93 protein-coding genes and 1 tRNA gene (1 of these 94 running past the window's edge) are annotated in these 100710 nt (G+C 67.8%); 51 read left to right on the forward strand and 43 right to left on the reverse strand.

Features of this window, described 5'->3' with window-relative positions; all coding sequences use genetic code 11:
• Together AC1RSI_RS10005 and AC1RSI_RS10010 are read right to left on the reverse strand one after the other, a co-directional pair.
• Nucleotides 1–1491, reverse strand: the 5' portion of a protein-coding gene (locus AC1RSI_RS10005) for an FtsK/SpoIIIE family DNA translocase (protein ID WP_447941254.1). 924 nt of this gene lie to the left of the window's left edge; 1491 of the gene's 2415 nt are visible here — the first part of the coding sequence; it begins with the start codon at nt 1489–1491; its stop codon lies off the left edge, out of view.
• 89 nt (nt 1492–1580) lie between these two features.
• Complete coding sequence (locus AC1RSI_RS10010; RefSeq protein WP_291755441.1) at nt 1581–2522, reverse strand: Acg family FMN-binding oxidoreductase; 942 nt, start codon at nt 2520–2522, stop codon at nt 1581–1583.
• Nucleotides 2523–2799: 277 nt separating this feature from the next.
• Here AC1RSI_RS10010 and AC1RSI_RS10015 point away from each other — a divergent pair, with 277 nt between their 5' ends.
• Nucleotides 2800–4053, forward strand: coding sequence for a UbiH/UbiF/VisC/COQ6 family ubiquinone biosynthesis hydroxylase (locus AC1RSI_RS10015; protein WP_035310816.1), 1254 nt, complete (start codon nt 2800–2802; stop codon nt 4051–4053).
• Here the strand turns inward: AC1RSI_RS10015 and AC1RSI_RS10020 are convergent.
• From AC1RSI_RS10020 to dapF, 5 genes are all read right to left on the reverse strand, one after another.
• The gene (locus tag AC1RSI_RS10020; RefSeq protein WP_291756556.1) at nt 4050–4865 is read right to left on the reverse strand and encodes a transglutaminase family protein; all 816 of its coding nucleotides are present in this window, start codon (nt 4863–4865) and stop codon (nt 4050–4052) included. The genes AC1RSI_RS10015 and AC1RSI_RS10020 overlap by 4 nt on opposite strands.
• A gap of 9 nt (nt 4866–4874) precedes the next feature.
• Entirely contained in the window at nt 4875–5297 is a 423-nt protein-coding gene (locus tag AC1RSI_RS10025; protein WP_154726569.1) for a YraN family protein, read from the reverse strand.
• Nucleotides 5294–6166, reverse strand: a complete 873-nt coding sequence (rsmI, locus tag AC1RSI_RS10030; RefSeq protein WP_154726570.1) for a 16S rRNA (cytidine(1402)-2'-O)-methyltransferase — start codon at nt 6164–6166, stop codon at nt 5294–5296. Before rsmI ends, AC1RSI_RS10025 begins: the two co-directional genes overlap by 4 nt.
• Nucleotides 6167–6168: 2 nt before the next feature.
• On the reverse strand, nt 6169–8526 hold the full coding sequence (locus tag AC1RSI_RS10035; RefSeq protein ID WP_154726571.1) for an NADP-dependent malic enzyme: 2358 nt from the start codon (nt 8524–8526) through the stop codon (nt 6169–6171).
• Between the two features lie 143 nt (nt 8527–8669).
• The gene (dapF, locus tag AC1RSI_RS10040; protein WP_196066403.1) at nt 8670–9500 is read right to left on the reverse strand and encodes a diaminopimelate epimerase; all 831 of its coding nucleotides are present in this window, start codon (nt 9498–9500) and stop codon (nt 8670–8672) included.
• 40 nt (nt 9501–9540) lie between these two features.
• Here dapF and AC1RSI_RS10045 point away from each other — a divergent pair, with 40 nt between their 5' ends.
• From AC1RSI_RS10045 to AC1RSI_RS10060, 4 genes are all read left to right on the forward strand, one after another.
• Nucleotides 9541–10332: a potassium channel family protein gene (locus tag AC1RSI_RS10045; protein WP_008261921.1), complete on the forward strand. Its 792-nt coding sequence runs from the start codon at nt 9541–9543 to the stop codon at nt 10330–10332.
• Between the two features lie 93 nt (nt 10333–10425).
• The gene (locus AC1RSI_RS10050) at nt 10426–12585 is read left to right on the forward strand and encodes a prolyl oligopeptidase family serine peptidase (RefSeq protein WP_154726573.1); all 2160 of its coding nucleotides are present in this window, start codon (nt 10426–10428) and stop codon (nt 12583–12585) included.
• Between the two features lie 150 nt (nt 12586–12735).
• Nucleotides 12736–14949 carry a prolyl oligopeptidase family serine peptidase gene (locus AC1RSI_RS10055; RefSeq protein ID WP_035309398.1) on the forward strand — a complete coding sequence of 738 codons (2214 nt, stop codon included), beginning with the start codon at nt 12736–12738 and terminating at the stop codon, nt 14947–14949.
• Between the two features lie 67 nt (nt 14950–15016).
• The gene (locus tag AC1RSI_RS10060; protein WP_035309396.1) at nt 15017–15769 is read left to right on the forward strand and encodes a DUF1223 domain-containing protein; all 753 of its coding nucleotides are present in this window, start codon (nt 15017–15019) and stop codon (nt 15767–15769) included.
• A gap of 122 nt (nt 15770–15891) precedes the next feature.
• Here AC1RSI_RS10060 and AC1RSI_RS10065 read toward each other — a convergent pair whose 3' ends face one another.
• On the reverse strand, nt 15892–16965 hold the full coding sequence (locus tag AC1RSI_RS10065; RefSeq protein WP_035309394.1) for a phosphotransferase: 1074 nt from the start codon (nt 16963–16965) through the stop codon (nt 15892–15894).
• A 33-nt stretch (nt 16966–16998) separates the two neighbouring features.
• Nucleotides 16999–18489 carry a glycerol kinase GlpK gene (gene glpK, locus AC1RSI_RS10070; RefSeq protein ID WP_196066404.1) on the reverse strand — a complete coding sequence of 497 codons (1491 nt, stop codon included), beginning with the start codon at nt 18487–18489 and terminating at the stop codon, nt 16999–17001.
• A 64-nt stretch (nt 18490–18553) separates the two neighbouring features.
• Between glpK and AC1RSI_RS10075 the strand changes: the two genes are divergently transcribed.
• From AC1RSI_RS10075 to AC1RSI_RS10085, 3 genes are all read left to right on the forward strand, one after another.
• On the forward strand, nt 18554–19534 hold the full coding sequence (locus AC1RSI_RS10075) for a threonine ammonia-lyase (RefSeq protein WP_035309390.1): 981 nt from the start codon (nt 18554–18556) through the stop codon (nt 19532–19534).
• A gap of 63 nt (nt 19535–19597) precedes the next feature.
• Entirely contained in the window at nt 19598–20065 is a 468-nt protein-coding gene (locus tag AC1RSI_RS10080) for a MaoC family dehydratase (protein ID WP_035309389.1), read from the forward strand.
• A gap of 235 nt (nt 20066–20300) precedes the next feature.
• Nucleotides 20301–21458, forward strand: coding sequence for an outer membrane beta-barrel protein (locus AC1RSI_RS10085; protein ID WP_008260682.1), 1158 nt, complete (start codon nt 20301–20303; stop codon nt 21456–21458).
• A gap of 141 nt (nt 21459–21599) precedes the next feature.
• Here the strand turns inward: AC1RSI_RS10085 and AC1RSI_RS10090 are convergent, their stop codons facing one another.
• Entirely contained in the window at nt 21600–21767 is a 168-nt protein-coding gene (locus AC1RSI_RS10090; RefSeq protein WP_154726312.1) for a hypothetical protein, read from the reverse strand.
• Nucleotides 21768–21901: 134 nt separating this feature from the next.
• Entirely contained in the window at nt 21902–22576 is a 675-nt protein-coding gene (locus tag AC1RSI_RS10095; RefSeq protein ID WP_154726313.1) for a YiaD family glycine zipper/OmpA-like lipoprotein, read from the reverse strand.
• Nucleotides 22577–22830: 254 nt separating this feature from the next.
• Here AC1RSI_RS10095 and AC1RSI_RS10100 point away from each other — a divergent pair, with 254 nt between their 5' ends.
• Nucleotides 22831–23742, forward strand: coding sequence for an isopenicillin N synthase family dioxygenase (locus tag AC1RSI_RS10100; RefSeq protein ID WP_154726326.1), 912 nt, complete (start codon nt 22831–22833; stop codon nt 23740–23742).
• Between the two features lie 28 nt (nt 23743–23770).
• On the opposite strand, the gene AC1RSI_RS10105 is transcribed toward AC1RSI_RS10100, so the two are convergent.
• From AC1RSI_RS10105 to AC1RSI_RS10130, 6 genes are all read right to left on the reverse strand, one after another.
• Nucleotides 23771–25690 (reverse strand): TadE/TadG family type IV pilus assembly protein, encoded by a 1920-nt coding sequence (locus AC1RSI_RS10105; protein WP_154726314.1) that lies wholly within the window; start codon nt 25688–25690, stop codon nt 23771–23773.
• Nucleotides 25691–25792: 102 nt separating this feature from the next.
• Nucleotides 25793–27697: a M2 family metallopeptidase gene (locus tag AC1RSI_RS10110; RefSeq protein WP_154726315.1), complete on the reverse strand. Its 1905-nt coding sequence runs from the start codon at nt 27695–27697 to the stop codon at nt 25793–25795.
• Between the two features lie 65 nt (nt 27698–27762).
• Nucleotides 27763–28455 (reverse strand): monofunctional biosynthetic peptidoglycan transglycosylase, encoded by a 693-nt coding sequence (gene mtgA, locus AC1RSI_RS10115; protein ID WP_154726316.1) that lies wholly within the window; start codon nt 28453–28455, stop codon nt 27763–27765.
• Complete coding sequence (locus AC1RSI_RS10120; RefSeq protein WP_154726317.1) at nt 28455–29420, reverse strand: WD40 repeat domain-containing protein; 966 nt, start codon at nt 29418–29420, stop codon at nt 28455–28457. Before AC1RSI_RS10120 ends, mtgA begins: the two co-directional genes overlap by 1 nt.
• 196 nt (nt 29421–29616) lie before the next feature.
• Nucleotides 29617–30555, reverse strand: coding sequence for a pirin family protein (locus AC1RSI_RS10125; protein WP_040349868.1), 939 nt, complete (start codon nt 30553–30555; stop codon nt 29617–29619).
• Between the two features lie 56 nt (nt 30556–30611).
• Complete coding sequence (locus AC1RSI_RS10130) at nt 30612–31100, reverse strand: Lrp/AsnC family transcriptional regulator (RefSeq protein WP_008259105.1); 489 nt, start codon at nt 31098–31100, stop codon at nt 30612–30614.
• 149 nt (nt 31101–31249) lie between these two features.
• Between AC1RSI_RS10130 and AC1RSI_RS10135 the strand changes: the two genes are divergently transcribed.
• From AC1RSI_RS10135 to lpdA, 4 genes are all read left to right on the forward strand, one after another.
• Complete coding sequence (locus AC1RSI_RS10135; RefSeq protein ID WP_230307648.1) at nt 31250–32497, forward strand: thiamine pyrophosphate-dependent enzyme; 1248 nt, start codon at nt 31250–31252, stop codon at nt 32495–32497.
• Between the two features lie 2 nt (nt 32498–32499).
• Nucleotides 32500–33624: an alpha-ketoacid dehydrogenase subunit beta gene (locus tag AC1RSI_RS10140; RefSeq protein WP_230307649.1), complete on the forward strand. Its 1125-nt coding sequence runs from the start codon at nt 32500–32502 to the stop codon at nt 33622–33624.
• Nucleotide 33625: 1 nt separating this feature from the next.
• Entirely contained in the window at nt 33626–35317 is a 1692-nt protein-coding gene (locus tag AC1RSI_RS10145) for a dihydrolipoyl dehydrogenase family protein (RefSeq protein WP_447941252.1), read from the forward strand.
• A 467-nt stretch (nt 35318–35784) separates the two neighbouring features.
• Nucleotides 35785–37203, forward strand: a complete 1419-nt coding sequence (gene lpdA / locus AC1RSI_RS10150; RefSeq protein ID WP_154726319.1) for a dihydrolipoyl dehydrogenase — start codon at nt 35785–35787, stop codon at nt 37201–37203.
• 3 nt (nt 37204–37206) lie between these two features.
• Here lpdA and AC1RSI_RS10155 read toward each other — a convergent pair whose 3' ends face one another.
• The gene (locus AC1RSI_RS10155; RefSeq protein ID WP_154726320.1) at nt 37207–38004 is read right to left on the reverse strand and encodes an SDR family NAD(P)-dependent oxidoreductase; all 798 of its coding nucleotides are present in this window, start codon (nt 38002–38004) and stop codon (nt 37207–37209) included.
• Between the two features lie 31 nt (nt 38005–38035).
• The gene (locus tag AC1RSI_RS10160; protein WP_008264287.1) at nt 38036–38506 is read right to left on the reverse strand and encodes an Rrf2 family transcriptional regulator; all 471 of its coding nucleotides are present in this window, start codon (nt 38504–38506) and stop codon (nt 38036–38038) included.
• 168 nt (nt 38507–38674) lie between these two features.
• On the opposite strand from AC1RSI_RS10160, the gene AC1RSI_RS10165 reads away from it, so the two are divergent.
• Both AC1RSI_RS10165 and AC1RSI_RS10170 read left to right on the forward strand, forming a co-directional pair.
• Complete coding sequence (locus AC1RSI_RS10165) at nt 38675–40651, forward strand: potassium transporter Kup (protein WP_035308235.1); 1977 nt, start codon at nt 38675–38677, stop codon at nt 40649–40651.
• A gap of 65 nt (nt 40652–40716) precedes the next feature.
• The gene (locus tag AC1RSI_RS10170; RefSeq protein ID WP_154726321.1) at nt 40717–42054 is read left to right on the forward strand and encodes an RsmB/NOP family class I SAM-dependent RNA methyltransferase; all 1338 of its coding nucleotides are present in this window, start codon (nt 40717–40719) and stop codon (nt 42052–42054) included.
• Here the strand turns inward: AC1RSI_RS10170 and rhuM are convergent.
• Nucleotides 42051–43106: a RhuM family protein gene (rhuM, locus tag AC1RSI_RS10175; RefSeq protein ID WP_008260382.1), complete on the reverse strand. Its 1056-nt coding sequence runs from the start codon at nt 43104–43106 to the stop codon at nt 42051–42053. The two genes, AC1RSI_RS10170 and rhuM, sit on opposite strands and share 4 nt — an antisense overlap.
• A gap of 102 nt (nt 43107–43208) precedes the next feature.
• Between rhuM and rpe the strand changes: the two genes are divergently transcribed.
• The 7 genes from rpe (at nt 43209) to AC1RSI_RS10210 (ending at nt 51520) form a co-directional block, all read left to right on the forward strand.
• A complete protein-coding gene (rpe, locus tag AC1RSI_RS10180; protein ID WP_154726328.1) occupies nt 43209–43874 on the forward strand; it encodes a ribulose-phosphate 3-epimerase in 666 nt (221 codons plus the stop codon).
• Nucleotides 43871–45718 carry a heparinase II/III family protein gene (locus AC1RSI_RS10185; RefSeq protein ID WP_154726322.1) on the forward strand — a complete coding sequence of 616 codons (1848 nt, stop codon included), beginning with the start codon at nt 43871–43873 and terminating at the stop codon, nt 45716–45718. Before rpe ends, AC1RSI_RS10185 begins: the two co-directional genes overlap by 4 nt.
• Nucleotides 45715–46059: a hypothetical protein gene (locus AC1RSI_RS10190; protein ID WP_154726323.1), complete on the forward strand. Its 345-nt coding sequence runs from the start codon at nt 45715–45717 to the stop codon at nt 46057–46059. Before AC1RSI_RS10185 ends, AC1RSI_RS10190 begins: the two co-directional genes overlap by 4 nt.
• A gap of 81 nt (nt 46060–46140) precedes the next feature.
• Nucleotides 46141–47745, forward strand: a complete 1605-nt coding sequence (gene purH / locus AC1RSI_RS10195) for a bifunctional phosphoribosylaminoimidazolecarboxamide formyltransferase/IMP cyclohydrolase (protein WP_154726324.1) — start codon at nt 46141–46143, stop codon at nt 47743–47745.
• Between the two features lie 134 nt (nt 47746–47879).
• A complete protein-coding gene (locus tag AC1RSI_RS10200) occupies nt 47880–48224 on the forward strand; it encodes a GNAT family N-acetyltransferase (protein ID WP_230307652.1) in 345 nt (114 codons plus the stop codon).
• 62 nt (nt 48225–48286) lie between these two features.
• Nucleotides 48287–49186: a dienelactone hydrolase family protein gene (locus tag AC1RSI_RS10205; protein ID WP_154726325.1), complete on the forward strand. Its 900-nt coding sequence runs from the start codon at nt 48287–48289 to the stop codon at nt 49184–49186.
• A gap of 252 nt (nt 49187–49438) precedes the next feature.
• Nucleotides 49439–51520, forward strand: a complete 2082-nt coding sequence (locus tag AC1RSI_RS10210; protein ID WP_230307749.1) for a S8 family peptidase — start codon at nt 49439–49441, stop codon at nt 51518–51520.
• A gap of 99 nt (nt 51521–51619) precedes the next feature.
• Here the strand turns inward: AC1RSI_RS10210 and grpE are convergent, their stop codons facing one another.
• Together grpE and hrcA are read right to left on the reverse strand one after the other, a co-directional pair.
• On the reverse strand, nt 51620–52207 hold the full coding sequence (gene grpE / locus AC1RSI_RS10215; RefSeq protein ID WP_372705007.1) for a nucleotide exchange factor GrpE: 588 nt from the start codon (nt 52205–52207) through the stop codon (nt 51620–51622).
• Between the two features lie 44 nt (nt 52208–52251).
• Complete coding sequence (gene hrcA, locus AC1RSI_RS10220; protein ID WP_052005170.1) at nt 52252–53346, reverse strand: heat-inducible transcriptional repressor HrcA; 1095 nt, start codon at nt 53344–53346, stop codon at nt 52252–52254.
• Between the two features lie 53 nt (nt 53347–53399).
• On the opposite strand from hrcA, the gene rph reads away from it, so the two are divergent.
• Entirely contained in the window at nt 53400–54125 is a 726-nt protein-coding gene (rph, locus tag AC1RSI_RS10225; protein ID WP_008259300.1) for a ribonuclease PH, read from the forward strand.
• Between the two features lie 64 nt (nt 54126–54189).
• Nucleotides 54190–54669, forward strand: coding sequence for a hypothetical protein (locus tag AC1RSI_RS10230; protein WP_291756075.1), 480 nt, complete (start codon nt 54190–54192; stop codon nt 54667–54669).
• Between the two features lie 69 nt (nt 54670–54738).
• Here AC1RSI_RS10230 and pnp read toward each other — a convergent pair whose 3' ends face one another.
• From pnp to AC1RSI_RS10270, 8 genes are all read right to left on the reverse strand, one after another.
• Nucleotides 54739–56976, reverse strand: a complete 2238-nt coding sequence (gene pnp / locus AC1RSI_RS10235; RefSeq protein ID WP_008260258.1) for a polyribonucleotide nucleotidyltransferase — start codon at nt 56974–56976, stop codon at nt 54739–54741.
• A gap of 245 nt (nt 56977–57221) precedes the next feature.
• Nucleotides 57222–57491: a 30S ribosomal protein S15 gene (gene rpsO / locus AC1RSI_RS10240; protein ID WP_008261985.1), complete on the reverse strand. Its 270-nt coding sequence runs from the start codon at nt 57489–57491 to the stop codon at nt 57222–57224.
• 79 nt (nt 57492–57570) lie between these two features.
• Nucleotides 57571–58500 carry a tRNA pseudouridine(55) synthase TruB gene (truB, locus tag AC1RSI_RS10245; protein WP_154726752.1) on the reverse strand — a complete coding sequence of 310 codons (930 nt, stop codon included), beginning with the start codon at nt 58498–58500 and terminating at the stop codon, nt 57571–57573.
• Between the two features lie 43 nt (nt 58501–58543).
• A complete protein-coding gene (gene rbfA, locus AC1RSI_RS10250) occupies nt 58544–58999 on the reverse strand; it encodes a 30S ribosome-binding factor RbfA (protein ID WP_154726753.1) in 456 nt (151 codons plus the stop codon).
• Nucleotides 59000–59064: 65 nt separating this feature from the next.
• Nucleotides 59065–59742: a DUF2459 domain-containing protein gene (locus AC1RSI_RS10255; RefSeq protein ID WP_154726754.1), complete on the reverse strand. Its 678-nt coding sequence runs from the start codon at nt 59740–59742 to the stop codon at nt 59065–59067.
• A 90-nt stretch (nt 59743–59832) separates the two neighbouring features.
• Entirely contained in the window at nt 59833–60342 is a 510-nt protein-coding gene (locus AC1RSI_RS10260; protein ID WP_035310293.1) for a hypothetical protein, read from the reverse strand.
• Between the two features lie 31 nt (nt 60343–60373).
• The gene (locus AC1RSI_RS10265; protein ID WP_035310291.1) at nt 60374–61306 is read right to left on the reverse strand and encodes a Gfo/Idh/MocA family protein; all 933 of its coding nucleotides are present in this window, start codon (nt 61304–61306) and stop codon (nt 60374–60376) included.
• A complete protein-coding gene (locus tag AC1RSI_RS10270) occupies nt 61306–62469 on the reverse strand; it encodes a DegT/DnrJ/EryC1/StrS family aminotransferase (RefSeq protein ID WP_035310304.1) in 1164 nt (387 codons plus the stop codon). Before AC1RSI_RS10270 ends, AC1RSI_RS10265 begins: the two co-directional genes overlap by 1 nt.
• A gap of 160 nt (nt 62470–62629) precedes the next feature.
• Between AC1RSI_RS10270 and AC1RSI_RS10275 the strand changes: the two genes are divergently transcribed.
• Genes AC1RSI_RS10275 through AC1RSI_RS10285 form a run of 3 tightly spaced genes read left to right on the forward strand, consistent with a single transcriptional unit; the run spans nt 62630 to nt 65177 of the window.
• The gene (locus tag AC1RSI_RS10275) at nt 62630–63730 is read left to right on the forward strand and encodes an AGE family epimerase/isomerase (RefSeq protein WP_154726755.1); all 1101 of its coding nucleotides are present in this window, start codon (nt 62630–62632) and stop codon (nt 63728–63730) included.
• Nucleotides 63727–64236 carry a D-glycero-alpha-D-manno-heptose-1,7-bisphosphate 7-phosphatase gene (locus AC1RSI_RS10280; protein ID WP_154726756.1) on the forward strand — a complete coding sequence of 170 codons (510 nt, stop codon included), beginning with the start codon at nt 63727–63729 and terminating at the stop codon, nt 64234–64236. Before AC1RSI_RS10275 ends, AC1RSI_RS10280 begins: the two co-directional genes overlap by 4 nt.
• A 59-nt stretch (nt 64237–64295) precedes the next feature.
• Nucleotides 64296–65177, forward strand: a complete 882-nt coding sequence (locus AC1RSI_RS10285; RefSeq protein WP_154726757.1) for an alpha/beta fold hydrolase — start codon at nt 64296–64298, stop codon at nt 65175–65177.
• Here AC1RSI_RS10285 and AC1RSI_RS10290 read toward each other — a convergent pair.
• A complete protein-coding gene (locus AC1RSI_RS10290; protein WP_154726758.1) occupies nt 65174–66148 on the reverse strand; it encodes an ABC transporter ATP-binding protein in 975 nt (324 codons plus the stop codon). The genes AC1RSI_RS10285 and AC1RSI_RS10290 overlap by 4 nt on opposite strands.
• A 106-nt stretch (nt 66149–66254) precedes the next feature.
• On the opposite strand from AC1RSI_RS10290, the gene AC1RSI_RS10295 reads away from it, so the two are divergent.
• The 8 genes from AC1RSI_RS10295 to AC1RSI_RS10330 all read left to right on the forward strand — a co-directional run bounded on the left by AC1RSI_RS10295 (nt 66255) and on the right by AC1RSI_RS10330 (nt 76012).
• On the forward strand, nt 66255–66494 hold the full coding sequence (locus AC1RSI_RS10295) for a zinc-finger domain-containing protein (protein ID WP_008263386.1): 240 nt from the start codon (nt 66255–66257) through the stop codon (nt 66492–66494).
• 99 nt (nt 66495–66593) lie between these two features.
• Nucleotides 66594–67034 carry a VOC family protein gene (locus tag AC1RSI_RS10300; RefSeq protein ID WP_008259598.1) on the forward strand — a complete coding sequence of 147 codons (441 nt, stop codon included), beginning with the start codon at nt 66594–66596 and terminating at the stop codon, nt 67032–67034.
• The gene (locus tag AC1RSI_RS10305) at nt 67034–67645 is read left to right on the forward strand and encodes a DUF6655 family protein (protein WP_230307713.1); all 612 of its coding nucleotides are present in this window, start codon (nt 67034–67036) and stop codon (nt 67643–67645) included. The genes AC1RSI_RS10300 and AC1RSI_RS10305 overlap by 1 nt, the downstream gene beginning before the upstream one ends.
• 38 nt (nt 67646–67683) lie before the next feature.
• On the forward strand, nt 67684–70599 hold the full coding sequence (polA, locus tag AC1RSI_RS10310; protein ID WP_447941247.1) for a DNA polymerase I: 2916 nt from the start codon (nt 67684–67686) through the stop codon (nt 70597–70599).
• A gap of 734 nt (nt 70600–71333) precedes the next feature.
• Entirely contained in the window at nt 71334–72188 is an 855-nt protein-coding gene (locus tag AC1RSI_RS10315; RefSeq protein WP_447941246.1) for a hypothetical protein, read from the forward strand.
• Complete coding sequence (locus AC1RSI_RS10320; RefSeq protein ID WP_198004259.1) at nt 72185–72832, forward strand: hypothetical protein; 648 nt, start codon at nt 72185–72187, stop codon at nt 72830–72832. Before AC1RSI_RS10315 ends, AC1RSI_RS10320 begins: the two co-directional genes overlap by 4 nt.
• 185 nt (nt 72833–73017) lie before the next feature.
• Nucleotides 73018–73800 (forward strand): hypothetical protein, encoded by a 783-nt coding sequence (locus AC1RSI_RS10325; protein ID WP_008262814.1) that lies wholly within the window; start codon nt 73018–73020, stop codon nt 73798–73800.
• 127 nt (nt 73801–73927) lie between these two features.
• A complete protein-coding gene (locus tag AC1RSI_RS10330) occupies nt 73928–76012 on the forward strand; it encodes a terminase large subunit domain-containing protein (RefSeq protein WP_008260656.1) in 2085 nt (694 codons plus the stop codon).
• A gap of 10 nt (nt 76013–76022) precedes the next feature.
• Here the strand turns inward: AC1RSI_RS10330 and AC1RSI_RS10335 are convergent, their stop codons facing one another.
• Nucleotides 76023–77177, reverse strand: coding sequence for a hypothetical protein (locus AC1RSI_RS10335; protein WP_154727050.1), 1155 nt, complete (start codon nt 77175–77177; stop codon nt 76023–76025).
• Nucleotides 77178–77324: 147 nt separating this feature from the next.
• On the opposite strand from AC1RSI_RS10335, the gene AC1RSI_RS10340 reads away from it, so the two are divergent.
• The gene (locus AC1RSI_RS10340) at nt 77325–77528 is read left to right on the forward strand and encodes a twin transmembrane helix small protein (protein ID WP_154727051.1); all 204 of its coding nucleotides are present in this window, start codon (nt 77325–77327) and stop codon (nt 77526–77528) included.
• 3 nt (nt 77529–77531) lie between these two features.
• The gene (locus tag AC1RSI_RS10345) at nt 77532–78104 is read left to right on the forward strand and encodes a cob(I)yrinic acid a,c-diamide adenosyltransferase (RefSeq protein WP_008261323.1); all 573 of its coding nucleotides are present in this window, start codon (nt 77532–77534) and stop codon (nt 78102–78104) included.
• Between the two features lie 312 nt (nt 78105–78416).
• Here AC1RSI_RS10345 and AC1RSI_RS10350 read toward each other — a convergent pair whose 3' ends face one another.
• Together AC1RSI_RS10350 and AC1RSI_RS10355 are read right to left on the reverse strand one after the other, a co-directional pair.
• Nucleotides 78417–79919, reverse strand: a complete 1503-nt coding sequence (locus tag AC1RSI_RS10350) for a S41 family peptidase (protein WP_154727052.1) — start codon at nt 79917–79919, stop codon at nt 78417–78419.
• A gap of 382 nt (nt 79920–80301) precedes the next feature.
• Entirely contained in the window at nt 80302–80646 is a 345-nt protein-coding gene (locus AC1RSI_RS10355) for a hypothetical protein (protein ID WP_008260333.1), read from the reverse strand.
• 115 nt (nt 80647–80761) lie between these two features.
• Between AC1RSI_RS10355 and AC1RSI_RS10360 the strand changes: the two genes are divergently transcribed.
• The 6 genes from AC1RSI_RS10360 (at nt 80762) to AC1RSI_RS10385 (ending at nt 84688) form a co-directional block, all read left to right on the forward strand.
• The gene (locus AC1RSI_RS10360) at nt 80762–81526 is read left to right on the forward strand and encodes an electron transfer flavoprotein subunit beta/FixA family protein (protein ID WP_008259580.1); all 765 of its coding nucleotides are present in this window, start codon (nt 80762–80764) and stop codon (nt 81524–81526) included.
• A gap of 1 nt (nt 81527) precedes the next feature.
• Nucleotides 81528–82457 carry an electron transfer flavoprotein subunit alpha/FixB family protein gene (locus AC1RSI_RS10365; RefSeq protein WP_008261292.1) on the forward strand — a complete coding sequence of 310 codons (930 nt, stop codon included), beginning with the start codon at nt 81528–81530 and terminating at the stop codon, nt 82455–82457.
• 7 nt (nt 82458–82464) lie between these two features.
• Nucleotides 82465–82794, forward strand: a complete 330-nt coding sequence (locus tag AC1RSI_RS10370) for a DUF6883 domain-containing protein (RefSeq protein ID WP_035311088.1) — start codon at nt 82465–82467, stop codon at nt 82792–82794.
• Between the two features lie 5 nt (nt 82795–82799).
• The gene (locus AC1RSI_RS10375) at nt 82800–83030 is read left to right on the forward strand and encodes a DUF4926 domain-containing protein (RefSeq protein WP_154727057.1); all 231 of its coding nucleotides are present in this window, start codon (nt 82800–82802) and stop codon (nt 83028–83030) included.
• Complete coding sequence (locus AC1RSI_RS10380; RefSeq protein ID WP_196066444.1) at nt 82969–83328, forward strand: DUF167 domain-containing protein; 360 nt, start codon at nt 82969–82971, stop codon at nt 83326–83328. Before AC1RSI_RS10375 ends, AC1RSI_RS10380 begins: the two co-directional genes overlap by 62 nt.
• 148 nt (nt 83329–83476) lie before the next feature.
• A complete protein-coding gene (locus AC1RSI_RS10385; RefSeq protein WP_154726982.1) occupies nt 83477–84688 on the forward strand; it encodes an alkaline phosphatase in 1212 nt (403 codons plus the stop codon).
• 22 nt (nt 84689–84710) lie between these two features.
• Here the strand turns inward: AC1RSI_RS10385 and AC1RSI_RS10390 are convergent.
• The 3 genes from AC1RSI_RS10390 to AC1RSI_RS10400 all read right to left on the reverse strand — a co-directional run bounded on the left by AC1RSI_RS10390 (nt 84711) and on the right by AC1RSI_RS10400 (nt 86142).
• Nucleotides 84711–84787: transfer RNA gene (locus tag AC1RSI_RS10390), tRNA-Arg, on the reverse strand.
• Nucleotides 84788–85036: 249 nt separating this feature from the next.
• On the reverse strand, nt 85037–85840 hold the full coding sequence (locus tag AC1RSI_RS10395) for an SDR family oxidoreductase (RefSeq protein ID WP_154726981.1): 804 nt from the start codon (nt 85838–85840) through the stop codon (nt 85037–85039).
• Nucleotides 85837–86142 (reverse strand): 4a-hydroxytetrahydrobiopterin dehydratase, encoded by a 306-nt coding sequence (locus AC1RSI_RS10400; protein WP_035310370.1) that lies wholly within the window; start codon nt 86140–86142, stop codon nt 85837–85839. The genes AC1RSI_RS10395 and AC1RSI_RS10400 overlap by 4 nt, the downstream gene beginning before the upstream one ends.
• Before the next feature lie 150 nt (nt 86143–86292).
• Between AC1RSI_RS10400 and AC1RSI_RS10405 the strand changes: the two genes are divergently transcribed.
• The 4 genes from AC1RSI_RS10405 to AC1RSI_RS10420 are packed head-to-tail and all read left to right on the forward strand — an operon-like array spanning nt 86293 to nt 89893.
• Nucleotides 86293–87027 carry a Crp/Fnr family transcriptional regulator gene (locus AC1RSI_RS10405; protein ID WP_008260814.1) on the forward strand — a complete coding sequence of 245 codons (735 nt, stop codon included), beginning with the start codon at nt 86293–86295 and terminating at the stop codon, nt 87025–87027.
• Between the two features lie 31 nt (nt 87028–87058).
• Nucleotides 87059–87847 carry a class I SAM-dependent methyltransferase gene (locus AC1RSI_RS10410; RefSeq protein ID WP_154726980.1) on the forward strand — a complete coding sequence of 263 codons (789 nt, stop codon included), beginning with the start codon at nt 87059–87061 and terminating at the stop codon, nt 87845–87847.
• Nucleotides 87835–89412, forward strand: a complete 1578-nt coding sequence (gene ubiB, locus AC1RSI_RS10415; protein WP_154726979.1) for a 2-polyprenylphenol 6-hydroxylase — start codon at nt 87835–87837, stop codon at nt 89410–89412. The genes AC1RSI_RS10410 and ubiB overlap by 13 nt, the downstream gene beginning before the upstream one ends.
• Nucleotides 89413–89425: 13 nt before the next feature.
• Entirely contained in the window at nt 89426–89893 is a 468-nt protein-coding gene (locus AC1RSI_RS10420; protein ID WP_154726978.1) for a hypothetical protein, read from the forward strand.
• Nucleotides 89894–89896: 3 nt separating this feature from the next.
• Here AC1RSI_RS10420 and arfB read toward each other — a convergent pair whose 3' ends face one another.
• The 4 genes from arfB to AC1RSI_RS10440 all read right to left on the reverse strand — a co-directional run bounded on the left by arfB (nt 89897) and on the right by AC1RSI_RS10440 (nt 92110).
• The gene (gene arfB, locus AC1RSI_RS10425; protein ID WP_154726977.1) at nt 89897–90301 is read right to left on the reverse strand and encodes an alternative ribosome rescue aminoacyl-tRNA hydrolase ArfB; all 405 of its coding nucleotides are present in this window, start codon (nt 90299–90301) and stop codon (nt 89897–89899) included.
• Nucleotides 90298–90768: a YaiI/YqxD family protein gene (locus AC1RSI_RS10430; RefSeq protein WP_154726976.1), complete on the reverse strand. Its 471-nt coding sequence runs from the start codon at nt 90766–90768 to the stop codon at nt 90298–90300. The genes arfB and AC1RSI_RS10430 overlap by 4 nt, the downstream gene beginning before the upstream one ends.
• A gap of 101 nt (nt 90769–90869) precedes the next feature.
• Nucleotides 90870–91346: a hypothetical protein gene (locus AC1RSI_RS10435; RefSeq protein WP_154727109.1), complete on the reverse strand. Its 477-nt coding sequence runs from the start codon at nt 91344–91346 to the stop codon at nt 90870–90872.
• Nucleotides 91347–91621: 275 nt separating this feature from the next.
• Nucleotides 91622–92110: a hypothetical protein gene (locus AC1RSI_RS10440; protein WP_154727110.1), complete on the reverse strand. Its 489-nt coding sequence runs from the start codon at nt 92108–92110 to the stop codon at nt 91622–91624.
• A gap of 695 nt (nt 92111–92805) precedes the next feature.
• Here AC1RSI_RS10440 and AC1RSI_RS10445 point away from each other — a divergent pair.
• Both AC1RSI_RS10445 and AC1RSI_RS10450 read left to right on the forward strand, forming a co-directional pair.
• Nucleotides 92806–93576 (forward strand): hypothetical protein, encoded by a 771-nt coding sequence (locus AC1RSI_RS10445; protein ID WP_154727104.1) that lies wholly within the window; start codon nt 92806–92808, stop codon nt 93574–93576.
• A gap of 239 nt (nt 93577–93815) precedes the next feature.
• On the forward strand, nt 93816–95309 hold the full coding sequence (locus tag AC1RSI_RS10450) for a coniferyl aldehyde dehydrogenase (protein WP_291752900.1): 1494 nt from the start codon (nt 93816–93818) through the stop codon (nt 95307–95309).
• Between the two features lie 62 nt (nt 95310–95371).
• Here the strand turns inward: AC1RSI_RS10450 and AC1RSI_RS10455 are convergent, their stop codons facing one another.
• Nucleotides 95372–96712, reverse strand: coding sequence for an amidohydrolase family protein (locus AC1RSI_RS10455; protein WP_154726887.1), 1341 nt, complete (start codon nt 96710–96712; stop codon nt 95372–95374).
• Nucleotides 96712–98184, reverse strand: a complete 1473-nt coding sequence (locus tag AC1RSI_RS10460; protein ID WP_035309225.1) for an amidohydrolase — start codon at nt 98182–98184, stop codon at nt 96712–96714. The genes AC1RSI_RS10455 and AC1RSI_RS10460 overlap by 1 nt, the downstream gene beginning before the upstream one ends.
• A 341-nt stretch (nt 98185–98525) precedes the next feature.
• Between AC1RSI_RS10460 and trmB the strand changes: the two genes are divergently transcribed.
• Complete coding sequence (gene trmB / locus AC1RSI_RS10465) at nt 98526–99227, forward strand: tRNA (guanosine(46)-N7)-methyltransferase TrmB (RefSeq protein ID WP_008261127.1); 702 nt, start codon at nt 98526–98528, stop codon at nt 99225–99227.
• Nucleotides 99228–99323: 96 nt separating this feature from the next.
• The coding region (locus AC1RSI_RS10470) for a cache domain-containing protein (protein ID WP_492793338.1) at nt 99324–100710 on the forward strand (1387 nt) is incomplete at its 3' end.

Genomic DNA, 100710 nt, shown 5'->3' on the forward strand with positions numbered 1-100710 from the left:
CTCCAGCATCTTGGGGTCGATCATGATGAAGCGGCACTCGGCCGGGCTGTGGCGATACAGGATCGACAGGATCATGGCGTTGACCCCCACCGACTTGCCCGAGCCGGTGGTGCCCGCGATCAGCAGGTGGGGCATCCGCGCCAGGTCGGCGACATAGGGTTCGCCGCCGATGGTCTCGCCCAGGGCGAGGGGCAGCAGGTGGCCCTTCTTGTCGTATTCGGCGCTGGACAGCAGGTCGCGCAGATAGACGGTCTCGCGCTTGGCGTTGGGCAGTTCGATGCCGATCGCGTTGCGGCCCTGGACCACCGAGATGCGGCAGGCGCGCGCGGACATGGAGCGGGCGATGTCGTCGGCCAGGGCCACGACGCGGCCGTGTTTCACGCCGGGAGCAGGCACCAATTCGTAGAGTGTGACGACCGGGCCGGGTCGAATCTGGTCGATCACGCCGCGCACGCCGAACTCCTGCAGCACGCCTTCCAGCATCTTGGCGTTCTGCTTCAGCGAGTGCTCGTCCACCGAGGCGACGCGCTGGGCCGGCTTGGTCAGTATGCCCAGCGGCGGCAGGTCGAAGGCGCCTTCTGGCCGAACGAAGTCGAAGGCCTGCTGGTCTGTGTCGTCCTTGCGGGCCTTGGGCGCCTTGGGCGCAGCGACGCGGGGCTCGATCGGCCGGGCGACCGAGGGGCGGGGCGCCGCCTGAGCCGGTTCGTCTTCCCACGGGGGCAGGTCGTCATAGGCGGTCTGAGGGGTGTCGGCCGAACCGGAGTCCGTCGCGACATCGTCGAGGCTTGCGGCTGCGCGAGGTTCGGCTTTGGGCTTGGCCGCGGCGCGGGGGCGGGGCGTCTTGACCGCAGGGGCGGGGGGGGCGGGCGGACGACGCAGCGATCGACCCCAGTGCAGGGCGTCCACGAAATCCATAGCCCGCAGGCCGATGGCGAAACCGGTCAGCCACAGGCCGCCGATCAGGAAGACCAGACCGGCGATGATCCGTCCGCCGGGAATGCGCAGGGCTCCTATGCCCTGGGCCGTCAGGCCGGTGAAGGCGTCGCCCCACAGACCGCCCAGTCCGGCGGCCAGGGGCCAGGCGGCGGGCGCGGCCAGGGCGGCGAGGGCGCCGGACAGCAGCAGTACTCCCCCCGTCGCGGCTAGAGCCTTCAACGGCGTCGGCTTCAACCGCTGCTGGATGGCGTCGCCGACCGCACGGGCCAGACCAAAGGCGACCAGCAGCAGGGCGGCGGGCCAGGCGGCCAGACCCAGCGACTGCATGAACAGATCGGCGAACAAAGCGCCATTGGCGCCCAGCCAGTTGGTGGTCGGCAGGCTGGAAGCCGCGTTCAGGCTGGCGTCCGCAGGGTTCCACGAGATCAGGGCGACCAGAAGCAGGGTCGCCAGCAGGGCCTGAAGCATGCCCCGGAAGCGCACTACGAAGGGCGCGCCCCACAGGATGCGGGCGCTGATCCAGGCCTGACGGCCGACGGCGAGGGCGGTGGACATGAAAGGCGTGACCTTCCGGGCGGCTGACGTTCGACCGCCCTTGTCGCACCTTCAGGGTTAAGAGGTTGTTTACCAGCCGTCCCCAGCCGTCAGAGGATCACCGCCTCGACGGAGCGACGCGGGGACAGAGGCAGGGTCGGACCGAAGCCGAGCCGCAGCACCAGGTTCGGACGTTTGTCGCCTTCGCCGACCAGGGCGGCCAGTTCCGGGCGCAGGGCTGCGACCTCGACCGGCTGATTGACGAAGGCGTGGCGAAGCCCCAGGCCCGTCGCAGCCAGCATCAGTCTCTGGCAGGCCCGGCCGACGGCGATCCAGTGGGCGGGATCGGATCGTTCCGCCACGAAGACGGCCACGGCGGCGGACGAGGCGATCTGGGCCTCATAGCGGGTGTTTTCGCTCGCGGCTGTAAAGAACCGGTCGAAAGCGAGCCGGCCCAGGCCATCGGGCAGGACGGGACTGCCGCTGGACGCCGAAAACAGGACGTCGCCCTGGCGCAGGGCCGCGCGGGGATTGAAGCGCAGCCAATGTTTCAACTCGGCCATGAAGGCGGGATCGGCCATCTGGGCGGTGTTGCCGGCGACCACCAGTTCGCGGACGCGATCCAGGCTGGGCCGGTCGGTCAGAAGATGAAAGGCGACGCCGGGCGCCGTGGTCGCCTGACGCAGTCGGGCCAGCGCGCTCGGCGGTATGGGATGGCCGTCATAGATGGTGCGGCTGGAGCGTCGAGCTGGAATGGCGGCGAACAGGGGATCCGGTTGGGCGGTTCCGGAGGTGAAGCTGTAGCGCAGGCTGCGTCCGTCAGCGCCCAAAGCCAGTTCGCCGGGGCGGCCGGTCGCGGCGGCGGCGATGCGCAAATTCTCGGCCGCACAGCCCAGGCTGACGAACAGATGGTGGTCATCGGGATCGACCGCCGGCGTCCGGCGGGTCAGGTCGGGCAGGATATCGACAGTGCCGTCGGAGAGGCGAAAGCGCCAGGGTTGGGTGTTGTGACCGCTGGCCGCCAGGGCGGCGTACCGGACCAGTTCAGTCACGGGGGGAGCGTCCGTCAAGGGGGCGCGAAACCGGGCCGTGAGACGGTCGTAGTCGCCGCTTGATCCTGTGGATGTCCGCCAAGCGAAGCCGCCCGCCGCGCCCAAGGCGAGCGTTGCGCCGGCGCCGATCAGAATCCGTCGTCTGTTCATCCTGGCCTCCTGCCGCGCTATCCGTGGGGCAGTCGTCGGGCGAAAGCCTTGACCGAGGTCAAGGCCTGTCGGCGTTGCGACGATTTCCCGTCTGGACGTTTCGGTCTTCGGGCGCGACAAGCCTGCCATGGCAGACACCGAACGCTACGACATCATCATCGCCGGTGCGGGGTTGAGCGGGGCGGCGTTCGCCCTGGCGGCGGCCCAGGCCGGGTTGAAGGTGGTCCTGGTCGATCCGCAGCCGTTCAGCGCACAACTTGCGCCGACGTTCGACGGCCGTTCGACGGCCGTGGCCTTTTCGACCTTCCGCATGTTGGACGCCCTGGGCCTGGGCCAGTCCCTGCGGCCCCACGCCTGCCGGATGGACCATATCCTGGTGACCGACGGCCGTCGGCCGGGCGCGGCCAGCCGGTCGGCCTCGCCGGCCTTCCTGCGGTTCGACGCCGACGAGATCGGCGGCCGCACGGGCGGCGAGCCGCTGGGCTATATGGTCGAGAACCGCCGCATCCGCGTCGCCCTCGCCGAGGCGGTGACGGCGGCGGGGATCGAGGTGCGGGCGCCGGCCTCCGTCGCCAGTGTCCAAACCGACGCCGGCAAGGCGACCGTGACCCTGGCGGACGGCGCGACCCTGATTGCGTCTCTGGTGGTGGGGGCGGAAGGGCGGGGTTCGACGGTTCGACGGGCCGCCGGCATAGACACCGTCGGCTGGGCCTACGGCCAGAGCGGGGTGGTGGCCACGGTGCGGCTGGGCCGCGATCATGGCAATGTCGCCCACGAGTATTTCCTGCCCAGCGGCCCCTTCGCCATCCTGCCGCTGACGGATCAACGCGCGAGCCTGGTCTGGACCGAGACCACACGCCGGGCCGAGGCCCTGCGCGACGCCTCCGACGCGGCCTTCCAGTCCCATCTGATGCGGCGGTTCGGCGATTTTCTGGAGGATGTCACGGTCGAGGGGCCGCGTTTCGTCTATCCGCTGTCGCTCAGCCTGGCCGAGAAGATCGTCGCGCCGCGCATCGCCCTGATCGGCGACGCGGCCCACGGCGTGCACCCGGTGGCCGGCCAGGGGCTGAACATGGGCTTGAAGGACGCGGCGGCCCTGGCGGAGGTGCTGGCCGAGGCCGCGCGTCTGGGCGAAGATATCGGGGCCGAGACGGTGTTGGAACGTTACGCCCGCTGGCGCCGGTTCGACACGGCGGCCCTGGCGGCGGGGTTCGACGCCTTCGTGCGGCTGTTCTCCAACGACATCGCCCCGGTGCGGATCGCGCGCGATCTGGGCATGGCGGCGGTCAATCGCATCGGGCCTTTGCGTCGGGCCTTCATGCAGGAAGCCGGCGGGGCGACTGGGGATTTGCCGAAGCTGCTGCGCGGCGAGGCGGTCTAGTTCAGCCGCAGCCGCACGCGTTCGAACGTCGAACTGCGCCGCGCCTCCTCGACGCCGTCCAGGCCGTGGGCGCGAGACAGGGCCTGGAGCGAGCCGGTCAGGGCGCCCTGTTTCTCGCGTGCGGCGGCGACGTCCAGCCAGGGCCGATGATCGTCGGGGTCCAGCAGGGCGCGGCGCAGGGCCGAGCGTTCGGCGGCGTCATAGTCGCGGCTGTGGATGGCGCGGCTGAACAGCATGTTCTGCAGCCGGATCAAGGTCTGGCGGTCGGTCACCGGCGCCATCAGTATGTCCAGACGGTCGGCGACATGCGGCGTCAAGCCGGCGCGTAAGGCGCGGCGCGTCAGTTCGCTGGGCATGACCAGCCGCCCCTGACTGAAGGGGTCCAGGGCCACCGGTCCCTCGCCGGTTTCGACCCGCACCAGGAAATGGCCCGGGAAATCCACGCCCGCCGCCTTGAGCCCCGCCGCCCGGGCCGCGTGCAGATAGAAGACCGCAAGCGCCGCCGACAGGCCGCGCCGACGTTCGGCCACTGCGATGATGTCGGTGTTGTCGGGATGGTCGTAGTGCAGCAGGTCGCCGTTCAGCCGCAGGTCGGCCGCCATGGTCTCGGACAGGGCGTCGTCGGGGCCTTCTGCGCCGATCCGTTCCTTCAGCCGTTCGCAGGCGCCGTGGGCCAGGGTGCGGACGGGCTCGGCGTCGCGCAACGGATTGTCGTGAATGGCGCAGGCGATCGCGGCCTCCAGCAGCGGGAAGCCGTCGTCGCCAGCCGCTCCGGCCGACGTCAGGATGGCCTCGGCCTTCTCCCGCGTCATGCGATCCTTTCAGCCCCCGCCGTGTCTCTGGACGCCGCGAAGATGACGCGGAAACCGGCCAGGAGCCAGCGCCACCATATCAATTCTCAAATCAAGAGGTTGCAGGGCCGGCCGATTGCGCCGGACGGCCTCGCCCGCCGCGATCAGTCGATCATGCTGGGTCGGCTTCAGAGCCAGGAGCGCGGCGTTCAGACTGGTGCGACGTTTGACCTCGACCACGGCCAGGATACGGCCGCGTCGCGCCAGCAGGTCGATTTCACCGGACCGGGTCTTCAGGCGGAAGCCCAGCACCTGATAGCCCTTAAACATCAGCCACAGGGCGGCGACCCATTCGGCCGCATGGCCGGCCTTGAAGGCGGCGCCGCCCTTGGCCTGACGCCACGCCGCCTTGGGGCGTCGCTTCGGCGCCGGGCGGGGCAGGCGGGCGTTCACTTGCCCTGGAGCTCCAGAGCCCGACGGTACAGAGGCTTGCGGGGTAGGTCCAGGGCGCGCGACACCTCTGACGCCGCTTCGCCGGGCGCCAGACGGGTCAGGGCCTCGGCCAGGGCCGCATCGGCATCGGCGGCCGAGGCGACCTCGGCTTCGCCGGGACCGACCACCACGACGATCTCGCCCTTGGGACCGTCGAGTTTGGGATGGACGGCCAGTTCGTCCAGCGGGCCGCGCACGCATTCCTCGAACAGCTTCGTCAGTTCGCGGGCCACGGCGGCGGGGCGCGGACCCAGGACGGCGGCCATATCTGTCAGACTGTCGCGCAGACGCGGCCCGCTCTCGAAGAAGACCAGGGTCTGGCGCTGGCTTTTCAGGTCTTCCAGCATCGACTTGCGGCCGGCGGTCTTGGGCGGCAGGAAGCCGGCGAACAGGACCCGGTCGGCGGGCAGGCCGGCGATGCACAGGGCGGCCAGCAGGCTGGACGGACCGGGGATCGGATGGACCGGCAGGCCCGCGGCGATCACGGCCCGGGCGACGACGAAACCGGGGTCCGACACCAGCGGCGTGCCCGCGTCCGAGACCAGGGCCACCACCTCGCCGTTCCTGAGCCGTTCGATGGCCAGTTCAGCCGCGCGGGTCGAGGCGTGATCGTCGCAGCGTTCAAGCTTCGCCTTCAGCCCGTATGCGGTCAGCAGCTTGGCGGTGACGCGGGTGTCCTCGGCCAGGACCAGGTCCGCGGCGGCCAGGACGTCCAGCGCCCTCAGCGTCATGTCGCGCAGATTCCCGATCGGCGTCGCCACCAGATAGAGACCCGGCTCCACCCGCCGAGGCGGTGGAGCGGTGGGCGGGAAGGGGCCGGGTTCGCTCATGATCAGACGGTGGGGGGCACCGCAGTGGTGCTCTTCTCGACCGCCGCTGCGGGCGGCCGCGGCGCCGAGGTCAGGCCCGATCCCTGGAAGGCGGGACCTGCGTCATAGGCGGCGAAGGTGGCGGCGGTGATGATCTCGCTGACCGAGGCGCCCAGGGAGACGATCTGCACCGGCTTCTCCAGCCCGACCAGCAGGGGGCCGATCACCGTGGCGCCGCCCAGGGCCTGGACCAGTTTGGTCGAGATGGCGGCTGAATGAATGGCCGGCATGACCAGGACATTGGCGGGCTTGGTCAGGCGGTTGAAAGCGTAGGCCGGGTGGCCCTTGGGATCCAGCGCCACCTCCGGCGGCATTTCGCCCTCGTATTCGAAATCGACGCCCTTCTTGTCCAGGATGCGGATGGCCTCGCGCACCTTTTCGGCCCGGTCGCCAGGCGGATTGCCGAAGGTCGAATAGCTGAGGAAGGCGACGCGCGGATTGCGGCCCAGCCTGCGCACGGTCTCGGCCGCCTTGACGGCGATGTCGGCCAGTTCCGCCGCGTCCGGCAGTTCGTGGATGGTGGTGTCGGCCACGAACAGGGTGCGGCCCTTGGCCAGCAGGATCGACAGGCCGATCAGGGTGTCCTCGACGTCCAGCACGCGCTGGACCTCCTTCAGGGCCATGTTGAAGTTGCGGGTCACGCCCGCGACCATGGCGTCGGCCCGACCCTTGGCCACCAGGGTGGCGGCGAAATAGTTGCGGTCCTGGTTGATCATCCGCGCGACGTCGCGGCGCAGATAGCCCCGGCGCTGCAGCTTTTCGTACAGCCAGTCGGTGTCCTCGACATTGTGTTCGGAGACGCGGGCGTTCGTGATCTCAATGCCCAGGTCGTCGAAATTCAGACCGGCCTCGGCGGCGTTCTGACGGATCAGATCCTCGCGGCCGACCAGGATGGGCGTGCCCAGATCGGCCTGTTTGAAGCCCCAGGCGGCGCGGATGACGGCCAGTTCTTCACCCTCGGCGAAAACAACGCGCTTGTTCGGTCCGCCGCGCACCGCCGAGTTGATCTTCTGCATCAGGGCGGCGGACGGATCGACGCGCGAGCGCAGGGCGTTGCGATAGACGTCCATGTCCTCGATCTGGACGCGGGCCACGCCTGTATCCATCGCCGCCTGGGCGATGAAGGGCGGGATGTACCAGATCAGGCGCGGGTCGAACGGGGTGGGGATGATATAGTCGGGGCCGAATTTCAGCTTGCGGCCGCGATAGGCGGCGGCCACCTCGTCGGGCACATCCTCGCGGGCCAGGGCCGCCAGGGCCTGGGCGCAGGCGACCTTCATCTCGTGGTTCACCCGACGGGCGCGCACATCCAGGGCGCCCCGGAACAGATAGGGGAAGGCCAGGACGTTGTTGACCTGGTTCACATAGTCCGAGCGGCCGGTGGCGATGATGGCGTCGGACCGGACCGACTTGACGTCTTCCGGCGTGATCTCGGGATCGGGGTTGGCCATGGCGAAGATGATCGGATTGGGGGCCATGGAGGCCACCATCTCCTTGGTGATCGCGCCCTTGGCCGACAGGCCCAGGACGACATCGGCCCCGACCATGGCCTCGGCCATGGTGCGCAGGGGGGTGTCGGTGGCGTGGGCGGCCTTCCACTGGTCCATGCCGTGTTCGCGGCCCTGATAGACGACGCCGTCCCGATCGCAGATGACGGTGTTCTCGGCCTTGACCCCGGCGGCCTTCATCAGGGCGATCGAGGACAGGCCGGCCGCGCCCGCGCCCGACAGAACCACCTTGACCTCGTCCAGCCGTTTTCCGGCGACGTGGCAGGCGTTGATCAGGCCGGCGGTCGAGATGATGGCCGTGCCGTGCTGGTCGTCATGGAAGACGGGGATGTCCAGCAGGTCCTGAAGCTCGCTCTCGATGACGAAGCACTCGGGGGACTTGATGTCCTCCAGATTGATGCCGCCCCAGGTGTCGCCGATGTTCTTGACGACGGTGATGAATTCGTCCGGATCGGTGGTCTTGACCTCGACGTCGAAGCTGTCGACGTCGGCGAAGCGCTTGAACAGGACCGACTTGCCCTCCATCACCGGCTTGGAGGCCATGTGGCCCAGATTGCCCAGGCCCAGGATGGCGGTGCCGTTGGAGATGACGGCGACCAGATTGCCCTTGGACGTATATTCGTAGGCCTTGTCCGCATCGGCGGCGATGGCAAGGACCGGCACGGCCACGCCCGGCGAATAGGCCAGCGACAGGTCGCGCTGGGTCGCCATCGGCTTGGTCGGGGCCATCGAGATCTTGCCCGGGGTCGGGAAGAGGTGGAAGTCCAGCGCCTCCTGGTCGGAGAAGGTCTGTTTTTCGGTTTGATCGGGCATCGGGGGCGTCCAGGGCGTCAGCGGGGCTGTAACCGTTCGTGTCCTAGAGCGTGGGAAGGGCTGCGCCAAGCCTTGACGCCCCGGAAGGGTCACAGACCGGGCCGCAAGTTTCCGTTTGCGTCAGCGTCAACCGGATGCGCCGTCTAGAAGGACAGGGCGCCCGTGCGTTCGATCTCGACGGGGCCGGTCATCAGGACATGGTCGGTCGCCGCGTCCCAGTCGATGACCAATTCGCCGCCATCGACGACGACGGTGGCCTTGCGATCCGTCAGGCCGCGCCGGGCTGCGGCGACCTGGGCGGCGCAGGCGCCGGTGCCGCAGGCCTTGGTCAGGCCGGCGCCCCGTTCCCAGACGCGCAGACGGATATGGTCGCGGTCAAGGACATGGGCGAAACCGACATTCACGCCTTCAGGAAACAGCGGGTGGTGCTCGACCAGAGAGCCCGAGCCGGTGACGAAGCCGTCGTCCTGGCGGTCGGTGAAGAAGACGACGTGGGGATTGCCCATGGAAAGGGCGCCGGGCGTGTGCAGCAGCGGGGCGTCGATGGGGCCGACCTGAAGCTCGATGCCGCGCGTGTCCATCTCTTCGGCCAGGGGCACCTGAGTCCAGTCGAGGCGCGGGCGGCCCATGTCCACCGTGACCCGGCGGTCGCCCGCACGTGTGGCGGCGGTGGGGCCGGCTGCGGTGTCGATCGTGACCCTGTCGCCGCCGCCGGCCTCCATCAGCAGCCAGCCGACGCAGCGCAGGGCGTTGCCGCAGGTCTCCACCATGGAGCCGTCGGCGTTCCACACCCGCATGAAGGCGTCGGCGGTCTCGGACGGCTCGATGGCGATCAACTGGTCGAACCCCTCGCCCGTGGCGCGATCCGCCAGGGCGCGGATCTGGTCCTCGGTCGGACGAAACGGCGTTTCCAGCGCGTCGATGACGATGAAGTCATTGCCGGCGCCGTTCATCTTGATGAAAGGACGGGTCATGCAGGCCATATAGGCCTATCCCCGTCGTCCGGAAACCACTGTGTCCCAGAGCGAAACCGACCCCAAGGACGGCCTGAGGCTGCGCGCGCGGCTGCGATACCTGTATCACGGCGGCCAGCCGGCGGCGGTGAAGTTCCGGTTGACGGTCATCGTCATCGACTTCGCCATCATCGCCTTCTTCCTGGCGGCGCCGATCCTGAAGAACATGGGCTGGGCCTTCTATGTGCTCGACTATCTGATCGCCGCCCTGCTGGCGGTCGATCTGGCGGCGCGGGCCTACGCCTATTCCGACATCAAGGACTGGCTGAAACGGCCGATCGTCTGGCTAGACCTGTTTATTCTGGCGACCCTGCTGTTCCCGGCCTGGCTGTTCAACCTCGGCTTCCTGCGGATGCTGCGGCTGTGGACCCTGCTGAACTCCGACTTCTTCTGGCGGACGGTCGGCGCGCGGTTCGACGACACCCGGGTCGAGGGGATCGTGCGCGCGCTTTCGGGTCTGGTCACCTTCGTCTTCGTCGTGACCGGCTTCGTCTATGCGACCTTCCGGGGGCATGACGGGATCAGCGGCTATATCGACGCCCTCTATTTCACCGTGGCGACCCTGACGACGACCGGGTTCGGCGACGTCACCCTGCCGGGGCCGCTGGGCAAGCTTCTGTCCATCGCCATCATGCTGGTGGGGATCACCCTGTTCCTGCGTCTGGCCCAGGCCCTGATCAAGCCGCACAAGGTTCGTTTCCCTTGCGACCGATGCGGCCTTCAGACCCATGACCCGGACGCCGTCCACTGCAAGGCCTGCGGAAATCTGATCTGCATCCCGGACGAGGGCTGAGACAAAGATGACAAAACCGTAAGGGCGGATTCGTCGCCTTGCCGCGCGGCGGACCGCCGTTAAGGTGCCCGTCTTCAATTCCGGGGACTGTCCATGATCCGCTCATCCGCCGCCGTGCTCGCGGCCCTTCTCGCCTCCACCAGCCTGACGTCGGTATCCATGGCCCAGACCGCTTCCTCCGCTCCCGCCTTCGCAACCAGCGAGGCGAGCGACCCCTATGTCTGGCTCGAGGACGTCGAGGGCGCGCGGGCCATGGCCTGGGTCAAGGACCACAACACCCATTCGCTGGGCGTGCTGCAAGGCGACCCCCGCTATGAGCCCTTGCACCAGCAGGCGCTAGCCATCGTACAGGCGCGCGACCGGATCCCGGCTCCGGGCTTCACCCATGACGGTCATATCGACAATTTCTGGCAGGACGCCCAGCATGTGCGCGGCGTCTGGCGACGCACGACGCTGGACTCCTACAAGACCGCCGAGCCCCAGTGGGAGACGGTGCTGGACATCGACGCCCTGGCCGAGGCCGAGAGCGCCAACTGGGTCTACAAGGGTTCGACCTGCCTGGCGCCCGAAGAGCGCTACTGCCTGATCAGCCTGTCGAACGGCGGCAAGGACGCCGTGACCCTGCGTGAGTTCGACAGCGTGACCCGCAGCTTCGTCGAGGGCGGCTTCTTCCTGCCGGAGTCCAAGGGCGGCGCGACCTGGCTGAACAAGGACACCCTGCTGATCTCGCGCGATTTCGGCGTCGGCACCCTGACCAACTCCGGCTATCCGATGATAGTGAAGCGGATGATGCGCGGTCAGTCGCTGGATCAGGCCGACGTCCTGTTCATGGGCGAACCGACCGACGTCTCGGTGTCCGGCTATACGCTGCGGGACGCCGACGGGGCGCTGAAGGCGACCCTGATCAACCGGTCGATCGACTTCTATTCGTCCGAGACCTATCGCGTGACCGACGACGGGGCGGTGGTGAAACTGGCTCTGCCGGCCAAGTCGGACATTACCGGACTGGTCGCGGGCAAGCTGGTTGTGTCGCTGAAACAGGACTGGACCGCGCCGTCGGGCCAGGACTTCAAGAGCGGCGACCTGATCGCCTGGCCGCTGGACGCCTGGCTGGAAGACCAGGCCACGCCCGCGGTCCTGGTGCTGCGTCCGACCGAGCGTCAGGCCGTCGAGGGGGTCAATGCGACGCGCAACACCCTGGTCGTCGCCCTGTACGACAATGTGCGCGGTTCGGTGCGGGTCTATCGCCCCGGCGACAGCGAGTGGACCTATTCCACCCTGGGCCTGCCGCAGAACGTCTCGGTCGGCGTCGGCTCGGCGTCGGAGACCGATGACAAGGTCTTCGTCAGCGTCACCGGCTATCTGAACCCGTCCAGCCTGTGGCTGGCCGATGCGGCGACCGGCGCGGTCGATCAGGTCAAGTCGATGCCGGCCAAGTTCGACGCGACCGGCATGACGGTGGACCAGCACGAGGCCCGTTCGGCCGACGGGACGATGATCCCCTATTTCGTGGTCCATAAGGCCGACATGCCGCTGGACGGGTCGAACCCGACGTTGCTGTACGGTTACGGCGGGTTCGAAAGCTCGTTGCTGCCCGGCTATTCGGCCACGGTCGGCAAGCTGTGGCTGGAGCGGGGCGGGGTCTATGTCATCGCCAATACCCGCGGCGGCGGCGAGTTCGGTCCGCGCTGGCACGAGGCGGCCCTGCAGCAGAACCGCCAGCGGGCGCATGAAGACTTCCAGGCCGTGGCCCTGGACCTGATCGCGCGCGACATCACCAGCCAGCCGAAGCTGGGGATCATGGGCGGCTCCCAAGGCGGCCTGTTCATGGGGGCGATGCTGACCCAGCGGCCCGACCTGATCAACGCGGCGGTCATCCAGGTGCCCCTGTTCGACATGCTGCGCTTCCACAAGCTGCTGGCCGGCGCCTCGTGGAAGGGCGAGTACGGCGATCCGGACGTTCCGGAAGAACGCGCCTGGATCCAGGCCTATTCGCCCTATCAGAACCTGCGGGCCGGCCAGCCCTATCCGGAGGTCTTCATCCACACCTCGACCAAGGACGACCGCGTCCATCCGGGCCACGCCCGCAAGGCGGCGGCGCGTCTGGAAGAGCTGGGCTATCCGGTGCTGTTCTACGAGAACACCGATGGCGGCCATGCGGCGGGGGCGAACCTGCAAGAGACGGCGCGTCGGTTGGCGCTGGAATACACCTACCTGTCGCGGCGGCTGATGGATTCCCCGGCGAAGGAATAGGTCTCTTTATCCGCTCATCCCCGCGAAAGCGGGGACCCAGTTCTTTCGCAAGGTTCGGCGACTGGGATCGAGTTCAGTACGAACGGGCGGCGCCGAACGCCCAAAGGTCTGGGTCCCCGCTTTCGCGGGGATGAGCGGAGAGTTTGAGCCATGCGTCACCTGATCCTGTCCGCCGCCATCCCGGCGCTGCTGCTCGGAACCTGCGCGAGCAACCGGAACATGGAAGAGTATTTCTCCCCCATGACCGTCGCTTCGGAGACGTCCCCGCCCCACTTCCCGCGCGACCTGACCCCTGCGGGCGTCGCCGCAGCGGACGATCATCTGGCCCTGGAGCAGGTGGATGGGGCCGAGGCCATGGCCTTCGTCGCCGATGAGAACCGCAAGTCCCTGGCCGTCCTGACCGGCGACCCGCGCTATGAGACCTTCCGCGCCGAGGCCCAGGCCATCCTGACCGCCACCGACCGGATCCCGGGCCCTTCCTTCCTCGGCGACGGAATCGGCAATTTCTGGCAGGACGCGGCCAATCCCAAGGGCGTCTGGCGGCGCACGACGCTGGACAGCTACCGCACCGCGACCCCGCAGTGGGAGACCCTGCTGGACATCGACGCCCTGTCCAAGGCTGAGGGCAAGGACTGGGTGTTCAAGGGCGCCGACTGCCTGGCGCCCGACGAGACCCGCTGCCTGATCAATCTGTCCGACGGCGGCAAGGACGCGGTGGTGGTGCGCGAGTTCGACCTGACGACGAAACAGTTCGTGGACGGTGGTTTCAACCTGTCAGAGGGCAAGCACCGCATCGAATGGTTGGACCGCGACACGCTCCTGGTCGCCACCGACTTTGGCTCCGGAACAATGACCGAGTCCGGCTATCCCTTCATCGTCAAGACGCTGAAGCGCGGCCAGACCCTGGCCCAGGCGGTCGAGGTCTATCGCGGCGAACAGGGCGACGGCGGCTATGGCGTCAGCCCGGCCGTCTATCGCGACAAGGACGGTAAGGTCACAGCCGTCATCATCACCCGCCCGCTGGACACCTTCCGGTCGGAGACCTGGGCCATGGCCCACGACGGTTCGACGATGAAGCTGGCCCTGCCGTCGCGGGTGTCGATTTATGGCGTCATCGGCGACCGGCTGGTCGTGTCGAACGACGAGGCGTGGCGCTGGGGTGCGCGAGAGGTGACGGCGGGCTCGCTGCTGGCCGTGTCGCTGGACGAGCTGAAACGCGGAAGCGGCGGCCTCTATCCCGACACCGATCCCGAGACCATCTTCACGCCGGGGCCGCGCCAATCGCTGCAGTCGGTCGCGGTGATGAGCGATTCCGTCCTGGCCACCCTGTCGGACAATGTCGCCGGTCGCCTGACCCAGTTCAGCTTCGGGCGGGACAATCGCCCGGTCTGGAGCGGCGCCTCCATCGCCGTGCCCGACAATGTGGCCGTCAATCTGGGCGACTCCTCCAAGTCGCGCGGCGAGGCCTTTGTCTCCTTCCAGGGGTTCCTGACGCCTCCGACCCTCAGCCTGGCCCGTATGGACATCGGCGCCCTGACCGAGCTGAAATCCGCCCCGGCCAAGTTCGACGCCTCGACCCATGTGGTGGAGCAGTACGAGGCCACCTCGACCGACGGGACCAGGATCCCCTATTTCATCACCCGTCCGCGCGACATGAAGCTGGACGGGTCGAACCCGACCATCATGCTGGGTTACGGCGGCTTCCAGGTCAGTCTGAACCCGGCCTACAAGCCCGAGATGGGCAAGCTGTGGCTGGAGCGGGGCGGGGTCTTCGTCCAGGCCAATATCCGTGGCGGCGGCGAGTTCGGTCCCGACTGGCACCAGGCGGCCCTGGACGGAAACCGCCAGCGCGCCTTCGACGATTTCGCCGCCGTGGCGCGTGATCTGGAACAGCGCGGCGTCACCAGCCCGCGCCGCCTGGGCATCTATGGCCGGTCAAACGGGGGTGTTCTGACCAGCGTGTCGATCACCCAGCATCCGGAACTGTTCAACGCAGCGGTGATCGAGAGCCCGCTGGTCGACATGCTGCGCTATCACGAGCTGCCGGCCGGCGCCTCGTGGATCGGCGAATACGGCGATCCGCGCATCCCCGAAGAAGCCGAGTGGATCGCCCGATATTCCGCCTATCAGCAGCTGCGGCCGGACGTGACCTATCCCCGCGTCTATCTGACCACCAACACCCGCGACGACCGGGTCCACCCGGGCCACGCGCGCAAGTTCGCCGCCCGTCTGGGCGACCAGGGCCACGACCATCTCTATTACGAGGATACGGCCGGCGGTCACTCCAACGACGCCGATCCGGTGGCCAATGCGCGGCGCTGGGCCCGTCACTATGTCTATCTGTCGCAACAACTGATGGATTGAGGCCTGGGGCTGCGGGTCACGCACTTATGACTCCCGGCCGCATCTGCGCGGGCTAAAGAACGTCGCCATGAGAAACAGGGTCTGGATCATCGCAGCGACGGTCATGACGGGCGTTCTGTTGTCCGTCGGGTCGGTCGCCCAGCCTGTCGGGGCGCGGGGCAAGCCCGTGCGCGCGGCCGCCGCGGCCGGCTCGCCGGTGGTGGTCGAACTGTTCACCGCCCAGGGCTGCGGCGGCTGTGTCGAGGCGAATGCGGTGGTCGAGCGGGCGGCGGGCGAGCCGGGGGTCATCGCCCTGACCTATGGCGTCGACTACTGGGACTATCTGGGCTGGACCGACACCTTCGCCCGGCCCGAGTTCGTGCAGCGCCAGCGCGCCTATCGCGCCGCTTTGCGCCAACGCGGCGTGTCCACGCCCCAGGTGGTGATCGACGGCCGCCGCCAGGTGTCCGGCGCGCGTGGACTGGAGCTGGAACACGCCATTGTGGAGGAGGCGAGCCGCCGTATCTGGCCGCCCGAGATCGAATTCCGCGAGACCGGCGATCAGGTCGGGATCGGTTCGGGCCGCCCGCCGTCGGGCGGCGCGGAGGTGCTGGCCGTCACCTATACGCCCGGCCCCCAAATGGTCGAGGTCAGCCGTGGCGAGAACCGGGGGCAGACCGTACGCCACGTCAATGTGGTGCGGGATATCGTGAACCTCGGCGACTGGCGCGGCCGGCCCATCCTGTTTGATCTGCCCCAGACGCATGGCGGAGACGCCGTGGTGGTGATGATCCAGGGCAAGACGGATCGCCGCATCCTGGGCGCCGCCGTCAGAAATTGAACCGCGCCTACTGGGACGTCGGGCAGGACGCTCTGACGGAGTTTGGGCCTGTCGCCGGCAACCGGTCGTTCGGCGCGTGAGGCTCAGGGGCGGATAGAGCTGCAGGGGCAGGCCAGGGGGTTCTAGGCGCCCGCCTTCTTCGCAAAGCCCCAGGCCGCGTCACTGAGCGGCCCGACCTGGGCGGCCATGGTGCGGGCGTGGGCGCTGGCCGCTGTGCCGTCGCGGACGCGACCGGCGATGCCCTGGCAGATTGCCGCCAGTCGGAACAGATTATAGGCGTACAGCCAGTCCAGATTGGCGGGCCGCATCCCGGTCGCCGCCGCATAGCGTTCGACCGTTTCCTCGACGGAGGGAATCCCCAGAGCCTCCAGGTCGGCGCCGGCCAGGCCGTTGCGCAGGGACGCCGGAATGGCCCAGGCGATCAGCAGATAGGAGAAGTCGGCCATTGGATCGCCCAGGGTCGACAGCTCCCAGTCCAGCACGGCCCGAACCTCGGCCGCATCCGGCGCCAGGATCAGATTGTCCAGCCTGAAGTCGCCGTGGACGATGCGGCTGGGCCCCTCGGGCGGCAGACTGTCCGGCAGGAAGGCGATCAGCCGATCCATGGACGGGATCGGCTCGATCTCGGAAGCGCGATACTGTTTGGTCCAGCGGCCGACCTGGCGGGCGAAATAGTTGCCGGCCTTGCCATAGTCCGTCAGGCCGATGGCGTCGGGATCGAAGGCGTGCAGCCGGGCCAGGGCGTCTGTCTGGGCCTCATAGACGGCGCGCCGTTCCGTCGGCGTCAGGCCGGGCAGCTTCAGGTCCCAGAAGATACGCCCTTCGACCTTGTCCATCACATAGAAGATCGAGCCGATGACGGTCTCGTCCATGCACAGGGCGTGCGGCCGGGCCACTGGAAATCCCTGGGCGGCGAGGGCTGAGATGACCTGGAATTCGCGGTCCACCGCATGGGCGCTGGGCAGCAGGACGCCGGGCGGCTTGCGGCGCAACACATAGGCGGCGCCGGGCGTGGTCAGCTCATAGGTCGGGTTCGACTGGCCGCCCTTGAACTGGCGCATCGTCAGCGGACCGACGTAGCCAGCGACATGGACGGCCATCCAGGCGTCCAGAGCCTCCTCGTCAAGCCGATAGCGGGGATCGACCTCACGTGTGCCGGAAAAAGCCGTCTGGGCGTCTATTGTAGCGTCGGTCATGGGCGGCCTGTTGTTTCCTGCACCGGCCCCGTCTTATGCGCGGTCCGGCGCGGCGATGATGGCGGCCTTTACGGCGCGGCGCCAGCCGGAAAGCAGGCGGTCGCGCTCGGCCGGTTTCATGCGGGGCGTCCAGCGGGCCGGGGCCTCGGTCGTGCGGGCCTGCAGATCGGGCAGAAGTCCGACGCCGAGGGCGGCGAGGCGGGCGGCGCCCAGGGCGGTCATTTCCTGGAAGGCCGGGCGTTCGACCTCGACCTCGCAGATGTCGGCGACGAACTGCATGGCGAAACTGTTGGCGGTGACGCCGCCGTCGACCTTCAGCGTTTTCAGCGGCGGGGCGCCGTCCTGGGCCAGGGCGTCCAGCAGGTCGCGGGTCTGATAGGCCAGGGCCTCCAGCGCCGCGCGGACGAAATGGGCCGGGCCGGAATCCCGCGTCAGCCCCACCACGGCGCCCCGCGCCTCGGGCTCCCACCAGGGCGCGCCCAGGCCGGTGAAACCGGGCACCATATAGACGCCGCCGTTATCGGCCAGGCCCTGCGCCATTGCTTCGGACTGGCGGGATTCCGAGATCAGCTTCACCCCGTCGCGCAGCCACTGAATGGCCGAGCCGGCCGAAAAGATCGAACCCTCCAGCGCATAGGCGGTCTGGCCTGCGGCCTGATAGCCCAGCGTGCCCAGCAGACGACGGGTCGAGGCGACGGGTTCCGGCCCGACATTGGCGACCAGGAAGGCCCCGGTGCCATAGGTGATCTTGGCGTCTCCGGGGTGCAGGGCGCCATGCCCGACCAGGGCCGCCTGCTGGTCTCCCGCGGATCCGGCCAGGGGCAGGGCGCGGCCGAACAGGCCGGGCTCCGTCTCACCAATCACCCCCGCGCAAGGAACGATGGCGGGCAGGGCGGCGCGGGGCACGGCGAACAGGGCGCACAGATCGTCGCGCCATTCGACCGTCTTCAGGTCCATCAGGGCGGTGCGGGCGGCGTTGGAGGCGTCGGTGGCGTGAATCCGGCCGCCCGTCAGTTTCCAGATCAACCAGGCGTCGATCGTGCCCAGTTTGACCTCGCCCCGGATCGCCCGGTCGCGCGCCCCCGGCACGGCGTCCAGCAGCCAGGCGAACTTGGTCGCCGAAAAATAGGGATCCAGGATCAGGCCGGTCGCAGCCTGGACGGCGGGCTCGTGGCCTTCTGCGGTCAGTCGCGCAGTGACGGGGGCGGTGCGCCGGTCCTGCCAGACGATGGCGCGGTGCAGGGGCGCGCCGGTCCCTGCGTCCCACATCACGGCCGTCTCGCGCTGGTTGGTGAGGCCCACGGCGGCGAACCGATCGACGCCGCCCGCCTTCTGCACCACTTCGCGACAGGTCTGGAGCACGGCGGACCAGATCTCGGACGCATCATGCTCGACCCATCCGGACTGGGGGAAATGCTGGGCCAGTTCGATCTGGCTGACGGCCACGGGGCGCAGGCCCCCGTCGCGGATTTCGAAGGCGATGGCGCGGGTCGAGGTCGTGCCCTGGTCGATGGCGAGGATCAGGCTCAAGCGGTTTCTCCATATCGGCGCCTTACGCGGCGCTCGTACCCTGGGCTAAGGGGAGCATATGACGACGCACCTGCCCAGCTTTGAAGGCGTCCTTGACGCCGCCCGCCAGATCAACGGCGTCGCTGTCCGCACGCCGTTGATCGAAAGTCCCGCCCTGAACGCCGTGGTCGGCGGGCGGGTGCTGATGAAGGCCGAGAACCTGCAGCGGGCAGGGGCGTTCAAGTTTCGCGGGGCCTACAACCGCATCAGCCGACTGAACGCCGAGGAGAAGGCGCGGGGCGTCGTCGCCTTTTCTTCCGGCAATCACGCCCAGGGCGTGGCCGCCGCCGCCGCCTTGGTCGGGACGTCGGCGATCATCGTCATGCCGTCCGACTCGCCCCGGGTGAAGGTCGAGGGGGTGATCGGATTCGGCGGAGAGGTGCGGCTCTATGATCGCTGGACCGAGAGCCGAGAGGCCATCGGCGCCGCGATAGCAGCCGAGCGGGGGTCTGTTCTGGTCCCGCCGTTCGACGATCCCTTCATTATCGAGGGCCAGGGCACGGTGGCGCTGGAGATGTTGGACCAGGCGGATGCGCCGATGGACCAGCTTTTGTGCGGCGCCTCCGGCGGCGGGCTGATGGCCGGGATCAATCTGGTCATGGCTGAACGCAGTCCGCAGACGAAGGTGATCGTGGTGGAGCCCGAGGCCTATGACGACACCGCGCGGTCTCTGGCGGCGGGGGAGCGGGTTGGTCATCCGCAGGGCCCGCCGTCGATCTGCGACGCCCTGATGTCCCCGATGCCGGGCGTACTGACCTGGCCGATCAATCGGCGGCTGGCGGGGGCGCTCACGGTGTCGGATGCGGAGGTGGCCGAGGCGGTGCGGTTCGCCTTCCGTCACCTGAAGCTGGTCGTCGAGCCCGGCGGGGCGGTGTCCCTGGCGGCCTTGCTCTCCGGCAAGTCCGAGACGAAAGGGCGAACCACAGGTATCGTCCTGTCCGGAGGCAATGTTGACGCGGTGCTCTATGGCGAGATCTTGGAAGGCCGTTTCGAGGGGTAGGTCTTTCCTTCCGGCATTGTCTCGGCCACCGTCGCTCAAACAGGAAAGTCGGGAAGGAACCTCATGGCGAAGACGGTGATGACGACGAGCGAGCTCCAGAGTCGGGTTGGCCAGCAGGTGGGGGTCTCGAGGTGGTTCGAGGTCAGCCAGGCCAGGATCGACGCCTTCGCCGATTGCACCGAGGATCGGCAGTTCATCCATGTGGATCCCGAGGCCGCCCAGACGACGCCGTTCGGCGGAACCATCGCCCACGGTTTCCTGACCCTCAGCCTGGCGTCGGCGATGAGCTATGACGCCGTTGCGCCGCTTAAGGGTGCGGTGATGGGAATCAATTACGGATTTGACCGGCTCAGATTCCTGGCTCCGGTGCGGGCGGGGTCGAGGGTTCGGGGGCGGTTCCGGCTGCTGTCGGCCGAAGACAGGGGCGCAGGGCGCTGGTTGTTGAAGCATGAAATCACGGTCGAGATTGAAGGCGACGACAAGCCCGCCCTGATCGCGGAGTGGTTGGGAATGCAGGTGATGGCCGGCTAAATTCTCGTTTGGGGGGACATGCCAGCGCCCCGGCGTTGTGTTCTCGCGGGGTCCGAAGTGCGTCCAAGCAATGGCTCAGAGACAATTTTACCTGTAGCATCAATAGCACGGTGATCAATTCAGCGCGCTTGTCCGCCTCGTTTTCGCCTCGACCTTCGACGGCAACGCTGGTAAGACCCGCGAAGGCGGTAGACCCGCCCGAATACAAACAGGCGGAGGGCTAATCCCCATGCGTATGAAGACTATCGTGCTGGCCTCCAGCGCAGCGGCCGCCCTGGCCCTGTCAGCTGGCGCGGCTTCGGCAGAACCTAACGGCTGGTACGGCGCGATCGACGCCGGTTACCACATGATCGACGACATCAACGCCGAATCGTCGACGACGGGTGCCAACTGGAACTATGAAGTGAACGACGGCTGGGCGGCTTTCGCCCGTCTCGGCTATCGCTTCAACCCCAACTGGCGCGTTGAACTCGAAGGCGGCTACCGCTCGGGCGACATCGGCACCGTGCGCGCCGTCTCCGGCACCCAGGGCCTGTGCAACCTGACCCCGGCGACCGGCGGCTGCTTCTCTCCGGAAGGCGACATCGAGTCGGCCACCCTGATGGCCAATGTCATCTATGATTTCGGCTATGAAGCCTGGGGCATCCGTCCCTTCGTCGGTCTCGGCGCCGGCGTGAACCGCGTCACCACCGACACCAACGGCAACCTGCGCGCCAACCGCGGCGCCACCTTCACCGCCGATGACGACTCGACCGAGTTCGCCGCTCAGGCGATCGCCGGTCTGGCCTGGGCTGTGGGCGACCGCACCAATATCGACCTGACCTACCGCTATCTGACGGGCGACGCCTCGTTCGCCTCGACCACGGTCGGCACCGGCGTCGGCGCGACCTCGTTCGGCGAATGGGATGGCGACTACGATCAGTCGCACACCGTGACCCTGGGTCTGCGTTACAGCTTCGGCGCTGAAGAAGCTGCACCGCCCCCGCCCCCGCCGCCCCCGCCGCCGCCCCCGCCTCCTCCGCCCCCGCCGCCGCCGCCGCCGGCTCCGGTCAAGCCGGCCGCGCGTGAGTTCGTGGTCTATTTCGACTGGGATCGTTCGGACCTGACGGCGGAAGCCCGCTCGGTCGTGACGCAAGCCGCGACCTACGCCAAGTCGGGCGCCGCGACGCGCGTCCTGATCGTCGGCTACACCGACACCTCGGGCTCGGCCGCCTATAACCTCGGCCTGTCGAACCGTCGTTCGCGCACCGTCGCGGACGCCCTGGTCGCCCAAGGCGTCAACGGCGGCGTCATCGCCCTGGACGGCAAGGGCGAAACCGCCCTGGCCAAGCCGACCGCTGACGGCGTGCGTGAGCCGCTCAACCGTCGCGCGACGATCAACATCAACTTCTAAGCCTGTCCCGACGGTCGGCCTGCTCTTTCAGGCCGACCGAAGACAGACAAGAAGGGTTGAAAGACTGAACGCCGTCTCCGCTTGGAGACGGCGTTTTTCTTGGCCTGAATGCGCCGCGGCGGCCCGGCTTCAAGTTTCGGTTCAGTTGGCAGCTTGAGTCAGCAATGGCGGTGCGGATTCGGCCGATCGAGATTGACGCAACAACGCCTCGCCGGCGCCGATCACCAATGTCGCCGTCAGGACCGCACACACCACGGCGACAGCCGCAAGCTTGAGCGTTTGCGTGAACTCACGACCTTCCGGCGTCACTGGACTCTCCACCTCGACACCTCGCTCAAACATGAGGGGTGCGTCGGCGCAAGTCACGGAACAGTGTCCACCCTGTGAAAAGGGGCGGCGCCCTGCGGCGCCGCCCCCTCGAGCTTCATCATTCTCGAACCCGATCAGCCCGTGAACGGCCGGATAAGGATCTCGACGCGACGGTTCTGAGCCTTGCCCTCCGGCGTGGCGTTGGAGGCCACGGGACTACGCGAGCTGTTGCCGGCGACGTAGAGCCGCTCGGCGATCACGCCGCGACGAACCAGTTCCGAAGCCACGCTGGCGGCGCGACGCTCGGACAGGGGCTGATTGATGGCGTCTCCGCCGGTCGAGTCGGTGTGGCCGATCACGTCGATGGTTGAGCGGTCATATTCCTGAAGCACCCGCGCCACGTCGTCGAGCACCGGCAGGAAGCGCGGATCGATCGAGGATTGGTTGGTGGCGAAGGTCACATCCGACGGCATGCGCAGAACCAGGTTGTCGCCCTGGCGAGCGACGCCGACGCCGCTGCCGGACAGTTCAGCCTCCATGGCGCGCTGCTGGCGGTCCATGTACTGGCCCACGGCTGCGCCGCCCAGGGCGCCGACACCGGCTCCGATGAGAGCATTCTTGCGGCCTTGTTCGCCGTTTGAAGTGTTTGTCAGATAGCCCAGCAGAGCGCCGCCCAATGCGCCAGCGATGGCGCCCGTGCCGGTGTTGTTGCGGGTCGGTGTCGAGCTGTAGGGGTCGGTCGTGGTGCAGGCTGCCGTTCCCAGCAGGGCTGCAATGGAAACGCTGGCGACAATGATCTTGGCGCGCATGGAATAATCCTTCCGAATTTCTGTCTGGTGTAAAACGCGCGCCTACTGTCAAGGTTCCAAGCTGTACCACAAGTGAACGAGCGCATTTTGCGCTCCACGGGCAGAGGGAGGGATCGCCCACGAACTGACACGGCCGCGGAATAGGCGTAAGGGAACCGCCGCATATTCTTTTGACCGAGGACGACGCCCCCGTGAGTTCGAGCCCCAACGAAACCGCTCCTGCCGTCACTGCGCGGGCCATCACGCCCGTGTCGATGAAGCGATATGACGCTGACTTCCAGGGGTTCAGCGACGCTCTGGGCGCCTCGTTCGCGGAGTATGGGTTTGCGGTGGTGGCCGACCATGCGCTGGATGCCGCCCGGATCGCCGCAGCTCTTGCCGACGCCAAAACCTTCTTCGCTCTGCCCGAGGCGGTGAAGCGTCAGTATCATCACCCGGGAACAGGCGGCGCGCGCGGCCTGACCCCGTTCGGCGTGGAAGCGGCCAAAGGGGCCGCGTCCGTCGATCTGAAGGAGTTCTGGCATGTCGGGCGCGAGCTGCCGGAGGGCCACCCCTATCGTCGTTTCATGCGCGATAATGTCTGGCCGGTGGAGACGCCCGGATTCAAGGCTAATATCTATGGCATGTACGAGGAGCTTGACGCCCTGGGGCGCAAGATCCTGAAGGCTATCGCCCGTTACCTGGACCTCGGCGACGCCTATTTTGAGGACAAGGTCGAGATGGGCAACAGCGTGCTCCGCCTGCTCCACTATCCGCCCGTGCCGGCTGATGCGCCGGGGGTGCGCGCCGGCGCCCATGAGGACATCAATGTCATCACCCTGCTGCTGGGCGCCGAGGAGGCGGGGCTGCAGCTGAAGGAGAAGGACGGCAGCTGGCTGGACATCGCGCCGCCGCCGGGGGCCCTGGTGATCAATATCGGCGACATGCTGCAACGGCTGACCAACCACGTCCTGCCGTCGACGACGCACCGGGTGGTCAATCCTGCGCCGGAGCGGCGTGGCTTCGCCCGCTATTCGACGCCCTTCTTCCTGCACTTCAACCCGGATTTCCTGATCGAAACCCTGCCGAGCGCGATAACGCCGGACAATCCAGACCGCTACGCTGGCAAAGCGATCACCGCCGAAGACTATCTGGCCGAGCGCTTGCGCGAGATCCGGTTGCTGTGACGGTGTCGTTTCATCCTGCGAACCGCCATTAACGCGATATGCGAAGTCGGGTGATTTCGCGACCGATCGCCTGGAAGTCGGCAGAAAGATCCGCGCCCGATTGCGGCAAATAGGCTCTATCCTCGTCGGAGGCGCACTCCTTCAGAATTCGCGCCGCGTCCGTTCCTGATTCGATCGAAAAACCGACGGTGTAGACGATCACGTCCTGGGCCTTTATGGCGGTGCACAGTTCTGCGGCCTGGTCGAACGGGTCGCCGTTTGTGGCGTCGCAGTCGATCTTGTCGTAGGCGTTGCCCGATCCGCCCCCAGCGTCGCGTGCGATGACGCCTTGGCAATAGGGGGTGTTGAACTCCCCGTCCGTCATCAGGATTACAGCCTTGAGCACCTTCGTATTGTCGTAGGCGGCGGCGCTGTTGGACGGCCAAAGTTTGTTGAAATTGCTCGAGACGGCGTACCAGCCCCAGGCTAGTCCGATCTGTCCGGCTGTCGAGCCAGTCACATTCAGGCTGTCCACCAGGGTTGTAAGGGTGGGTATCTCAGCTGTGAGCGGCTGTATGGTCGGTCCTGGGCATGGATTGCCGGCAGATCGGGGCGTTGATCGCGCCATTGCCGGATAGTTCCGACCAACATATGCCCCGACACCCGGCGCCCGATCATCAAAGGCGCCGGCCCCGATGCGCTCGCTGACGCAATTGCTCGCGTCGAAAGCCGTAAGAGACTTATAATAATTGTCCCTAAAAATGCGCTTCGCGCAACCATCGCGACCGCACTGTACCGTCCCATTGCTGATATAGTCCGCGTACTGGGCGCCCCCAACGGGAACCGTGAAGGAGTTTTGCGTCACTTCGTAAGCTTCGTAGAGCTTGTCGTTTAACGCCGTCATCCCCTTTATCCCTTTGAGCTCAAGACCCTCTCCAACTGATATTCCGTGGTTCTGAGAGGTGATGGTTATGTAGCAATCGGATCTGGCGCAACGCCGAATCTGCCCACCTCTATTGTATGTGCCGTAGTTGGTCGTATCGAGCGGATACCAACCCGTCCCATTATTGTAGCGCAGCGTCACCTTGTTCGCGTCAATACGGGTGACGCGAAACACTCTGTCGTTCAGATTGGTCATCCCGCTGACATTGCTGATCCAGACGTAGTCGTCTGTCGCCAAGCCATGGCCGTTTGCGGTGATGACGCCGGGCGACGCGCGGGTCGCCTTACTGATGGCCTTGCCTGTGGCGGCCGCCCACACAGCGCCGGTTATGTTGGTGGGCTGAGCGAGCGGACCTCGTGCGCCGACGGCATATGATCCCATATTCACACCGACCGAATAGGGAACGATGGCCATCTTCGAGTAATAGGGAGTCTGCTTGTTCGCGGGCTGAACAACGAGGTTGATCAGCTGGCGCGCGGCGTTCTTCAGGTCGCCGATCCGATTGTTGTTGGCCATTGAGCCCGTAATATCGAGCACCAAGGCGACTTCGACGTCTTTCGACGAGCGGTTGACTTCGGAGTGGGCTGAAATCGGCAGGGTGTCGTCCAGGAGCTGGCCATAGGGCGGCAGGACGATGTTGGCGACCAGGGTCTTCACTTGACCCTGGGCGGTGGCGATCACGACGTTGTTGGCGCTCATGGACACGCTGACGTCGGCGTCATTGATCTTCTCCACCTCCGTGCCCTGAAGGTTGCCGTGCAGGGTCGCCAGAGCGACGCTTTTCAGACCCGCTGGAGTCGTTTCGGAGGAGCGCGCGGCGGCCAGGGTCGCGGCGTCCAGTGCGTCCTGAAACTGCGACCTCGCGGTCGTGATCCTGTGAAGATCAACGCCGCCGAGCGCCAGCATGACGATGACCGGCAGGCTGAGGCCGAAGATCATCGCCACATTGCCGCGCCGGTCGTCGCGCAGGCGCGAGACGAGTTTGCGAAGGCGGCCGACCGCCCGATGGATCGTTTGAGAGGCCAAGTTCGTCGCTTCCCTGCCGGGCGCACCCCGCCCGCATGACGACAGAATGCCGTCATGCGGTTAAGGGAAGGCTGAAGCGTCAGGGTTAACGACGCATAAGGCTCAAGCCTCTGACCAGCCGCAGTCGTGGCCACGATTCTGGACGGTCAGCCATTGGTTCAGAGGCGCGAAATAGTCAGCGACGGCCGAGGCGTCGTTGGCGGTCTCGCCGGTGAAGGCCTGCATGGCCTCGGGCCAGGGCTTGGACTGGCCCATCTCCAGCATGGCGTTGAAACGGGCTCCGACCGCCTCGTTTCCATAGACCGAGCAGCGGTGCAGCGGCCCGGTCCAGCCCGCCTGTTTGCAAGCCGCGCGCTGGAACTGGAACTGGTAGATGTGGGCCAGGAAATAGCGGGTGTAGGGGGTGTTGCCCGGCACATGATATTTGGCGCCCGGATCGAAGGCGTTGGTCGGACGCGGCCCCGGCGGGACCAGGCCCTGGTATTTCAGCATGTCGGCGGTCCAGGCGGCGTTGTACTGGTCCGGCGACGTCTCGCCCGAGAAGACGCCCCAGCGCCAGCGGTCGACCATCAGGCCGAACGGCAGGAAGGCGATCTTGTCCAAGGCCATCTTCAGCAGGAAGGGAATGTCCTCCTCCGCCCCCGGCGTCGTCTTCAACAGACCGATCTGATTCAGATAGGTGGGGGTCAGGGCCGACAGGCCGACGAAGTCGCCGATGGCCTCGTGGAAGCCGTCGTTGGCCCCGTTGCGGAACAGCATCGGCTGGTTCTTGTAGGCCCGCTGGTAGTAGTTATGACCCAGCTCGTGGTGGACGGTGTAGAAGTCGTCGCCGTTGACGTTGGTGCACATCTTGATGCGGATGTCGTCGGCGTTGTCGAGGTCCCAGGCCGAGGCGTGGCAGACGACCTCGCGGTCGCGGGGGCGCACGATCTGGCTGCGTTCCCAGAAGGTCTGGGGCAGAGGGTCAAGACCCAGTGAGACGTAGAAGCCCTCGCCCGTCTTCACCATCTTCACGGGGTCATAGTCGGCGGTCTTCAGCAGTTCGGTCAGGTCGTAGCTGGAGGCGCCGCCGCTGGTCGGGGCCACGACGTCATAGATATTGCCCCACTGTTGCGACCACATGTTTCCCAGCAGATCGGCGCGGATCGGGCCGTGGTCGGGCTGGACCGCGTCGCCGTATTTGGCGTTCAGCCGGGCGCGGACATAGCAGTGCAGGTTCTCGTAGAAGGGTTTGACCTGCGCCCACAGCCGGTCGGTCTCCTCGGCGAAATCGTCGGCGGGCATGTCGTAGCCGGAACGCCACAGGGCGCCGGTGTCGGCGAAGCCCAGTTCGCGCGCGCCTTCGTTGGCGATCTCGACCATGCGGGCGTAGTCGTTCTTCATCACCGGCGAGATGGTGCGCCAGCCTTCGTACAGGGCCTTGGTCTCGTTCGGGTCGCGGCTGTCGGCCAGGATCAGCGAGGCCTCGTCCAGGGTGATCGGCTGACCCTTGAAGTCGAACTTGCCGGTGGAATAGGTCGAGTCCAGCCGGGTGGTGATCTGCGACAGTTCCTCGGCCGCGCCGGGGCGGTTGGGGGCGGGCAGGACGATGCCGAGCCGCAGCAGGTTCAGCTTGCGGCGGACGACCGGATCGACGGCGACGTCATTGAACCTGGCCGCCTGGTTGGCGAACTGGACCTGAAGCTCGGTCGCCTCGGCGTTGACCTTGGACTCCAGCCACATGGTGTCGAAGGTGATGTTGGTGGCGCGCGCCCACTGCACTCGGGCGGCGTATTCGCCGAAGGTCAGCATCTTGGCCTCGGCGTCGGCGACGAACTGGGTCGCGCCCGCGACGGTCGTCGGATAGTCGGCGCGCAGGCCGGTGGCGGTCACCGGGGCGGGGGTGAAGGTCTGGGCGCCGCCTTCGGCCTGAAGGGGCCGGGCCTCGCCCGAGGTCGTGGTGGCGGCGCAGCCGGCGGTGAAGGCGAGGGCGCAGACCGCGACGGCGGTCATCATCTGACGCTTCATATTGGGATCTCCTGAACAGCGGGCGCAGGAGAGGTCAGGCCTGATCCGCCGTCAAGCGGAGCGGCTCAGCGGAAAACGCAAGCGTTCAGATTCTGAGTGCGGACCGTCCCCATGGCGGCCTGGATACGCGAGGCGCGCCTTCGGACATAGGGACCGGGAGCAGCCGCCTGATAACGGCGGGGGGCCGGCAGGATGGCGGCGAGGCGTGCAGCCTCACGCGGGGTCAGGTCGGCGGCGTCCTTGCCGAACCAGTGCTGGGCGGCGGCCTGGGCGCCATAGACGCCCGGCGCCCATTCGACCACGTTCAGATAGACTTCCATGATCCGGCGCTTGGACCAGACGGTTTCGATCAGGACGGTGTAGCCGGCCTCCAGCCCCTTGCGGATCCAGTCGCGGCCAGGCCACAGGAAGACGTTCTTGGCGGTCTGCTGGCTGATGGTCGAGCCGCCGCGGATGCGGCCGCCCTCGGCGTTGTGATCCAGCGCCTTCTGGATCGCCTCGATGTCGAAGCCGTGGTGGCTGCAGAAACGGGCGTCCTCGGCGGCGATGGCGGCGTTGACCAGATTGGGCGAGATGTCGTTCAGACCGCGCCACTGATAGTCCAGACCCTCGCCGCGCACGGCCTGGCGCAGCATCAATATGGTCGGGGCGGGCGGCAGGACGGCGACGATCAGCACGCCGCCGATCGGCAAAAAGGTTAGGACCGCCAGGGCGATCAGGGCCGCCCGCAACCAACCCTTTTTCCGCCCGCGCGCCATTACAGGATCGCCACGCCGGCCGCACCGCCCTCGTCGGCCCAGGCGACCTTGTCGGCGGCGGGGCTGAGGGACAGGGCGACGATGGAGGGGCCCTTCTCGGCCTTGACGAAGTTCAGACCATGAGAGGCCGGATGGGCGACCCAGACCCGGCCGTCGGTCAGGCCGGCGGCCAGCAGGCCGTGCTCGGTCTGGGCCGAGACCAGATTGACCAGGGTCGCGTCGTCATAGCCGATCTCGGTCGCCTCGCGTCCCATGGGCCCGTTCGAGCCGATGAAGGGCCACAGGACCGCGCCCTGGGCGCCCGAGGTGGCCAGCAGCTGGCCGTTGGCGAGGAAGGCCAGCGAGCGGACCTTGGACGGATAGCCGCCCATCCGCAGGTTCTTGGCGTCCTTCAGCCGCCAGCCGTGAAGTTGGCTGTCCTGCATGGTGGTGACCACGAAGGCCCCGTCGGGTGAAAAGGCCACGGCGGTGTGGGATCCGGCCCAGGCCAGTTTGACCGGCTGCTGCTTCTCGATCCGGGCGTACCAGAGGGCGGCGCCGCCGTAGGTCGAGGCGGCGATACGCCGGCCCTTGGGATCGAAGGCGACGCCGGAAACGGTGCGTTCGTGCTGGAAGTCGCGGCGGAAGCCGGCGTCCTTCGGATCGATCACCGAAAGGGTGCGGCCCGAGGAGAAGGCGACCAGGCCGGAGGCGGCCGAGGCGTCGATGGAATCGATCCACTGGTTCTTTGCGGTGGCCAGGACCATGGCGTCCTCGCCGCGGCGGCTCCACACCACCTGGCCGTCGTCGCCGCCGGTGACGATCCCGTCGCCGGTCGGGTGGACGGCGGCGCAGAGCACGGCGCCGTCGTGAGCCTGGACCGTCGTTCCATCCTCGAACCGGACCGAGCCGTCGCCGAGGGCGAAGACGGCGCCGGTGCTGTCGAACAGGGCGGCGGTGACCTGGGCGTCGAAATCGAAGTTCATGCGGGACGCGTTAGCGGGTTGCGGCAGCGGGGGCAAATGGGGGCTTCTTCTCCTTCCCCTTTATGGGGAGGGACGATCGCGCAGCGATCCGGGTGGGGCCGTAAGAACGTGAGCGATCTCCGTATCGCCCCACCCCGGCTACCCTCGGATCAAGTCCGGGGTTCGCCGCCCCTTCCCATAAAGGGAAGGGAGAAGATTATACCGGATCTGTGGGCTTGGGCTCGACCGGCGCCGGCGCGGCCTGGGCCTTGGCGGGTTCGTCCGGCAGGGGAATGAATTCCAGGTCGTCCTCGCTGGGCAGGGCCATGCGGCCGGCTTTCCAGTCGGCCTTGGCCTGGTCGATGCGGGCCTGGCTGGAGGCGACGAAATTCCACCAAATCAGGCGTTCGCCGACCGGCTCGCCGCCCAGGACCATGACGGTGGATTGGACCAGGGCCTTGACGGTCGGTTCGGCCGTCGGTTCCAGCACGATCATCTGGCCTTCGTGGAAGGTGCGGTCGCCGACCTCGATGGAGCCCTTGGCCACATAGAGGGCGCGCTCGCTCATGCCGCCCGCGCCCTTGCCGGGAGGCGGCGCGGTGCGGACGCCGGGCTGAAGCTCCCAGTGCACATAGAAGAGGGGTGAGGACACCGGGACGGCCGCCTTGGCGCCATAGGCTTCGCCCGCCACCAGGCGCGCGAACAGTCCGCCGTTTTCGTAGGCGGGCTGGGCGTCCTCATCCAGGTGGTGGAAGGCGGGATCGATCTCCTCGGCCTCGTCGGGCAGGGCGACCCAGGCCTGCATCCCGTGCATCGGCCCGCCGCGGCTCTTCTTCAGCGGATCGGTGCGCTCGGAATGGACGATGCCCTTGCCGGCGGTCATCCAGTTCACCTCGCCGGGGCGGATGACCTGATTATAGCCGAGGTTGTCATGGTGCATGATCTCACCCTCGAACAGATAGGTGAGGGTCGACAGGCCGATGTGCGGGTGCGGTCGCACATCGATGGCGTCCGAGCCCGGCGCGAACTCGGCCGGCCCCATCTGGTCCAGGAAGATGAAGGGCCCGACCATCCGGCGCGAATGGAAGGGCAGGACGCGGCCGACCTCGAACCCGCCCAGGTCCTTGCGGCGCGCGTCGATCACCAGTTCGATCATGTTCGGCATCCCCTCGGCGGACCAGGGCCCTCAGTGGAAAGGTCCGCCGAACGGCCTTATCCGACGTGAGGGGTCACTATGCCAAGAGGCAGGGCGGTCACATTCTTCACGCCGCGCGTGACGATATGGCTCTCGCAGTCGGAGACGATGCCCAGGGCCAGCAGCTTCTCGCGCAGGAACTTGTCGAAGGCGTGCATGTCCGAGGTGATGATGCGCAGCACATAGTCCTCGCGCCCCGTGATGGTGGCGCACTGGACCACTTCCGGCCATTTGGCGACGGCGCCTTCGAAGATGTCGAGATTCTCGGCCGACGGCAGCATCAGTTTGACGATGGCGTAGACTTCGAAGTCGAGACCCAGAAGCTTGGCGTTCAGCAGGGTGACCCGCTTGGTGATCAGGCCGGAATCCTCCAGTCGTTTGATCCGACGCCAGCAGGGCGAGGCCGACAGACCGACGCGATCCGCGACTTCCGCGACCGACAGACCGGCGTCTTGTTGCAGGATATCCAGGATCCGAGCGTCGATGGGATCGAGTTCGTCCGCCAATGCGTTTCTCCGATTATCGTTATGGCGAAATAAAATACCCTAAATCGGGATTTCGCAAGGTCAAATTGAGCGAGCGCCTGCTTAGGCGCCGTGTTATCAAACGTCCAGAGGAAACTCGGACGGACCCCCGAACGGACATGGACGCCCGCATGAACGACAAAATGAGCCAAAAGAACAGCCGGCCGCTGTCGCTTCGCGTGCCCGAGCCCTCGGGGCGGCCGGGCGATGGGCCGGACTTCAGTCATCTGGTGATGGACGCCCCCGGCGCCGTCGAACGGCCCGAGGTGGGCACGACGCCTTACGAGATGCGCGACCTTGCGTTCCGGTTGATCCGGGTGCTGGACGACGACGGCCAGGCCGTCGGTCCGTGGAATCCGCGTCTGGATCCGGAGACCCTGCGTCGCGGCCTGAAGGCCATGATCCTGACCCGCGCCTTCGACGACCGAATGCACCGCGCCCACCGCCAGGGCAAGACCAGCTTCTACATGAAATGCACCGGCGAGGAGGCCATCGCGGTCGCGCAAGGCATGCTGCTGAGCCGCGAGGACATGGGTTTTCCGACCTATCGCCAGCAGGGGCTGCTGATCGCCCGCGGCTATCCGCTGGTCGAGATGATGAACCAGATCTATTCCAACGCGGCGGACCCGATCAAAGGGCGTCAGCTGCCGATCATGTATTCGGCCAAGGACTACGGCTTCTTCACCATCAGCGGCAATCTGGGCACCCAGGTGCCCCAGGCGGTCGGCTGGGCCATGGCCAGCGCCTACAAGGGCGACGACAAGATCGCCATCAGCTGGATCGGCGACGGCGCCACGGCCGAGGGCGATTTTCACAACGCCCTGACCTTCGCATCCGTCTATCGCGCGCCGGTCATCCTGAACATCGTCAACAACCAGTGGGCCATCAGCTCCTTCCAGGGGATCGCCGGCGGGCTGGAGACCACCTTCGCCTCCAAGGCCATCGGCTATGGACTGCCGGCCCTGCGGGTGGACGGCAACGACTTCCTGGCGGTCTGGGCGGCGACCCAGTGGGCCGAAGAGCGCGCCCGGTCGAACCAGGGGGCGACGGTGATCGAACTGTTCACCTATCGCGGCGCCCCGCACTCGACCTCCGACGATCCCAGCCGCTACCGCCCCGGCGACGAGCACGAGAAATGGCCGCTGGGCGATCCGCTGGAGCGGCTGCGCCAGCACCTGACCGTCATCGGCGAATGGGATGACGAACGCCACGCCACGGCCCTGCGCGAGGCGGTCGAACAGGTCCGCGCCGCCGGCAAGGAATCCGAAGCCATCGGCACCCTGGGACAATCGCGCCCCAGCGTGAAGACGATGTTCGAGGAGGTCTATGCGACCGAAGACTGGCGGCTGATCGAACAGCGCCGCGAGGTGGGGGTCTGACCATGGCTGAGCAAACCACCTTCACCGACGCCGATCGCAACGACGGCGTCGAGCCGGACATGGTCGACCAGAACGCGGCCCCCGCCTCGGAAGCGACCGGCTCTGGCGTACAGCCGATGAACATGATCCAGGCCCTGAACTCGGCCATCGACGTCAAGATGAGCGAGGACGCCAATGTCCTGTCGTTCGGCGAGGACGCGGGCTATTTCGGCGGGGTCTTCCGCGTCACCGACAAGCTGCAGCAGAAGCACGGCCTGACCCGCAGCTTCGACGCTCCGATCAGCGAATGCGGCATCGTCGCCGCCGCGATCGGCATGGGCGCCTACGGCCTGCGTCCGGTCGTCGAGATCCAGTTCGCCGACTACATCTATCCGGCCTATGACCAGATCGTCTCGGAAGCGGCCAAGATGCGCTATCGCTCGGGCGGCCAGTTCACCAGCCCGATTACGATCCGCAGCCCCTACGGCGGCGGCATCTTCGGCGGCCAGACCCACAGCCAGAGCCCCGAAAGCCTGTTCACCCATATCGCGGGTCTGAAGGTCGTCATTCCGTCCAACCCCTATGACGCCAAGGGTCTGTTGATCGCCGCCATCGAGGACGACGATCCGGTCGTCTTCTTCGAGCCGAAACGCCTCTACAACGGCCCCTTCGACGGCTGGCACGAGAAGCCGGTCTCCCCGTGGAAGGCGCAGGATCTGGCCCAGGTCCCGACTGGCAAATATGTCGAGCCCATCGGCAAGGCGCGCGTGACGCGCGAGGGGAACGACGTCACCATCCTGGCCTATGGCACCATGGTCTGGGTCGCTCTGGCCGGGGCTGAGCACGCGGGCGTGGACGCCGAGGTCATCGACCTGCGCTCGCTCGTGCCGCTGGACATCGAGACCATCGAAGCCAGCGTGAAGAAGACCGGTCGCTGCGTCATCGTGCACGAGGCGCCCAAGACCTCGGGTTTCGGCGGCGAACTGTCGGCCCTGGTTCAGGAGCGCTGCTTCTATCATCTGGAGGCGCCCATTGCGCGCGTCACCGGCTGGGACACGCCCTATCCCCATGCTTTCGAATGGGAATATTTCCCCGGACCGCAACGGGTCGCAGACGCCTTGAAGAGCGTCATGACGGGAGGTCGTTAAGATGGGTCGTTTCGTCTTCAAACTGCCCGACGTGGGCGAAGGCACCGCCGAGGCCGAGCTGGTCGGCTGGCACGTCAAGGTCGGCGACACGGTCGCCGAGGATCAGATCGTCGCCGACGTCATGACGGACAAGGCCACCGTGGAGATCACCGCCCCGGTGTCCGGCAAGGTCATCGCCCTGCACGGCGAGCCCGGCGCCATGGTGCCGGTGCGTGGGCCGCTGGTGGAGTTCGAGGTCGAGGGGGCGGGGAATGCGGATGAGGCGACGCCCTCCTCCCCGGCTTCGCCGGTGCTCCCCCCAAGGGGGGGAGATCGCGCAGCATCCAATCCTCCCCCCTTGGGGGAGGTGGCGCCGAAGGCGACGGAGGGGGCTGACGCCGCACCCACCGGCAACTACGTCTTCAAACTGCCCGACGTCGGCGAAGGCACGGCCGAGGCCGAGCTGGTCGGCTGGCACGTCAAGGTCGGGGATGTGGTCGAGGAAGACCAGATCATCGCCGACATCATGACCGACAAGGCGACGGTGGAGATCACCTCGCCGGTCGCCGGGACCGTGGTCGCCCTGTACGGCGAGGCGGGACAGCAGGTTCCGGTCGGCGGGCCGCTGGTGGCGTTCGATGTGGCGGGCGCCGGAAATGTCGCCAAGAGCCCCGTTCACGCCCCCTCCGTCGCCTCCGGCGACACCTCCCCCAAGGGGGGAGGATCAGCGCTGACGCCCGCACCAAAATCTCCCCCTCCTGGGGGGAGTACCCGCGCAGCGGGGGAGGGGGGCAAGTCCGTCCCCCCCGCCCTGACCGGCCGCGCGCCCGGCGAACGCCCGTCCGCCTCGCCCGCCGTGCGCAACCGCGCGCGGGATCTGGGCGTGGACCTGACCTTCGTGCCCGGCTCCGGGCCGGCCGGGCGGATCACGCACGAGGACCTGGACGGTTTCATCGCGCGTGGCGGCGCCCAGCCGGCGACCGCACCGGCGGCCGGCTCGACCTTCGCTCGGGCCGAAGGGACCACCGAGGTCCGCATCATCGGCCTGCGCCGCAAGATCGCGGAGAAGATGGCTGACAGCGTGCGCCGCATTCCCCACATCACCTATGTGGAGGAGATCGACGTCACGGCGCTGGAGGAGCTTCGCGCCCACCTGAACGCGACCAAGGCGAAGGATCAGCCCAAGCTGAACCTGCTGCCCTTCCTCGCCCGCGCCATCGTGGTGGCTCTGCGCGACCAGCCGCAGATCAACGCCCATTATGACGACGAGGCCGGCGTCCTGACCCAGCACGCCCCGGTCCATCTGGGCATCGCCGCCCAGACGCCGAACGGCCTGATGGTGCCGGTGGTCCGCCACGCCGAGGCGCGCGACGCCTGGGACACGGCTCTGGAGATCGCCCGCGTCTCGGGCGCGGCCAAGGACGGTTCGGCCAAGCGCGAGGAACTGTCAGGCTCGACCATCACCATCACCTCGCTGGGGACCCTGGGCGGGGTGGTCCACACCCCGATCATCAACCACCCCGAGGTCGCCATCGTCGGCCCCAACAAGATCGCCGAACGGGTCGTGGTCCGCGACGGCCAGATGGTCGTGCGCAAGATGATGAACCTGTCGTCCAGCTTCGACCACCGGATCGTCGACGGGCATGATGCGGCGGTGTTTGTTCAGCGGATCAAGGGGCTTCTGGAACAGCCCGCGACGCTTTGGATGGGGTGAGGTTGGTGCGGGTCGTTGCTCTCGCGCTTGCGGCGGCATTCGTCGCCGGGCCTACCCTCGCGTGCACCTATGTTGCATCGCCCAACGACATCACGGCCCAGTTGGAGCGTGAGCGCGACAAAGCGATGATCGACGGTGCAGATCTCATCTATTTCGGTAGGCTCTGGACCTCCGGAGGCATTGCGCGAGATCGTTACGCAATCCGAGGCGAGCGGACGATTCGGGGCGGTCGGGCGCCGTTTTATGCAAGAACTTCTCCACGCTATGAGACAAGCTGCGGGCGAGAGCCGATCTATTCGCTGGACGGTGCAGGACGCATTCTACCGGGACAGCGGGTGATCGTCGTGGCGAAGCGACGTTCGTGGTGGCGGACCGAAATCGTTGAAGTTGCGCGGAGAGACAGTATCCGCGGTCGTCAAATCTACAGCCTGGCGCGATCTCGTGCTGATCGACACTGACCGGATATTATGACCCAGACCCTCAAGACCAAAGTCCTGATCATCGGCGCCGGGACCGGCGGCTATGTCGCCGGCATCCGTTGCGGCCAGCTGGGGCTCGACACCGTGCTCGTGGACGGCGGCGACGGCCTGGGCGGGACCTGCCTGAACGTCGGCTGTATTCCGTCCAAGGCCATCATCCATGCGGCGGGCAAGTTCGAGACCGTGGCCAAGGCGGCCGCTGAGGGCGGGACGCTGGGCATCACGGCGGCCAAGCCGGCCATCGACCTGAAGCAGACGGTCGAGTGGAAGGACGGGATCGTCCGTAAGCTGAACGCCGGGGTCACGGCCCTGCTGAAGAAGGCCAAGGTGAAGGTCATCAAGGGCTGGGCGGCCTTCGAGGACGCCAAGACCTGCGTGGTGAAAACCGACGACGGCGACATCCGCATCACCGCCGAACACGTGATCCTGGCCACGGGTTCGGCACCGGTCGAACTGCCCTTCCTGCCGTTTGGCGGCGACGTCATCTCCTCGACCGAGGCGCTGAGCCTGTCGGACGTGCCCAAGAAGCTGGTCGTCGTCGGCGGCGGCTATATCGGGCTGGAGCTGGGCATCGCCTTCAGGAAGCTGGGCGCCGAGGTGGCCATCGTCGAAATGGCCGAGCGAATCCTGCCCCTTTATGACAAGGCCCTGACCGATCCGGTGGCGAAGTGGCTGGAGACGCACGGGGTGGAGTTGCACCTGGGGGCGCGGGCCGGCGGGTTCGGGAACGGCAGGCTGAACGTCACGACCAAGGACGGCGAACCGCTGCAACTGGACGCCGACAAGGTGCTGGTCACCGTGGGTCGTCGCCCGCGCACGCAGGGCTGGGGTCTGGAGAACATGGGCGTGGCCATGGCCGGTCCGTTCGTGAAGATCGACAACCGCTGCGCCACCTCAATGAAGAACGTCTGGGCCGTCGGCGACCTGACCGGCGAGCCTATGCTGGCCCACAAGGGCTCGGCCCAGGGCGAGGTGGTCGCGGAGATCATCGCCCATTCTTCAGGAAAGGGTGGCCACGACCGGGTGTTCGATCCGGTCGCCATCGCCGCCGTCTGTTTCACCGAGCCCGAGATCGTCTCGGCCGGTCTGGGTCCGAACGATGTCGCGGGCAGTGACGACGTGATCCAGTCCGTCTTCCCCTTCGCCGCCATCGGCCGCGCCCTGGCCATCGAGGCGGGCGAGGACGGCGGCTTCGTGCGGGTCATCGCCTCCAAGTCGGATCACCGCATCCTGGGCGTCCAGGCGGTCGGCCAGCATGTGTCGGAACTCAGCAACAGCTTCGCCCAGATGCTGGAGATGGGGGCGGTGCTGGAGGATGTGGCGGGAACCATCCACGTCCACCCGACCCTGGGCGAGGCCTTCCACGAGGCGTCCCTGCGCGCCCTGGGGCACGCGATCCACATCTGACGGCTAAAGCCGGTCCAGCCGCCTGGCGTGGTTCGCCACCATGCGCAGCGCCAGGCCGTCGGGCAGGAAGCGGGCCAGGCCGGCCATCAGATTGTTCATGACGCCGGGGGTCACGCTGGGCCGGTTCGCCTCGCAGGCGTCGTAGCCGATGCGGGCGACGCGGGCGGCGTCCATCCACATCCAGGCGGGATAGGCGCTGGACACCTGGTAGCGCGAGCCGTTGACGTCGTGAAACTCGGTCAAGGTGTAGCCGGGGTTCAGCACCGTGACGTGGACCCCGGTTCCCAAAGTCTCCAGATACAGGCCCTGTGACGCCTTGATCAGGAAGCTCTTGATCGGTCCATACAGGGTGTCGCCGCCGGTCGCGGGCATCTGGCCGGCCAGGGAGGCGACGTTCAGCACCCGGCCGAAGCGTCGCTCGACCATGCCGGGCAGCAGCAGGCGCGACAGCTCGACCGGCGCCGTCAGCATGACCTGGATCATGGCGCGGTGGGCGGCCAGGTCGGTGTCGAGAAAGCCGGTCACGCGGCTGAAGCCCGCATTATTGACCAGGCCGTCGACCGTCAGGCCGCGCGCCGTGACGGCGGCGATCAGACGTTCGGGCGCCGCTGGGTCCGACAGGTCTTCAGGAAGGACGGTCGCGACGACGCCATGGGCGGCGGACAGGGCCTCGGCCAGGGTCACGAGCGGCCCTTCTCGCCGGGCGGTCAGGATCAGGTCCCAGCCCTCGGCGGCGTAGGCGCGGGCCAGGGCCGCGCCGATGCCGGCGGAGGCGCCCGTGATCAGCACCGTCCGCTTCATGCGTCGATCCGGCGCCGCCCAGGTCCCATGCTCATGCCGCGACGGGGCAGGAGGCGTGGGGCGTATAGGCGGCCAGGGAGACGGGGTTCTCGTCCAGCAGGTCGGCGATGGTGATCTTGGACAGGGCCTCGGTCGCGGCCTCGTCGGCGGCGGTCAGGGCCTTGCCGACCTGGCGGGGAATATGTTCGCTGATCGGGCAGCCCTTGGCCCCAGCGGGGGGCGAACCGATGTGGGCGCAGCCGTTCACCGCCTTCAGCACCTCGTCCAGTCGGATGTCTTCCGGTTGGCGCAGCAGCCAGGATCCGCCGGTGGCGCCGGGACGGGTGGCGATCAGTCCCGCCTTGGCCAGCAGCGCCGTCACGCGCCGCACCACGACAGGATTGGTCGGGACGGACGCCGCCAGCAAGGCGCTGGGCGCCGCCTGGGCAGGCGAAAAAGCGCCCTTGTGGGCCATATAGGCCAAGGCGTGGGCGGCGACGGGGAAGCGCTGGCTGTCTGACATGGTTGTGTTCCTGTAAGGAAAATAGGCGCTCCTGGACCGAATCACAAATCCTTGTGGTGCAAGGGGAAACCGAATCCCCGCGCCCACGATTGAAGCGGGCGCGGAATGGGCCTAAAGGCTCGCCGCTTTGAAGGGCTCGACCTGTCGTCGGAGACCCGGAGGATACGCATGGCCGGGGATACTCCCCACGACGCGGGCGCTCTCCCCGCCGCGTCGAACACGCCGGACAAACCCACCCACGCCACGGGACCCGAGTCCCACGCTCCAGGGGGCCAGATCGCCAAGCACGGCGGCTTCTGGGCCCTGACCCTGGGCGCGATCGGCGTGGTGTTCGGCGACATCGGCACCAGCCCGCTTTACGCCCTGCGTGAAGCCATCGCCCACGCCCAGTCGGGCGTCGGCGGCGACCTGGCCGTGATCGGCGTCGTCTCCCTGGCCTTCTGGGCCCTGATGGTGGTGGTGACGTTCAAATACGTCTTCTTCCTGATGCGCGCCGACAACAAGGGCGAAGGCGGCACCCTGTCGCTGATGGCCCTGGCCCAGTTCGCGGTCGGCCGGCGCAGCGCCTGGATCTTCATCCTGGGCGTCTGCGGCGCGGCCCTCTTCTATGGCGACGGCATCATCACGCCCGCCATTTCGGTTCTGTCGGCCGTCGAGGGCCTGCAGGACGCGCCGGGCCTGTCGGGCAAGCTCGATCCGTTCATCGTGCCGATCTCGGCCGGAATCCTGATCGCCCTGTTCATGGCCCAGTCGCGCGGCACCGCCAGCCTGGCCAAATATTTCGGCCCGATCACCGCCGTCTGGTTCCTGTGCCTGGGCGGGCTGGGCCTGTACCACATCTTCGACGACGTCAGCGTGCTGCGCGCCCTGTCGCCCCACTATGGCGTCATGCTGCTGTTGAAGGACGGTTTCCTGGGCTTCATCATCCTGGGCAGCGTCTTCCTGGCCGTGACCGGCGCGGAGGCCCTGTATGCGGACATGGGCCATTTCGGAAAGGCGCCGATCCGCATGGGCTGGCTGGCCTTCGTCCTGCCCTGCCTGACGCTGAACTATCTGGGCCAGGGCGCCCTGATCCTCGACAATCCCGGCTCGGCCGAAAACCCGTTCTGGAACATGGTGCCCGAGTTCGCCTACTGGCCCATGCTGATCCTGGCCACGGCCGCCACCGTCATCGCCTCTCAGGCCGTGATCACCGGCGCCTTCTCGGTCACCCAACAGGCTGTCCAGTTGGGCCTTCTGCCGCGCATCGACATCCGCAACACCTCCGAAACCCAGGCCGGCCAGATCTTCGTGCCGGCGGTCAACAGCTTCCTGATGATCGGGGTGCTGGTCTTGCTGGTCGTGTTCCAGAGCTCGCACAATCTGACCGCCGCCTATGGCGTGGCCGTCACGGGGACCATGCTGGTCAATACGCTGATGGCCTATTCGGTGATCCGCAAGGGCTGGAAATGGCCGATGTGGGCGGTGGCCGGGACCCTGGTTCCGTTCGCCTTCATCGACAGCGTCTTCCTGACCTCCAACCTGCTGAAGATCCCAGACGGCGCCTGGATGCCGTTGGTCCTGGGCGCCTGCCTAGTCCTGATCATGTGGACCTGGGTGCGCGGCACCCAGATCCTGACGGCCAAGACCCGCAAGGACAGCCTGCCGCTGAACGACCTGATCGAGATGCTTCAGGCCCGACCGCCGCACCGCGCGCCTGGCACCGCGATCTTCCTGACCAGCGATCCCGACGTGGCGCCGGTCGCCCTAATGCACAATCTCAAGCACAACAAGGTGTTGCACGAGAAGAACGTCATCCTGACCGTGCGCACCTCCGAACGGCCGCGCGTCAAGGAAGCCGACCGGGTGCGGATGGAGCCGATCAACGACGACTTCAAGAAGCTGACCATCACCTATGGCTTCATGGAGACGCCGAACGTGCCCCGCGCCCTGGGCCTGTGCCGCAAACAGGGGCTGAAGTTCGACATCATGTCGACCAGCTTCTTCCTGGGCCGCCGCTCGCTGATCCCGTCGGCGCGCCAGGGCATGCCCCTGTGGCAGGACCGGCTGTTCATCTTCCTGATGCGCAACGCCGCCAATCCGACCGACTTCTTCCATATCCCGCCCGGCCGTGTGGTCGAGCTGGGCGCGCAGGTGGCCGTATGAGTTCCGAAGGACGCGGTTCTGAAGGACGGGGCGGCGGTCACAGCTCACAGGCGCGCGGTCGCCGCATGGCGACCAAGGGCCGGCCGCGCCCGGCGCCGGTCGAGGTGGCGCAAGCTCCGTCGCAGGACGACATCGGCGTCGAGGCCCGGGTGGTGGCGGGCATCCTGCTGAACGCCGCGCTTGAGAAGCGCAACGGCCTGGACGAGGCCCTGTCCCAGCCCGCCGCCCGCGCGCTGGAGCCCGTCGACCGCGCCTTCGCCCGCGCCGTGGCCATGGCCGCCCTGCGTCGTCTGGGCGAGATCGACCAGATCCTGAACCGCCGTCTGCAGAAGTCGCCGCCCGAGGCGGTCCGCACCCTGATGCGCATCGCCCTGGCCCAGACCCTGGTGCTGGAGACCCCCGCCTTCGCCGCCGTGTCCACGGCCGTGAAGCTGGCCGAGCGCGATCCCAAGACCCGGCCCTACAAGAATCTGGTCAACGCCGTGCTGCGCGGCGTCGGCCGCGACGGCCCCGGCCTGACCACGGCTGAGAGCAATCTGCCCGACTGGATCGCCGCTCGCTGGAAGGCGACCTATGGCGAGGCCGCCCTCACCGGCCTGGCCCTGGCCGCCCGTGAGGAGCCGGCGACGGATCTCAGCCTCAAGCCCGGCGTCGATCCTGCCGCCGTGGCCGCCGCCGTCGAGGGCGAGGCGCTTGAGGGCGGCACCGTCCGCACCGGCCGTCGCGGCGACGTCGCGACCTGGCCCGGATTCGACGACGGCGACTGGTGGGTCCAGGACGCCGCCGCCGCCGTTCCCGGCCGTCTGCTGGACGTCAAGCCCGGCGAGACCGCCCTGGACATGTGCGCCGCCCCCGGCGGCAAGACCCTGCAACTGGCCGCCGCCGGCGCCTCGGTTGTCGCCCTGGACCGCTCGGCCCCGCGCCTCAAACGCCTCAGCCAGAATCTCGAGCGCACCGGCCTTACCGCCGAGGTGATCGCCGTGCCGGCCGAGGACTGGGAGGATGACCGCACCTTCGACGCCGTGCTGCTGGACGCCCCCTGCACCGCCACAGGCACCTTCCGCCGCAACCCCGAAGTCCTGCGCGCCACCAAGCCGGCCGAGGTCGCCAAACTGGCCGATGTCCAGCACCGGCTGCTCGACGCCGCCGCCGAACGGGTCAAGCCGGGCGGCCGTCTGGTCTATTGCACCTGTTCGCTGGAGCGCGAGGAGGGCGAGACCCAGGTCATCGCCTTCCTGCGCCGCAACCCCGGTTTCCGCACTGTCGCGGCGGACCCTGCGGCCCTGGGCGCCCCGCCCGAGGCCCTGACGCCCGAAGGCTGGCTGCGCATCCTGCCGTCCATGTGGCCCGAACACGGTGGCCTGGACGGCTTCTTCGCCGCCAAGCTGGAACGGATCGCCTAGGGTTTTCGAGACGCGCGGTTCGACGCGGACAGGGTGTCGGCGGATTTGCGCAGTTCGGCGTAATCCCGCTCGATCCTCGCTTTTTCCTGCGCCTTCCGCTCGGCGTCGAAGGCCTTGTAGGCCGCCTTGGCGTAGCGGTCGGCGTCGTCTCGGGACACGCGCCCGCCGTCGGTAAGTACGACGCGGCCCAGCCCTTTCAACTGCGCATCCAGCAGGGCCGCCGCCTCGGCCATGGTCGTCAGACGGCTGGTCTCCAGCTGATCCTCGAAGATGGTCAGCAACAGGTCGGTCAGCCGGTTCAACTCCCGCACCTCGCCCGGCGCCAGGAAGTTCTTGGCCACGGTCGCATCGGCCGCGCCGATCCGTTCGCCCTTCCAGGTCTGCAAGCCCATGTCGGCCGCCGCCGGGTCTGCGCGCGCCACCAGCACCTCGGCGGGCGTCTGGCTTGTCACGGCGAAGCAGAGCTTGGCCTGGGTATTGCGATAGAAGGTTCGCCAAGCGTCCGACTTGGGGTCATAATCCTGGCACAGGCTGCAGATGCGTCGGATTTCCGCATAGAGATTCGCTTCCTCGCTGCGAATGTCGCGGATGATGTCGCGCAGTTCGCGGATGCGATCCTGCTCGCCACCAGCCTTCATCCGCTCGGCGTCGACGACGAAGCCGCGCGTGGCGAAGCGGATCAACACCGCCGTCGCCCAGCGACGAAACAGGGTCGCCTGCGCCGAACTGACCCGGTAGCCGACCGAGATCACCATATCGAGGCTGTAGGCCCTGACCATGCGATCTGCCGGCCCCTTAATTTGCATAAAATGCAAATCGGCGGCCTCGCCCAATTCGCCCTCTTCCAGAATGGCGGCGATGTGGCGCGAAATCACGGAGACGTCGCGGCCGAATAGGCCCGCGATCTGGGCCTGGCTCATCCACAGGGCGTCGCCGTCGAAGCGGATCTCGACCCGCGCCCCGTCATGGGCGCCATAGATCAGGAAGCGGTCGCCGGACCCGTCCTCGAACACTCGGACCGGTTCCGCGGCGGACAGGTCTTCCATCGACATCGGGGCTTCCAGGGTGGATTTGGCGTGAACAAGAGTAGAACACGGCGGATCGTCTTCGCCAAGCCGGTTGCTCGACCCGCCTCGCCGCCTTATCCCGTGGCCATGGCCCTCACCCCCCTGATCTGCCCGTCCATCCTCGCCAGCGATTTCGCGCGGCTGGGAGAAGAGGTCCGCGCGCTGGAAGCCGCGGGCGCCGACTGGATCCATGTCGATGTGATGGACGGTCATTTCGTGCCGAACATCACCCTGGGTCCGGACATCGTGAAGGCGATCCGTCCGCACACCAGCCTGCCGTTCGACGTGCACCTGATGGTGGCGCCGGTCGATCCCTGGCTGGAAGCCTACCGTGACGCCGGGGCCGACCTGCTGACCGTCCATCCCGAAAGCGGGCCGCACCTGCACCGCACCCTGGGCCGCATCCGCCAGCTGGGGGCCAAGGCCGGGGTGGTGTTCAATCCGGCCACCCCCCTGTCGATCCTCGAAGAGGTGGTCGATCTGGTGGACCTGGTGCTGATCATGTCGGTCAATCCCGGCTTCGGCGGACAGAAATTCATCGACAGTTCGCTGCGCAAGATCGCCGGCGCCCGCGCCATTCTGGACCGCGCCGGATCGACGGCCCATCTACAGGTGGACGGGGGCGTGACCTCGGCCAATGCGGCGGCCTGCGTCGCGGCCGGGGCCGACGCCCTGGTCGCCGGCTCCTTCGTGTTCAAGGGCGACTATGCGACCAATATCGCCGCCCTGAAGGCCGTCCCGGCCGCCGCGTGAGCCCGATCAGTCCCTTCGCCCCGCGCGGCGCCGAAGCCACGCCCGACGTGGCCTCGGGTCAGATCCCCGGCTTGGCCGGCGCGCCGGTGCGAACCCCGGTGCGGTCGGGCGAGACGGCGACCGGACCGGGCCTGTGGCCGGCCATCGCCGGACGCCTGGTCACCCGTCAACTGTGGATCGAGCTGTACGGCCTGCCGGGTTACAGCCTGACGCTAAGCCCGTTCCTGGGCGGGGGCAAGGTCACGGCCTTCGCGGCCACGCCCCGCGATTTCCGGCCCCACGATCCCGCGCCGGGCAAGAATCTGCTGGTCGGTCGTTTCGTTCTGGCTGGCGCCTCGATGGAGGTCGAGGCGCCGGCGGATCCGTGGAACCGCCCCAGCCCGTCACGACCCTTCGCCGTAGAACTCCATGCCTTCAACTGGCTGCCGGCCTTGATGGCCCAGGGAGAGCGGGGCGCGCGCGAGGCCTTGCGTCTGACGCTCGCCTGGGCGGACACTTTCGCGCGTTGGTCGCCCTTCGCCTGGGGTCCCGAAATTCTGCCGCGCCGGGTGATCAACCTGGCCTGCGCCGCCCGCAAGATGGGCGCGGTGGCGACCGAGGCCGAACGGCTGAAACTGGCCGACAGCCTGGCGCGCCAGACCCGACAGCTGCTGCGCCCGCCCGGCGGTCTGGCGACCCGGGCCGAACGGTTGACGGCGGCGGCTGTCGGCGGCTGCGTTCTGGCCGGGGCGCCGGGTCAGGCCTTGCGGCGGCGCGCCCTAGGCGGCCTGACGAACGCCTTGAAGACCACGGTCCTGGACGACGGCGGCCATGCGTCACGCAGTCCCGAGGCCGGGTTGGAGCTGTTGCTCGACCTGCTGACCCTGGACGACGCCCTGGCCCAGCTGTCCGAGCCGACGCCAGACGCCGTGTCGGGCGCCATCGCCCGTCTGACCCAAGGCCTGCGGCTTCTGACCCTGCCCGACGGCCGCCTGGCCAGTTTCCAGGGCGGGGGACCGTCCACCGTCGCCCGTGTCGCCGCCGCTCGCGCCCATGACGAGACCGCCACGACCAAGGGCGATCCCGCTCATCCGCCGACCGGAACCGTCGCCGGCCTGACGCGGATCGCCAGCCCCTTGCTGGCCATCATCGCCGACGCCGCCTCGCCGGCCGGGGGCGCCTGGGGGGCGTCCGCCTGCGCCCAGCCGATGGCGCTGGAGATCGCCTGCGGCAAGGATCGTTTGGTGACCGGCTCCGGCTGGACCCCGCGGGCGACGGATCGTCAGGCCCTGCGGCTGACGCCCGGCCATTCGACCCTGACCCTGGGCGAGCGGTCGCTGAACGAGCCGCTGGGCGGCTGGAAGGGCGAGCTGCTGGGTCCACGCCTGGTCGGGCCGCCCATCCATGTCACCACCGATCAGCGCGACGGCGACGGCGCCGTCTGGCTGGACATGGAGCATGACGGCTGGAACGAGGCCTTCGGCCTGAACCACCAGCGCCGCCTCTATCTGGACCAGCGGATGGACGAACTGCGCGCTGAGGAGAAGCTGTTCCCGACGCCGGGCCGCAAGGAGATGATCCGCCAGATCGCGGCCCCCTACGCCATCCGCTTCCATCTGGAGCCTGGAGTTCAGGCCTCGCTGGCGCGGGACCGTCGCTCGATCCTGTTGCGCGGCGCCTCGGGCCGGGGCTGGTGGTTCCGCACCGACGGCCCCGACGTGGCCATCGAACCCAGCGTCCATATCGACGCCGGCCTGACCCGCCGCTCGCTGCAGATCGTGGTGCGCGGCTCGGCCCGCACCGACAGCGAGAGCCGGATCCGCTGGAAGCTGAGCCCGGCGGGCGCGAGCGGCGATCCGACGTGACCGACGCCGGCCGCCTGTGGATCGTGCGCGGTCTGCATACGGCCATCTATATCGTCATGTCCGTGGCCTCTTTCGCCGTCCTCTACGCTGGGATTTCGGGGCGAAGCGGGCCGTGGCTTTACGTCGCCCTGACCCTGGTGGCCATTGAGGTCGTGGTCTTCGTCGGCTGCGGCCTGAAGTGTCCTCTGACCGCCGTCGCCGTCCGCTACGGCGCCCGCCCGGACGGTCCTTATGACACCTTCTTTCCCGAGCGATGCACGCGTCACACCTTTCGGGTATTCGGTCCGCTGATCACGCTTGGGCTGGTCCTCAACGCGCTTCGCTGGTTCGGCCTGCTCTGATCCGTCCGCATACGGGGTGACGCACAAGCGCCCCGGTGCTAGACGCCGCGCCATCCTCCCCCAGCCTTTACGGACGCCGCCATGCCCGCCGCTCCCGACTTCCCGCCCGCCCCCGACCGGGTCAAGCCGCAACGCGCCCTAATCTCCCTGTCCGACAAGGCCGGACTGGAAGACGCCGCCCGCACCCTGAACGACCTGGGCGTCGAACTGGTCTCGACCGGCGGCACCCGCGCGGCGATCGCCAAACTGGGCCTGCCGGTCAAGGACGTGGCCGACCTGACCGGCTTCCCCGAGATGATGGACGGTCGGGTCAAGACCCTGCACCCCGTCGTCCACGGCGGCCTGCTGGGCGTGCGCGACGCCGCCGACCACGCCCAGTCAATGATCGACCACGGCATCGGCGCCATCGATATCGTCTGGATCGACCTCTATCCGTTCGAATCCACTGTTGCTGCGGGCGGCTCGTTCGAGGCGGCGGTCGAGAATATCGACATCGGCGGTCCGGCCATGATCCGTTCGGGCTCGAAGAACCACGGCTATGTCGCCGTCGCCGTCGACGGCGAGTCCATCGGCTTGATCCTCGAGGCGTTGAAGGCGGAGGGTTCGACCGATCTGGCCCTGCGCAAGCGGCTGGCCGCGCGCGCCTTCGCCCGCACCGCCGCCTATGACGCCGCCGTCTCCGGCTGGTTCGCAAGCCAGGTCGAGGACGCCGCCCCGGCCCGCAAGTCCATCGCCGGTTCTCTGGCCCAGACCCTGCGCTACGGCGAGAACCCGCACCAGACCGGCGCCTTCTACCGCACGGGCGAGGCCCGTCCCGGCGTGGCCCATGCGACCCAGATCCAGGGCAAGGAGCTGGGCTACAACAATATCGCCGACGCCGACGCCGCCTATGAGCTGGTCGCGGAGTTCGAGGCCCCGGCCGTGGTCATCGTCAAACACGCCAACCCCTGCGGCGTCGCGGTCGGCAAGGATCTGTCGGAAGCCTACGCCCGTGCGCTGGAATGCGACGCCGTCTCGGCCTTTGGCGGCGTGATCGCGGTCAACCGCCCGCTGAACGGCGACGACGCCCGCGCCATCACCGGCATCTTCACCGAGGTGGTCATCGCCCCCGGCGCGGATGATGAGGCCAAGGCAGTCTTCGCCGCCAAGAAGAACCTGCGCCTGCTGATCACCGACGGCCTGCCCGATCCGCACGGGCCGGGCGAGGTGTTCCGCTCGGTCGCCGGCGGCTTCCTGGTCCAGAGCCGCGACCGATCGCTGATCAAGCCCGAAGACCTGAAGATCGTCACGCGCCGCCAGCCGACGCCGACCGAGATCCAGGACATGCTGTTCGCCTTCACCGTGGCCAAACACGTCAAGTCCAACGCCATCGTCTACGCCAAGGACGGCCAGACCGCCGGCATCGGCGCCGGCCAGATGAACCGTCGCGACAGCGCCCGCATCGCCGCGATCCGCGCCAAGGAGGCCGGCGAGGCCAAGGGACTGGCCCATTCCCTGGCCCAGGGTTCGGCCTGCGCCTCGGAAGCCTTCTTCCCCTTCGCCGACGGCCTGCTGGAAGCCGTCGCGGCCGGCGCCACCGCGGTGATCCAGCCCGGCGGCTCGATGCGCGACGCCGAGGTCATCGCCGCCGCCGACGAGCAGGGCATCGCCATGGCCTTCACCGGGGTGCGGGTCTTCCGGCACTGAGGATCGACCCCGGATGATCCTTATCGAGGACGCCGACCCCGACCATGCCGACGCCAAAGTCCTGATCGCCGCCCTGTCCCAGCGACTGGCGGCGATCACGGGCTCCAGCGGCCAGGCCTCGTTCGACGAGGACGATGTTCGGGGGGGCGGGCGCCGCCTTCCTGCTGGCGCGGGACGAGCAGGGGCGGGCCATAGGCTGCGGCGCCTTGCGTCCGCTCCAGCCGGGCGTCGCCGAAATCAAACGCATGTACGCGGCGGTCGCCGGACAGGGCGTGGGTTCGGTCGTGCTCGCGGCTCTGGAGGCGAAGGCGAAAAGCCTCGGCTACGACGAAATCCGTCTGGAAACGCGCCGCGTCAACACGGTGGCCGTGGGCTTCTATCTCCGCGCCGGCTATCGCGAAATTCCGCCCTATGGCCGCTATGTCGGCCGACCGGAGGCTGTCTGTTTCGCCAAACCAATCGGATCGACTTCCGCCTAAGTTGACTGGACGCCCCCGGCGCGCCGTGATGGTCTGCGGCACCCCGTTTCTGGAGCCGTCCCATGACCACCCTGATCCGTCCCGAAGGCCAGACCCCCGATGATCTGAAGCTGAGCCGCAGGGCGGTGGGCGCCCTGGGGGGGCTGCTCTTCTCGGGCTATGCGGTCGCGGCCCTGGCCAAGGAGGCCCGACCCATCACCACCGACGCCGCCGGGCTCGAGACCGCCGAGGTGACCTATCCGGCGCCGGACGGGTTCGAACTGCCGGCCTATGTGGCGCGGCCGGCGGGCGAGGGGCCTTTTCCAGTCGTGGTGGTGGTGTCCGAGATCTTCGGCGTCCACGACTATATCAAGGACATCTGCCGTCGCCTGGCCAAGCAGGGCTACGCCGCCATCGCCCCGGCCTTCTTCAACCGGGTCGAGGATCCGGCGCCCCTGTCCGACATGGGCCGGATCATGCAGATCGTCGGGGCGGCCGACTATGAGCAGGTGATGGGCGATCTGTCGGCGACCCTGGACTGGGCCAGTCAGCAGCTGTGGGCGCGGGACGGCAAGGTCGGGATCACCGGCTTCTGCTGGGGCGGCAAGGTGGTGTGGCAGGCGGCGGCGCGCTTCGCCGTCATCGGCGCCGGCGTGGCCTGGTACGGCCGTCTGGCGCCGGCCCCCGACGCGACGCCGGTGCAAGTTTCATCCGGCCAGCCGTGGCCGGTCGATCTGGCCGATGACCTGAAGGCGCCCGTCCTGGGTCTGTACGGCGGCCAGGACCAGGGCATCCCCCTGGCCAGTGTCGAGCGGATGCGCGAGGCCCTGGCGCGAGCGGGCCAGACCGACAGCCGGATCATCGTCTATCCGGACGCGCCGCACGGCTTCCACGCCGACTACCGCGCCAGCTACGCCGAGGCGGACGCCCGGGACGCATGGGCGAAACTTCTGGCCCACCTCGACAAAGCGTTAAGGAGTTGAATTGCTACTGATGTGACGCATTGCGGAGGGCTCTGCGTCAGGGAGGGTGACATGGGCGGTTTGCGGTTAAGCCGGGCGGTTCTGCTGGGTGTAGGCCTGTTGTTTCTTCCCCTTGCGGCCTGTGGGGGCGGGGGAGGCGGCGGCGGGGGCGTCGTAACGCCCGTCGTGCCGCCACCACCGCCGCCTCCTCCTCCGCCGCCTCCTCCTCCGCCGCCGCCTCCTCCGCCCCCTCCGCCGCCGCCGCCCCCTTCGGTGTCCTCCACCGAGTATCTGCGGAACTACGGCCTGGCCAATATGAAGGCCGAGGTCGGGTGGCAGACCGGCGCCACCGGAAACGGCGTCACGGTCGCTGTGGTGGATTCCGGCGTCAGCAACAGCCAGGCCGATCTGGTCGGGCGGATTTCCACCGCCTCGACCGACGTGGTTCCGGGCCGCAACACCCCCTATGTCGCGAACGACAGCCACGGAACCCTGGTGTCGGGGGTGATCGCCTCGAACTTCAACGGACTGGGTTCGGTCGGCGTGGCCTATGAATCGACCATACTGTCGATCCGCACCGACATCTCCGACTGTAAAGATGAGGACGACGACGTCTGTTTCAGCAGTTCAGACCTGGTCCGGGCACTGGACTTCGCCGTGGCCAACGGGGTTAAGATCATCAACATGTCCCTGGGCGGCGACGGTCGGCTGGGCTCCGCCTTCGAGGCGGCCCTGTTGCGCGCGGTCGATTCCGGGGCGGTCATCGTCGCCTCGTCGGGCAATGACGGCGAGGCCAATCCCGGCTGGCCTGCGCAATATGCGGTGGATCCCCGGTTCTCCGGCTCTGTCATCGCCGTCGGTTCGCACGGCGAGACCAATGTCATGTCCAGCTTTTCGAACCGCGCGGGGGCCACGGCCGCCGCCTATATTTCCGCGCCGGGCGAGGACGTCATCACGGGCTGCGACGGGACCCGCTGCTGGCGGATCAACGGCACCTCCTTCTCGGCGCCCCATGTCTCGGGCGCCCTGGCCCTGCTGATGGACGCCTTCCCCAATCTTTCGGCGCGTCAGGCCCTGGCCATCCTTCTCGACACGGCGCGCGACGCCGGGGACGCAGGGACCGACATCGTCTACGGCCGGGGCTTGCTGGACTTGGCCAACGCCTTCCGGCCGGTGGGAACGAGCTCGACCCCGATGGCCGACGGAGGCTCCATCGTCGCCGAGACCGAGCCGGGCAGTTTCGTCGGCCCCGCCTTCGGCGACGCCTTCTCGCGCCAGACCGCCCTGGGGACCGTCCTGTTCGACGGTTATGACCGGATGTTCGCGGTCCAGCTGGGCGGGGCCTATCCGACCGCGCCCAGCCGCTCGTACCAGGCCGCCCCGTTCGAGCCGAGCCGGACGGCGACGACCCGGCTGGCCCTGCCGAACGGGGGCCGCCTGAATCTGACGGCGTCCGAGCCGGTCGAGACGCCCGAGCCCATCGCTGCGCGTTATGACCTGACCGACGCGCCCTGGCTGGGCGACGAACCCCGTCAGGAGGCCATGCTGGACCTGGAGATGGGCCGGCTGAGCTTCGCCACATGGCAGGGTCGAGGCGGGGCGCGGTCGCCCTTCGACGCGGCCGGCGACGGTTTCGCCGCCCTGGCCCAGGCGGATCATGCGGCGCGCGGCGCCCTGCGGTTCGGGTCGCTGACCCTTGCGGCCGAGAGCGGGGGCGGGGACCGGCGTATGCCGCTGAGGCGGGTCGAGGCGGAGGCGTCAAGCTACAGCCGCGCCACCCTGGCCTGGCGCGGCGCAGAAGGCGGCCTGTCGGTCAGCATCGGCGGCCTGGACGAGCGTCTGGGGCCCTTGGGGGCCTTCCTGCCCGGCGGATCGGACTTCGCCCTGCCGTCGCGCACCCGCTTCTATGCGGTGGGCGGCGACTGGACCCTGAGGCCCGGCCTGGCCCTGATCGGCGAGGCCGGCGTCGGCTCGACCCGGAGCGAGGGCCGGTTCCTGTCGATGGACCAGGCCGCGATCAGTTCGAACTGGCGTCTGGGCCTGCTGACAGGGTGTTCGGCGCTCTGCGACCGGATCAGCTTCACCCTGTCGCAGCCGCTGCGGATCGAAAGCGGCGCCTTCTCGGCCTGGCTGGCGGATGTGCCGGTCGAGTATTTCGACCCCCTGACCTATTCGCGCCGCAGTTTCTCGGCCACGCCGAGCGGCCGCCAGATCGATTTCATCCTGGGCGGCGAGCGGAGTCTGTGGGACGGCTCAAACCTGACGATCCAGGCCGTGGCCAGCCGTCAGCCGCGCCATGTTGCGGACGCCGCGCCGGAATTCGCCTTGATCGGCGGATGGCGGCGGAGGTTCTGAGGGGGAGTGACTGGTGAATGGTGAGTCGTGAGCAAGAGGTGAGCGGCTTGCGGAGACACCGCAGCTCACTACTCACCCCTCACCAATCACGTCCTCACATCAGGCCTTGCCGTCGAAGGTCTGGCCTTCGGGCGCGGGGGCTGCGCCATAGGGGTTGGCGCCCTGCGCGCCCGAGCCCTTGGCCGCGACCACGACCATGGCCGGGCGGATGGTGCGGCCGAACAGTTCGAAACCGGACTGCATGGTCTGGAGCACGGCGCCGCCGGGAACCGTGTCCGACGGCTGTTCGATCATGGCCTGGTGCAGATGGGGGTTGAAGGCCTCGCCGGCCTCGGGCGCGACGCGCTTCAGTCCATTGGTCTCGAACGCCTGCAGCAGGGCCTTCTGGGTCATTTCCAGACCGGTCACGAGGGCCACGGTCGGGCCGTCCGTGTCCTTGGGCGCCGCCATCAGGGCGCGCTCCAGATTGTCGGCCACGCCCAGCAGATCCTTGGCGAAGCGCTGGATGGCGAAGGCGCGGGCGTCGTTCTGCTGCGTCTCGGCGCGGCGCTTCAGGTTCTCCATCTCGGCGGCGACGCGCAGGGCGCGGTCCTTCCACTCGTCGCGCTCGGCGATGACGGCGTCCAGCGGCGCGAGATTGTCCGAGGGATCGGCGTCCAGGCCGTGTTCGGCGTTGGTTTCCGCCATGTCGGCGTCCAGTTCGTTGAAGTCGTCGTTAAGGGGCTTGTCGCTCACTTGTCGTTCCCGTCCAGCATCCGGCCCAGCACCCGGGCGGTATAGTCCACCAACGGGATGACACGGGCGTAGTTCAATCTTGCGGGGCCTATGACGCCGATGGCGCCCAGGACCCGCTGTCGGCCGCTCATATAGGGCGCCGCGATCACGGCGGAACCCGAAAGTGAAAACAACCGCGTTTCGGCGCCGATGAAAATCCGCACGCCTTGCGCCGCATCCACCCCGTCCAGCAGGCCGATCAGTTGTTCCTTCTGCTCCAGGTCGTCGAACAGGACCCGCACCCGCTCCAGATCCGCCAGCCCCTCGCCGTCCTGCAACAGATTGGCGCGGCCGCGCACGATCAGGGCGCGCTCGCGGTCCGGGCCGCCGGACCAGGCGGCGAATCCGTCCTCGACCAGGCGGGCGGCGGTCTGGTCCAGTTCGCGCCGGGCGATCTCCAGTTCCTGGGTCATCTCGCGCTTGGCGTCGGCGAAGGGCCGGCCGCGCAGGCGGGCGTTGAGGAAGTTGGAGGCCTCCACCAGGGTGGAGGGCGTGACTCCCGCCGCCAGGGTCATGATCCGGTTCTCGACCGTGCCGTCGTCGGCGACGATGACCGCCAGGGCCTGATCCCCGCCCAGGGCGACGAACTCCACGTGTTTGACGCCGGACTCGCGCACCGGGCTGGACACCACGCCCGCGCCGCCCGCCAGGCCCGACAACAGGTTCGACGCCTCGTCCAGAGCGGATTCGAAGTTGCGGCCGCGCCCGGCCAGCCGGCCGTCGATCTCGCGCCGCTCCTCCTTCGTCAGGTCGCCGACCTCCAGCAGGCCGTCGACGAACAGGCGCAGGCCCGCATGGGTCGGGATCCGCCCCGCCGATGTATGGGGCGCAGCCAGCAGCCCGGCCAGGGTCAGGTCCTGCATCGTATTGCGGATCGAGGCCGGCGACAGGGCGATCCCGCCCAGCGACAGGGTGCGCGATCCCACCGGCTCGCCCGTCTCCAGATAGGATTCGACGATGCGCCGGAAGATGTCGCGTGCGCGCGCATCCAGACCCGCCAGCCCCGCAAAGGACTGGGCGCCGTCGAAGGGCGGGGTTTTGGGGGCATACAGGCTCACGGTTTCAGGATAAGCACCGCAGCCCCCGCTTCCAAGGACTCATCTCAATGCGCCATTCGCAACGCACCGACGATCAACTGCGTCCCGTGACCATCGAGACCGGCGTCAACCGCTACGCCGAGGGCTCGTGCCTGATCACCTTCGGCCATACCAAGGTCCTGGTGACGGCCTCGGTCGAGGAGACCATCCCCGGCTGGATGCGCGGCAAGGGCCAGGGCTGGGTCACGGCCGAATACGGCATGCTGCCCCGCGCCACCCACACCCGCGGCCGCCGCGAGGCCGCCGCCGGCAAACAGACGGGCCGGACGCAGGAGATCCAGCGCCTGATCGGCCGCTCGCTACGCGCCGTCGTCGATCTAAAGGCCCTGGGCGAACGTCAGGTGGTGCTGGACTGCGACGTCATCCAGGCCGACGGCGGCACCCGCACCGCCTCCATCACCGGCGCCTGGGTCGCCATGGCCTCGGCCCTCAACTATCTGCGCGACGAGGGCGTGCTGAAGTCCGACCCGATCCTGGACCAGGTGGCGGCCGTCTCGTGCGGCGTCTGCGACGGCGTGCCGGTGCTGGACCTGGACTACGAAGAGGATTCCGAGGCCGAGGCCGATTCCAACTTCGTCCTGACCGGCGCGGGCCAGATCGTCGAGGTCCAGGCCACCGGCGAGAAGCGCGGCTTCTCCCGCGCCGAGTTCGACCGGCTGTTCTCCCTAGCCGAAATAGGCTGCACCGAACTGTTCGCCCTGCAAAAGGCCGCGCTGGAGGCGGTGCGCCGATAGGGGCTTTCGCGCGTTAAGGGGACGGTTCATCGTCTGGGTGATCCGTCCCTGCCCGGAGATGCCGATGCGCCGCCCCCTGTTCATCAGTTCCGCCTCAGCCGCCGTTCTGGCCTTCGCCCTGACGGTCGCGGCCTGTCAGCCCGGAAGCGACGCCCCCAACGCCTCTTCCTCTGGCGCCTCTTCCTCTGACGCCTCTTCCTCTGGGACCGTTTCGTCGGCGGTCCCCAGCCCCGCCGCTCCTGGCCCCGCCCCGGCCGGGACCCCCGCAGCGCCGACGCCGGCGCCGTCGGAAGACACTCAGGCCCGGATTCCGGAAGGACCGGACATGAGGCCCGAGCGGATTCCCGCCAGTGAAATCCCCTGTCGTGAGCAGATCGGCGAGGCGGCGTCCGCGCGCCTGGTGGAACGCTGCATCCAGGTCAGCCCTGCGACCCACCCGCCCTGCAACGCCGCCAACCCCTGCGACCTGATCCAGGGCGAGATCGACCGGTCCTGCAAATTGTGGGCGCGCGACGGCGATCCGCCGGCGGCGTGCCGGTCTTAGGACAGGCCGCCATGAAAAAGGCCCCGCCGTCGCCGGCGGGGCCTTCTCATTCAGCCGTGTGGCTCGGTCCTAGTCGCGACGACGACGACCGCGATCACCACCGCGATCACCGCCGCCTTCGCGCTTGGGACGGCCGCCGGTGTCGTCCGACAGGGGCTCTTCGCCGCGCTCGGCGCGTTCGGCGTTGATCTTGTCGGTCAGGTCTTCGCCCGTGGTCTGATCGACGACCTTCATCGACAGCTTGGTCTTGCCGCGATCGTCGAAGCCCAGGAACTTGACCTTGACCTCCTGGCCTTCCGACAGGACGTCGGCCGGGTTGGCGACGCGTTCCAGAGCGATCTGGGACACGTGGACCAGGCCGTCCTTGGCCCCGAAGAAGTTCACGAAGGCGCCGAAATCGACGACCTTGACGACCTTGCCGGAGTAGATGGTTCCGACTTCCGGTTCCGAGGCGATGGACTGGATCCAGGCCTTGGCGGCGTCGATCTTCTCCTGGTCGTTGGCGGCGACCTTGATGGTGCCGTCGTCGCCGATGTCGATCTTGGCGCCGGTCTTCTCGACGATCTCGCGGATCACCTTGCCGCCCGAACCGATCACTTCACGGATCTTGTCGACCGCGATCTTGATGGTTTCGATCTTCGGCGCATGCTCGCCCAGTTCGGCGCGCGGCGCATCCATGGCCTTGGACATCTCGTCCAGGATGTGGAGGCGACCGGCCGAGGCCTGGGTCAGGGCCTGTTTCATGATCTCCTTGGTGATCCCGGCGACCTTGATGTCCATCTGAAGGCTGGTGATGCCTTCCGAGGTGCCGGCGACCTTGAAGTCCATGTCGCCCAGGTGATCTTCGTCACCCAGGATGTCCGACAGGATGGCGAACTCGCCCGACGGCTCTAGGATCAGGCCCATGGCGATGCCCGAGACCGGACGGATCAGCGGCACGCCGGCGTCCATCAGGGCCAGCGACGAACCGCAGACCGTGGCCATCGAGGACGAGCCGTTCGACTCGGTGATCTCGGAGACCAGGCGGATGGTGTAGGGGAAGTCTTCCTTCGACGGCAGCATCGGACGGATCGCGCGCCAGGCCAGCTTGCCGTGACCGATTTCGCGACGGCCGGGCGAACCCATGCGGCCGGCTTCACCCACCGAATAGGGGGGGAAGTTGTAGTGCAGCAGGAAGCTTTCCTTGTAGGTGCCCTGCAGGCTGTCGATGTACTGCTCGTCCTCGCCGGTGCCCAGGGTGGCGACGACCAGGGCCTGGGTTTCCCCACGCGTGAACAGGGCCGAACCGTGGGTGCGCGGCAGGACGCCGACTTCCGACACGATGGCGCGGACCTTGTCGAGGGCGCGGCCGTCGACGCGGTGGGCGTTCTCGATGATGTCGCGACGCAGGACGTCGGCTTCACATTCCTTGAAGGCGGCCGCGAACTTGGAGCTGTCGACGCCCTCGGGGTTCTCGTCGGTCTTCACCAGGGCGGCGGCGGCGGTCTTCTTGGCCGCATCGACGCCCGAGCGACGGTCGTACTTGCCGGGGTGGGTGTAGGCGGCCTTGATGTCCTCGCCGACCAGCTTCTTGATCGAGGTGACGACGTCGGAGTGGTCTTCGGCCTGGAAGTCGAAGGGCTCCTTGGCGGCGTGTTCGGCCAGATCGATGATGGCGTCGATCACCGGCTGCATGCCGGCGTGCGCGAACATCAGCGCCTCGAGCATCTTCTCTTCCGACAGCTCCTTGGCTTCGGATTCGACCATCATCAGGGCGTCTTGCGTGCCGGCGACCACGAGGTCCAGGTCAGAGCCCGGGATCTGGTCGACCGTCGGGTTCAGAACCAGTTCGCCGTCGATCAGGCCGACGCGCGCGGCGCCGATGGGGCCCATGAAGGGCACGCCCGAGATGGTCAGGGCGGCCGAGGCGGCGACCATGCCCAGCACGTCCGGATCGTTTTCCATGTCGTGCTGCAGCACGGTGATGACGACCTGGGTCTCGTTCTTGAAGCCCTTGACGAACAGGGGGCGGATCGGACGGTCGATCAGGCGGGAAACCAGGGTTTCCTTCTCGCTGGGACGGCCTTCACGCTTGAAGTAGCCACCCGGAATCTTGCCGGCGGCGAAGGTCTTTTCCTGGTAGTTGACGGTCAGGGGGAAGAAATCCAGACCCGGCTTGGGCGAACGGCCATAGACGACGGTGGCCAGAACCACGGTCTCGCCGTAGGTCGCCAGCACGGCGCCGTCGGCCTGGCGGGCGATGCGGCCCGTTTCCAGGGTCAGCGGGCGTCCGGCCCACTCGATCGTCTTGCGTTTGATATCGAACATATTTCGTCTTTCGTATCCCGGACGGCGTATTCCGTGCGGGGTCCCATCATTGGGGGCGGATGCGTCGGCGTTCAGTCCTTCGATCCAGAGGTCGCCGCGCCATCGCGGTCGACCGGGAGAGGACCGGCATGGCCCTCGCAACTGCGCCGTAAGTCCTGCGGCGCACAGGTCGTCTCTAGTCGCACAACGAGGCGCGGACGTGACCGCCCGCGCCTCGAAAGCTTATTCTACACTGATCCGACGCCTTAGCGGCGCAGGCCCAGCTTGGCGATGAGCGCCTGGTAGCGACCGGCGTCGACCTTGTTCAGGTGGTCGAGCAGGCGGCGACGTTGCGACACCATCTTCAGAAGGCCACGACGCGAGTGGTTGTCCTTCTTGTGGGTCTTGAAGTGTTCGGTCAGGTTGGAGATGCGTTCCGACAGGATCGCGACCTGAACCTCGGCCGAGCCGGTGTCGCCAGCGGTGCGGGCGTTATCGGCGATGATCTCGTGCTTGCGTTCAGCAGTAACCGACATCGAAGAGTCCTTTCTTGGCCTATCGCGCTTCGCGCTACTTGAGGCCGTGGGGTCTCGGCCCTTGCCGGATGGCGCGGGCCTAGAGGTTGAAAACGCGGTCGGGTTCTAACCGGCCGGCCCGCAACTGACAGAGGGCGACGAGGGTCTGGCCCTGAAAGGCTGAAACCGTTCGCGAACCGCCGGCAAGGCGATCCTTGAGGGTTTCCACCTGACGGGGGAGCAGAACGATCGGGCGTCCCTGCCGAAGCGAGAAGGCGTCCTGATCCGTCACGGCCAGCTCCGGGATGTCGTCCAGGGCGGTCGCAACGGGAAGCAAGCCTTCCGAGGCGGCGCCCCTATGCACCAAATCCTCGAGAAAATCCAGCGTCACGGCGTTTTCGGTATGAAACGGTCCCACCCGCTCGCGCCGCAGGGCCGAAACATGCCCCTCTGCGCCCAGGACGGCCGCCAGATCGCGCGCCAGCGACCGGACATAGACGCCCTTGCCGGTGCGGATGGTCAGTTCGACATGGTCGGCGTCCGGGGCGTCGGTGACCTCGGCCGAATGGATGGTGACGCGGCGGGACTGAAGCTCGAACTCGACCCCGTCGCGGGCCAGGTCATAGGCGCGGGCGCCGTCCACCTTGATGGCTGAGAAACGGGGCGGGGTCTGGTCGATCTCTCCGACGAAGGCGGGCAGGGCGGCCTTTACCGCCTCGACCGAGGGGCGGACGTCCGAGCGGCCGATGATCTCGCCCTCGCGGTCCACGCTGTCGGTCGATACGCCCCAGTTGATGGTGAAGCGATAGACCTTCTGCGCCTCCATCATCATCGGCACGGTCTTGGTCGCCTCGCCAAGCGCTATGGGCAGGATGCCGCTGGCCAGCGGATCCAGGGTTCCGGCGTGACCGGCCTTCTGGGCGTTGAACAGGCGGCGAATGCGGCTGACCGCCTCGGTCGAGCCCATCTCGAACGGCTTGTCCAGGCAGACCCAGCCGTCGATCACTTCGCCCTTCTTCTTGCGGGCCATTATGCTGGGCCTATCGCGCTTCGCGCTACTTGAGGCCGGGCCATTAGGCGTCGCCCTCTTCGTCGTCGCGCCGTTCCAGGTCGGCGCGGACGCGGGGGTCTTCGAACAGACGGTCGAGATGGCTGGCGGCGTCGAAGCTTTCGTCGTGGCGGAAGCGCAGGTCCGGCGTGAACTTCATGTCCAGACGCCGGCCCAACTGGCCGCGCAGGAATTTGGCGTGGACGTTCAGCGCCTTGATGATCTCGCTCTCGTGGCCCGTGGTCGGGGCGGCCTCGACGCCGGCGCCCAGGGGTTCGACGAAACAGGTGGCGTGTTTCAGGTCCGGCGACAGGCGGACCTCGGTCACGGTGACAGACACGTCGGCCAGGGCCTCGTCGTGGATGTCCTCCTCACGCAGGATGTCGACCAGGGCGTGACGGATCAGTTCGCCGGCGCGCAACTGGCGTTGGCTCGGACCGGCCGGGCCGGAGGAATTGCGGGTATGCTGTTTGTGGGCCATCGGCCGCTCCTTCTTGTTCGCCCGCCGGGGCTCGGACCCGGCCGGATAAGCGAAAGTCGGGCGGTCTAGGCGCGTGGAGCCGCCCTGTCCAGTTCCGCCGCTCTGACGGACCGCATCACCTCGCCCGAAAACGCCGAGCGCGCCGGGCGGATCGCCACCCCGCCGGCGTTCAGCGCACCGGCCGTCCAGTGGTTGCACAGGTGCAGGATCGAAAAGCTCTCCCGGCTGACGAAGAAGCGGGCGTCGTCGCCGGCGCGAGCGGTCGCGACACGCGGCCCCCCGTCTGCGAGGTCGAGCGAGGACTCGATCCGTCCCGCCATTCGATCGAAGGCGCCGGGCGGGAGGCGCAGGGCCGCGCGTCGATCGGCGGCGTGGCGGTCGCGGGGGTCCAGACTCTCCGGGTCCAGCATGACGACGGAGGGATTGCCGGGCCGGAAGAAGGCGCGCGCGCCGTCAGGCAATCGGTCCGAGATCGGACTTTGATCGACATAGAAGGCGGCGTCGCCCCAGCCGATCAGAATCCAGTCGCCGGGCGCCAGGTCCGCGACGGCCTGTCCAAGCGGCCCGCCGCGTCGTTCCAGCGCCGCGCGGGGCACGGCCAGATCGGTGTGGAAGCCGTTGTCGAGCAGATAGACCGTGACCGGCGCGTCGGTGATCGACGGGATGGACGCGCCCGGCCGGGTCCAGGTCAGCAGGGCGGCGACCACGCCGATCAGAACCGCCAGGGGCAGGGCCCATCGCATCGCTGTCTCTCCGAACGCCTCTCCAGCCATGAAGATAGACGACCAGGCGTGGCGGGCGAAAGGGCGCGCCGTCGGCGGAACGGGCTGGATCTAGGAGTCCGTGTCCGCAAACGGCGAGACCGGCGCCGTCTGCCATTCGCCGCGCCAGTCGTAACTCAGCGTCACGCAATGGCGGTAGGTCCCGTCGGCCCAGCGGCCGACCGCCTGTATCGTCAGCGGGCGGGGCGCGCGGATGCGGCTCATCACCAGCCAGACGTCGTTCGCGCCGGGACACAGGGCGCGGGCCAGACCCCGTCCGTCGCCGCTCTGTTCGATGGCATAGAGGTCGCTCTCGTTCGCCCCCTCGGGCAGGACGCGCCGCGCCTCGTTCGGCCCGCCCCGGGTGAAGTCGGCCGAACCGCGCGCGGTGGTCGAGAACAGCCGTTCCACGCTGATCGCCCCGAACAGGCCGCGCCGGACCTGGAGGGTGATCCCCTTGGTCAGGGCCTGGGTGATGCGGTCCGAGGCGTTGTAGGACAGATAGCGGGTGTCGGCGTGCGCGGGCGCGGCCGCCGACAGGGTCAGCAAGGCGATGAGAACGGGAGCGAGGGGCGAGCGCATGTCTCTTCCTTCCCCGGCCATTGCGGCGACTTTAGGCCTCGCCCAGGCAGCGCAGGGCGACTTCCAGATTGCGCAGGCCGTCTTCGCCCGTCACCGCCGGGGTTTCGCCGGTGTGGATGGCGCGGGCGAAGGCCTCCAGCTCCTTCCTCAGCGGTTCGGCCGGCCAGCTGTTCAGCATCCGGGTCGAATAGGAGCCGTCGGGCTGCTGCCCAAAATACTCCGTCACCTGGCGGGTGATCAGGTCGGCGACGATGAATTTGGTCTTGGTGGCGACCTGCAGGGTGCGGGTCTTGTAGGGCGTGACCCAGTTGGTCGTGATGTGGGCGATTACGCCATTGTCGAGCCGGAACTGCAGCAGGGCCGTATCCTCGCGCTCGGCGCGGGTGCGGGCCAGTTGCGGCTGGACCTCGACGATCTCGGATCCGGTCAGGTGGCGGATGATGTCGATGTCATGCACCGCCAGGTCGATGACCACGCCGACCTCGCCCATGCGCGGCGGGAAGGGGCCGACGCGGGTGATCTGGATGGAGATGATCTCGTCGTCGGCGACGGCGCGCTTGACCGTGTCCACCGCCGGATTGAAGCGTTCGACCTGGCCGACCATCAGGACGCGGTCATTGGCCTTGGCGGCGTCGATCATCCGCTGGGCGTCGGCCACGGTGGCGGCGATCGGCTTTTCGACCAGGACGTGGACGCCCTTTTCCAGCAGGGCGACGCCGATTTCGGCATGGAATCGGTTGGGCGTGGCCACGACAGCCGCGTCCAGGCCGGCGTCGACGAAGGCCTGGGCGGTCGTGACCGGCGCCGCCTCATAGGCGGCGGCGACCCCATCGGCGACGACCGCATCCGGGTCGAAGACCGTGGTCAGGTCGAACTCGCGCATCTCGGAGGCGACGCGCGCATGGTTACGGCCCATGACGCCGACGCCGGCGACGCCGAACTTGAGGACGGGGGTGTTCGGCATCAGGCTTGGCCCTTGTAGCTGGCGACGGCGGCGATGACCTTGTCCTGGGTCGCCTCGTCCAGATCGGCGTGCATCGGCAGGCTGAAGACCACGTCCTTCAGACGTTCGGTCACCGGCAGGCCGCCGGCCCCTCGCGGGAAATGCTCATAGGCCGGCTGCAGGTGCAGCGGGATCGGATAATAGACGGCGGTCGGCACGTCATGGGTCTTCAGATGGGCGATCAGGCCGTCGCGGTCGGGGTGTTCGACCGTATATTGCGCCCAGTTGGAGATATTGCCCGCCGGAACGTCGGGAACCTTGGCGACGTGTGGGCGCAGACCCTCATTGTAGCGGGCGGCGATCCGGTTGCGCCACGTGATCTCTTCACCGAACACCTTCAGCTTCTCGATCAGCACGGCGGCCTGGATCGTGTCCAGACGGCTGTTCAGGCCGATCCGCATGTTCAGATATTTGGGGTCGTGATCGAAGACGCGGTCCTTCAGGTCCACCGCCACCGCCTTGCCGTGCACGCGGACGGAATCGATCAGCTGGGCCAGTTCGTGGTCATTGGTCAGCACCGCCCCCCCGTCGCCGTAGCAGCCCAGGGGCTTGGCCGGGAAGAAGCTGGTGGTGGTGATGTCGGCCCATTTCAGCGGGTGCTCCCCGCCGATGGTGCAGCCGAAACCCTGGGCCGAATCCGCGATCAGCTTCAGGCCGTGCCTGTCGCAGATCGCCCTGATCGCCGGATAATCGGCGGGCTGGCCGAACAGGTCGACGGCGATGACCACGCGCGGGGTCAGGCGGCCCTCGGCCTTGATTCCCTCGATGGCGCGCTCCAGCGCGGCCGGGTCCATATTGTAGGTGTCGGCGTCCACATCGACGAAGACCGGCTCGGCGTCGAACCAGGGCACGACCTCGGCGGTGGCGGCGAAGGTGAAGCTGGGCACGAAGACCGCGTCGCCGCGTCCGATTCCCCAGGCCATCAGCGGCAGGGCCAGGGCGTCGGTGCCGTTGGCGCAGCCCAGGGCGTGTTCGGCCCGGCCGAAGGCGGCGAGTTCGGCTTCGAACTGACGGACCTGAGGCCCCATGACCCAGGCGCCGCCGACGACGGCCTCCTGAACGGCGGCCTCGATCTTGCCTGCGAGACGCAGGCGCTGGGCCTGAAGGTCGATGAAGGGGATCATGAACGCGCTCTCCACGAGGATCCGGGGGGATCGGGGGCGGCGGGACGACGGGTCGGGCCGCGAGGGTGGCCGCCGTCCTAGCAAGATCGAACGCGGAGACCAAACCGGGCGGCGTCACTTCGCGTTGCCCATTGCAACGATCATGTTCTAAGCCGACGCCATGTCCGCTTTCGCCGCCGCCAAGACCAAGGTCTCCAACTGGTTGTTTCACCAGGCCCTGCCGTTGTGGGCCGAACAGGGCGTGGACGGCCAGGGGCGGTTCTTCGAACAGCTGGATTTCGAAGGTCGGGCGCGGACCGGACTGCGTCGACGCACCCGGGTTCAGGCGCGTCAGATCTATGTCTTCTGCGAAGCCGCCGCCCTGGGATGGGCGCCGGGGCGCGCGGTGGCCCAGGCCGGTCTGGACCGGATGATCGCCGCCTGTCCCCGCGACGACGGCCTGTGGGTCGCGGCGACCGATGACGCGGGCGCGGTCGTGGACGAGACGCCGGACCTTTATGATCTGGCCTTCGTGCTCTTCGCCCTGGCGGCCGCGCATCGGGTGCTGTGCGACGACCGGGCCCGGCCCCTGGCGCTGGAGACCCTGGGGGCGATCAATCGGTTGATGGCGGCCCCGCACGGCGGCTGGCATGAGGCCCTGCCGCCGAGTCTGCCGCGTCGCCAGAACCCGCACATGCACCTGCTGGAGGCCATGCTGGCCTGGCAGGCGACCGCGCCCGACCCGGTCTTCGGGACGGCGGCGCGCATGGCGCTGGACCTGTGCCGCGACCGTTTCCTGATCGACGGCGCGATCCGCGAATATTTCACCGAGGATTGGCGACCGGATCCGGCCGTCGGGCATATCGTCGAACCCGGCCATTTCGAGGAATGGGCCTGGCTGTTGCGTCAGGCTGAAATCGCCGGTCTCGACGCCGGCCCAGGCCTGGATCAGGCGGCGGAGGCCCTGCATCGCCGCGCCGTCGCCCAGGGGCTCAAGGCCGGCTTCATGATCCGCGAGATGGACGCCGACGGTGCGCCGATCCACGCCGGACGCCGTCTTTGGGCTCAGACGGAGGCTGTCCGCACCGCCCTGACCTTCGGGGACGCCGCCGCCGCAGACCTGATCGAGGCGACCTTCGCCACCCATCTGGCGACGGCCGTTCCCGGCCTGTGGGTCGACAGCTATGAGGCGGACGGGACGTCGTCGGACAAGGCCGCGCCCGCCTCCAGCCTGTATCACCTGATGACCGCCTTTTCCGAACTGCTGAGACACGACGCATGACCGGTTTGCCCGCCGTCTTTCTGGATCGCGACGGAGTCCTGATCGAGGACTCCGGCTATCCCCATCTGCCCGAACACCTGAAACTGATCCCGGGCGCGACGGCGGCGGTGCGGCGGTTGAACCGGCTGGGCTATCTGGCGGTGATCGTCACCAACCAGTCGGGCGTGGCGCGCGGTATGTTCGACGAGGCCCAGATGAACGGGTTCAACGCCCTGCTGGTCAAACGCATGGCCCAGGACGGGGCGGCGATCGGCGCCGTCTACGCCTGCCCCTTCCATCCGGAGGCGCGAGACGAACGCTATCGCCATCCCGACCATCCCGACCGCAAACCCAATCCCGGCATGCTGCTGCGGGCCATAGCCGATCACGACATCGATCCGGCGAAGTCCTTCATGATCGGCGACCAGCCGCGCGACATCGAGGCGGCGCAGCGGGCGGGCGTGTCGGGCTTCCTGTTCCAGGGCGGCGACCTGGACGTCTTCGTGCGTGAACTGATCGGCGCCTGACCATCGCAATTCTTCGTGCGGTGAATTAGTTTCCTCCTTCTTGGTTGAAGGAGCGCCCCGTGACCCTCGTCGCCGCCTATGTCGAACGTCGCTGGAAATCCCCGGACGGTCTGGACCTGTTCGCGCGCGATTATGCGCCGGGGCCCGGCGTCGCGCGTCCGCCGATCATCGCCATTCACGGCCTGACCCGTAACAGCGCCGACTTCGGCGCTCTCGCGCCTTTTCTGGCCCAGAGCGGACGGCGCGTCCTGGCCGTCGATGTGCGCGGGCGCGGCCTGTCGGATCGTGCGTCCGACCCGATGACCTACCGGCCCGATGTCTATGCGAAGGATATGCTGGCCCTGATGGATCAGGCTGCGATCGACCGCGCCGTCTTCGTCGGCACCTCGATGGGCGGGCTGATCACCATGGCCCTGACGGCCCTGAAGCCCCGGGCGGTGGTCGCCGCCATATTGAACGACATCGGTCCCGAGGTGGCGCCCGATGGCCTGGCGCGCATCGCGTCCTACAGCGGCCAGCCCGTCGAGATCGGCTCATGGGCCGATGCGGCGGCCTATGCGAAACGAATCAACGGGGTCGCCTTTCCCCACTATTCCGACGCCGACTGGGACGGGTTCGCGCGGCGCATCTTCCGCCAGCAGCCGGACGGGGAGATCGGGCTGGACTATGATCCGGACATCTCGGTTCCGATCCGGGCGGCGGGGGCCAAGGCTCTGGTTCCCAACCTGTGGCCCATGTTCCGGCGTCTGGCGAAGACCAAGCCGACCCTGCTGGTGCGGGGCGGGGAGTCCGACCTTCTCAGCCTCGCCATCGCCGAGAAGATGAAGAAGGCCGCGCCGGCCATGGCCTATGTCGAGGTCCCCGGCGTCGGCCACGCCCCGATGCTGGACGAAGCCGAGGCCAAGGCGGCGATCTTCGAATTCCTGGCGGACGTGGATTAATCCTTCGTCGGATCGACCTGGCTGGCGTCGCCATAGGTCAGGGCCAGGAAGACGTCTTCCAGGTCCGGGTCCTCGGTGGTGATGTCGGCGATGGTCACGCCGGCGGCGCGGACGGCGTTGATGACCTGTTCCACCGACGACTGACCCTTCTTGTAGGTCACGGCGAAGGCGCCGCCGGGACGGGGCGTGACCTGGAAGCCGTCCAGAACCGGGGGCGTCGCCTGGGGCGTCTCGGGCGTGACGACCACATTGCGGCTGTCCAGACGGCGCAACAGTTGCGGCGTCGGCTCGCAGGCCACCACCTGGCCCCGGTTGACGATGGCGATGGTGTCGCAGAGCTCCTGCGCCTCTTCCAGATAGTGGGTGGTCAGGACGATGGTCACGCCCTCCGCATTGATCTGGCGGACATAGGCCCAAAGCTGGCGGCGCAGTTCGACGTCCACACCGGCCGTCGGCTCGTCCAGGATCAGGATGGGCGGATTGTGAACCAGGGCCTTGGCCACCATCAGGCGCCGCTTCATGCCGCCCGACAGGGCGCGGACATAGGCGTTGGCCTTGTCCGACAGGCCCAGGGCCGCCAGCAGTTCGTCGGAGCGACGTTCATTCTTGGGCACGCCGTAGAAGCCGGCCTGGACCTCCAGCGATTCACGCGGGGTGAAGAAGACGTCGGCGACGATCTCCTGCGGCACCACGCCCAGGGCCGCGGCGGCGTCGCGCGGCTCCTTGTCGATATCGCGGCCCCAGATGGTCACCGCGCCTTCCGACTTCTTGACCACCCCGGCCAGGATGTTGATCAGGGTCGATTTTCCGGCGCCGTTGGGCCCCAGAAGCCCGAACACCGAACCGCGGGGAATGATCAGATCGACCCCGCGCAGGGCCGTCTTGGGCGCCGACTTCTTGGAGCCGGCGTAGGTCTTCTTCAGCCCGCGCACCTCGATGGCGTTGTCGGGCAGGGTCGTCGCATCGGTCATTCGGGGCGCTTTGATCGAGAAATCGGGTCGCGCGGCGGTTTGACGCCGCCGGACGGGCCGCATAGGTATGCGCCCGACGCCTCCTCGCCAAGATACGAGCCGAATAATGCCGCCCCGCCATCCCGACGCGATCATCCCTCCGCCCGAAGAAGTCGTGGTTTCGACCAAGCGCGTCGCCTGCGACGGCGGCGGCGGCGCCCTCGGCCATCCGCTGGTCTATATGGACATGGGCGAGGACGACTTCATCGAGTGCGGCTATTGCGACCGCCGCTTCGTCCTGTCGGCCGATCCGCACGACGAGAGCGAATATCTGAGCCCCGCCGCCCGCGCGCCCGAGGCCCATTGAATACAGGCCCGCTGAGCCTGTCACCTCAGTTGAATCGTGGTTTCGCCATCTGGCGGCTATAGAGGGCGTCAACCGCGCCTCCCGGACGGAGACACACGCTTGCGTTATCTGCACACCATGGTCCGCGTACAGGACCTCGACGCCTCGTTGCATTTCTATTGCGATCTGTTGGGCCTGCAGGAGGTGCGACGCACCGAGAACGAGAAGGGCCGTTTCACCCTGGTCTTCCTGGCGGCGCCCAAGAATCTGGAACAGTCGGCGGCGGAATGCGCCCCCGAGGTCGAACTGACCTTCAACTGGGATCCGGAAACCTATCAGGGCGGCCGCAACTTCGGCCATCTGGCCTACAAGGTCGATGACATCTACGCCGCCTGCCAAAGGCTGATGGATGGCGGAGTGGTGATCAATCGTCCGCCGCGCGACGGCAATATGGCCTTTGTCCGGTCGCCGGACGGTATTTCGATCGAACTGCTGCAGGAAGGCGAGCCCCTGGCCCCTGCCGAGCCCTGGGCCTCCATGGACAATACCGGAACATGGTGATGCGTCACCTCGCACTGGTATCGACGGCGGCCCTGGCGTTGTCGGCCTGCGCCTCGACCACCGAGACCTATATCGGCCGCACCGCGACCGAACAGCTGCTGATGGCGCGGGCGTCGGACAAGGCGGTGGAGGGTTTGTCCCTGCCCCTGCCGACGGCGGCGTCGATCTTCGTCGATGAGTCCTATTTCCAGGGCGAGGGCTCGCGCTACGCCATCAGCGCCATTCGCGCCGCCCTGTCTGACGCCGGATACCGCCTGGCGCGCAACAAGGACGAATCCGACGCTGTGTTCGAGATCCGGCCGGGCGCCCTGTCGCTGGAACAGATGCGCCGCGTCTTCGGTCTTCCGGAAATGCGGATTCCCATCAACGAGACCCTGAACGTCGTCTCGCTGCCGGAACTTTCGGTCTACAGCAATCGCGACCGGGTGGGCGTCGCCGAGTTTTCCGGCTTCCTGTACGAGGCCAAGACCGGGGCTCCCCTGGGCGCGGTCCTGCCCATGATCGGCGAGTACAGGATCCGCAGTCACAAGCTGCTGATGATCGTCAGCTGGGGTCAGCAACAGGCCCAGCCGGGACGGCGCGACCCTGGATCCAGCTGGACCGAATTCTGACGGCTGACGCGGCGGCTCCGGCCGCCTATGTTCCGGCCATGACCGACGCCTCCGCTCCCCAGACCGCCCCCGAACAGGATCGCCCCCTCACCCAGGACGGCCCCGCCCTGCGGCTGTGGATGATCGACGCCTCGGCCTATATCTTCCGCGCCTATCACGCCTTGCCGCCGCTGACGCGCAAGTCCGACGGCCTGCCGGTCGGGGCGGTCCAGGGCTACTGCAACATGTTGTGGAAGCTGCTGAAGGACATGAAGGGCGCCGACGGCCCGACCCATCTGGTCGCCATTTTCGACCACTCGGACAAGACGTTCCGCAACACCCTGTATGACCAGTACAAGGCCCACCGCCCGCCGGCCCCCGAGGACCTGGTCCCGCAGTTTCCCCTGGTGCGCGAGGCGACGGCGGCCTTTGGCGTCCATTGCGTCGAACTGCCCGGCTACGAGGCCGACGACCTGATCGCCACCTATGCCTGCAAGGCCCGGGACGCCGGCGGCGAGGCGGTGATCGTGTCCTCCGACAAGGATCTGATGCAATTGATCGGCGGCGGCGTCGTCATGTGGGATCCGATGAAGGACCGGCGGCTGGCCGAGCCCGAGGTGTTCGAGAAGTTTGGCGTCGGCCCGGAGAAGATGATCGATCTTCAGGCCCTGATCGGTGACAGCGTCGACAATGTTCCCGGCGCCCCGGGCATCGGACCCAAGACGGCCGCCCAGCTGCTTGATGAATACGGCGACCTGGACGCCCTGCTGGCCCGCGCGGGCGAGATCAAACAGCCCAAGCGCCGCGAGACCCTGATCAATTTCGCCGATCAGATCCGCCTGTCGCGCGAGCTGGTCCGCCTGACCTGCGACGCCCCGGCGCCCGAGCCGATCGAGGATTTCGCCGTGCGCGATCCGGATCCCGAGACCCTGTCGGCCTTTCTGGACAAGATGGAGTTCCGGTCGCTGCAACGTCGTGTCGGCGACGGCAGGGCCGGCCCCAGCGAGACTTCCGCCTTCGCCCCCAAGCGCGCCCCGAACCTGAGCGCCCCCGTCGCCACGCCCCGCTACGGGCAGGTGGTGGAAGGTCCCGCCGAGGCCCAGATCTTCGACCTTGAGGCTTACGAGTGCGTCCAGACCGAAGAGGCGCTGGATCGCTGGATCGCTAGGGCGGTCGAGGCGGGGAGTGTCGGCTTTGACACGGAGACGTCGTCGCTGTCGGCGACGCATGCGGGGCTGTGCGGGGTGTCGCTGGCGGTGGGGCCCAATGAGGCCTGTTACATCCCGCTGACGCATGAGCATGAGCCGCAGGCGGGCGAGGGAGGGCTGTTCGGGGTGCCGGGGGAGGCGCGGGAGCCGATCCAGCAGCTCGACAAGGCCAAGGCCTTGGCGAAGCTCAAGGTTTTATTAGAAAATCCGTCGGTTCTGAAGGTGCTGCAGAACGCCAAATACGATCTGGCGGTCATGGCGCGGCGGGGGATCCGCGTGGCTCCCTATGACGACACCATGCTGATCTCCTATGTGCTCGAGGGCGGGCTGCACGGGCATGGGATGGATGAGCTAGCGCGGCTTCATCTGGGGCATGACCCCGTGCCGTTCAAGAGCGTGGCCGGAACGGGCAAGAGCCAGAAGTCGTTCAGACACGTCGCCCTGAAACCCGCCACCCAGTACGCCGCCGAAGACGCCGACGTCACCCTGCGTCTGTGGCGCATCCTCAAGCCCCGGCTGGCGCGCGAGGGCCTGTCCACCGTCTATGAGACCCTGGAACGCCCCCTGCCCGCCGTCCTGGCCGAGATGGAGACCGCCGGCGTCCGCATCGACCCCGACCGCCTCAAACGCCTGTCCAGCGAGTTCGGCCTGCGCATGGCCGAGCTGGAGGCCCAGGCCCACGAGATCGCCGGCCGCCCCTTCAACATCGGCTCCCCCCGCCAGATCGGCGAAATCCTGTTCGGCGAGCTGAACCTGCCCGGCGGCAAGAAGACCGCCTCCGGCCAATGGGGCACCGACGCCAGCGTGCTGGAAGACTTGGCCGCCACCCACGCCCTGCCCCGCGTCCTGCTGGACTGGCGCCAGCTGTCCAAGCTGAAGGGCACCTACACCGACGCCCTGACCGCCGCCGCCGACCCCGCCACCGACCGCGTCCACACCAGCTATCAGCTGGCCGCCGCCACCACCGGCCGCCTGGCCAGCTCGGACCCCAACCTTCAGAACATCCCCATCCGCACCGAGACCGGCCGCGAAATCCGCCAGGCCTTCATCGCCGCCCCCGGCCATCTGCTGATCAGCGCCGACTACAGCCAGATCGAACTGCGCCTGCTGGCCCATATCGGCGACATCCCCGAGCTGAAACGCGCCTTCAAGGCCGGGCTCGACATCCACGCCGCCACCGCCAGCGAAATGTTCGGCGTCCCCGTCGAGGGCATGCCGTCCGAGACCCGCCGCCGCGCCAAGGCCATCAATTTCGGCATCGTCTACGGCATCAGCGCCTTCGGCCTGGCCGCCCAGCTGGGCATCGATCAGGGCGAGGCCGGCGCCTATATCAAGACCTATTTCGACCGCTTCCCCGGCATCCGAACCTATATGGACAAGACCAGGGCCGAGGTCCGCCAGGCCGGCTTCGTCTCCACCGTCTTCGGCCGCCGCATCCACATCCCCGCCATCCACTCCAAATCGGGCGCCGAACGCCAGTTCGGCGAGCGCGCCGCCATCAACGCCCCGATCCAGGGCGCCGCCGCCGACATCATCCGCCGCGCCATGATCCGCATGCCCACAGCCCTGGCCGAGGCCGGGCTGACCACCCGCATGCTGCTGCAGGTTCACGACGAACTGGTCTTCGAAACCCCCGAGGCCGAGGCCGACCGCGCCATCACCGTCATCAAACGCGTCATGGAAACCGCCTCAGACCCCGCCGTCGCCCTGACCGTCCCCCTGGTCGTCGACGCCCGCGCCGCCCCCAACTGGGACGCCGCGCATTGAGGCGGCTACCGGCCCCGACGCGGTCGGGCCCTGCTTGAGCCGAGCGGCGAACCCGCCGCGGGGGATTTGACCCGAGGCCCCCGGCGGACCCACCTATCGGTGATCGGCGAATAGCCTTTACACGCGGCACGAGCGACCCCATTTTACCAGCGCGCGGGGAGGCCCGGAATGGACACCGGATACCCTCAAGCCCCCTGGATGGGGACAAGCACCAGCGTAGCCTTTGCTGGCACCGATAAGGACTCTGGGGTTGCTGTGCCTCACTGGAGCAAACCGGATCGGCAGTCAGGTCCACTTAGGCGCGGCTTCCAGCGTTTCTAGAACGCCCATGGCCAACCGTGATCGGGGATGACGTCGGTAAGTTTCGAAACTCCCTGGCCAACCGTTTTCCCCCCACGGGGTTGCGGCGCGTCGCTCCCCTGAGGATCAGGCCCATGGCTAAATCTCAGAAGGTGCGTCGAGTGGTTTGGAAGATCGACATTGCACATTGCCTCTTGGCAGTTGCCGTCATCCTACAAGCCCTCAAATGAGAGAATGGGGAGCCTCCGGCTCCCCATTTTTGTTCTCACCTATTCTCAATCTAGTCCATCGCCACCGTGAAGGTTACCATATCCACGCTCTCTCTATAGCCTCTAGGCTACGTGTTGCCGGCGACGTGGCGGGATCATCAGGTCCTGGACTTCATTTAAAACGGTTCTCTGGCAGGAGCAGCCTACTCTCGGTTAAGCTGTGGCATGTCCAAGCTAAAACTCGACCTCATTAAGAACAGCATCTCCTACTTCCGGGAAGCCGTTGCCTATGCGCAGCGCGATGAGCTGGACGAGACACGCTGGAAGTTTGCGATCATCAATGTCGTGCAGGCGATGGAGCTGGCCCTCAAGGAAAAGCTGCGCCGCATTCATCCGGCTCTAATTTACTCATCAGTGGACGAGCGCACCGACACCGTCTCGCTTAAGAAAGCTCTGAATCGGTTGGTCGATCCCGGTATCGGCGGACTGGTCATCGCTGAAAAAGATCCCCGCAAGATCGAAACCGCCGTGAAGCTCAGAAACGAGTTGACGCATTTCGAATGCGAGCATGAGCACGAGCATATGGAGGCGAAATTTGCCGACATTTTCAGCTTCATGATTTTCTTCTATCGAGAGCATCTCGGCCTCGAAACGGAAGAGTTCATCGACTACGACGAACACCAGCGCATTATCGGGCTGGTTAAAGCGCGAGCAGAGCTTCGAACGCGCGCCCGAAGCTACATCAAGGCCGAAAACTTTATCGACGTTTGGATTTGCCCGTCCTGCGACGAGTCCACTTTCGTCGCTCAGAACGGCGAGTGCTGTTTCTGCCACCACAAAGAGGCGGTGATCGAATGCGCGTCTTGCGGTCAGGAAACACTTGAGTCGAACGTGATCGACACGTCCAACTATCTCGATTGGGACTATGACGAAGGCAGAATGGTCCTCATGGAGGACTACGGGATGGAAATGACCGCCTGTCAGGGTTGCATCGAAACCTTCAAATCAAAGGTCGAGGATATGCGCCAAGCGCAGTACTACGAGTATATGGAACGCGAAGCGATGAGCTACTCCCGATGAGCTTGCTCGCGAAACTGAAGGCCATGGCGGATGCGGACAAGGCGCTCGACGAGCAACTTCCTCTCATCGAGGTCGTCCAACGCATCGTCAAACTAAACGAGGGCCTGAGAAGCTTTTGGTCATCAAGTCATGGCTGGGCTCCAGCCGATGCGGCGGAGTTGATGGGGAAATCTCGGCTCGACCGTCAGGCCTCCCTCTCACGCTCACTGCTGCATTGGATAACAGCCGATGAAGAGCTTGAAGACGGCGACCTCATACTCGGCTGGACCAATCTTGGTAGCCTGATCGAAGGTACTATTAAGCTCTTCCTCGCGGTCTATTACGAAGATTTCAAAGCCGACTTCGAGAATGTGAAAAAGACGCAGGCGTGGCACTCGAAGCAGGAGAAAGTCCTCGAGCCAGACGGTCTGCGCCTCGAAGTCCTCGTGCATTATGTGGAGACAGCGAAGCTCTTTCAGGGCGACGACCTTGCCCTCTTCAAGCTCGTGCAGCAGAGGCGCAACGCTATCCACGCCTTCAAGGACAGGGATATCGGAACCCCTGCCGAGCTGCATTCAGCGATGCGGGCCTACCTAAGATTCCTGCGAGACACGGCTTCACGCCTGCCCTATCCCGATGACTTATATGAGCCGCGAGAGCTCTAGGTCCACAGCACGGCCATCTAACGGAAGTGCAGGACCGAACTCCCGGTGTGTCCGCAGCGCCTCGCGTCGGACACCGGGCGTATGGATCCTAGGGACAAGCCCTAGGATGACGAAGCCGGGGGGTGGATCGACAACATCTTCGCCTTGTGGTGAGTGCGGCGGAGTTTGGGGGATGAGGCGCCATCATGTTCATAGCGCCGCTGCTGGCACTCGCTGTTCTGGTTCCGGATCCGGGGACGCCCAAATTGTGGGAGCAGGAGGCGCCCGCCACCAACTGGGCGCGGACGCCCGATCCCGAAGTGACCTCTGACCTGATGCCGGGGTTCGCGGCGCAGTTGGACCTGCAGGGCTGGGCCATTGTTCGCTGTTATCAGGAGACGGACGGCCATCCCTACAACTGCAGGGTCGTCGAAGAACGGCCGCAGGGCTTGGGGTTCGGGTCTGCGGCGCGCGTGGTGGTCGCCAGCGGGGAACTGAGGCTGGGGCGGGTCGCCGGTATACCGATGCCGGGCGAGGTGCGGGCCAGAGTGCGTTTCCGCGTGGAGGATGAGGCGGAAGAAGGCGGGTGGAGCGGGCCGGAGCCGTCCGAAATCCAGCTGAAGCTTGCGCGCCAGATCGTCGATCGCGCCTATGAGGACGGGGAGCCGGAAGAGGACAATTTCCTCGACGGGCTGGATTACGACAGGCGGGCGGTCGTCCAGGCCTGGGTCGATGAACTGTTCGTCGAGGTGCGCGCCGAGCGGCGCGAGGCCCTGGTGTTGCAACTGGCGCGGCTGGCGAGCGAGAGCGACCTTCGTCGCCTGCTGGCCGGCGACTATGTATCGCCGCCGGATATGGACAGGTTTGAATCGGCCTATCCGGAATCCAAGGCCGCCAAGGCGGCGGTCGCAGAACTGAGACGCCGATACTGCGAACGGTACAGCTGCGACGCCAGCGAGGTGAAGACGGACGAGGCGGGCGGTCGGTAGGAATTACGGGCGCTGGACGGGTTGAACGCCCGCAATTCTGAAAGCGAACGCCTTTGAAATCAGGCGGTTGAACTCCGAATTTCCCAATCGACGCGCCTGAGGTGCGGCCTGGCTTAGGCTTCTCCGCATGGGAAAGCCGAGCAAGCTGAGTGATGAGGAATGGGAGGCCTTGTTCGACCGCGATGCGCGGGGCGAGCGGCGGTCGGATCTGGCGCGGGAGCATGGGGTGTCGGTCTCGACCCTCTGCTGGCAGGCGAAGAAGCGCGGGCGGATGAAGGGGCAGGCGCCGGATGCGGTGGATCATCGCCGGCGGCCGGCGGAGGGCTGGCCGGCGGATCATGTCTTTCCCCAGAGCCGGTCGGGCATGACGCCCGCGCGCTGGCGCGAGCTGTTGGCGCGGCGGAATGCGGGCGAGACCAGTGCGGTCCTGGAGGCCGAGTACGGGGTGACGACGGGGGCCATCGCCTGGGCGGCGAAACGCTATGGGCTGCGGAAGATGGACACGCCGGGGGCGGTGTATCAGCCGCGCGGACCGGCGGCGGGGGCCTATAATTATGGGCGGGGGGAGCCGGCCCTGACCATCGAGATCGACTGGAGCGATCCGGTGGGGACGGTGCGCGAACTGCACGCGGATGTGCTGAAGCGGTTGAGCGACGGGGACGAGCCGGAGGCCGCGCGGCTGTGGCGCTGGTCCCAGCGGACGCGGGTCATGGCGGGCGTGGGGGCGGCGGACCTGCGGGCGCTCTGGAAAAAGCACGCTACTTCTCCTGGGGGCTATCGCCCTTCGGGCTACTTGAGCCCCCAGACCCCCGGTTTGCTCCAAGGCGGCGACGGGGGCGGTCAGGGCGGCGGGGGCTTGGTCCTTCGTCCGGCGCAGAAGCCGCCCGAGGGGGCGTGGTCGACCTGGTTGTTTCTGGGCGGGCGGGGGGCGGGCAAGACTCTGGCGGGGGCGTCGTGGATCGCGGACATGGCCGAGCGGCTGGGGGCGGGCGGGCGGCTGGCGCTGATCGGGCCGACTTTGCACGATGTGCGCGAGGTGATGATCGCCGGGCCGTCGGGGGTGATGAGCCTGCCGCGCTGGACGGGCGTCGGAGGGGATGGGGCGGTGGAGTGGCGGGGGCCGGAGTATCAGCCGTCGCGGCGGCGGCTGGTGTTTCCGAACGGGGCCGAGGCCTTTGTCTTCTCGGCCGAAGACCCCGACAGCCTGCGCGGCCCCCAGTTCGCCGCCGCCTGGGCCGACGAATTCTGCGCCTGGCGCAACGGCGGGGAGACGCTGGCCCTGCTGCGGATGGGGCTGAGGTTGAGGTTGCCCAACCCGGACTCCCCAGCCGTCGATGCAGACGCGGCGCAAAACGGGGGAGTGGGGGCTAAAGTAGCGAGGCTCCGCGAGCCGAGCGATAGCCCCCGGCTCGTTGTTACGACCACGCCGCGCCCGACGAGGGCGCTCAAGGCGCTCCGCGCCGAGGCGTCATGTGCGCTCACCCATGCGACGACGCGGGACAATGGGGATCATCTGGCGCCGGGGTTTCTGGAGGGGCTGGAGCGGCTGTACGGCGGGACGCGGCGGGCGGCGCAGGAGCTGGAGGGCCAGGTGGTCGAGCCCGAGGGCGGGCTGTTCACCGCCGAGATGATGGCGGCGGCGCGGGGGGAGGCGCCGGTCTCTGTCGAGGCGCGGCCGGTCTATGAGCGGGTGGTGGTGGGGCTGGACCCCACCTGTTCGCGCGGCGGGGACGCCTGCGGCATCGTGGCGGTGGGGCGGCGCGGGGAGACGGCCTGGGTGCTGGCCGATCGCTCGATGCGGGGGTTGTCGCCGCAGAAATGGGCCGAGCGGGCGATGGAGACGGCGCGGCTGTTCGGCGCCCGATGCATTGTCGGCGAGGTCAACCAGGGCGGGGACATGGTCGAGGCGGTGCTGAAGGCGGCCGGGTGCGGGGCGGATGGGGAGAACATCGGCTTTACGGCGGTGCGAGCCTCGCGCGGCAAGGCGGCGCGGGCCGAGCCGGTGGCGGCCCTGTATGAACAGGGGCGGGTGCGGCATGCGGGGGTCTTTGCGGCGCTGGAGGAGGAGCTGATGGAGCTGGGCGCCGAGGAAGAAGGGCAGGCTGCCGGATCGGGGGAGGGGCATTGGGACCGGGCCGACGCCCTGGTCTGGGCCGTCACCGACCTGATGCTGGACGGCCGGGGCGCGGGGCCGCGGGTGCGGGCGCTCTAGGCGGCCCCCCTTAGGCCGCCATCATGCCGATGTCGTCGGGGCTTTCGCCGCGGCCCAGAAGCCCGGTCTCGAAGTCCATGAAGATGTCCATCAGCTCCTCGACATTGGCCGGATGGGCCGCCGGGCCGAAGCGGAAACGCCAGTAGCTGACGATATGCTGGACCGCGCCCAGCTGGTCGCCCAGCTTGGCGAACATGGAGGGGGCGTCCAGCAGGAAGTCGCGGAAGGCGGTGGGGCGGCCCTCCTGGGTCAGGCGGGCGTAGGCGTCGTCATAGATGCTGAGGGTGCGGCTGACCTCGTCGCAGGTGCGGATGATGCGGCCGCGCAGGACCGCGCGGCTGCGGTCCAGATATTCGCGGGCGGGGCGGTCGATCCTGCCGCTCGGCTTGATGGTGCGCACGGCCTCGGCCACGGCGGCGACCTCGCCCAGCAGGGTGGACAGGGTCCATTTGTAATAGAGGAAGCCCTTCCAGCAGAAGACCCCCTCCTGATACTGTTCCGGCGCCAGACGCAGGGTCAGACGCAGGGCCTCCAGCTGGTCGCCGGGCGTGTTGGACAGGATCTTGGCCGCCATCCGCGCCGCCGAGTCCGAGGCCACCGCAAACGTGTCGGCCCCCAGGCTGAGGGTGACCAGGGGCTCGACCTCGCTATGGACGAAGGCCACCATCCGCTGCAGGTCGCCGTCGCTGATGGAGAAATAGCAGGGGGCCGGATCCAGTCCGCCGCGCCGCAGCTGCTCGCGCAGCAGGAAGGGGTCCAGGGACGGCAGCTTGTCGATCAGGCGCAGGGTCTCGATATCCGGGTGGGTAGGGGCCACGCCGAAGGCCTCGATCATCATCCGCTCGAAGCCGATCTGATTGACGAAGACATAGCGCCCCCCGGTCTTCAGATCCTCGTCGTCGATGGGGATGACCACCTTGGTGGCGACCTGGCGGCGGCCGGTGAAGAGATCGGTCTCGTTGCGCCGCAGCCGGTGCTTGATGATCAGGGACCGGTTCAGGGCGTGGGTGCGAAACACCGGCCGCGCGGCCCAGTCGGGATTACGCACGGCGCCGTCCGATCGGCTGTCGCCGTTTTCCTCCCACACCCGCAGAAGGTTCAGCACCCGGGCGGTTGAGGCGGAGCCCCGGAGGTGTTCGAGGTTGCGGACGGCGCGATCAGTCATGCCGCGCAGATTGCAACGCCAATCGTGACTAATGGCTTAGCTGTCGCGCAGAAAAACCGGGGGTCGGCGAATCCATCCCCGGCTCCGGCGGGATCAGGACGGGCTCGGTCGCTGGCGTCCGACGCGCGCGGGGACTAGAACAGGGTCATGCAGATGTTCGACATCCTGGTCATCGCCGCCATCCTCGCCGTCACGGTGACGCTGGGTCTGGGCCTCTATTCGCTGTTCCGGGGCGGGGACTACGCCCGGAGCCATTCCAACAGGCTGATGCGCTGGCGGGTCGGGCTTCAGGCCGTCGCCGTGCTGATCCTGGTCGTCGGCATGGTGTGGAAGGCGACGCAGGGGGCCTGATCCATGGTGACGCTGAACAAGATCTACACCCGCACCGGTGACGACGGACAGACCCGGCTGGCCTCGGGCGCGCCGGTGTCCAAGGCTGATCCCCGGGTCGAGGCTTACGGCGCGGTGGACGAGCTGAACGCCGTCCTGGGCGTGGCCCGGCTGAACAGCGGCCAGAACGACCGGATCGACGCCATGCTGGCCCGGATCCAGAACGAGCTGTTCGACCTGGGCGCCGATCTGGCCACCCCGCTGGACCCGCCCCCGGCCTGGGAGGCGCTGCGGATTCTCGACAGCCAGGTCGAACGGCTGGAGCAGGAAATCGACTGGATGAACGAGAGCCTGAAGCCGCTGGACAGTTTCATCCTGCCCGGCGGCTCACCCCTGTCGACGCATCTGCATGTGGCCCGGACCGTGTGCCGCCGGGCCGAGCGCGAGGCGGTGCGGCTGGTCGAGGCGGGCGAGGCGGTCAACGGCGCGGCGGTGCGGTATCTGAACCGGCTGTCGGATCACCTGTTCGTCGCGGGCCGGCGGGCGAATGCGAACGGGGCGAACGATGTGAAATGGAAGCCGGGGGCGACGCGGTAGGGCTGCACCGCCCATACAGGACGAAAGAAGAGAGGGCGGCGTCACCTCTCCGCGCGCGAAGGCGCGTGGGGAGGACAGGTCGCGCTTGCGACCAGGCGGGGGCGACTCCGGCGGTGGGGGTGACCCCAAGAGCGTCTGATACCGAGCCGCCCCCTCCTGGCGTTCGCTGACGCTCCCGCCTGTCCTCCCCGTCGGCCTTCGCCGACGGGGAGATGAAGGGTGGTCAGGTCGCCGGTCTGGCCGCGGCCAGGGCCGCCTTCTGGCGGGTGATTTCGGCGACGCGGGCGCTTCGCATCTTTGTCGCCATCCTCCTCAGTGCGGAAGCGTCGCCGTCCAAGCCTCAAGCGCCGCCGTGTCGTTCATGTCTCCGTCAAAGCGATGGAGGGGCGTCACGGGCTGATTATGTCCCCGCTCCCGGCCGATATAGAATTTCATCGGCAGGGACATGGCGCCGAGGCCGCTGGGGACCCGGACGGATCGCACTTCCATATAGACGGTATCGGCCCCGGTCTCGCGTCCGATGGGTTTTGCGCCGAGACGAACCCACAGGTCCACGGCGTCCAGGCAGGCCGACATGCAGGTCTCGTCCGTCAGCACGAACACGGTCCCCCCCGGCGGCTGAAAGGCCAAGGCCTCGGGGGCGGTCGCCGAGCCGCCATCGAGATCGGGCCTTATGATCCAGCGATCATTGCCTCTCGCCAGCGCATGCTCCAGACCGGCGATGGAATTCCGATACCAGTCCCTGGCTTCGCTTGAGAGGCTTCCATTCGCGTCGCGCTTTTCCAGGTTCGCGCGCATGGCTTGCAGATTGTCTTCGGAGGCGCGCCAGACGACTGTCATGGGAGGTTCGGGCGCGTGCTGAAACGCGCCCGGCCCCCACAGGTTTTCTGCGATCTGATCCGACCACAGCGATGATCCGCCGCCATTGCCGCGAAGGTCGAAGACAATCGCCGGGGCTGTCCGCAGGGCGGCGGCCTGTGCGGCGATCTGCGTGATCAAGCCGCCCAGACCGCGCCCGTCTTCACTTTCGGGATCTCCGTTGAAGGTCGGAAGCCTGATCCAGTAGCGACCGTCGTCCAGGCGGCGCATCCCGATCGCACCTCGCGTGCGGGCCGGAAAAACATCATAGCGGGAATAGAAGTCGGGTCCGGCCGGTCGCCAGTCCAGATCGACTGCGTGGGCGCCGGCGGGGGTTTCGAAGACGCAGTTTTTGATGGGGGCGACGTAAGGGTCGCCCGTATCGATCATGACCCATCCGCCGAACGACAGGCGTTGGGACGCCAGTTCCCAGCGTCCGAAGCGGGCGCCGATACGTTCATTCCCGATCTGGAAGGCGTCGCGACCGTCGCATGACGCGATTTTGGCGCCCGCAGGCACGCCCGCCCACGGCTCTGCAAACGTCACCACCAGGCCTCGAGCTCCGTCGTCCCGCGCAATAAAGCCTGGCCAGGTCTTCCCCTGGTCGGGCGTCGATCCGTAGACGCCGAAGCCGAGATGGCCGTCATCGAACGCCGCCACATAGTGCTGCAGGGCATAGAAGTAGTCGGCGAAACTGTCGGCGGCGTCGGCCCGGGTCAGAGCCAGGGCGTATTGCGCCTCGTTCAGGCGCGCGAACTGGGGGTCGTCGGGGTTGACCATGCCGGGATGACTGGAGGCGATGGCGTCATGGATCGCTGTCGCGTCCTCGCGCAGGGTTTTGCCCCAGTCTCTGTCTGCTGGGAGTTGAGCTGGGGGCGGGGCGTCCTGGGCTCCGGATCCGGAGAGCGAAGGGGCGGCTTGGGTCTGGGCGGGGAAGGTTGCGGCCGATAGGGCCAAGGCCCCCGCCGCGACAAGCGCAAGGCGACGAATAGACGGCACAGAAATCCCCCTTCGGCCGCAACCTCCGGGTGGAGGGGCCGGTCCCCAGAGTAGGCGGGCGTCAGGGGGCGGGCAAGATGTCGCTCGCCCGGCGGGGCGAGCTGAGCGGCGCGGTAGGGGCCGCACCGTCCATACAGGACGAAAGAAGAGAGGGCGGCGCCACCTCTCCGCGCGCGAAGGCGCGTGGGGAGGACAGGTCGCGCTTGCGACCAGGCGGGGGCGCCTCCGGCGGTGGGGTGGCCCCCAAGAGCGTCTGGCGCCGAGTCGCCCCCTCCTGGCGTTCGCTGACGCTCTCGCCTGTCCTCCCCGTCGGCCTTCGCCGACGGGAGGTGAAGGGTGGTCAGGTCGCCGGTCGGGCCGCCGCCAGGGCCGCTTTCTGGCGGGTGATTTCGGCGGCGCGGGCGCGGTCCTGGGCGGCGAGCTGGTCCTCGATGCGGATCAGTTCGCGGTTCTTTTCATCCGAGGCCTGGGCGCGCGAGACGCCGTTGGGGCGGCCGGTGATCTCGGCGATGGAGATGGGCTGGGCGCAGATGCGGTTGTCCATGTCGTACCATTTGCCCGCCGCCTCGCAGCGTTCGCCCGGCGCGACCCAATAGGCCTGGACCGCGAAAACCCCCGCCACGGCGACGCCGAACAGGGCGAAGAAGATCATGGCCAGGCGGGGAAAGGTCAGGAAACGCTTCATCTCAGGATCCGTTAGGCGGGTTTTGCACGGGAGCTTGACCCCGCGTTACGTTGACAGGCCTTCGCGACCGCTCCATGTCCTGCCCCTACATTCAGGCGAATTCACGGATAGACCCATGAAGGTTCTCGTCCCCGTCAAACGGGTGATCGACTATAACGTCAAGGCCCGCGTCAAGGCTGACCAGTCCGGCGTCGATCTGGCCAACGTCAAGATGAGCATGAACCCCTTCGACGAAATCGCCGTCGAAGAGGCGGTTCGTCTGAAGGAAGGCAAGGAACACCACGCCGCCGGCACGGCGACCGAGATCGTCGTGGTCTCCATCGGCGTGACCCAGGCCCAGGAAACCATCCGCACCGCCCTGGCCATGGGCGCGGATCGGGGCATCCTGATCCAGTCGGATGCGGACCTGGAGCCGCTGGCGGTCGCCAAGCTGCTGAAGGCGGTGGTCGAGGAAGAAAAGCCAGATCTGGTTCTGATGGGCAAACAGTCGATCGACGGCGACAACAACGCCGTGGGCCAGATGCTGGCCGCCCTGCTGGACTGGCCCCAGGCGACCTTCGCCGGGAAACTGGTCATCGAAGGCGGCAAGGCGACGGTGACGCGCGAGGTCGACGGCGGCCTGCAGACGCTCTCGGCGGACCTGCCGGCCGTGGTGACGGTGGACCTGCGGCTGAACACGCCGCGCTATGCGTCGCTGCCGAACATCATGAAGGCCAAGAAGAAGGAGATCGCCATGAAGGCGGTCGCCGACTACGGCGTCGATGTCGCCGACCGTCTGAAGGTCCTGAAGGTCACCGAGCCGCCGAAACGCTCGGCCGGCGTCAAGGTGGCCGATGCGGCCGAACTGGTTTCCAAGCTCAAGTCCGTGGGAGCGCTGTAATATGGCTGTCCTCGTCATCGCCGATCACGACGGTTCGACCGTTCGCGACACCACAAACAAGACCGTGACCGCCGCGCTCGCCCTGTCGTCCGATGTGGATGTTCTGGTCGTCGGGCAGGGCGTGCAGGCGGCCGCCGACGCCGCTTCGAAGATCGCCGGCGTCCGCAAGGTGCTGCTGGCCGAGAGCGCCGGCCTGGGCCACGGCCTGGCCGAGGCGGTGACGGACACCGTCCTGCCCCTGGCCGCCGGCTATGACGCCATCCTGACGCCCGCGACCACGGACGGGAAGAATTTCGCCCCCCGGATCGCCGCCAAGCTGGACGTCGCCCCGATCTCGGACATCATCGAGGTGGTGTCGGCGGATACGTTCGTGCGGCCCATCTACGCCGGCAACGCCCTGGAGACGGTCCAGTCGGCCGACGCCAAGAAGGTGATCACCGTGCGCCCGACGGCCTTCGCCGCCGCCGCTGAAGGCGGTTCGGCCGCCATCGAGAGCGTCACGGGCGCCGATGCCGCCAAGACCGCCTTCGTCTCCGAGGAAATGGTCAAGTCGGACCGCCCGGACCTGGGCGCCGCCAAGATCGTGGTCTCGGGCGGTCGCGCCCTGGGCTCGGCGGACGAGTTCCACGCCGTTCTGGAACCCCTGGCCGACAAGCTGGGCGCCGCCATCGGCGCCTCGCGCGCGGCGGTGGATGCGGGCTATGCGCCGAACGACTATCAGGTCGGCCAGACCGGCAAGGTGGTGGCCCCGGCCCTGTACATCGCCATCGGGATCTCGGGCGCCATCCAGCACCTGGCCGGGATGAAGGACTCCAAGACCATCGTCGCCATCAACAAGGACCCGGACGCCCCGATCTTCCAGGTCGCGGATTATGGCCTGGTCGGCGACTACAAGACCGTCGTGCCGGAACTGATGGCCGCCCTGGGCTGAGGCTCGAATGAGGCTGCCAGGCGGTGGGCAGGCGGTCGTTCCGGAGGGAAAGATCGAAGCCTACTGCCTGTCGGCGGACCACCCGGAAGGCCGACACAAGGCCCGGGTCTTCGCGTCCGCCCTGGGTCTGACCCGGGCGGACGCTCCCTATCTGAAACGCCGGCTTCTGGAAGCGGCCAGGGGGGCCGAGGCCGAGCCGGTCGGGACGACGCCGTTCGGGACTCTGTACCGGGTCCGCTTCATGCTAGAGTTCCGCGGTCGCACGGCGCTGATCCGCAGCGGCTGGATCGTAGGATCGGACGGGGTTCCCCGTCTGACGACCGCGATGGTGGAGTGACGACCATGATTGAGGAACTCGACGTCGTGGCCCTTGTGGCCGATCTTCCGGATCTGGGCCTGAAGAAGGGCGAGCGCGGCACGGTCGTGATGATGCTCGACCCGGCCCGCTTCCTGGCGGAGTTCGCCGACGAGAGAGGCGTGGAACGGGCGACCCCGACCCTGAGCGCCGAAGATGTCGAAGTGGTCTGGCGCGCCGCCGATCATCGCGCCCCGGATCGACGCGCCGCCGGTTGATCCCCTGTCCCGACTTCCGATCAAGCTACAGCCCGGCGCGTCCAGCGACCGGATCGACGGCTGGGACACAGATCCCGAAGGCCGGCCCGTGCTGAAGGTGCGGGTGCGCGCCGGGCCCGTGGACGGCGAGGCCAACGCCGCCCTGGTGAAATTCCTGGCCAAGGCGCTCGGGGTGTCGCGGTCCTCGGTCGTGCTGGAGCGGGGCGGGCAGTCGCGGCTGAAAATGGTCTCCGTCGAGGGGCTGGACGAGGCCGGGCTGAAGGCGCGGATCGACGCGGCCACAGGCGAGGCGGGCTGAACCCCGGAGCCGCCCAGACCGCCCCGAACCGCCCAGAACCGGATCGCCGCCGGGTCGGGGGAGGGCGACTGTCACAGGTTCGCGGTAGACAGGCGGGGGCGGATCGGGGGACGCGGGCGGCCTTGTCTGATTTGCTGGACCGACGCCCATGACCCCTGTCTCCCTCCGCCTGGTTTCCGCCCTCGCGCTTGCGATCGGTCTTTGCGCCTCGGGGGGCGCCTCGGGGGCCGCCTCGGGGGGCGCCTCTGGAGCCTCGGCCCAGACGGCGGCCCGTCCGCCGGTCGAACAGAGCCAGAGCCAGGGCCGGGCGAAGAATGTGATCCTGTTTCTGGCGGACGCCGGGGGCGTGGCCTCGGTCCATGCGGCCAGCGTGATGGCCTATGGCGAGCCGCTGAGGCTCCATATCCAGCAGTGGCCGAACCTGGGGCTGAGCGAGACCTCGCCGGTCGACGCCTTCGTGTCGGACTCGGCCAACGGCATGAGCGCCATCGTGACCGGGGTGAAGACCCACAACGGGGTGATCAGCCAGGGGCCGGACGGCGAACGCGGCCGGCGCGACGGGACCCCGACCCAGACGGTGCTGGAATACGCCGAGCAACACGGCCTGCTGACCGGGGTGGTGACCGACCGTCCGATCACCGACGCGACCCCGGCCGCGACCTACGCCCATTCGAACGACCGCGGCAAATGGGGCGAGATCTTCCCCCAGGCCTTTTCGCCGCGCTTCGGCGACGGGGTGGATGTGCTGATCGGATCGGGCCGGACGGAGATCGCCGAACAGATGGCGGCGAACGGCGTCAGCTACGACAGCCTGGCCCGGGCGCACGACCGGCCGATCTATGCGACGCTGGAGGCGGCGCCGGCGGCGAACCGGCGGCCCGTGGTCGTGGCCGAAGAGATCGACGTGCGGGCGGCGACCCTGAGGGCGCTGGACCTGCTGCAGGCCGGGGACAAGGGCTATCTGCTGGTGGTGGAATGGGACGCCCATACCGACGATCCGCGCGAAGGCCTGCAGAACATCGCCGACCTGGACCGGCTGATCGCCGAGGTGCAGTCGCGCGTCGATCTGGACGACACCCTGATGATCTTCACCGCCGACCATTCCTTCGGCCTGCAGGTCGACGGCGGGCGTCGCGGCCAGCCCCTGCTGGAAGGCTATGAGGCCTGGAAGGCGCGGGACGGCGACGAGCGCGTGGTGCGGCTGGAGAATGTCATGGTCAACCGCACCCATACGGCCGAGGAGGTCCCGGCCCTGGCCATCGGCGTCGGCGCCGAACGGGTGCGGGGCTATTTCCCCAACACCCATCTGTTCGAGGTGATGATGAAGGCCTTCGGCTGGACGCCCTCGTCCGGCGACTGAGACTTCAAGACAAGAGAGGAAGTGGCGCACCCGACAGGATTCGAACCTGTGACCCCTGCCTTCGGAGGGCAGTACTCTATCCAGCTGAGCTACGGGTGCGCATGCGGCGTGACGCCGAAAGGGCCGCTTACAGCAAGCTGCGGGCGGCCTCAATCCCGAATAAGCGGATGACGGTCGGATGACTGTCTTCCAACCGCCGTCGCCGGGCGTCCCCGGCCTCAAGCAGCACGAAGCGCGGTAGGCCCAAAAGACTCCCGGCCTCAAGCAGCGCGAAGCGCGATAGGCCCCCTAAGCCCGGCCTCAAGCAGCGCGAAGCGCGGTAGGCCCAAAAGAAAGGGCGCGCGCGCCCTATTGCGCGGTCATGCCCCCGTCGATCTTGAACTCGGACCCCGTGACGAACTTGGACTCGTCGGAGGCGAGATAGAGGACGCAGTAGGCCACGTCGTCGGGTTCGCCGATCCGTTTCAGGGGAATGCCGCGGGTCAGGCGTTCGTGGGCCTTGGCCTCGTCGCCGCCGGCCAGGGCGATGAAGGGGTCGAGGATCGGGGTCTTGATGAAGACCGGGTGGACCGAGTTGCAGCGCACGTTCCAGTCGGCCTTGGCGGCCTCGAGCGCCAGGGTCTTGGTGTACATCCAGACGGCGGCCTTGGTGGCGTTATAGGCGCCCATGCCGGGGGCGGCGACCAGGCCGGCGATGGACGAGATATTGATGATCGAGGCCGGGGCGGCGGCGCGCAGGTGCGGCATGGCGTGTTTGGCGCCCAGCATGATCGAACGCAGATTGATCTCGTACTGACGCTGCCAGTTGTCGACCGTGTCCTGTTCGACGAAGGCCAGGGGGCCGCCGACGCCGGCGTTGTTGACCAGGACCGACAGGCCGCCCAGATCGGCCACGGCGGCGGCGATGACCCGTTCCCAGTCGGCTTCGCTGGCCACGTCGTGGGCGTAGGCGAAGGCGGCGCCGGGGATTTCGGCGTTGATCCGCTCGGCCAGGGCGGCGACGCGGCCGCCGTCGATGTCGGTCAGGGCCAGGCGGGCGCCCTCGCGGGCCATCATGGCGGCCATGGCCTCGCCCAGGCCGCCGGCGGCGCCGGTGATCAGGACGGTCTTGCCGGCGACGCGGCCGGGGCGGGCGGAGGAAGCGGCGCTCACGAGATCGCTCCCATGTCGGCGGCGGCGCGGTCGATGAACCGGGCCAGGGTCACGTCCCTGTCGGTCACGCCGTCGGCGTCGTGGGTGGTCAGCAACACCTCGACCCGGTCATAGACGTTCGACCATTCCGGATGGTGATCCATCTTGTCGGCCATCAGGGCGACGCGGGTCATGAAGCCGAAGGCGGCGTTGAAATCAGCGAACTTGAGACTGCGCGAAATGGCCGCCCGGTCGCCGTCATGGGGGCGCCAGGCCGGCAGGGTCTTCAGGGTTTCCGCAACGTCAAGGCGAGTGTCGGTCATGGGCTTTCCTCTTTTCTTCCGGCGTAAGGCGCCCGACGGATCGCGGCAAGCGTGCGCAAGCGTCTCCGACGGTCGCGGAACGCATGAGCAAGCTCTGGCGTTATCGGACGTCGCGAAAGCGTCGCCGTTTCTGGCGCGGAGGAAGTGGATATGGACAATCTGTGGCTCGCCGCTCTGGACGCGGCCGACCGGAAGCGGATCGAACCTCATCTGAGCGAGCACCAGATCGCGCGCGGCCAGATGCTGTACGACGCCGGCGAGGCGGTCGATCAGGTCTGGTTCCCGCTGAAGGGCGTGGTGTCGCTGATGACCGTCCTGCCGGACGACAAGATGGTGGAGACCGCCGCCATCGGGCGCGAGGGCCTGGTGGGGGTGACCTGCGGCCCGTTCAACGCCCGCGCCGCCAGCCGCGCCATCTCCCAGCGCGACGGCGTGGCCGTCTGCTGTTCGGCCGAGGTGTTCGGCGAGGCGCTGGATGAGAGCGAAGGCCTGCGCCAGGCCCTGTCGCGTTTCACCGAAGGCCTGATGGCCCAGGTGCAGCAGGCCGCCGCCTGCAACGCCCAGCACCGGCTGGACGAGCGGTTGGCGCGCTGGCTGCTGACCCTGCACGACCGGGCCGAGGACGACCGGATCGACCTGACCCAGGCCGATATCGCCGGCATGCTGGGCGTGCGCCGCGCCACGGTCTCCGAGGTCGGGACCGTGCTGGAAGGCAAGGACCTGATCCAGCGGGGCCGGGGCTGGGTCCGGGTGCTGGACCGCGACGGGCTGGAGGAAGCGTCGTGCGGCTGTTACGGCCTGATGCGCGAGGTGATGAAGGATCTCGAACTGCCCCAGCCCCAAGCCGGGTCGGAAGCGATGCGATCAGGCTCTAGTGACGCGTGACGGGCGGCCCGCGACGCGCTAGACCGCGCGCATGACCGACGCCTCCTCCCACGGCCCGCATTCGTCGGGCGACCGTTCCTCCTTCGGCTTCCGCGACGTCGATGCGCGCGAGAAGGTCAAGATGGTGCGCGGGGTCTTCGATTCCGTCGCTTCCAGCTACGATGTCATGAACGACCTGATGAGCGTGGGCGTCCACCGCCTCTGGAAGGACGCGGCGGCGGCCAAGCTGAACCCCCGGCCCGGCGAGACCATACTGGACGTGGCCGGCGGGACCGGCGACATGGCCCGGCGCTATTCCAAGATGGCGCGCGCGGCCCAGGAACGGCGGGGCGGCGAGGACGCCTCGGTGATCGTGCTGGACTATAACGCCGAGATGATCCTGGCCGGGGTGCACAAGGGCGGCGAGCCGGAGATGAGCTGGTCGGTCGGGGATGCGATGAACCTGCCGCTGCCGGACGCCTCGGTCGACGCCTATTCGATCAGTTTCGGCATCCGCAACGTGGCCCATATCGACAAGGCCCTGGCCGAGGCGCGGCGCGTGCTGAAGCCGGGCGGCCGGTTCCTGTGCCTGGAGTTCTCGCGCCCGACGACCGGGCCGATCCGCGCGGCCTATGACGCCTGGTCCTTCCACGCCATTCCGCGCATCGGCGGCTGGGTGGCCAAGGATCGCGACAGCTATCAGTATCTGGTCGAGAGCATCCGCCGCTTCCCGGACCAGGCGGCCTTCAAGGCCCTGATCGAGGACGCCGGCTTCAAGCGCGTGTCGGTGACCAATCTGTCGGGCGGGATCGCCGCCATCCACCACGGGTGGGCGATCTGACCCGGGTCTATCGCACGGCCCCGCCGCCGCCCGCCGCCGTGGCGGTGCAGAATCCTGTGGCGGCCTTTCTGCGCCTGCTGGGCTGGCTGTGGGTTCTGGCGCGTCATGACGCCCTGATCCCGCGCGAGGCCAATCCCCTGCTGCCCGTCTGGGCCCGACCCTTCGCCCGCGCGGTGCAGATGCTGTCCGGCCGCGACGGACGTCAGGGCCGGCCGGGCCAGAGGCTGGGCAAGGCGTTTGAGCATCTGGGGCCGGTGGCGATCAAGCTGGGCCAGGTCCTGGCCACCCGCGCCGACATCTTCGGCCTGCAGTTCGCACGCGACCTGGGCCGGTTGAAGGACGCCCTGCCGCCCTTCCCGCTGGAAGAGGCGCGGCGCGAGATCGAGAAATCGCTGGGTCGGCCGGTCGAGAGCCTGTTCACCGACCTGAGCCCGCCGGTCGCCGCCGCCTCCCTGGCCCAGGCGCACCGGGCGACCCTGGCGGATGGGCGTGCGGTGGCGGTCAAGGTGCTGCGGCCGGGGGTCGAGCGCCGCGTCGCCGACGGCCTGGACGCCATGCGGCTGGGCGCCGCCCTGGTGTACCGGCTGGTTCCCCTGTCGCGCCGGCTCGAGCCCCAGGCCTTCGTCGAGACCATCGCCAATTCGATGGATCTGGAGCTGGACATGCGGCTGGAGGCGGCCGCCGCCAGCGAGATGGCCGATGTCATGGCCAAGGACGGCTATATGTCCGCCCCCGCCGTGGTGTGGGACGGGGTGGGCAAGCGGGTGCTGACGCTGGAATGGGCGCAAGGGCTGCCCATGACCGACCCGGCCCTGGTCGACCTGCCGGGCCTGGATGTCGATCTGCTGGCCGACAATGTGGTGCGCGCCTTCCTGGTCCAGGCCCTGGACCACGGGGTGTTCCACGCCGACCTGCACGAGGGCAATCTGTTCGCCAGCGCCCCGGCCCATCTGACCGCCATCGACTTCGGCATCGTCGGGCGGCTGGGTCCGGCCGAGCGGCGCTATCTGGCCGAGATCCTGTGGGGCTTCATCTCGCGGGATTACGACCGGATCGCCCGGGTCCATTTCGAGGCCGGCTATGTCCCGCCGCATCACTCCGTCGAGACCTTCGCCCAGGCCCTGCGTGCGGTGGGCGAGCCGGTGATCGGCCGCGCCGCCAGCCAGGTGTCGATGGGCCGGCTGCTGGGCCAGTTGTTCGAGATCACCGCCCTGTTCGACATGCGGCTGAGGCCCGAACTGATCCTGCTGCAGAAGACCATGGTCTCGGTCGAGGGGGTGGCGCGTCGGCTTCAGCCGGACCACGACCTGTGGAAGGCCGCCCAGCCGGTGGTCGAACGCTGGATCCGCCGCGAACTGGGGCCGCAGGCCCAGGCGCGCGACGCCCTGAACGAGATGATCGCGGCGGCGCGGGCCATCTCGCGCCTGGTGCAGGAGCCGCCGCGACCGGCGGCGGTGGTCATCGAAAAGTCGGGAACTCCCGCTTGGGTGACGGCTTCAGTCATGGTCGCGGTCATCGCGGCCCTGACGGCCCTGGGCCTTTCGCTCTGGCCCTATCTGTCCTGACCGGAGCCTTCGCATGAAGACGACCCTGATCGCCGTAGCCCTGCTTCTGGCCCCGGCCTCCGCAATCGCCCAATCCGGCGGCGCCGCAGCCGGCGCCGTGCCGAACAGTTTCGACCGGCCGGCCCAGGCGCAATCTCAACCGGCCCCGTCGGCGCCGACCGCTCCCGTCGTTGCGGCGACCGCGCCCGACATCGCCCGGTCCGAAGAGGCGCTGCGCGCCGTGATCGCGGCGGCCCAGGGTCCCGGCTTCGACTATTCGGTCTTCACCGACAGCCTGGCGGCCCAGATCCGCCAGCAGGCGGATCAGGTCGCGCCGCTGGTCAAGGGCTTCGGCGCGGTCAAGACCGTCGCCTTCGAACGGCCGGAAGGCGAGGCCCATCTGTTCAAGGTGACCTTCGACAACCAGGTCACCGAATGGGTGATCGGCTTCGACGCCGACGACAAGATCGCCGCCCTGTTGTTCCGTCCGGTCGAGAGCTGAGTCCTAGTCCAGCGTCGGCCGGCCGCGTCCCGACTTGATCGAGGCGCGGCTGGTCTTGGCCTTCAGCCGGCGCTCCTTCGAGGCCTTGGTGGGCCGGGTCGGGACGCGGAAGACGGGCTTGATCGAGGCCTCGTCCACCAGGGCCTGAAGCCGTTCGATGGCGTCGGCGCGGTTGCGCTCCTGGGTGCGGTGGCGCACGGCGGTGATCAGGATCACCCCCTCCAGCGTCAGCCGACTGCCGGCCAGCTTCATCAGCCGCGCCTTGACCGGCTCGGTCAGGCTGGGGGAGTTCTTCACGTCGAACCGCATCTGGACGGCGGTCGAGACCTTGTTGACGTTCTGGCCGCCCGGTCCGCCGGCGCGGTAGAAGTGGAACTCCAGCTCGTCCTCGGGAATAACGGTCGTCATGGCTGGCTCGGGGGGGCGACCCGACGCGCCTTGACCACGGCCTGGTCCAGGGCCTGAAGAAACCGCGACCGGTCGGCGGCCGAAAACGGCGGCGGGCCCGACGTCGCCACCCCCATGGACCGCAGATGCTCGCCCACCATCCGCCCGGCCAGGGCCGAGCCGATCGAGTCCGGGGTGAAGGCCTGGCCGTTCGACTTCAGCGCCTGGGCGCCGGCCTTCAGGCAGCGGTCGGCCAGGGGGATGTCGGCGGTGATCACCACATCGCCCAGGCCCGCCCGTTCGGCGATCCAGTCGTCGGCCACGTCCGGCCCGGCGTCCACCACCACCTGTTCGATCAGGGCCTCGCGCGGGACCTGCATCCAGCCGTTGGAGACCACATAGGTCTTCAGCCCATAGCGCCGGGCGACGCGATAGACCTCCTCCTTCACCGGGCAGGCGTCGGCGTCGATGTAGAGGGCGGTCGGCATGGGCCTGACCTAGCGCGGACGGGGGCGGGTCGTCGAGGGTGGGCTGGGCTTACAGGAAGCTGAAACAGGGCCGAAGGGGTCTAGGCGAGGGTAATCGCTTGTCACTTGGCAAGTTCATTGGAGCCGCTGATCTCAATGATTCTTTCCAGGTTCATGTGCGGCGTGCCTGCGGCAAAAATGAGTGGAACTGTATGCTCAACTCCGTCGCTGAGCACGACAAGCTCGGAAGCGCCGTAGATGCTGCGTCTGAGCCAAAAATGGGCCGAGTCAAAATTCAAAGGCTTCCGAAAATACGGGCTTGAGAGAATTGACCCCGATATCGACAATAATGCGCCTCGATGGCGCAAAATCTTGGCGAAAGCTAAAATCGAAATTGGCGCCGCCACCAAGGCCGCAAGCGCGGCGATAGGCCATCGATGTGCTGACCTGCTGCCCGAAGCGAGGAACTCGCTGATGGAACCTGCGGTCCAAAAAGGCTCGATCCAGACTAACCCGATGGCCAACCACACGACGCCATATAAGCCCCAAAACTTCAAAGGCGACGCCCTCAAAATTGTACGGCGGGTTTGTAGTTTCATACCGTAGTTTGGCCCGGGGGGCTGTCCGGTGCAATGTCGAGAAGCGACGATCCGTTACGAGTCGATTGGCGAAGTCGGCGTCTGATCGGAAAGCAGACCTGGGCGGATATTCTTGTCTCCTCCCCGCCTCGCGGGGAGGGGGACCGCGAAGCGGTGGAGGGGCTCTGGACGCCGCAGAGGCGCCGGTCTTGCGGACGCACCCCCCCTCCGTCACGGCGCGGAAGACGCGCCGCGCTGCGTCCCCCAGAGGGGGAGGAGATGGGTGTGGGCTGGGCTCAGCTTGGGTTGGCCATGAAGAGGGCCAGGCCGATGCTGTTCCAGACGGCGTGCGACAGGGTCGGCAGGGCGTAGGCGCGAAGCCGTCCCAGCCGTCGCGACCAACCCCAGGCGGCGTAGGCCATCACGGCGAAGGCGGCCGCCTGGCCGAGCGAGCCGGGGCTCATGCCGTGCAACAGCCAGGCGAGCGCCGCAATGATCGCGATGATGAAGGCCAGCCCGAGGCTGGGGGCGTCGTCGCGGGCGCGCCGGACCGCCCAGACGACCAGCGGCGTCTCGATGACCGCAGGCAGAAACACGGCCAGGAGAAACCCATAGGCGAACCGCGAGACCGTATCCTGGGCGGCGACCATGGCGTCCGGCGCGCCGGGGCCGGCGGTGAAACTGCCGACGACCATATTGGCCGCCGCTCGGATGAGCAGGGATAGGGCGAACAGGCCTGCGCCCAGGAGTACGGCCTGTAGCCAGGGGTTTCGGAATATCGGCATGCGTGGCCGGTTTGAATCTAGCGTCTGTCGCCTAGGCGCTGCCGCCGACGTATGTATTCGATGGTCCAGGCGAGCGTCGAAACGGCCACGACGACCAGGGCGAACAGGCCGGGGCGTCCGCCCCATTCAGCCGGAAAACTGGTCCGGAAAGTCCCTATTAGGAAGGTGGCGAGGGCCGCCCACAAGGCAAGGCTCAGTTTCGACATCGTCTGCCCTCCAGCAGTCGTCAGCGCACCATTTGGACCCGGATCGCAGCGGTCCGCAAGAGGCGCCGGTCGTGCGGACGCGCCCCCTCCGTCACGGCGCCAAGGGGCGCCGCGCCACCTCCCCCAGAGGGGGAGGAATGCGAAGGGTGATGACCGAAATCCTCCCCCTTTGGGGGAGGTGTCGGCGAAGCCGACGGAGGGGGACGGGCCAGGCCTTGAGCCGCAGTCCGTTCTCCTCCAGCACACCGGAAATGTCCGTCAGCACAGCCCGCGCCGGGACCCGCAGCACGGCGACGCCCCGCTGGTTCAGCCAGTCGGTGCGCCGGTCGTGCAGACGCGCCTGACCTCGAACCGCAGCCTCTCCTGTCCATCTTACCCAGAAGTCATTTGACCTTCGGTCCGACCCTTTGAAGTCTGGGCGCCACTCTCTGCTGACCGCCCGGTCACAGCCCGTCACCTCAGAAAATGCGCGCAAACATGGAGATTCCGGTGAACATCAAGAACCTCGGTAATGGCGTTGCGGTCGTGGCGATCGCGATTGCGGGAGGCTTGGCGGGAGGCGCTTTGCAGCAGCGGGCTCATGCGGACTCCACCGTGAACGCCACGTTCAACACGATAAACGCCAAACGGATCAACCTGGTCGAAGACAACGGCAAACCGGCGCTGGTTTTGGGCTCCTCGACAACGCTGCCAAACGCCAACGTATTCGGACGGCCCGAGTCGCCTCGAGGTGTGCCGGGGATCATTTTCTATAATCAGCGCGGCGACGAGACCGGCGGCCTGATCTTCAGCGCCTCAGACGAAGGCGCCGAGGCCGTGGACGGCGGCGTCCATCTGTCATTCGATCAGGTGGATCAGAACCAGACGATCTTCATGAACACCTGGCGAAACGGAGACTTTGTCCGGACGGCGCTCAGGGTCATGGACCGCCCGACCGACATGGACATCCGACAGACCAATCGGCCGCCCGAATACGAAGCGTACCGGGAGAGGATGCGTGCGGCGAAAACCGACGAGGAACGCGAGCGGCTTCAGCGCGAATGGAACATTCTCGCCGGTGAGAAACGTTACTTCGCCGAACGCATTTTCCTCGGCAGCGAGGGCGATGGAACCTCCACCCGCACCGCTATGCTCGAGATCAAGGACTCCCGCTCGCGGCCGCGGATCCGACTGAGCGTGGACGAGTCCGACCAGCCCAGAATTGAAGTCCTCGATGAGAATGGGCGCGTCGTGCGATCCCTAAGTGACGAGATTGACTGATCAGGGGCGTCCCTGATCCTCTTGCTCACAACGCCGCTGAAGAGACGAACACGCCAAGCCAACCTGATGCGGCCAAGGTCCGCAACGGTTCGGTTCGCGAAATCGACGTCTGATCGCACAGGCGGTGGACGTGTTCTGGACGCCGCAGGGGGCGCCGGTCGTGCGGACGCGCCCCCTCCGTCGCGGCGCGAAGAGGCGCTGCGCCACCTCCCCCAGAGGGGGAGGAGACAGGTTTGGGGATGGGGCTTGACCCCGGCCGGGGCGGGTTTGAGAAGTGGGGCGGTCGGGCGATTGCGGCCGGCGCGGCGAAGGGTCTGGATGCGATGACACACGACGGGCTCTCGGACCGGTTCGGGCTTCAGCATGCGGCGTCGCGGGCGGAGGGGGCGGCGTCGGCGCAGGCGCGGCGCGGGCGGCTGGAGGGGCTGAAGGCCCTGGTGCTGGAGCGGCGCGAGGCCTTTGCGCGGGCCATAGATGCGGATTTCGGGGCGCGGTCGGCGATGGAGACGGGGCTGCTGGAGGTCACGCCCCTGATCCGCAGCCTGGACCATGCGCGCGCCCATCTGGGGCGGTGGATGCGGGACGAGCGGCGGCCGGTGGACCTGATGTTCCAGCCGTCGCGGGCCTGGATCCGGCATGAGCCCCTGGGCGTGGTCGGGGTGATCGCGCCGTGGAACTATCCGCTGCTGCTGGCGCTCGGGCCGACGGTCGACGCCCTGGCGGCGGGCAATCGGGTGATGATCAAGCCGTCCGAACTGACGCCCGCCTTCGGGGCCCTGCTGGAGGCCGCCGTGGCCGAGCGGTTCGATCCGGCGGTGCTGACCGTGGTCAACGGCGGGGTGGACACGGCCCAGGCCTTTTCGCGTCTGGCCTTCGACCATCTGGTCTTCACCGGTTCGACGCGGGTGGGGCGCGAGGTGATGCGGGCGGCGGCGGAGAACCTGACCCCGGTGACGCTGGAGCTGGGCGGCAAGTCGCCGGCCGTGGTGGCGCCCGACTATCCGCTGGACAAGGCGGCGCGGTCGATCGCCTTCGGCAAATTCCTGAACGCGGGTCAGACCTGTATCGCCCCCGACTACGCCCTGGTCCCGGCCGGGCAGGTCCGGGCCTTCGCCGAGGCGGTGCTGGATCAGGCGCGGCGGGCCTATCCGACGCTTCAGGACAATCCCGACTACAGCGGGGTGATCAGCGACCGTCACCGGGTGCGGCTGCGCGACGCGGTGGCGGCGGCGCGGGCGGCGGGGGCCGTGGTGCTGGAACACCCCGATGCGGGCGAGGGGGACAACGGCAAGATCGCCCCGACCCTGGTGCTGAACCCGCCGAGCGACGGCCTGTTGATGCAGGAGGAGATCTTCGGCCCGGTCCTGCCGGTGGTCGGATACGACAGCCTGGATGAAGCCCTGGCCTTCGTGGCCGCCCGGCCCCGGCCGCTGGCCCTGTACGGCTTCACCAACCAGGCGCGGACGCGGGATCGGATCCTGGGTTCCGGCCTGTCGGGCGGCGTGACCCTGAACGGGACCATGCTCCATATCGCCCAGAACGACCTGCCGTTCGGCGGGGTCGGGCCCAGCGGCCTGGGCGCCTATCATGGGCCTGAGGGCTTCAAACGCTTCAGCCATGCGCGGGCGGTCTATGACGTGGGGCCGGTGAACGCCTTCGAGCGGCTGGGGCCGCCTTGGGACGGGGCGGCGGGCCGGCTGGCGCGCACGGCCCTGCGGTTTCTGGCCCGGTAGGCGGAGACGAAAAAGGGCGGAACCCTGCGGTCCCGCCCTTTTCCTTCAGACCTGAAAGGCCGTCAGTTGCGATAGGCCGGCGGCATCGGCGTCTGTTGACGATAACGGTCGCGCAGCAGCAGGGCGCGGCTGGTCAACGGTTGCTCGACCCCGTCGATGAAGACGGCCGAGGGCTGGCTGAGGGGCTCCAGCGGGTCGCCGGACCAGACCACCACGTCGGCGGCGGCACCCGGCGCGATCTGGCCGAACTGTCCGCCCATGCCGAAAATCCTGGCCGGATTGACCGTCAGGGCGGCGATGGCGGCGCCGTAAGGCAGGCCGTGCGAGACGGCGTTGCCGGCGTTGTAGCGGGCTTCGCGGGCGCGGTGGGTCGAACCCTCGTTGCCCTTGATGGCGATGACCACGCCGGCCGCGTTCAGGGCCGCCGCATTCTCCATCCGCGCCGCCCGCATCTCGAAGTCGGCGGGCAGGTTGGAGATGGGGTTCAGCAGGACCGGCACGCCGGCTGAAGCGATCTCGCCGGCGACCAGCCAGCCCTCTTCGGCGCCGTCCAGGATCAGCTTGATCCCTTCCTCGCGCGCCAGACGCAGCACCTGCTGGATGTCGGACGCCCGGTGGACGCTGACGATCAGGGGCAGGGTTCCGTCAGCGACCGGGATCAGGGCTTCCAGATCGGCGCGCGACAGGCTGAGGTCGCGCAGGCCCGCCCGTTCATAGGCCGACTTGTTGCGGGCGTAGAGGCGGACCTCGGCCATCGTCTCCTTGAACAGGACGAACTGTGCCCCGCGGGCGCCGCCGGCGATGTCGGCCCCGGCCTCGCCGAACGGGGCGACCATGGCCACGCGCGGCTTGACCAGGATGTTGGCGTCCTGACCCAGGTCGATGACCGCCGCCTGGCCCGCGAACAGACCCGGCGTCTGATAGCCGCCGTCGCCGGCGCCGGCCGTCTCGTCCTCATGCACATGACCGCCGGACGAGCCGGGGTGCTGGGGCACGACCACGGCGCGGGTGATGCCGCCCAGACGCGCCACCGGCAGGGTGAAGGACCAGGGGTCCAGGCCGTAGGAGATGTCGAAGGCGGCGCTGAGGGTGTTGGCGCTGTTGCGCAGTTCGTTGGTGCCGCCGACGGCGCCGACCTCGGTCCCGGCGAGACCGGAATCGACGGCGACGAAGCCGGGGGCGACCACCTTGCCGGTCGCGTCGATGACGCGGGCGCCGGCCGGGGCGGCGGCCGTTCCGACCGAGACGATCTTGCCGTCGCGGATCACGACCATGCCGCCCTCGATGACCGAGGTACCGGTCAGAACCCGACCGCCGACAATTGCGACGGTCTCCTGGGCCAGGGCGGGGGCGGCGAAGGCCAGGGCGGCGACGGCGCCCGCGAGGATGTGGGACAGACGCATCAGCGGGCTCCTTCGGCGACGTTGGCGGCGGTCAGGCCATAGCCCGGTTGGCCCAGCTCGAAATCGCTGGTCGGCTGATAGGCGGGGTTGGTCCGGTCGAAGGTCAGGGCGCCGTCGATGAAGACCTGATCGGCGCGGGCGTAGATCGAGAAGGGATCGGCGCTCCAGATCACCACATCGGCGCGTTTGCCGGGCTCCAGCGAGCCGGTCTGGTCGGCGATGCCGATGGCCTTGGCGGCGTTGGAGGTGATCCAGCCGATGGCGTGTTCTTCCGAGATGTTCAGTCCGGCGCGACGACCGGCCGACAGGGCGGCGGCGGCTTCCTGATTCAACCGTTGAGTCAGTTCGGCGTCGTCGGAGTGGATGACGGCGCACGAGCCCTGTTGCGCATCCACCAGGGCGGCGTTCTCCTCGATGGCGTCGAGCGCCTCCATCTTGAAGCCCCACCAGCCGGTCCACATGGCCGCGCAGATGCCGTTGGCGGCCAGTTGCGGGGCCAGCTTGTAGGCCTCGGTGGCGTGGTGAAAGGTGGTGATCCGGTAGCCGAACTCCTTGGCCATATCGATCATCATGGCCATCTCGTCGGCGCGGTAGCAGTGGTTCTGGATCAGGATCGACCCGTCCAGCACCCCGACCAGGGTCTCGTTCTGCAGATTGCGGGTCGGGGCCGCGCCCTCGCCGGTCTCGCGCCACTTGTCCCACTTGGCCTTGTAGTCGCGCGCGGCGATGAAGGCGGCGCGGTAGCCGGCCATATTGCCCATGCCGGTCGCCGGGCTCTGGTTGCGCGAGCCATAGACCCGCGAGGGGTTCTCGCCGCAGGCCATCTTGATCGTATAGGGGGCGTCCGGGAACTTCATGCCCTGCATGGTGATCGAGGGCATGTTGCGGATGGTCACGCCCCGGCCGCCGAACAGATTGGCCGAGCCGGGCAGGATGTGAAGCGTGGTGACGCCGCCGGCGCGGGCGGTGTTGAAGCCCGGATCCTGAGGCCACAGCGAATGTTCGGCCCAGACCTGGGCGGTGTTCGGGCTGGTCGCCTCGTTGCCGTCGCTCATGCCCTGCACGCCGGGGGACGGATAGACGCCCAGGTGGCTGTGGACGTCGATGACGCCGGGGGTGACATAGCGGCCGCGCGCCTCGATCACGCGATAGCCGGCGGGGACGGGGGTGGAGGCGTCGCCGACGGCGGCGATCCTGCCGTCGGTCACCACGACCACGCCGTTTTCGATCTTGCGGTCCGCGCCAGTCAGGACAGTCGCGCCGACCACGGCGAAATTCTCGCGCGGCAACGGTTGATAGGTGGACGGATAGGGGTTCAGCGTGGTCGCCGGATCCAGGCCGGCGGCCAGGGTCTTGTCCTTGGACGGCGCCGCCGTTTCCGATTCCGCGCCGGTCGTGGCGCAGGCTGACAGGCCGAGCATAGCAAAGCCTATGGCCGCGAGGCTGACGCCCCGCAGATGATGTCCGATCATCAGATCCCCTTTTCCCCACTGACACGCCAGCCCGACGTGTCTTGCGACCGTCATAGGAGGGTCATCCGGCGGAGGCGTCAAAAGATTTCGATGTTCTTTGAGTTGTGCGGCTGGGGGAGCGCGGCGTGAAGGTTGTCCGCGTGCGAGCGATCCATGTGAAAGACGAACACGAGGGTGTGCTGGGCTTCGTCCTGGCGGTGGTGCGGGCGCGACGAGACGCGGGATAGGACGGAGTCGCCCCCTCCTGGTCGCTGGCGCGACCGGTCCTCCCCGTTCGCCTTCGCGAACGGGGAGGTGAGACTCTCTGGACGCTCCGGCCTGGGACCGCTAACGGCACGCGCATGAACGACGACGAAAACCCCCATCTCGACCGGCCGCTGCGGTCGTTCGGCCGGATCAAGGCGCGGCCGATCAAGCCGCGACAGGCGGCGCTGATGGAGACGCTACTGCCCGAAATCGCCGTGCCCGATCCCAAGGCCGGTCCGCTGGACCCGAAGGCGATGATGCCCGAGGCGGTCGAGGTGTGGCTGGAGATCGGGTTCGGCGGGGGGGAGCATATGGCGGCCCAGGCGGCGACGCGGCCCGACGCCCTGGTGATCGGCTGCGAACCCTTCCTGAACGGGGTGGCCTCGGCCCTGCGCCATGTCGAGGAGGGCGGCCTGAAGAATGTCCGCATCCACGCCGACGACGCGCGCGACCTGGTCGACGCCCTGCCGGACGCCTCGGTCGACCGGGTGCTGATCCTGTTCCCCGACCCCTGGCACAAGGCGCGGCACAACAAGCGCCGCCTGTTGCAGGACGAGACGGCCCAGGCCTTCGCCCGCATCCTGAAGCCGGGCGGCACGCTGCGGTTCGTCACCGACTGGCGCGACTACGCCGAATGGACGCTGGAGCGGCTGGAGCGGACGCCCGGGCTGGAGCGGATCGGGGCGGCGGATCAGGACTGGTTCGTTCCTCCGGCGGACCACGTCGTCACCCGTTATGAAGAGAAGCGGCTGGGGGACACGGCGCCGATTTTCCTGGAATACCGCAGAAAATCCTGACCTTACGGCATACGCATTCTTACTTATTCGGCTTATAGACGGGTGTTTAACGAACTTTGTTAGGGATGGTCTCAAATAGTATTAGGGAACGGGACCATGAAGACGCTGACGATAGGCGGGCGGATCAATCTCCTCGCTCTTGTGACCATGGCGGGCCTGTTGCTCGTGACCGGTCTTTCCCTGATGCGGCTGGATGCGGTGATGCGCGACGAGATCGCCGACCGCACGAAGAAGGGCGTCGAGATCGCCCACAGCGTGGTCGCCTATTATCAGGGCGAGGAGGCGGCCGGCCGGTTGACGCGCGATCAGGCCCAGACCGCCGCCAAGGCCGCCGTCGGGGCCATGCGTTACGGCGCCGACGACTATTTCTGGATCAACGACATGCATCCCACCATGGTGATGCACCCGATGAAGCCGGCGCTGAACGGCAAGGACGTGAGCGAGAACAAGGACGCCGACGGCGTGCTGATGTTCAAGGAATTCGTCGCCGTGGTTCAGAAGGACGGCGAGGGCTTCGTCAACTATCAGTGGGCCAAGCCGAACCAGGACGGGGCCTCGCCCAAGATTTCCTATGTGAAGGGCTTCGCCCCCTGGGGCTGGGTGATCGGCTCGGGCGTCTATACCGACCAGATCGCGGCGGCCGTGGGCAAGGCGGCCCTGGCCCTGGGCTCCATGGCCCTGCTGGTGCTGCTGGCGGTCGGGGCGACGGGTTGGTTCATCGGCCGGTCCGTGTCGGCCCCGGTGGTGGCGCTGGAGCGGCGCATGCGCGGCCTGGCGGACGGAGACAAGACCTCCGAGATTCCCGGCGTCAAGCGCGGCGACGAGATCGGCAAGATGGCCTCGGCCCTGGCGATCTTCCGCGACGCCGCCATCGAGAAGGACCGGCTGGAGGCCGAGACCCTGTCGCAACGCTCGATGAGCGAACAGGAACGGGCCGCGCGCGAGGCCGAGAAGGCCGCCGAGGCCGAAGCCGACCGCGTCACCATCGCAGCCCTGGGCCAGGGCCTGTCGGCCATGGCTGACGGCGATCTGACCTATCGGATCGAGGCCGAGTTCGCGCCCAAGGCGGCGCAGTTGAAGACCGACTTCAACGCCGCCATCGCCCAACTGCAGCAGGCCGTCGCGGTGGTGGTGGCCAATATCGCCGGCATCCGCTCGGGCGCCGGCGAGATTTCGCAGGCCGCCGACGATCTGTCGCGCCGCACCGAACAACAGGCGGCGGGGCTGGAAGAGACCGCCGCTGCGCTGGATGAAATCACCGCCACGGTGAACAAGACCGCCTCGGGCGCGCGTCAGGCCTCTGACGTGGTTCAGGCGGCCAAGGGCGACGCCGAGACCTCGGGCGTCATCGTTCGCGACGCCGTCCAGGCCATGCAGGCCATCGAGGGCTCCTCCGAACAGATCAGCCAGATCATCGGCGTCATCGACGAGATCGCCTTCCAGACCAATCTGCTGGCCCTGAACGCCGGGGTCGAGGCGGCGC

This window comes from Brevundimonas sp. GW821-FHT10E09, from assembly GCF_058809375.1.

Bases quoted from the DNA above. Each gene is read 5' to 3' on its own strand.
- AC1RSI_RS10015 (WP_035310816.1), top strand. From the start codon at position 2,800: ATGGCAGACACCGAACGCTACGACATCATCATCGCCGGTGCGGGGTTG.
- AC1RSI_RS10020 (WP_291756556.1), bottom strand. From the start codon at position 4,865: ATGACGCGGGAGAAGGCCGAGGCCATCCTGACGTCGGCCGGAGCGGCT.
- rsmI (WP_154726570.1), bottom strand. From the start codon at position 6,166: ATGAGCGAACCCGGCCCCTTCCCGCCCACCGCTCCACCGCCTCGGCGG.
- AC1RSI_RS10035 (WP_154726571.1), bottom strand. From the start codon at position 8,526: ATGCCCGATCAAACCGAAAAACAGACCTTCTCCGACCAGGAGGCGCTG.
- dapF (WP_196066403.1), bottom strand. From the start codon at position 9,500: ATGACCCGTCCTTTCATCAAGATGAACGGCGCCGGCAATGACTTCATC.
- AC1RSI_RS10050 (WP_154726573.1), top strand. From the start codon at position 10,426: ATGATCCGCTCATCCGCCGCCGTGCTCGCGGCCCTTCTCGCCTCCACC.
- AC1RSI_RS10055 (WP_035309398.1), top strand. From the start codon at position 12,736: ATGCGTCACCTGATCCTGTCCGCCGCCATCCCGGCGCTGCTGCTCGGA.
- AC1RSI_RS10060 (WP_035309396.1), top strand. From the start codon at position 15,017: ATGAGAAACAGGGTCTGGATCATCGCAGCGACGGTCATGACGGGCGTT.
- AC1RSI_RS10065 (WP_035309394.1), bottom strand. From the start codon at position 16,965: ATGACCGACGCTACAATAGACGCCCAGACGGCTTTTTCCGGCACACGT.
- AC1RSI_RS10075 (WP_035309390.1), top strand. From the start codon at position 18,554: ATGACGACGCACCTGCCCAGCTTTGAAGGCGTCCTTGACGCCGCCCGC.
- AC1RSI_RS10080 (WP_035309389.1), top strand. From the start codon at position 19,598: ATGGCGAAGACGGTGATGACGACGAGCGAGCTCCAGAGTCGGGTTGGC.
- AC1RSI_RS10085 (WP_008260682.1), top strand. From the start codon at position 20,301: ATGAAGACTATCGTGCTGGCCTCCAGCGCAGCGGCCGCCCTGGCCCTG.
- AC1RSI_RS10095 (WP_154726313.1), bottom strand. From the start codon at position 22,576: ATGCGCGCCAAGATCATTGTCGCCAGCGTTTCCATTGCAGCCCTGCTG.
- AC1RSI_RS10100 (WP_154726326.1), top strand. From the start codon at position 22,831: ATGAAGCGATATGACGCTGACTTCCAGGGGTTCAGCGACGCTCTGGGC.
- AC1RSI_RS10110 (WP_154726315.1), bottom strand. From the start codon at position 27,697: ATGAAGCGTCAGATGATGACCGCCGTCGCGGTCTGCGCCCTCGCCTTC.
- mtgA (WP_154726316.1), bottom strand. From the start codon at position 28,455: ATGGCGCGCGGGCGGAAAAAGGGTTGGTTGCGGGCGGCCCTGATCGCC.
- AC1RSI_RS10120 (WP_154726317.1), bottom strand. From the start codon at position 29,420: ATGAACTTCGATTTCGACGCCCAGGTCACCGCCGCCCTGTTCGACAGC.
- AC1RSI_RS10125 (WP_040349868.1), bottom strand. From the start codon at position 30,555: ATGATCGAACTGGTGATCGACGCGCGCCGCAAGGACCTGGGCGGGTTC.
- AC1RSI_RS10135 (WP_230307648.1), top strand. From the start codon at position 31,250: ATGAACGACAAAATGAGCCAAAAGAACAGCCGGCCGCTGTCGCTTCGC.
- AC1RSI_RS10140 (WP_230307649.1), top strand. From the start codon at position 32,500: ATGGCTGAGCAAACCACCTTCACCGACGCCGATCGCAACGACGGCGTC.
- AC1RSI_RS10145 (WP_447941252.1), top strand. From the start codon at position 33,626: ATGGGTCGTTTCGTCTTCAAACTGCCCGACGTGGGCGAAGGCACCGCC.
- lpdA (WP_154726319.1), top strand. From the start codon at position 35,785: ATGACCCAGACCCTCAAGACCAAAGTCCTGATCATCGGCGCCGGGACC.
- AC1RSI_RS10155 (WP_154726320.1), bottom strand. From the start codon at position 38,004: ATGAAGCGGACGGTGCTGATCACGGGCGCCTCCGCCGGCATCGGCGCG.
- AC1RSI_RS10160 (WP_008264287.1), bottom strand. From the start codon at position 38,506: ATGTCAGACAGCCAGCGCTTCCCCGTCGCCGCCCACGCCTTGGCCTAT.
- AC1RSI_RS10165 (WP_035308235.1), top strand. From the start codon at position 38,675: ATGGCCGGGGATACTCCCCACGACGCGGGCGCTCTCCCCGCCGCGTCG.
- AC1RSI_RS10170 (WP_154726321.1), top strand. From the start codon at position 40,717: ATGGCGACCAAGGGCCGGCCGCGCCCGGCGCCGGTCGAGGTGGCGCAA.
- rhuM (WP_008260382.1), bottom strand. From the start codon at position 43,106: ATGTCGATGGAAGACCTGTCCGCCGCGGAACCGGTCCGAGTGTTCGAG.
- rpe (WP_154726328.1), top strand. From the start codon at position 43,209: ATGGCCCTCACCCCCCTGATCTGCCCGTCCATCCTCGCCAGCGATTTC.
- purH (WP_154726324.1), top strand. From the start codon at position 46,141: ATGCCCGCCGCTCCCGACTTCCCGCCCGCCCCCGACCGGGTCAAGCCG.
- AC1RSI_RS10200 (WP_230307652.1), top strand. From the start codon at position 47,880: ATGTTCGGGGGGGCGGGCGCCGCCTTCCTGCTGGCGCGGGACGAGCAG.
- AC1RSI_RS10205 (WP_154726325.1), top strand. From the start codon at position 48,287: ATGACCACCCTGATCCGTCCCGAAGGCCAGACCCCCGATGATCTGAAG.
- grpE (WP_372705007.1), bottom strand. From the start codon at position 52,207: ATGGCGGAAACCAACGCCGAACACGGCCTGGACGCCGATCCCTCGGAC.
- rph (WP_008259300.1), top strand. From the start codon at position 53,400: ATGCGCCATTCGCAACGCACCGACGATCAACTGCGTCCCGTGACCATC.
- AC1RSI_RS10230 (WP_291756075.1), top strand. From the start codon at position 54,190: ATGCGCCGCCCCCTGTTCATCAGTTCCGCCTCAGCCGCCGTTCTGGCC.
- pnp (WP_008260258.1), bottom strand. From the start codon at position 56,976: ATGTTCGATATCAAACGCAAGACGATCGAGTGGGCCGGACGCCCGCTG.
- rpsO (WP_008261985.1), bottom strand. From the start codon at position 57,491: ATGTCGGTTACTGCTGAACGCAAGCACGAGATCATCGCCGATAACGCC.
- truB (WP_154726752.1), bottom strand. From the start codon at position 58,500: ATGGCCCGCAAGAAGAAGGGCGAAGTGATCGACGGCTGGGTCTGCCTG.
- rbfA (WP_154726753.1), bottom strand. From the start codon at position 58,999: ATGGCCCACAAACAGCATACCCGCAATTCCTCCGGCCCGGCCGGTCCG.
- AC1RSI_RS10255 (WP_154726754.1), bottom strand. From the start codon at position 59,742: ATGCGATGGGCCCTGCCCCTGGCGGTTCTGATCGGCGTGGTCGCCGCC.
- AC1RSI_RS10260 (WP_035310293.1), bottom strand. From the start codon at position 60,342: ATGCGCTCGCCCCTCGCTCCCGTTCTCATCGCCTTGCTGACCCTGTCG.
- AC1RSI_RS10265 (WP_035310291.1), bottom strand. From the start codon at position 61,306: ATGCCGAACACCCCCGTCCTCAAGTTCGGCGTCGCCGGCGTCGGCGTC.
- AC1RSI_RS10270 (WP_035310304.1), bottom strand. From the start codon at position 62,469: ATGATCCCCTTCATCGACCTTCAGGCCCAGCGCCTGCGTCTCGCAGGC.
- AC1RSI_RS10275 (WP_154726755.1), top strand. From the start codon at position 62,630: ATGTCCGCTTTCGCCGCCGCCAAGACCAAGGTCTCCAACTGGTTGTTT.
- AC1RSI_RS10280 (WP_154726756.1), top strand. From the start codon at position 63,727: ATGACCGGTTTGCCCGCCGTCTTTCTGGATCGCGACGGAGTCCTGATC.
- AC1RSI_RS10290 (WP_154726758.1), bottom strand. From the start codon at position 66,148: ATGACCGATGCGACGACCCTGCCCGACAACGCCATCGAGGTGCGCGGG.
- AC1RSI_RS10295 (WP_008263386.1), top strand. From the start codon at position 66,255: ATGCCGCCCCGCCATCCCGACGCGATCATCCCTCCGCCCGAAGAAGTC.
- AC1RSI_RS10305 (WP_230307713.1), top strand. From the start codon at position 67,034: ATGCGTCACCTCGCACTGGTATCGACGGCGGCCCTGGCGTTGTCGGCC.
- polA (WP_447941247.1), top strand. From the start codon at position 67,684: ATGACCGACGCCTCCGCTCCCCAGACCGCCCCCGAACAGGATCGCCCC.
- AC1RSI_RS10315 (WP_447941246.1), top strand. From the start codon at position 71,334: ATGTCCAAGCTAAAACTCGACCTCATTAAGAACAGCATCTCCTACTTC.
- AC1RSI_RS10320 (WP_198004259.1), top strand. From the start codon at position 72,185: ATGAGCTTGCTCGCGAAACTGAAGGCCATGGCGGATGCGGACAAGGCG.
- AC1RSI_RS10325 (WP_008262814.1), top strand. From the start codon at position 73,018: ATGTTCATAGCGCCGCTGCTGGCACTCGCTGTTCTGGTTCCGGATCCG.
- AC1RSI_RS10330 (WP_008260656.1), top strand. From the start codon at position 73,928: ATGGGAAAGCCGAGCAAGCTGAGTGATGAGGAATGGGAGGCCTTGTTC.
- AC1RSI_RS10335 (WP_154727050.1), bottom strand. From the start codon at position 77,177: ATGACTGATCGCGCCGTCCGCAACCTCGAACACCTCCGGGGCTCCGCC.
- AC1RSI_RS10340 (WP_154727051.1), top strand. From the start codon at position 77,325: ATGCAGATGTTCGACATCCTGGTCATCGCCGCCATCCTCGCCGTCACG.
- AC1RSI_RS10345 (WP_008261323.1), top strand. From the start codon at position 77,532: ATGGTGACGCTGAACAAGATCTACACCCGCACCGGTGACGACGGACAG.
- AC1RSI_RS10355 (WP_008260333.1), bottom strand. From the start codon at position 80,646: ATGAAGCGTTTCCTGACCTTTCCCCGCCTGGCCATGATCTTCTTCGCC.
- AC1RSI_RS10360 (WP_008259580.1), top strand. From the start codon at position 80,762: ATGAAGGTTCTCGTCCCCGTCAAACGGGTGATCGACTATAACGTCAAG.
- AC1RSI_RS10365 (WP_008261292.1), top strand. From the start codon at position 81,528: ATGGCTGTCCTCGTCATCGCCGATCACGACGGTTCGACCGTTCGCGAC.
- AC1RSI_RS10370 (WP_035311088.1), top strand. From the start codon at position 82,465: ATGAGGCTGCCAGGCGGTGGGCAGGCGGTCGTTCCGGAGGGAAAGATC.
- AC1RSI_RS10375 (WP_154727057.1), top strand. From the start codon at position 82,800: ATGATTGAGGAACTCGACGTCGTGGCCCTTGTGGCCGATCTTCCGGAT.
- AC1RSI_RS10380 (WP_196066444.1), top strand. From the start codon at position 82,969: ATGTCGAAGTGGTCTGGCGCGCCGCCGATCATCGCGCCCCGGATCGAC.
- AC1RSI_RS10385 (WP_154726982.1), top strand. From the start codon at position 83,477: ATGACCCCTGTCTCCCTCCGCCTGGTTTCCGCCCTCGCGCTTGCGATC.
- AC1RSI_RS10400 (WP_035310370.1), bottom strand. From the start codon at position 86,142: ATGACCGACACTCGCCTTGACGTTGCGGAAACCCTGAAGACCCTGCCG.
- AC1RSI_RS10405 (WP_008260814.1), top strand. From the start codon at position 86,293: ATGGACAATCTGTGGCTCGCCGCTCTGGACGCGGCCGACCGGAAGCGG.
- AC1RSI_RS10410 (WP_154726980.1), top strand. From the start codon at position 87,059: ATGACCGACGCCTCCTCCCACGGCCCGCATTCGTCGGGCGACCGTTCC.
- AC1RSI_RS10420 (WP_154726978.1), top strand. From the start codon at position 89,426: ATGAAGACGACCCTGATCGCCGTAGCCCTGCTTCTGGCCCCGGCCTCC.
- arfB (WP_154726977.1), bottom strand. From the start codon at position 90,301: ATGACGACCGTTATTCCCGAGGACGAGCTGGAGTTCCACTTCTACCGC.
- AC1RSI_RS10430 (WP_154726976.1), bottom strand. From the start codon at position 90,768: ATGCCGACCGCCCTCTACATCGACGCCGACGCCTGCCCGGTGAAGGAG.
- AC1RSI_RS10435 (WP_154727109.1), bottom strand. From the start codon at position 91,346: ATGAAACTACAAACCCGCCGTACAATTTTGAGGGCGTCGCCTTTGAAG.
- AC1RSI_RS10440 (WP_154727110.1), bottom strand. From the start codon at position 92,110: ATGCCGATATTCCGAAACCCCTGGCTACAGGCCGTACTCCTGGGCGCA.
- AC1RSI_RS10450 (WP_291752900.1), top strand. From the start codon at position 93,816: ATGGGGCTTGACCCCGGCCGGGGCGGGTTTGAGAAGTGGGGCGGTCGG.
- AC1RSI_RS10455 (WP_154726887.1), bottom strand. From the start codon at position 96,712: ATGCGTCTGTCCCACATCCTCGCGGGCGCCGTCGCCGCCCTGGCCTTC.
- AC1RSI_RS10460 (WP_035309225.1), bottom strand. From the start codon at position 98,184: ATGATCGGACATCATCTGCGGGGCGTCAGCCTCGCGGCCATAGGCTTT.
- trmB (WP_008261127.1), top strand. From the start codon at position 98,526: ATGAACGACGACGAAAACCCCCATCTCGACCGGCCGCTGCGGTCGTTC.